At 72.1% G+C, this 115,343-nt stretch carries 73 protein-coding genes and 1 pseudogene (1 of these 74 running past the window's edge); 56 read left to right on the top strand and 18 right to left on the bottom strand.

Going from position 1 to position 115,343, the window contains the following annotated elements; all coding sequences use genetic code 11:
* Together ACIRRU_RS10335 and ACIRRU_RS10330 are read right to left on the bottom strand one after the other, a co-directional pair.
* On the bottom strand, window positions 1-688 hold the beginning of the coding sequence (locus ACIRRU_RS10335; RefSeq protein WP_403678495.1) for a type I polyketide synthase. The gene continues 4,610 nt to the left of window position 1, outside the view; only the first 688 of its 5,298 coding nucleotides appear in the window; its start codon is at window positions 686-688; its stop codon lies off the left edge, out of view.
* 622 nt (window positions 689-1,310) lie between these two features.
* Window positions 1,311-4,661 carry a right-handed parallel beta-helix repeat-containing protein gene (locus ACIRRU_RS10330; protein WP_403678493.1) on the bottom strand — a complete coding sequence of 1,117 codons (3,351 nt, stop codon included), beginning with the start codon at window positions 4,659-4,661 and terminating at the stop codon, window positions 1,311-1,313.
* A 179-nt stretch (window positions 4,662-4,840) separates the two neighbouring features.
* On the opposite strand from ACIRRU_RS10330, the gene ACIRRU_RS10325 reads away from it, so the two are divergent.
* Entirely contained in the window at window positions 4,841-6,085 is a 1,245-nt protein-coding gene (locus ACIRRU_RS10325; RefSeq protein ID WP_403678491.1) for a S8 family serine peptidase, read from the top strand.
* A 78-nt stretch (window positions 6,086-6,163) separates the two neighbouring features.
* Here the strand turns inward: ACIRRU_RS10325 and eccCa are convergent, their stop codons facing one another.
* Window positions 6,164-10,153 carry a type VII secretion protein EccCa gene (gene eccCa / locus ACIRRU_RS10320; RefSeq protein WP_403678738.1) on the bottom strand — a complete coding sequence of 1,330 codons (3,990 nt, stop codon included), beginning with the start codon at window positions 10,151-10,153 and terminating at the stop codon, window positions 6,164-6,166.
* A gap of 390 nt (window positions 10,154-10,543) precedes the next feature.
* Between eccCa and eccD the strand changes: the two genes are divergently transcribed.
* From eccD to ACIRRU_RS10245, 15 genes are all read left to right on the top strand, one after another.
* The gene (gene eccD, locus ACIRRU_RS10315) at window positions 10,544-11,944 is read left to right on the top strand and encodes a type VII secretion integral membrane protein EccD (RefSeq protein ID WP_403678489.1); all 1,401 of its coding nucleotides are present in this window, start codon (window positions 10,544-10,546) and stop codon (window positions 11,942-11,944) included.
* Between the two features lie 130 nt (window positions 11,945-12,074).
* Window positions 12,075-13,619, top strand: a complete 1,545-nt coding sequence (eccB, locus tag ACIRRU_RS10310; RefSeq protein ID WP_403678487.1) for a type VII secretion protein EccB — start codon at window positions 12,075-12,077, stop codon at window positions 13,617-13,619.
* Window positions 13,620-13,799: 180 nt separating this feature from the next.
* Window positions 13,800-14,165, top strand: coding sequence for a hypothetical protein (locus ACIRRU_RS10305; protein WP_363202775.1), 366 nt, complete (start codon window positions 13,800-13,802; stop codon window positions 14,163-14,165).
* Window positions 14,166-14,226: 61 nt separating this feature from the next.
* Window positions 14,227-14,547 (top strand): WXG100 family type VII secretion target, encoded by a 321-nt coding sequence (locus ACIRRU_RS10300; RefSeq protein ID WP_403678485.1) that lies wholly within the window; start codon window positions 14,227-14,229, stop codon window positions 14,545-14,547.
* 127 nt (window positions 14,548-14,674) lie between these two features.
* Window positions 14,675-15,178 (top strand): type VII secretion system-associated protein, encoded by a 504-nt coding sequence (locus ACIRRU_RS10295; protein ID WP_403678483.1) that lies wholly within the window; start codon window positions 14,675-14,677, stop codon window positions 15,176-15,178.
* A gap of 97 nt (window positions 15,179-15,275) precedes the next feature.
* Entirely contained in the window at window positions 15,276-18,761 is a 3,486-nt protein-coding gene (locus ACIRRU_RS10290) for an AAWKG family protein (RefSeq protein WP_403678481.1), read from the top strand.
* A gap of 13 nt (window positions 18,762-18,774) precedes the next feature.
* Window positions 18,775-19,230: a YbaB/EbfC family nucleoid-associated protein gene (locus tag ACIRRU_RS10285; protein WP_363202771.1), complete on the top strand. Its 456-nt coding sequence runs from the start codon at window positions 18,775-18,777 to the stop codon at window positions 19,228-19,230.
* Between the two features lie 111 nt (window positions 19,231-19,341).
* Window positions 19,342-19,707 carry a hypothetical protein gene (locus ACIRRU_RS10280; protein WP_403678479.1) on the top strand — a complete coding sequence of 122 codons (366 nt, stop codon included), beginning with the start codon at window positions 19,342-19,344 and terminating at the stop codon, window positions 19,705-19,707.
* A gap of 3 nt (window positions 19,708-19,710) precedes the next feature.
* A complete protein-coding gene (locus ACIRRU_RS10275) occupies window positions 19,711-39,555 on the top strand; it encodes a lonely Cys domain-containing protein (protein ID WP_403678477.1) in 19,845 nt (6,614 codons plus the stop codon).
* Between the two features lie 128 nt (window positions 39,556-39,683).
* Entirely contained in the window at window positions 39,684-40,463 is a 780-nt protein-coding gene (locus tag ACIRRU_RS10270; protein ID WP_403678475.1) for a type VII secretion system-associated protein, read from the top strand.
* 181 nt (window positions 40,464-40,644) lie between these two features.
* On the top strand, window positions 40,645-44,067 hold the full coding sequence (locus tag ACIRRU_RS10265) for a hypothetical protein (RefSeq protein ID WP_403678473.1): 3,423 nt from the start codon (window positions 40,645-40,647) through the stop codon (window positions 44,065-44,067).
* A 595-nt stretch (window positions 44,068-44,662) separates the two neighbouring features.
* A complete protein-coding gene (locus tag ACIRRU_RS10260) occupies window positions 44,663-45,481 on the top strand; it encodes a ricin-type beta-trefoil lectin domain protein (protein WP_403678471.1) in 819 nt (272 codons plus the stop codon).
* 863 nt (window positions 45,482-46,344) lie between these two features.
* On the top strand, window positions 46,345-47,112 hold the full coding sequence (locus ACIRRU_RS10255) for a ricin-type beta-trefoil lectin domain protein (RefSeq protein ID WP_403678469.1): 768 nt from the start codon (window positions 46,345-46,347) through the stop codon (window positions 47,110-47,112).
* 328 nt (window positions 47,113-47,440) lie between these two features.
* Window positions 47,441-47,878 carry an NfeD family protein gene (locus tag ACIRRU_RS10250; protein WP_363204981.1) on the top strand — a complete coding sequence of 146 codons (438 nt, stop codon included), beginning with the start codon at window positions 47,441-47,443 and terminating at the stop codon, window positions 47,876-47,878.
* A 191-nt stretch (window positions 47,879-48,069) separates the two neighbouring features.
* On the top strand, window positions 48,070-49,197 hold the full coding sequence (locus ACIRRU_RS10245; RefSeq protein WP_403678468.1) for an SPFH domain-containing protein: 1,128 nt from the start codon (window positions 48,070-48,072) through the stop codon (window positions 49,195-49,197).
* An 85-nt stretch (window positions 49,198-49,282) separates the two neighbouring features.
* On the opposite strand, the gene ACIRRU_RS10240 is transcribed toward ACIRRU_RS10245, so the two are convergent.
* On the bottom strand, window positions 49,283-51,919 hold the full coding sequence (locus ACIRRU_RS10240) for a glycosyl hydrolase family 65 protein (protein ID WP_403678466.1): 2,637 nt from the start codon (window positions 51,917-51,919) through the stop codon (window positions 49,283-49,285).
* Between the two features lie 174 nt (window positions 51,920-52,093).
* Window positions 52,094-53,206 (bottom strand): pyridoxal-phosphate dependent enzyme, encoded by a 1,113-nt coding sequence (locus ACIRRU_RS10235; RefSeq protein ID WP_403678464.1) that lies wholly within the window; start codon window positions 53,204-53,206, stop codon window positions 52,094-52,096.
* 237 nt (window positions 53,207-53,443) lie between these two features.
* Between ACIRRU_RS10235 and ACIRRU_RS10230 the strand changes: the two genes are divergently transcribed.
* A complete protein-coding gene (locus ACIRRU_RS10230) occupies window positions 53,444-55,030 on the top strand; it encodes a S8 family serine peptidase (protein WP_403678462.1) in 1,587 nt (528 codons plus the stop codon).
* A gap of 80 nt (window positions 55,031-55,110) precedes the next feature.
* Here the strand turns inward: ACIRRU_RS10230 and ACIRRU_RS10225 are convergent, their stop codons facing one another.
* A complete protein-coding gene (locus ACIRRU_RS10225) occupies window positions 55,111-56,502 on the bottom strand; it encodes a glycoside hydrolase family 18 protein (protein WP_403678460.1) in 1,392 nt (463 codons plus the stop codon).
* Between the two features lie 282 nt (window positions 56,503-56,784).
* Between ACIRRU_RS10225 and ACIRRU_RS10220 the strand changes: the two genes are divergently transcribed.
* The 7 genes from ACIRRU_RS10220 (at window position 56,785) to ACIRRU_RS10190 (ending at window position 65,400) form a co-directional block, all read left to right on the top strand.
* Window positions 56,785-57,537: a GntR family transcriptional regulator gene (locus ACIRRU_RS10220; protein ID WP_363204975.1), complete on the top strand. Its 753-nt coding sequence runs from the start codon at window positions 56,785-56,787 to the stop codon at window positions 57,535-57,537.
* A gap of 233 nt (window positions 57,538-57,770) precedes the next feature.
* Window positions 57,771-57,971: an SPOR domain-containing protein gene (locus ACIRRU_RS10215; protein WP_363204974.1), complete on the top strand. Its 201-nt coding sequence runs from the start codon at window positions 57,771-57,773 to the stop codon at window positions 57,969-57,971.
* Window positions 57,972-58,098: 127 nt separating this feature from the next.
* The gene (locus tag ACIRRU_RS10210) at window positions 58,099-58,500 is read left to right on the top strand and encodes an NUDIX domain-containing protein (protein WP_403678736.1); all 402 of its coding nucleotides are present in this window, start codon (window positions 58,099-58,101) and stop codon (window positions 58,498-58,500) included.
* 120 nt (window positions 58,501-58,620) lie between these two features.
* On the top strand, window positions 58,621-59,127 hold the full coding sequence (locus tag ACIRRU_RS10205; protein ID WP_403678457.1) for an ATP-binding protein: 507 nt from the start codon (window positions 58,621-58,623) through the stop codon (window positions 59,125-59,127).
* Window positions 59,128-59,341: 214 nt separating this feature from the next.
* The gene (locus ACIRRU_RS10200) at window positions 59,342-61,909 is read left to right on the top strand and encodes a SpoIIE family protein phosphatase (RefSeq protein WP_403678734.1); all 2,568 of its coding nucleotides are present in this window, start codon (window positions 59,342-59,344) and stop codon (window positions 61,907-61,909) included.
* Between the two features lie 263 nt (window positions 61,910-62,172).
* Entirely contained in the window at window positions 62,173-63,885 is a 1,713-nt protein-coding gene (locus ACIRRU_RS10195) for a glycosyltransferase (RefSeq protein WP_403678456.1), read from the top strand.
* 6 nt (window positions 63,886-63,891) lie between these two features.
* Window positions 63,892-65,400, top strand: a complete 1,509-nt coding sequence (locus tag ACIRRU_RS10190; RefSeq protein WP_403678454.1) for a DUF6056 family protein — start codon at window positions 63,892-63,894, stop codon at window positions 65,398-65,400.
* Window positions 65,401-65,456: 56 nt separating this feature from the next.
* On the opposite strand, the gene ACIRRU_RS10185 is transcribed toward ACIRRU_RS10190, so the two are convergent.
* Entirely contained in the window at window positions 65,457-66,485 is a 1,029-nt protein-coding gene (locus ACIRRU_RS10185) for a glycoside hydrolase family 6 protein (RefSeq protein ID WP_403678452.1), read from the bottom strand.
* Window positions 66,486-66,700: 215 nt separating this feature from the next.
* A complete protein-coding gene (locus tag ACIRRU_RS10180; protein WP_403678450.1) occupies window positions 66,701-67,789 on the bottom strand; it encodes a TY-Chap domain-containing protein in 1,089 nt (362 codons plus the stop codon).
* A gap of 144 nt (window positions 67,790-67,933) precedes the next feature.
* Between ACIRRU_RS10180 and ACIRRU_RS10175 the strand changes: the two genes are divergently transcribed.
* Both ACIRRU_RS10175 and ACIRRU_RS10170 read left to right on the top strand, forming a co-directional pair.
* Complete coding sequence (locus ACIRRU_RS10175; RefSeq protein WP_403678448.1) at window positions 67,934-68,386, top strand: hypothetical protein; 453 nt, start codon at window positions 67,934-67,936, stop codon at window positions 68,384-68,386.
* A gap of 106 nt (window positions 68,387-68,492) precedes the next feature.
* Complete coding sequence (locus tag ACIRRU_RS10170; RefSeq protein WP_403678447.1) at window positions 68,493-69,500, top strand: YdcF family protein; 1,008 nt, start codon at window positions 68,493-68,495, stop codon at window positions 69,498-69,500.
* A 106-nt stretch (window positions 69,501-69,606) separates the two neighbouring features.
* Here the strand turns inward: ACIRRU_RS10170 and ACIRRU_RS10165 are convergent, their stop codons facing one another.
* On the bottom strand, window positions 69,607-70,383 hold the full coding sequence (locus ACIRRU_RS10165) for a D-Ala-D-Ala carboxypeptidase family metallohydrolase (protein WP_403678445.1): 777 nt from the start codon (window positions 70,381-70,383) through the stop codon (window positions 69,607-69,609).
* A gap of 408 nt (window positions 70,384-70,791) precedes the next feature.
* On the opposite strand from ACIRRU_RS10165, the gene ACIRRU_RS10160 reads away from it, so the two are divergent.
* The 3 genes from ACIRRU_RS10160 (at window position 70,792) to ACIRRU_RS10150 (ending at window position 73,340) form a co-directional block, all read left to right on the top strand.
* The gene (locus ACIRRU_RS10160; protein ID WP_403678444.1) at window positions 70,792-71,679 is read left to right on the top strand and encodes a helix-turn-helix transcriptional regulator; all 888 of its coding nucleotides are present in this window, start codon (window positions 70,792-70,794) and stop codon (window positions 71,677-71,679) included.
* Between the two features lie 69 nt (window positions 71,680-71,748).
* A complete protein-coding gene (locus tag ACIRRU_RS10155; protein ID WP_403678442.1) occupies window positions 71,749-72,270 on the top strand; it encodes an SRPBCC family protein in 522 nt (173 codons plus the stop codon).
* 155 nt (window positions 72,271-72,425) lie between these two features.
* The gene (locus ACIRRU_RS10150; protein ID WP_403678441.1) at window positions 72,426-73,340 is read left to right on the top strand and encodes an alpha/beta hydrolase; all 915 of its coding nucleotides are present in this window, start codon (window positions 72,426-72,428) and stop codon (window positions 73,338-73,340) included.
* Window positions 73,341-73,394: 54 nt separating this feature from the next.
* On the opposite strand, the gene ACIRRU_RS10145 is transcribed toward ACIRRU_RS10150, so the two are convergent.
* Window positions 73,395-74,045: a TetR/AcrR family transcriptional regulator gene (locus tag ACIRRU_RS10145; RefSeq protein WP_403678439.1), complete on the bottom strand. Its 651-nt coding sequence runs from the start codon at window positions 74,043-74,045 to the stop codon at window positions 73,395-73,397.
* A 90-nt stretch (window positions 74,046-74,135) separates the two neighbouring features.
* Here ACIRRU_RS10145 and ACIRRU_RS10140 point away from each other — a divergent pair, with 90 nt between their 5' ends.
* A complete protein-coding gene (locus ACIRRU_RS10140) occupies window positions 74,136-74,906 on the top strand; it encodes an SDR family NAD(P)-dependent oxidoreductase (RefSeq protein WP_403678437.1) in 771 nt (256 codons plus the stop codon).
* A gap of 96 nt (window positions 74,907-75,002) precedes the next feature.
* A complete protein-coding gene (locus ACIRRU_RS10135) occupies window positions 75,003-75,623 on the top strand; it encodes a DUF1707 domain-containing protein (RefSeq protein ID WP_403678436.1) in 621 nt (206 codons plus the stop codon).
* Between the two features lie 358 nt (window positions 75,624-75,981).
* Here the strand turns inward: ACIRRU_RS10135 and ACIRRU_RS10130 are convergent, their stop codons facing one another.
* Together ACIRRU_RS10130 and ACIRRU_RS10125 are read right to left on the bottom strand one after the other, a co-directional pair.
* Window positions 75,982-76,344 carry a hypothetical protein gene (locus ACIRRU_RS10130; protein ID WP_403678434.1) on the bottom strand — a complete coding sequence of 121 codons (363 nt, stop codon included), beginning with the start codon at window positions 76,342-76,344 and terminating at the stop codon, window positions 75,982-75,984.
* Between the two features lie 654 nt (window positions 76,345-76,998).
* Complete coding sequence (locus ACIRRU_RS10125) at window positions 76,999-77,964, bottom strand: NAD(P)-dependent alcohol dehydrogenase (RefSeq protein WP_403678432.1); 966 nt, start codon at window positions 77,962-77,964, stop codon at window positions 76,999-77,001.
* Between the two features lie 97 nt (window positions 77,965-78,061).
* On the opposite strand from ACIRRU_RS10125, the gene ACIRRU_RS10120 reads away from it, so the two are divergent.
* Window positions 78,062-78,763, top strand: a complete 702-nt coding sequence (locus tag ACIRRU_RS10120) for a TetR/AcrR family transcriptional regulator (RefSeq protein WP_403678431.1) — start codon at window positions 78,062-78,064, stop codon at window positions 78,761-78,763.
* Window positions 78,764-78,896: 133 nt separating this feature from the next.
* Here the strand turns inward: ACIRRU_RS10120 and ACIRRU_RS10115 are convergent, their stop codons facing one another.
* The 3 genes and pseudogenes from ACIRRU_RS10115 to ACIRRU_RS10105 form a co-directional block, all read right to left on the bottom strand.
* Complete coding sequence (locus ACIRRU_RS10115) at window positions 78,897-79,112, bottom strand: DUF397 domain-containing protein (RefSeq protein ID WP_403678429.1); 216 nt, start codon at window positions 79,110-79,112, stop codon at window positions 78,897-78,899.
* Between the two features lie 47 nt (window positions 79,113-79,159).
* Window positions 79,160-79,366, bottom strand: coding sequence for a DUF397 domain-containing protein (locus ACIRRU_RS10110; RefSeq protein WP_403678427.1), 207 nt, complete (start codon window positions 79,364-79,366; stop codon window positions 79,160-79,162).
* Window positions 79,363-80,201, bottom strand: a pseudogene (locus tag ACIRRU_RS10105) (DUF5753 domain-containing protein). Before ACIRRU_RS10105 ends, ACIRRU_RS10110 begins: the two are co-directional and overlap by 4 nt.
* Before the next feature lie 93 nt (window positions 80,202-80,294).
* Between ACIRRU_RS10105 and ACIRRU_RS10100 the strand changes: the two are divergent.
* The 6 genes from ACIRRU_RS10100 to ACIRRU_RS10075 all read left to right on the top strand — a co-directional run bounded on the left by ACIRRU_RS10100 (window position 80,295) and on the right by ACIRRU_RS10075 (window position 84,245).
* Window positions 80,295-80,555 (top strand): hypothetical protein, encoded by a 261-nt coding sequence (locus ACIRRU_RS10100; protein ID WP_403678425.1) that lies wholly within the window; start codon window positions 80,295-80,297, stop codon window positions 80,553-80,555.
* A complete protein-coding gene (locus ACIRRU_RS10095; RefSeq protein WP_403678423.1) occupies window positions 80,552-80,998 on the top strand; it encodes a hypothetical protein in 447 nt (148 codons plus the stop codon). The genes ACIRRU_RS10100 and ACIRRU_RS10095 overlap by 4 nt, the downstream gene beginning before the upstream one ends.
* Before the next feature lie 35 nt (window positions 80,999-81,033).
* Complete coding sequence (locus tag ACIRRU_RS10090; RefSeq protein ID WP_403678422.1) at window positions 81,034-81,591, top strand: hypothetical protein; 558 nt, start codon at window positions 81,034-81,036, stop codon at window positions 81,589-81,591.
* A gap of 20 nt (window positions 81,592-81,611) precedes the next feature.
* Window positions 81,612-81,995 (top strand): hypothetical protein, encoded by a 384-nt coding sequence (locus tag ACIRRU_RS10085; protein WP_403678420.1) that lies wholly within the window; start codon window positions 81,612-81,614, stop codon window positions 81,993-81,995.
* A 256-nt stretch (window positions 81,996-82,251) separates the two neighbouring features.
* The gene (locus ACIRRU_RS10080; protein ID WP_403678418.1) at window positions 82,252-83,007 is read left to right on the top strand and encodes an SDR family NAD(P)-dependent oxidoreductase; all 756 of its coding nucleotides are present in this window, start codon (window positions 82,252-82,254) and stop codon (window positions 83,005-83,007) included.
* Between the two features lie 392 nt (window positions 83,008-83,399).
* Window positions 83,400-84,245, top strand: coding sequence for a helix-turn-helix transcriptional regulator (locus tag ACIRRU_RS10075; protein WP_403678416.1), 846 nt, complete (start codon window positions 83,400-83,402; stop codon window positions 84,243-84,245).
* Window positions 84,246-84,397: 152 nt separating this feature from the next.
* Here ACIRRU_RS10075 and ACIRRU_RS10070 read toward each other — a convergent pair whose 3' ends face one another.
* Window positions 84,398-85,129 (bottom strand): VOC family protein, encoded by a 732-nt coding sequence (locus ACIRRU_RS10070; protein ID WP_403678414.1) that lies wholly within the window; start codon window positions 85,127-85,129, stop codon window positions 84,398-84,400.
* Between the two features lie 350 nt (window positions 85,130-85,479).
* On the opposite strand from ACIRRU_RS10070, the gene ACIRRU_RS10065 reads away from it, so the two are divergent.
* The 12 genes from ACIRRU_RS10065 to ACIRRU_RS10010 all read left to right on the top strand — a co-directional run bounded on the left by ACIRRU_RS10065 (window position 85,480) and on the right by ACIRRU_RS10010 (window position 102,502).
* Complete coding sequence (locus ACIRRU_RS10065; RefSeq protein WP_403678412.1) at window positions 85,480-87,936, top strand: ABC transporter family substrate-binding protein; 2,457 nt, start codon at window positions 85,480-85,482, stop codon at window positions 87,934-87,936.
* A gap of 364 nt (window positions 87,937-88,300) precedes the next feature.
* A complete protein-coding gene (gene typA / locus ACIRRU_RS10060; RefSeq protein ID WP_363204948.1) occupies window positions 88,301-90,175 on the top strand; it encodes a translational GTPase TypA in 1,875 nt (624 codons plus the stop codon).
* Window positions 90,176-90,674: 499 nt separating this feature from the next.
* On the top strand, window positions 90,675-92,291 hold the full coding sequence (locus ACIRRU_RS10055; protein WP_403678410.1) for an ABC transporter substrate-binding protein: 1,617 nt from the start codon (window positions 90,675-90,677) through the stop codon (window positions 92,289-92,291).
* Between the two features lie 129 nt (window positions 92,292-92,420).
* Complete coding sequence (locus ACIRRU_RS10050; RefSeq protein WP_363204946.1) at window positions 92,421-93,350, top strand: ABC transporter permease; 930 nt, start codon at window positions 92,421-92,423, stop codon at window positions 93,348-93,350.
* A complete protein-coding gene (locus ACIRRU_RS10045; protein WP_403678407.1) occupies window positions 93,343-94,299 on the top strand; it encodes an ABC transporter permease in 957 nt (318 codons plus the stop codon). Before ACIRRU_RS10050 ends, ACIRRU_RS10045 begins: the two co-directional genes overlap by 8 nt.
* 11 nt (window positions 94,300-94,310) lie before the next feature.
* Window positions 94,311-95,369 carry an ABC transporter ATP-binding protein gene (locus ACIRRU_RS10040; RefSeq protein WP_363204944.1) on the top strand — a complete coding sequence of 353 codons (1,059 nt, stop codon included), beginning with the start codon at window positions 94,311-94,313 and terminating at the stop codon, window positions 95,367-95,369.
* Window positions 95,362-96,504 carry an ABC transporter ATP-binding protein gene (locus ACIRRU_RS10035; RefSeq protein WP_403678406.1) on the top strand — a complete coding sequence of 381 codons (1,143 nt, stop codon included), beginning with the start codon at window positions 95,362-95,364 and terminating at the stop codon, window positions 96,502-96,504. Before ACIRRU_RS10040 ends, ACIRRU_RS10035 begins: the two co-directional genes overlap by 8 nt.
* A 159-nt stretch (window positions 96,505-96,663) precedes the next feature.
* On the top strand, window positions 96,664-98,295 hold the full coding sequence (locus ACIRRU_RS10030; RefSeq protein WP_403678405.1) for an ABC transporter substrate-binding protein: 1,632 nt from the start codon (window positions 96,664-96,666) through the stop codon (window positions 98,293-98,295).
* Window positions 98,296-98,386: 91 nt separating this feature from the next.
* Window positions 98,387-99,310 carry an ABC transporter permease gene (locus ACIRRU_RS10025; protein WP_403678403.1) on the top strand — a complete coding sequence of 308 codons (924 nt, stop codon included), beginning with the start codon at window positions 98,387-98,389 and terminating at the stop codon, window positions 99,308-99,310.
* Window positions 99,303-100,280 (top strand): ABC transporter permease, encoded by a 978-nt coding sequence (locus ACIRRU_RS10020; protein ID WP_403678401.1) that lies wholly within the window; start codon window positions 99,303-99,305, stop codon window positions 100,278-100,280. Before ACIRRU_RS10025 ends, ACIRRU_RS10020 begins: the two co-directional genes overlap by 8 nt.
* Before the next feature lie 13 nt (window positions 100,281-100,293).
* Complete coding sequence (locus ACIRRU_RS10015; protein WP_403678399.1) at window positions 100,294-101,271, top strand: ABC transporter ATP-binding protein; 978 nt, start codon at window positions 100,294-100,296, stop codon at window positions 101,269-101,271.
* Complete coding sequence (locus tag ACIRRU_RS10010) at window positions 101,261-102,502, top strand: ABC transporter ATP-binding protein (protein WP_403678397.1); 1,242 nt, start codon at window positions 101,261-101,263, stop codon at window positions 102,500-102,502. The genes ACIRRU_RS10015 and ACIRRU_RS10010 overlap by 11 nt, the downstream gene beginning before the upstream one ends.
* Before the next feature lie 207 nt (window positions 102,503-102,709).
* Here the strand turns inward: ACIRRU_RS10010 and ACIRRU_RS10005 are convergent, their stop codons facing one another.
* Window positions 102,710-104,836: a prolyl oligopeptidase family serine peptidase gene (locus ACIRRU_RS10005; protein WP_403678395.1), complete on the bottom strand. Its 2,127-nt coding sequence runs from the start codon at window positions 104,834-104,836 to the stop codon at window positions 102,710-102,712.
* Between the two features lie 170 nt (window positions 104,837-105,006).
* Here ACIRRU_RS10005 and ACIRRU_RS10000 point away from each other — a divergent pair, with 170 nt between their 5' ends.
* The 4 genes from ACIRRU_RS10000 to ACIRRU_RS09985 all read left to right on the top strand — a co-directional run bounded on the left by ACIRRU_RS10000 (window position 105,007) and on the right by ACIRRU_RS09985 (window position 109,097).
* Window positions 105,007-105,201: a hypothetical protein gene (locus tag ACIRRU_RS10000; protein WP_363204936.1), complete on the top strand. Its 195-nt coding sequence runs from the start codon at window positions 105,007-105,009 to the stop codon at window positions 105,199-105,201.
* A 93-nt stretch (window positions 105,202-105,294) separates the two neighbouring features.
* Entirely contained in the window at window positions 105,295-106,209 is a 915-nt protein-coding gene (gene mshB, locus ACIRRU_RS09995) for an N-acetyl-1-D-myo-inositol-2-amino-2-deoxy-alpha-D-glucopyranoside deacetylase (protein ID WP_403678393.1), read from the top strand.
* Window positions 106,206-106,781 (top strand): DUF6113 family protein, encoded by a 576-nt coding sequence (locus tag ACIRRU_RS09990; protein ID WP_403678392.1) that lies wholly within the window; start codon window positions 106,206-106,208, stop codon window positions 106,779-106,781. Before mshB ends, ACIRRU_RS09990 begins: the two co-directional genes overlap by 4 nt.
* Before the next feature lie 174 nt (window positions 106,782-106,955).
* Window positions 106,956-109,097, top strand: coding sequence for a hypothetical protein (locus tag ACIRRU_RS09985; protein ID WP_403678391.1), 2,142 nt, complete (start codon window positions 106,956-106,958; stop codon window positions 109,095-109,097).
* A 113-nt stretch (window positions 109,098-109,210) separates the two neighbouring features.
* On the opposite strand, the gene ACIRRU_RS09980 is transcribed toward ACIRRU_RS09985, so the two are convergent.
* The gene (locus ACIRRU_RS09980; RefSeq protein WP_403678390.1) at window positions 109,211-110,992 is read right to left on the bottom strand and encodes a coagulation factor 5/8 type domain-containing protein; all 1,782 of its coding nucleotides are present in this window, start codon (window positions 110,990-110,992) and stop codon (window positions 109,211-109,213) included.
* A gap of 368 nt (window positions 110,993-111,360) precedes the next feature.
* Between ACIRRU_RS09980 and ACIRRU_RS09975 the strand changes: the two genes are divergently transcribed.
* Together ACIRRU_RS09975 and ACIRRU_RS09970 are read left to right on the top strand one after the other, a co-directional pair.
* Window positions 111,361-111,981 (top strand): DUF4265 domain-containing protein, encoded by a 621-nt coding sequence (locus ACIRRU_RS09975; protein ID WP_403678732.1) that lies wholly within the window; start codon window positions 111,361-111,363, stop codon window positions 111,979-111,981.
* Between the two features lie 226 nt (window positions 111,982-112,207).
* On the top strand, window positions 112,208-115,180 hold the full coding sequence (locus ACIRRU_RS09970; RefSeq protein WP_403678388.1) for a family 16 glycoside hydrolase: 2,973 nt from the start codon (window positions 112,208-112,210) through the stop codon (window positions 115,178-115,180).
* The last annotated feature ends 163 nt before the right edge of the window (window positions 115,181-115,343 follow it).

The following is a 115,343-nucleotide window of genomic DNA, read 5'->3' as shown; positions in this document are numbered from 1 at the left end:
AGCAGGCGCCGCTGCCGGAGAGCAGCAGCGGCGCTTCGCAGTAGTGCGTCAGCGGCGAGAGCATGAGCAGGACCCCGCCTGCCAGGGCGGTGTCGCACTCGCCCAGCGTCAGCGCGCCACAGGCGGTGTCCAGAGCGACGAGTCCGGAGGAGCAGTGGGTGCTGACCACCATCGAGGGGCCGCGCAGATCCATCGAGAAGGCGATCCGGCCCGCCGCTCCGGCGGTGAAGTTGCCGAAGAGATAAGGGCTGTTGGGCGAGTCCTCGACGGGCCGGACGTCGCGGAAGAGATTGTCCGGCGCGTACGTTCCCATGTAGACGCCGGTCGGCGTCCCCCGTAACCGGTCGACCGGGATGCCCGCGTGCTCCACAGCCTGCCACGCGGTTTCCATCAGCACCCGGAACTGCGGATCCACCCACCGCTGCTCCAGAGGCGCTACCGAGAAGGCTTCCGGGTCCCACGACCAGACGTCGCCGTCGAGGAAACAGCCGAAACCGGCGCGCTCGGCCAACTCCGGATCGTGCATCGACGCGAGCTGTCCCGCGTCCCAGCGGCCGTCCGGCACCGGACCTGCTGTCGTCCGGCCTTCGGCCGCCAATTGCCACAGCGCGTCCGCGCTTTCCACGCCGCCGGGAAATCGGCAGCCGATGCCGACGATGGCGATGGGCGAGGCTTGTGTTGCCGACATGATCACCCCAGAAATTCAGCTGTCGTGGTGCCGGGGAGTTCCGTGCGGACGCGTCGGCCCTTTCGCGGAGTACGGGCCGTCCTGATCCGCTACCGCCCGTCGGCCGGCTGAGAAGCCACCCGCCCTGCCGCGTGGGCGTCCGGGAGGGCCGGAGGGAGCCTGCCGCTCAGCTGCGGTGCCGCGACCTGGAGAACGCGGGTCTGAGGGAGGAAACGTCGTGGTGGGACGCGTTCACGGCCGCCGCCGCGTCGAGCGGCACCCGAAAGAAGACGCTTCGGCCATTCGCCCGCACGGTCTTCCCCTGCCTGGAGAATCTGCATGGTCGAGGCCGGTCCGGCGTCATGCCATGAAAGGCCGTCCGCGCCTCGCGCTTGCGGAATGCTGTATGTCAGCCTCTCGCAACGATGAGATCAAAGACAGGCGAAAGCGTGGGGCGCTCAGTTGTGAAGCCTTGAATCGATCAGAGAAATGTACGCCGGGAGCGCACGACCCCGCGTGAGATACGTGGTGATGCCTCGCGCCCTGCCGTTCCCCGCCGGCTGAGGACCCACGCCGCCGGACCCACCGGCCGCCACCCGGCCCTGTCGCCGGGGGTGCCGGTGCCAATCGCGCGGAAGGCGCCTCACCTCCGTTCCGCGGCGGAGCCCAGCAGGGGCAGATCGTCCAGGATCAGGGTCTGGAGGTCGCTCATGGTGGGGGAGTCCAGGGTGGCCAGGCGGCGGGCCTGGCGGGTGGCCATGCGTTCCACGGTCTGGCGGGCCAGACGGGCGTTGCCGAAGGAGCGGTCGCGCGGCTGGGCGTCGAAGAACTCCAGGAGCGCCGGAGGTACGTCGGGGGCGCATTCGAAGCCCGAGAGGGCCGCGTGCTGCCGGACGATCGTGACCAGCTCCTCCGAGCTGTAGTCCGGGAACTCGATGTGCCGCGAGAAGCGGCTGGAGAGGCCGGGGTTGGAGGCGAGGAAGCGGTTCATCTCGGCCGTGTAACCGGCGACGATGACCACGACGTCGTCCCGGTGGTCCTCCATCAGCTTCAGCAGGGTGTCGATGGCCTCACGGCCGAAGTCCGAGGGCGATCCCGGGGGCGCGAGGGTGTACGCCTCGTCCACGAAGAGGACCCCGCCGAGGGCCTTCTCGAAGACCTCCTTGGTGAGCTGGGCGGTGTGTCCCACGTAGCGTCCGACGAGGTCGGCGCGGGCCACCTCCACGATCTGACCGCGCGGCAGGACCTCCAGCGAGCGCAGCAGTTTGCCGTAGAGGCGTGCCACGGTGGTCTTGCCGGTGCCGGGGGGTCCGGCGAAGACCAGATGGCGGTTGATCCGCGAGGCCGGCAGGCCCGCCGCCTCGCGCCTGCGGGAGGCCGACAGCAGGTTGATCATGTCGGTGACCTCGTACTTGACGCTGTCGAGGCCGATCATCGCGTCCAGTTCGTCGAGCGGTGAGGCGGCCTGGACGCCCGAGGCGGCGGCCTTGGCCGCGGCGGCCGCGGCCTCACCGACGTCCTCCGGCAGCAGCACCGTCAGGTCCTGCTCACCGGCCTCGGACAGACCCGCCAGCCGGAACGCCTGCCGGTCCACCATCTCCTCGAAGACCTGCCGGGCCACCCGGCCGTTGCCGAAGTTGGCGCCCCGGTGCATCTCGCCGAAGTGGGCCGCCAGCGCGTCCTTGGTGTCCAGGGACAGGTCGTAGCGGTGCCGCTCGCAGAGGGTCTCCACGATGGTCACCAACTCCTCGACCGTGTAGTTGACGAACTCGACGGTGCGGGCGAAACGCGAGGCCAGACCGGGGTTGACGGCGAGGAAGGACTCCATCTCGTTGGTGTAGCCGGCCGCGATGACGACGACGTCGTCGCGGTGGTCCTCCATCAGCTTGACCAGGGTGTCGACGGCCTCGCGGCCGAAGTCGGCTCCGGAGTTCTTGCTGTCCGAGGCGAGGGTGTACGCCTCGTCCACGAACAGCACCCCGCCGAGCGCTCGGTTGAACGTCTCGGTGGTCTTGATCGCCGTACCGCCGACCACCTGCGCGACCAGGTCCGCCCGGGAGACCTCCACCAGGTGCCCGGAGCGCAGGCTGCCCAGCTCGGCCAGGATGGAGCCGTAGAGGCGGGCGACGGTCGTCTTGCCGGTGCCGGGCGCCCCGGCGAAGATCAGGTGCCTGCTCATCGGCGGAGCCGGCAGACCGAGGTTCGCCCGGCGCTGGGCCAGCCTGGTCAGGTTGATCAGCCCCTTGACCTGGTGCTTGACCCCCTCCAGGCCGACCAGTGCCTCCAATTCCTCGAACGGGCCCACCGGTTCGGCCGGAAGGTCGTCGCCCACCCGCTCGGTTCCGGTGCGCGCCGGGCCGTCGGGGTCGGGTGCCGGGGCCCCCTCGTAGGCGTCCCGGCCGCCGTTGCCGACGCTGGAGAGCCGGTCGACGGTGAGCGCGCCGTCCTTGGCGGTGTGCCGCAGTCCCGCGCCGCGGTTGTCGTTGGCCGTGCAGTCCAGGACGGAGACCTGGCCCGCGCTCTCCACCCGGATGCCGTCCGCCTGGCCGTTGAGCACCTCGCAGCCGTTGAGACCGGCCCGCGATCCGGCGGCGAGGAGCACGCCGTGCGAGCCGGAGGAGATGATCCGGTTGCGGACGGCGGAGACCTCGCCGTCCTCCTCGACCCGGACGCCCTCCGCCGCGCTGCCGTCGACGACCGTGTCCCGCAGGTCGGCGAAGCCGCCCGCCTCGACGAGGACGCCGGGCCCCCGGGACTCCTCCAGGGAGCCGTTGACGACGTGCGTACGGCTGTCGCCGGAGACCCGCAGGGACGCGCCGCCCGCCTTCTCGACCCGGCAGTTCTCCAGCCGCCCGCGCCCGCCCTGGACCACCTCCACGCCGTGGCTCGCGGGCGAGACGACGCGGGCGCCGCGCACCAGGGGATTGGCCCCGGCCCGCACGCGGAGACCGGTGCCCGCCGCGCCCGTCACCTCCAACTGGTCGATCTCGGCGGCCGATTCACCGGTCAGCAGGACGGCGGCGGAGGCGGCGCAGTCCCGTACGACGGTCCGGGTCAGCGCGGGGGCCGCGCTCTCCGTGGCCAGCACGGCGGGCCCCTCGCACCGGGTGAACTCCAACCCCTCGTACGTCCCTCGCGCCCGCGAGGTCACGACCAGGCCACTGCCCTTGGTGCGGGCCACCCGGCAGTCCCGCAGCACCGGTTCGGCGCCCGCGGAGACCAGGATGCCGTGCTCGGTGGTGTCCTCGACGTCCAGCTCCGCGAGTTCGGGCCGGGAGGCGCTGGTCACCAGCGCTCCCACGGCCAGGTCGTGCAACCGGGTCCGTACCACCTGGGTCGTGCTGTTCTGCTCGATGGCGACCCCCGGCTTGTCGGTGCCGGAGATGTCGCAGTCCTCGACCGCGCCGCGGGTCTGCCCGTTGGCCAGGACGCCGTTGCCGCGGGAGTCGCGTATCGTGCAGCCGCGGATGACGGTCCGGGCCTTCTCGCTGATGACGACCGCCGAACTGCCCAGGTTCTCCAGGACGCAGTCGGCGATGACGCTCTCCTCGGACGAGGTGTCGACGACCCCGGCCCCCGCCGGGTTGGTGACCCGGCAGTCCCGCATCGCCAGCGAACCGGCGTTGCGGCTGAGCAGAGCGGTCCAGCCGACGCCGGTGATCTCGCAGCCGTCCAGCGCCGCCTGGCCCTGGTAGGCGTCCACGACGGTCACGTCCTCGCCCTCGGGTCCGCGCAGCACCAGGTCGGTGAGCATCACGGCATCGGCGACCAGGGTCACGGCGGAACCGCTGAGCGGGGCTATCTCCACGCTGCCCCGGTTGCCTTCGGCGACGATCGTCACCCGGCGGGAGATCCGCAGGTTCTCCTCGTAGCGGCCGGGCAGGACGCTGATGACCGCGCCCGTACGGGCCTGGGTCAGCGCTTCACCGATGGTACGGAAGCTGTCCGGCCCTTCTGATCTGTCGGGACCGACCGTGAGCAGCTGGCGTACCACGCGCGTCTCTCCTCTTCTTCGCCACCGCCGCGTCGGCGACGGTGATGGGTGACCGTAGTAAACAGTAGAAGGCGTCGGTGAACAGGGGGCGGCGGCCGCCCCGGCGCCGGGGGCCGGGGCGATCCTCCGGACCCGACCGGGGAGTTGGCGGACGGGACCCGCCTTCTATCATGCGCTTCATGAGGCATCCGAGGGCTTTCCCGATCCCCCTGTCCCCTCCCGTCCCGCACCGCCGCTCCTCCCGGTGGTTCCGGGCGGCCGGGGCGCTGGCGGTGACGACGGTCTGCGCCCTCGCCGTCCCGGCGCCGGCCGGTGCGGCCGCCCCGCGGACGACCCCGGCCGCCGACGGCGCCACGAGCCTGCCGGCCATCCCGGTCGCCCTGGCGGCGGACGCCCCCTGCACCGCCGGTTCCGGGCGCACCGCCGCCGGGGCGACCTGGGCGCAGAAGAGCCTGTCCCTGCCGCACGCCTGGAAGTTGTCCCGGGGCGAGGGCATCACCGTCGCGGTGGTGGGCACCGGGGTGTCGGACGCGGCGCCCGCCCTCAAGGACCGGGTCGAGACGGTGGGCCAGGCGGGCGAGGACTGCGTGGGACTGGGGACCTTCACCGCCGGACTCATCGCCGCGGCCCGCACCGAGGGCACGGCCTTCCAGGGGATCGCCCCGGCCGCACGGGTCCTCGGGATACGGGGCACCGACGAGCGGGGCGCGCCCTCGGCCGGACTCGTCGCCGCCGGTATCCGCACCGCCGTGGACCGGGGCGCGCAGGTCGTCAGCGTCTCCTCGGCGCTCCCGGAGGGGGAGGAGGAGCTGACCGACGCCGTCCGCCACGCCTCCGAGCGGGACGTCCTCGTGGTCGCCCCCGCCGCGCCCGACACCGAGCCCCGCTCGGGCGAGGCGCCCGCCGACGCCTACTGGCCCGCGCGAGCCCCCGGTGCCCTGTCCGTCGTGGGCGTGGGCGCGGACGGAGCCGTGCTGAAGAGCGCGACCGCGGCGCGGCAGGCGGACCTGGCGGCCCCCGGCGGAGCGGTGGTCGGCATCGGCCCACGCGGCAAGGGGCACTTCATCGCCGCCGGGTCCTCCTTCGCCGCCGCCTACGCCGCGGGCGCCGCGGCCCTGGTCCGCGCGTACGACCCGGACCTGAGCGCCGCCGAGACCGCCGAGCGGCTCACCCGCTCGGGCGCGCCGACCGGGTCCGCCGCCCGGCTGGATCCGTACGCGGCCCTCTCCATGGTCTCCGCCGCCGCCCGCCCCCGGGCCGAGGCCGCCGGGCGGAGCGAACCCCTGCGGCTGCCGGTGGTGTCCACCGCCCTCCAGGACCGGGCCATGGTGATCGCCGGTGCGATGGCGCTGGTGGTGATGCTGGTCGCCGCCGCGGCCGTGGTGATCCCGCGCGGCCGCGCCCGGGGATGGCGGCGGCCGTAGCGGCCCCCCGCCGTCCCCGGGGGCGCGCACCGGTCCCCGGGCGCGGCGGACGGTCCCGTCTGCGGTGTCCAGGGCGGCTCAGCCCGTCCCGGTCTCGTCCAGCAGGGCCGTCTGCACCAGGGTCGTGGTGCGCCGGGCCACCCGCAGGGCACGCCCCGCGGGCAGGATGCGCGGCTTGACGTTGCCGAAGAGGTATCCCTCGGTGGGCGGGCACGACATCAGCAGGGCGGGCGAGTTGATCTCCTGGAGGCGGCGCAGCAGCGCCTCCTGAAGGCCGCGCCCGGAGCCGGACGCGGAGCGGGCGACCACCATGTGCAGGCCCACCTCGTAACCGAGGGCGAGGTGGTCCAAAAGCGGCATGAAGGGGTTGTTGCCGGGGCCCACGCCGATCATGTCGTAGTCGTCGACCAGCACGAACAGCCGGGGCCCGTCCCACCAGTCGCACTGCCGCATCCGGGCCGGGGCGATGTCCGCGCCGGGGACCCGGAGCTTGATCGCCCGTGCCGCGCCGTTGACCAGGTCGCGCAGCGCGTCGATGGAGACGGCGTGGCCCAGGCGGTACTCCTCCGGCACCGCGTCGGCGAGGTCCCGGCGGTAGTCCACCAGCAGCACCCTGGCCTCATCGGGCGTGTACCGCTCGGTGATGGCGCGGGCGATCAGCCGCAGCAGGTTGGTCTTGCCGCTCTCGGTGTCGCCGACGGTGATCAGGTGCGGGGCGGTGGAGAAGTCGTGCCAGGCCGGTGCCAGGCCGTTCTCCTCCAGGCCGAGGGCGACGCGCAGGCCGCCGCCCTCCGGGGTGGCCCGCGGCGCGGGCAGCGTCCCGCTGGTGATCCGTGCGGGCAGCAGCCGTACCTCGGGGGCCTCGGGTCCGCTCCAGTGCTCCTTGACGTCCTGGATCAGCTCGGCCGCCCCCGCCGTGAGGTCCGCGGCGCCGTCCACGCCGTCGATCCGGGGGAGCGCGGTCAGGAAGTGCAGCTTGCTGTCCATCGTCAGGCCGCGGCCCGGGGAGTTGGGCACGGTCCGGGCCCGCCGGGAGTCGGCCATGGACTCGATGGGGTCGCCCATCCGCAGCTCGATCCGGGTGCCGGACTGGTCGCGCACGGCGGCGGTCAGCTCCACCCAGCGGGCGGTCGTGACGACCAGGTGGATGCCGTAGTTCAGTCCCCGGGAGGCGATCCGGGTGAACGTCTGCACCAGATCCTGGTGGTCCTGGCGGACGGTGGACCAGCCGTCCACCACCACGAAGACGTCGCCGTGCGGCTCGTCGGCGAACTCCCCGGCGGCCCTGCGGGCCCGGTAGTCGGGCATGGAGGTGACACCGTGCTGGAGGAACAGCTTCTCCCGGTTCTCCATGATCGCGGTGACCTCGGCCACGGTCCGCCCGATCCGCTCGGCGTCGACCCGGGCGGCCACCGATCCCACGTGCGGCAGGCCGGTCAGCGGCCCCAGTGAGCCGCCGCCGAAGTCGAGGCAGTAGAACTGCACTTCCCGCGGACTGTGGGTGAGCGCCAGCGCCGATATCAGGGTGCGTACGACGGTGCTCTTGCCGCTCTGCGGACCGCCCGCGATCGCCACGTGGCCGCCCGCCCCGGAGAGGTCGACGGTCAGCAGGTCGCGTACCTGGTCGAAGGGGCGGTCCACGATGCCGACCGGCACCGACAGCCTGCCGCGGCCCGCCCACCCCGCGGTGGTCAGGCCGTACTCGGGGTGCGGCGCGAGCGGCGGCAGGAGCTGGTCCAGGGAGGGCGGGGTGTCCAGCGGCGGCAGCCACACCTGGTGGGCGGGCGGGCCCGCGCCGCGCAGCCGGTCCAGCGCGGTGGCGAGCAGGGACTGCGTCTCGCCCGCCTCCGCCTCGGCGTCCCTCTCCTCGGCCTCCGTCGTCTCCGGCTCCTCGGGGGCCTCCGGCCCGGGACGGGGCGCCACCCACTCCGTGGTCCAGGGCACCACCTGCCCGGCCGCCCGCGCCTGCACGGCCGGTCCGCTGCGGTGCTCGTACGCGCCCGAGACGAACGCGGCCCGGAACCGGGTCAGTTCCTCGACGCCGCTCTTGAGGTAGCCGCTGCCCGGCTGGGACGGCAGCCGGTAGGCGTCCGGCACGCCGAGCACGCCGCGGCTCTCCATCGCCGAGAAGGTGCGCAGCCCGATGCGGTAGGACAGGTGGCTCTCCAGCTGGTGCATCCGGCCCTCGTCCAGGCGCTGGGACGCCAGCAGCAGATGCACGCCGAGCGAGCGGCCGAGACGGCCGATCATGACGAACAGCTCCATGAACTCCCGGTGCGCGGCCAGCAGCTCACTGAACTCGTCGACGACGACGAAGAGGCTCGGCAGCGGCTGCAACGCCGCCCCGGCCGCGCGGGCGCGCTCGTACTCCAGCGCCGAGGTGTAGTTGCCCGCCGAGCGCAGCAGCTCCTGGCGGCGCATCAGCTCGCCGTGCAGCGCGTCCTGCATCCGGGAGACCAGCGCCACCTCGTCGGCCAGGTTGGTGATCACCGCCGAGGTGTGCGGGAGTTCGTCCAGCCCGAGGAAGGTCGCCCCGCCCTTGAAGTCGACCAGGACGAAGTTGAGGCTGTCCGAGGAGTGGGTGAGCGCCAGGGCCAGCACGAGCGTGCGCAGCGTCTCGCTCTTGCCGGAGCCGGTCGCGCCGATCAGCATCCCGTGCGGGCCCATGCCGCCCTGCGCGGACTCCTTGATGTCCAGCTCCACCGGCCGGCCCTCGGAACTGATGCCGATGGGCACCCGCAGCCGGTCCGACTCGGTCCGCCGCGACCAGATGTCCAGCGGCCGCAGCCGGTGCAGGTCGGGGATGCCCAGCAGCGAGGTCAGTTCGATGTCCGCCGACAACGGCTCGGCGCTGTCACCGCCGAACGCCATCCGGTACGGCGACACCCGCATCGCCACCGTCCGGGCGACGGCCGGACCCAGCCGGTCGGGCCGGCCGAGCACGGTGTGCTGTTCCTTGCGGTTGCGGTCGGTGCGCACCAGGCTGACCGTGCCGCCCCGGCGCCGGTCGCCGCCCTCCTCGTCCTCGCCGAACTCCAGGCGCAGGGTCGTGCGGCCCGGCCGCCAGGTCAGCTCCCCGGAGAGGTCGATCACGACGGCGTTGCGGAACCCCGCACCGTCCAGCCGGTGGCCGCTGGGCACACTGCCGTGGTCCACCACGATCACCGTGAACGGCTCGTCCTGACCCGACACGGCCTCCGGGTCGAACGAGGGCCGCTCCTGGAACTCCGCACCGAGCATCTCCTCCAGCCCGGCCATCGAGGTCACCACCCGCCGCACCGGCCCGGCCCCGTCCTGCGCCTCGGCCTGAAGGGTGTGCGGCAGCCACTTCACCCAGTCGTAGTCGGGCCGCCTCTCCTCCGACACGCAGAACGCCAGCCACAGGTCCTCCGGCGAGTGGAAAACCGCCAGCTGGGCGATGACCGCGCGCACGGCGTCGCGGATCCGATCCTCGTCCCCCCGGCACAGCACCCGGGACCAGGCTTGCAGCGACAGGGCGATCGGCTGGTCGGGGACGGTGGCGTACGCGCGGATGAAGCTCCGCAGCGCGTGCGCGGACAACGGCTCCAGGTCCTCGACGGGCTTGGTGGACATCGGCGCCAGCCGCAGGCCCAGCCGCTGGGCGCCCACCGCGATGCGCGCCTCGCCGAAGTCGTCCTGACCGGGCCTGCGTTCCCACAGCCGGGAGGTCCGGGCCAGCGAGGACAGCGCCGCCGGTTCGGGATGCCGCCAGGACAGCGCGTGCTGCTGCTGGACGAACGCCCCGCGCACCTGCTGCCGGGTCTGGCGCAGATAGCGCAGGTAGTCGCGGCGCTCACCCTTCAGCCGCCGCTTGCGGTCGCCCGCCCGGCGCATGAACTGCCCCAGGATCATCAGCCCGGAGGCGGCCACCATCAGGATCAGGGCGGTGTAGCCGAGCGCCGAACTGCCGTTGCCCATGCGGACGAACAGCAGCATCATCGAGGCCGACATCATGCCCATGGGCAGGTAGTTCCAGACCGCGGACGAGTCCGGCACGATCTCCGGGAGCGTGGGCGGCTCCTGCAGGCTCAACTCCCCGTCGGGCATGTCCGGGGCCCGTCGGCGAGGCGGGCGACGGAAGAGAACCACACTCACAGGGATGCCTCCTCGGCGGCGGTACGGATCCTGCGGTCGGCCGGGGCGCCGTGGGCAGGGCGGCCCGGCGCCGAAAGGCGGGCACGGGCCGACGGATACGGACAAACGGAATCCCTCCGCGGTGCCTTTCCGAAACAATCCCCGAACCGTATGTGACGATCCGGAAAAACCGCGTCCGGGCGGGAGTTGCCCCTGGGCGGTACGACGGAACCGCGAATAGTTTCGTAGGCTACAGTCATCCGTCTATTGACGCCGAACCCCTGACTCCGCCTTCGGCGCTTCCCTTTCGCAAGGTGTTTTCATAATTCGCCTGCCCCGACCCTCGGAAGAGACGAGCGAGCCTTGACCGACAGTACGGTGGCACACCTGTGCCGGATCTCGGTACGAGCCCCCGCAAAAAACATCGACCTGGCCGTCCCCGGTGACATCCCGGTGGCCGACCTGCTTCCGGCGCTCCTCGACTACGCGGGCGAGGACACCCAGGAGGCCGGACTCGAACACGGCGGCTGGGTGCTCCAGCGGCTCGGCGGCGCCCCCGTGGACGAGGAGTCGACGCTCGACGCCGTGGGCGTACGCGACGGCGAGACCCTGCATCTGAGACCGCGCGCCGACGCGCTGCCCGAACCGCACTTCGACGATCTGGTCGACGGCATCGCCACCACCATGGACCGCCGCCCCTTCGCCTGGACGCCCACCGTGGGCCGCCAGGTGCTGATCGGCCTCTCGGCCACCGCCCTGGCCGTCGGCACGGTGCTCCTGGCCCTGCCGGGCATGAGCCTGTGGCTGCGGGTCACGGTGCTGTTCGCCGGCGGGCTGCTGATGCTCGCCGGCGCCGCCTCGGCGAGCCGTGCCGTCGGCGACGCGGGGGCCGGCGCGGCGCTCGGGGTCATGGCCACCGTCTACTGGACCCACGCGGGCTGGGTGCTCCCCGGCGGCGGCTCCGAGGGCGACGCGATGGCCCACGTGCTGGGCGCGCGGCTGCTCGCCGCCTCCGCCTCCGCGGCGGCCGGTGCGGTGCTCACCCTCGCCGCGGTGGCCGCCTTCACCCCGCTGTTCCTGGCCATCGCCACGGTCGCGGCGGGCGGCGCCGTCACCGCCCTGCTCATCATCCTGGCCGACCTCACGGTGCAGGAAGCGGCCTCCGTCTCCCTGCTGCTCACCGTCCTGTTCGGCGCGTTCGTGCCCTCGCTCTCCTTCCGGCTCTCCGGGATGCGGACCCCGCCGCTGCCCACCAACGCCCAGCAGTTGCAGGAGGGCATCGACCCGCACAGCAGCAGCGACGTCGAGGTCAGGACCGTGATCGCCGACGGCTGGATGACCGCGCTGCTCGCCGCCACCGGAGTGCTCTGCACGGCAGGTCTGGCGGCCCTGGTCGAGCCCTTCGGGTGGCCCGGCGCCTGCATGGCGGGCGCGCTGTCCCTGCTCCTGCTGCTGCACGGGCGCGGCATGGGCAGCACCTGGCAGCGGCTCGCCCTGCTCGTCCCCGGAGTCCTCGGGGTGGTGGCGCTCGTGATCCGCATGGGTCTCTCGGTGTCCGCGAGCACCCTGCCCGGCCTGGTCGTCGTGCTGTTCGCGGTGGCGGCGGTGTGCGCCATCGCCTCCTGGACCGTGCCGGGCCGCCGACTGGTGCCCTACTGGGGCCGCATCGGCGAACTGGCGCACTCCGCGGCAGCGGTCAGCCTGCTGCCGCTGGCGCTGTGGATCCTGGGTGTGTTCGGCTGGCTGCGCACCCTCAGCCTCTGACGGTACGCGGCGCGCACGGCGCGCCGTGCCCGGTCGCGCCACCTCTCCGCGGCGCCCCGCAGTCCTCGTCGCGTGCGGCAACGACAGGCCCGCACGCGGTCACCGTTCCTGAACCATGGGAGAGCAAGACGTGCAGAACAGACGCGACCAGGTCCAGGCGCACATGTTCGTCATGGGACGCCTGACCTCCGGCCTGCTCCGCACCGACCTGGACGCGCCCGAGAGCCCGGTGGGCCGCACCAACCGCGGCCTGGCGATCGGGATCATCGTCTCGCTGCTGGTGGCCGCCGGCGCCTTCATCATGGGCCTCATCTCCCCGGCGGGCTCCAACTCCTGGCGCGCCGAGGGAACGCTGATCGTCGACGAGGACACCGGCTCCCGGTACTTCTACGACAACGGCGAACTGCGACCCGTGCTGAACTACGCCTCCGCCAAGCTGCTCGCGGGGGAGTCCGGATCCGGCCTGACCAGCAAGACGGTCGCCACCGAGTCGCTGCGCGGGACGCCCCGCGGCCTCCCCGTCGGCATCACCGGGGCGCCGGACGTGCTGCCTGACGCGGGCGCGCTCGCCAAGCCCCGCCCCTGGCTGGTCTGTTCGGCCCCGGCCGACGGCGCGGGCACCAAGGCCACCGTGCTGTCGGTGGCCTCGGACGCCCGGCAGCGCCCGCTGCCCGGGGGCAGCGCGCTGCTGGTCGCCGACCCCTCCGGGGGCCGCCACCTGGTGTGGCAGGGCGCGCGGCTGCGGATCGACAGCGAGAGCAGCGCGCTGGAGGGCCTCGGCTACGGGTCGGCCACGCCCCGCGAGGTGTCCGCGGCCTTCGTCGACGCGCTGCCCGCCGGGCCCGACCTCGCCCCGGCGGCCGTGGCCGGACTCGGCCGGACCGGCCCCTCCTTCGGCAGCCTCGCCACGCGGATCGGCCAGGTCTTCCGCACCACCGTGCCGGGCGCCGAGCGCGGCCAGTACTACCTGCTGACCCAGGAGGGTCTGACCCCGCTGACCAACACCCAGGCCGCCCTCCAGCTCAGCGCCCCGCAGACGGCCCGCAAGGCGTACGACGGCAAGCCGGCGCAGGCCCGGGACCTGGAGCCAGGTGTCCTCAAGGGGCAGCTGGCGCCGGGCGTGGCCGGGGCCGCGGCCGGGGGCGCCGCGGGGCTGCCGGAGTCGCCGCCGAAGCTGGCCGGGGTCGCGGAGGAACAGGGTGTCTGCTCCTCGGTGACCCCCGGTTCACCGTCCGGTTCCGGGGTGCGGGTGGGCGTCGCCCTGGTGGGCCAGGACGCGCTGGGGCCGGTGGCCAAGCGCTCCGAGACCGGGGTGGCGGCGGCGTGCCTGGCCGTCGACGCCGTGGTCGTCGGCCCCGGGGAGGGCGCACTGGTGCAGGCCGGAAGCGCCGCCGGCGGCGCCATCGGCGGCAGCCGCTATCTCGTCACGGACACCGGGGTGAAGCACCGGCTGCCGGGCGAGGGGGACGCCTCGGCCCTCGGGTACGGCGCCCGGGAGGTCGGGACCGTGCCCTCGTTGCTGCTGTCGATGCTGCCCACCGGACCGGACCTGGGGGCAGGTGCCGCCGCCGTGGCCCCCAAGACAGGGGAGAATTCCCCCAAACCGGTTTGCGGAAGTCGGGAAGCAACCAAAAGCAAGGCGAGTGCGTCTCCTTCGCGCGGCACTGCGGAATAGCGTTACGTGGAGTAATGGATCTGTGCGTCTACGTCATCGAAGTGCGCCGCTGCGGCAGGGTTGGGGAGTTATCGACAATGCCGTTAATTCTCTGTTTCCCGGCACCCTTTGTTGCGACATCAACTTTTGTATGACTAAGCTGAGTTGGGTTACCCGGCTCTCCTAAGAGATAGAGACGACATGAGTGAAGCGGGCGTCCAGCAGTCATCAGAGAGTTCCACCCGGAACGGAATCCAGGCGCTGGAGATGGCCTACAGCGGTGTGCAGCGCATCCTCCAGGACGTGCACAGCACCAAGGGCAACCTCGCCAGCACGTACCAGGGTTCGGACGGCAACCGCTACGGTCAGCTGCTCGACAAGTGGGACGACCAGGTCGTGATCATCCTCAAGAACCTCGAAGACATGATCGACAAGCTCAACACCAGCCTCGTGCAGCACGGTCTGACCCAGGGCTCCAGCAACGACGCCATCGACCAGGCGTTCAACGCCAGCGAGGCCGCCTTCGACGCCCTCTCCGGCTCGGGCGCGCTGAACGGCCCCAGGTAGCAGACCGGTTCGGCCGTCCGCCGTACCTCACACCGACCCCTCCCCGAGATGAGGACACCTCATGTCAGACACGTCCGACGGTTTCATCCACGTCCAGTACAACCACGTGGAGAACGCTGCTGAGGGCATGATCGAGCAGACCCGGGCCATCCAGACCACGCTGAGCAACCTGGAGATGGAGCTCAACGACCTCAAGCAGACCTGGTACGGCGGTGACGCCGAGGTCTACACCGAGAAGCAGGCCGCCTGGGACGGCGCCGTCGTCACCATGCAGCAGCTGCTGAGCTCCCACGCGGCCCTGCTGGGTGACGTCTCCGGGAACTACAAGCAGACCGAGAACAGCCTGAGCCAGCTCTGGTCCGAGGTGAACATCGGCAGGTGACCGCGGGCCGCGCCGGTTCCGCCCCCGGCCCGGGCAGGACCTCGCCCGCCGGGGGCGGAACCGGCGGCCCCCGATCACCCGGCGCCACCGGGGCGCCCAGGACATCCTCGTAGGACGGAAGACGTACATGGCCGACTTCAGCCAGCTGGACAAGGCATCCATCCAGGCGTTCATCGACCAGGACCTGTCCGCGTTCATCGGTGACATCAAGAGCGTGCTCACGGAGGAGCCGTCCATGCTGGACATGTCCAGCGGCGTCACCACACCGGAGAACTTCGGCGAGGTGTCGGCCGGGATGCCGATCAGCATGGGGAAGATCGCCGATGACGACTACGTGAGCGGGGAGAGCTTCGCCAGCGCCCTGGCGACCAACATCGAGACCGTCGTCTCGACGCTGGAGGGCCAGCAGAAGACCTTCGAGGAGATCGAGGAGGGCCTCCAGCAGACGATCGAGGAACTCTTCAAGGCCCAGGGCGACAACCTGACCTCCATCGAGGCCGACGACTTCACCGAGGTCCTGTCCGACTCCGGCTTCTCGGGAGAGACCCCGGTCCCGGAGCCCGACGACTCCTCCAGCGACGAGGACAGCGACAGTGACAGTGACAGCGACGGGGACGGCGGCGACTCCTGAGGGCCCTGCTGTGAACGCCGTCGCGTAGTTCCGCCGACGGCCACCCCCTGTCGCCCTCCCGCATCTCCTCCCGTCACCCCTCTTCCCGGAGTTTCCCATGGCAGACTCGTCCGACCGCTGGGCCAGGGCCGTCGAGGCGTTCACCGGCTACCCCATGCCCTCGCGCACCGGCATCTTCGACGGCATGGAGAGCACGGAGCCCGAGGGGAACGTGCCCCTGATGAAGATCGTCATCGAGGACCGGGACTTCATGGAGATGACGGAGGACGCCTACGACCTGTACTCCGGCCCGAACACCGACGGCCACGGCTTCGTGCTCCACTTCTACCTGCCCGGTGATGAGGACCCGAACGAGGTCAGCGGTCTCGACGACTACTCCAAAGAGGAGCTGAAGGAGAAGATCTACCCCAAGCTCCGCAAGGTGCTCATCGACTTCATCGGTCCGGGCGGCGAAAACGTCGATCTCGGCTACTCCACCCCGTTCAGCTGGTCGGACAGCGGGTCCGGTTCGCTGAGCGGTATGGAGCACAAGCTGGGCCAGTACATCGAAGGCTCCGGCGCCGCGCTGTACGACACTGGCTACAACAACTTCATCACGTACAACAACGAGGGCTTCTCCTCGAACGGGGCGACGATCACCTCCGACACGGCCATGGACTTCTCCAGCTTCGCCAGAACGGCGGAGGCGTACGACCGGGTGGCGAAGTTCTTCACCGGCCACTCCGAGACGCTCCAGCAGTGGAAGGAGTCCCTGGGCGAGGAGAACGCCGCCTGGAAGGGGAAGGCGGCGGAGGTGTTCGCCAGCATGATCGACGGACTCCACAAGAACTACAGCGGGTTCGCCGACCAGATGCACCCCAAGGACTTCGCCGCCCAGCACCCCGGCCAGTGGGACGGGTTCACGGCGACCAGTGTGCAGGGCGACGCCATCATGGGGGCGGGCAACGAGGTTCTCAAGGCGGTCCTCGACCTGGAGAATGCGCACGGCGACTGGATGAGCGGCGCCGACGTCGACCGCGAGACGCTGTTCGACGCCGGTGGTGATCCCATCGAGTACCGGCCGGGCCTCGGCAGTCCGTACGGAATCCTGTTCTCGATGCTCCAGTCGGTCCAGACGTGGTTGTACAACAACAACGCCAGGTTCGCCGTGGAGGGCGAGAAGACGACGTCGGGCTCGACGTACAGCCCGGGAAACTCCACGGGAGCCGGCTCCTGGAGGGACACGGAGTCGGTCACGCACTTCTACACGCTCCGCCCCGAGGCCAAGACCAACATCCACGGTCTCGGCGACCTCAAAGACGTCACCACGTGGGCGGGCCTGGCGAGCAGGGCGGTCGATTCCTGGCAGGCCGGGGTGGAGGAGCACCTGTACCCCGCCGCCAACACCGCTCTCTCCAACGTGAACAACGCCTTCATCGCCGCCCGTGAGGTGCTGGAGAAGGTCCTGGAGCCCGAGGTCACCAACTACATGGGACCGGGCGGCAGCGGGGGCGGGGGCGGCGATCAGGACGAGATCGACCAGATCATCGAGGACATCAACGCCGAGGCGGAGGCCGCCATCGCCGAGGCGAACGCGGCGGCCGAGGAGGCGATAGCCGAGGCCAACGCGGCGGCGGAGGAGGCCATCGCGGAGGCGGAAGCGGCCATCGAGGAGTCCAACGCCGAGGCGGAGGCGGCGATAGCCGAGGCGAACGCGGCGGCCGAGCAGGCCATCGCGGACGCGAACGCGGCCGCCGAGGAGTCCAACGCCGAGGCGGAGGCGGCGATAGCCGAGGCGAACGCGGCGGCCGAGCAGGCCATCGCGGACGCGAACGCGGCCGCCGAAGAGGCCAACTCCAACGCGGAGACCGCGATCGACGAGGCGAACTCCGAGGCGGAGAACGCGATCAGCGAGGCCAACAACCAGGTCAACGAGATCCAGGACGAGACCAGCCTCCAGTTGGACGAGGCCAACAGCCAGGCCAACGACATGGCGGACCAGGCCAACGCCGACGCCGAGGCGGCGATCAACGAGGCCAACAACCAGGTGGACGAGGCCATCCAGGAGGCCAACAACCAGTCGCAGACGGCCATCGACGAGGCCAACGAGCGACTCGGCAACGGCTCCCCGCTGCCGCCGGGCCTGGGCAACGGCTTCGTCACCCACCAGCCGCCGGGCAACAGGACCGGGGGCGTCACCGAGCAGAACCCCGACGGCAGCTTCACGACCGACTTCCCCGACGGCTCCCAGCAGGTGATCGACCCGGACGGCACGGTCACCGAGACCGGCCGCGACGGCACCGTCACCGTCACGCGGCCGGACGGGTCCGTCACGATCACCGACCCCGACGGGAACGTGCAGACCTCGGGGCCTGGGGGCAACATCACCGGCCCCGGTCAGGTCATCGTGGACGGTCCGAGCGGCGAGATCATCACCAGGCCGGACGGCTCCACCGTGGTGGAGGGTCCGAGCGGCGAGATCATCACGAGGCCCGACGGATCGACCATCGTGGACGGTCCCGGCGGCCGTACGGAGACCTCCTCGGACGGCACGGTCACGGTGACCGGTCCGGACGGCTCCACCAAGGTGACCTCGCCGGACGGCAGTATCACCGTCACCGCCCCGGACGGCAGCAGTTCGATCACCAACCCGGACGGCAGCTCCCGGGTGGAACTGGCGGACGGCACGGTGCAGGAGACCGCCCCGGACGGCGAGATCACCCTCACCGAGCCCGACGGGACGACCACCGTCACCTACCCCGACGGCAGCGCCAAGGTGACGCATCCGGACGGCACCGTGCAGGAGATCTCCCGTGACGGCACGGTCAAGGAGACCTCCCCGGACGGCAGCGTCGTGGTGGAGGGCCCCGGAAGCAACCTCGAGAACCCGGGCGACCGGATCGAGAACCCCGGCGACCGGCCTGGCGACCGGCCCGGCAGCCCCGGTGGCAACTCCGGCAATCTGCCGGAGGTCCCCCGGATCGACATCGACTACCCGGACGCCCGGTCCGAACGGCTCGACCTCGACACCCCGAACGGCCCGGCGGACGGCTCCTCCGGTCTCCGTGACCTCGGCGGCAACGGGACGGGCGGCAACGGTTCCGGCGAGACGTGGGGCCAGGAGGACGACCCGTACGACGAGCACGGCTCGCAGAGCTTCGGGAGCGGCCAGGGCGGGTCGGACAACCCGTTCACCCAGGGCGACCAGGGCAATCCCGGCTCCGGCGGGCTGGGCGGCAGTGGTTCCCCGGGCGGCAGCCCGATGATGCCCCCCATGGGCGGGATGCAGGGCGGGAACAACGACTCCAACGGTGAGCGCGAGCGGTCCAACCCGGGCTCCCGCATCAACCGGCCCGCTCCGAGGCGCGGTTCGACCGCCGCCCAGGCGGCCAGTCGCAGGGCGGCCGCACAGCGTGAGCAGGAGATGCACGAGGACGTGGTCGTCGCCCGGTCCACCGCCTCGGGCGGCGGGGTGATGCCTGCCCCCGCGCAGCGTTCGGAGGCCACCCAGAGCGGCGACCGCGAGCGGTCCAACTGGCTGGCCGAGGACGAGGACGTCTGGGGCACCGACGAAGGCACCACCCCGGCGGTGATCGGGCGATGAAGGGAACAGCGCGATGAGCGAGGAGACCGAACGGCTGGCGAAGCGGCTGGCCGAGGCGAACGCGGAACTGGCGAGCGTCCAGAGCGCGGCGGCCGACGCCGAAGCGCAGATGAGCGCCTTCTCCTCCTCCGCCTTCTCCCCGGACGGCTCGGTGGAGGTGTCGGTGGGCGGCCAGGGCGAGGTGACTGCGGTCAAGTTCCTGGACGGCAAGTACCGTTCGATGACCGCATCGCAGCTGTCCGACGCGGTGCTCGGCACCATCCAGGAGGCGCGGTCGCACCACTCACGGATGGTGCGCGATCTCTTCGAACCGCTCACCCGGTCGAGCGCCGTGATGCCGGAACTGCCCGGCCTGGAGCTGGACTGGGACCGTATCCTCGGCCCCGCGGCCGACTCTCTCCCCGAGGAGGCGTACCCGCGCCCGGCCCGCGACCGGCTGCGCGACGAGATCGACGGGGACGAGCTCTGACCCGCCGGACACCCCAGGAGGGTTCCGGCGGTACGGCGGAGAACCGATAGGACACGTCACCCAGGGGTGACGAGCGGTCAGCAGAGTGAACACGGCACGAGGAGACGAGCGATGAGCGAGGACGGCACCTTCCAGGTCGACCCCGACGTACTGCGGGCGGGGACGGCCGGGCTCGGCGAGCTGGGCTCCTACCTCTGGACCGTCGTCGCCGAGTTCGAGGCCGCCATGGCCGACACCGAGTGGTGCGGTGACGACGAGAACGGCCGGAAGATCAAGCAGAACTACACGGAGAACCGCGACGCGATCGCGGCCACCCTCAAGGCGCTCGGAGAGGTGACGGAGCGGACCTGCGACGCCACCCTGATGAACCTCGGCGCCACCTCGACCACCCAGCAGGACATCCTGGACGGGATCGACGGGGAGATCGGGAATTACGGCGCCGGCGGCCCCGGCCCCGGCGGCGGTCGGCGGGACTGACCCATGGCCCTCATGCCCAACCAGGATCTCCAGAACCTGATGTTCGTCGTCACGGGGGAGTGGTTCCCCAAGACCGACGAGGACGTCGCCGCCCTGCGGTCCCAGGTTCTGGAGATCACCAAGGGCAAGGTCGACATCCTCAAGGGCAGGATCGAGGACAGCGTCGCCTTCGTCGGGCAGGCGCTGCCCGGCGAGGTCGGCACGAACTTCATCGCGGCGATGGACACCATCCGGCCCGAACTGGACAAGCTCACCGACGGCATGGGGGAAGCGTCCGGTGGGATGCGGAAGACCGCCATGGACGTCCGCGAGGCCAAGTGGAACATCATCGCCGAACTGATCAGGCTGGCCGCCGAGATCGCCGTCCTCACCGCCCTGGCGGCCGTCACCGGAGGCGCCTCGGCCACGCAGATCGCCGTGCGGAAGCTGATCGCCAGGGTCCGGATGCTGGTCATCCTGTACGAGCTGTCCAGCCGCATCCCGCTCTTCTCGGCCGTCACCGAGGCGATCGAGGAGGCTCTGCTCACCCTGGCGACCCGGCTGTCCCTGATGCGCTGGGCCCCGGAGGGCCAGCGACCCGACGGGGTCGACTGGAGGGACGTGGGCATCGCGGCGGTCTTCGGCGCGCTCGTGGGTGCCTTCGCCGAGATCTTCGGCGCGATCGTCCGGAAGTTCACCGACGGGCTCAACGACTTCTTCGACAACTGGATGAAGGACCCTCCGGGTAACAAGCCGGGCGACGACCTCGGCGACAACGTCATCAACACCCCGGGCGGGAACCGACCGGACGATCTGCCGGACCCCGGGCCGGACTTCGACATCCGGCACCACGTGGTCGACGAGATCGGCCAGGCTCCGAGCGAGGGCGCGGCGGAAACCCTCGCCGAGGGCGTGGTCAACGAGATCTTCTACGACGGCTTCAAGGTCGGTGACTGGACCGCCCTGGGCGCCATCGTCAGCCGACAGTTCGAGATGGGACTGATGTCCCTCGGCCAGGGGCTCGGCGGGGCGCTGCGCAACTTCTTCTCGTTCAAGAGCGACCTCGGGACGAACGCGGCGGGCGGCTTCGGCGGCGGCCCGGGAGGCCCGGTCGGCGGGAACGGGGGCTTCGGCGGTTCCCCCGGCGACGCGGTGGACGGGAACGGGAACGGTGAGCGCGGCGGGCTCGGCGGGCCCCTCGGCAACGGCGGCGGAGGTCTCGGCCTCCGGACCGAGACGGGCGGCCATGGCGGTCTGGACGGACTCAACGGTCTGGACGGGGCCGACGGCCTCGATGGACCGGGTGGGCCGACGGGGCTCGGCGGTCCCGGCAACGTCAACGGCGTGAACGGGCTCAACGGCGGTCCCGGCAACGTCAACGGGCTCAACGGCGGGAATGGCCTCAACAGCGGGAACGGCCTCAATGGCCTCAACGGCGTGAACGGTCAGGGGATTTCGCCGGGCCCGAACGCGTCGGCGACGAACGGTCTCGACGAGATCCGCCGCCACAACCAGTCCAACAGCATCAACCAGTTCGACGGGTCCGGCCGCCCCCCGAGGGCAGGCCAGTCCCTCGGCCCCGATGCCACGACCGACACCGGCCGGCCCGGCCCCGGGGAGACCGCGGGGAACACCGGCGGGCGGGTTCCCACCAGCTCGCAGCCGCATCCGGACACGGCGCACGAAGGACAGCGGCAGCCCGGCGGCGCTCACCGGAATCAGGGCCAGGACCACGGCGAGGACCAGCCGCGGCCCCCGCACGCCGACGGCCGGCTCGACGGCGAGAGCGACCAGGACCAGCTCGCGCCGCGGCCGGAGACGCCCACCGCGTCCCAGCCGGAGGCGCGGCCCGGGTCCCAGCCGCACGCTCCCGCCTCCTCCCAGCCCCCGTCCTCCGCACGGCCCGAGACCTCCGGCGAGGTCCCGCCTCCGGTCCAGGTGGACGAGGTTGCCCCGGAGCCGGAGGCCGTCACGGACGCCTCCCCCGACCCCACCGGGGCCGACGGGGTGACCGACCCTGCGCGGCCTCCGGCCGTGGACGCGTTGCGCGAGCAGCACAGCGACGCGGTGAAGCGGTTGTCGGACGCCCTCGACTCCGTCCACGATCTGCGGGAGCGCGTCGAGGCGGGCGTGGGCACCAGCCGCGACGCGGCCCTCCTCGACCAGGCCATGGACGACGCCGTCCGGGCCGAACAGGAACTGGCGGCCACCGAGGACCGGCTGCGGGAGTTCGGGGCGGACCCGTACACCCCGCCCCCCGGGCAGGGCCCCGCCCCCGCCGTCGACCGGGACGGTGTCCAGCGCCGGTGGATCGCCGACCAGGTGACGGCGGACGACCTGGCCGACGGGGTGCACGGCCTCGGTCTCGGCGTCACCGTCGACCAGGACACGCTGAACGCCGCCGGGATCACGGCTCCGCCCGAACTGTCCGCCCAGTGGCAGCTCGGCGGCCCCGACATGCCGATGCCCCTCGCGGAGACCGGTCTCTCCCCGGTCGACCGGACCCGGCTGCTGATGCTGGAGCCCGGCCCGTGGCCGCAGGCGCTGGACGTGACCGCAGCGAACACCTCCCGGCGGCTGTGGCAGGAGTCGTACGCGGACTTCGCCGACTCCGTCGCCCGACTCGACCCAAGAGAGGTCGCCCATCTCGACCTAAGCGAGGTCGCCCAACTCGACCGAAGCGAAGGGGAGTACACCCCCTCCCAGGCGTGGAGCACCGCCACGGCGCTGGTCCTGCCGCTGGAGATGCACCCCGCGCGCGCCGACTCCCGGCACGCCCTCGGCCCGTACCGCGACGCCGTGCGCGAGGTCGCCGACCTGCTGGTGGCGGGCAGCGGGCGGGACGCCGCGGTGTCTCTCGCCGACCAGCTGCGCGACGACCTCGGCCTGCCGCCCCGGACCTCCGACGACCTGCCCCCGGCCGCGGACCCGGCGAGCCTCCCGACGGCGATCCCCACCGCCTCCGTCGACCCCGCCGCGCCGCTGCCCGCCGCACCCGCGCCCCGGCCCGCGGCCCTCGTGTCCGCCGCGCCGAAGCCGGTGCCTACGTCCGCGGACGCCGACCCCCAGCCGGTCCTGCCGCAGCCGGAGTCCGCGCCGGAGTCCGTCCCGCCCGTGGCGCGTGCCGTGCCGCTCGTCTCCTCCTCGTCGGACACCCTCGTACCGCCGACACCCGAGACCGCCCCGGGGTCCGCCCCGGATCAGCGGCCGGAGGTCCTGTTCGCGCCCCCGACCACGCCAGCTCCCCTACTGGCTCCTCGCGCTCCAGTGGACGCGGACCCGATCCGTGACTGGCGGCGGATCTCCGCCGGACCGAACCGGCTGCGTTCCGACGCGCTGCGTGCCGTGGATGACGCGGTCGCCGGGCTGCCGGTGGACCCGGGTCTGGACGACGTGCGTTCCGTTCTCGACGCGGTGCGGGACTGGAAGAGGGACAAGACTCCGCAGAGCGGCCGGTGGGAGGCGATCACCCGGCTGGAGACCGCGGTCGTCGACCGCATCGACCGGATCCAGCAGCTCAGCGCCCCGCAGCCGCCCGCGCCCGTACGCCCCCCGGCGACGGCGTCCGAGGGCGGACTGCCCAAGCCGGGTTCTCCTGTCGGCCGGGGGCCTCGGCCTCGGCCGCCGGTTCCGCCGAGGCGTACCAGCACGATGCTGTCTTCCGGGTCGCAGGGCCGGTCGATGTCTTTGACGCCGGAGGCGGCTCAGGAGGTCAAGTTCCTGCGGGACAAGGCCGAGTTGTTCCACCGGATCAACGGCATCCGTCCGCTTTCCGCCGACCCCGCGTTCAGGAAGGGCATCAACGACTTCCTCGCCAACATCGAGCGGGACCGCAGGTCCGGCACCCCGACCCCGGTCGACCACGCCGCCATCAAGGCGATCATCGAGGGCTTTCAGCAGCCGGGGGTGTACGGCCACAAGATCCAGTACTCCTGGTATCACCGGCATCAGGACAAGGAGGGTTTCGCGGAGGCTGTCGAGGCGCACGCGAACGAGTCCGCGGAGCACGGCGGTCTCTGGTCGAAGATGGGGTCGGCCATTCCGATCCAGGACGCGAGCGTGGGGCACGGTGTGGTGCTGGAGGCGTCCATCCAGGGCCGGATCTTCGACGGTCTGCTCTTCGGCCTCGCCACCTGGAGTTCCTCGCCCGCGCTGGGTGCGCTGTGGGAGCAGCTGTCCAAGACGTACGCCCTGGCCCTGCGGGGCTGGGCGACGGTTCATGTTCTGGACGGTACGACGGATACGAGTGTGCTGAACCGGATCGAGTGGCCCACGCTGCGCGGGCAGGTGGAAGCCGGGAAGATGGACGGTCTGAACGTCGTCGTCTACAAGGCGGTCCCCAACTCCGCGACGGGCGGGCTGGACTTGGTCCCGGTCGATACCTTCCCGGTGCGTACGCAGGAGGAGTTCGACCAGTTGCCGAAGGCGCCTGGTGATGCGGCCTGGTTCCGGAAGCAGACCCAGGTCGACCGGGAGCAGCGCGCCGCGCTCCAGGAGGTGTACTCCCGCGAGGACGAACTCGACCAGCTGGACGCGCACCTGACCGGGTTGTTCAGCAAGCACGGCCCGGATCTCGCGTTCCGGCCGACCCTGACACCGCACACCACCTTCCGCGACAGCTTCAGCAAAGCGCGTCCGGCACACCTGCCGCACCTGGCCGAGCTGACGGAGCTGACGGTCCTGGAAGGCCGGGAGAACCTGGCGGACCTCGCCGTGCGGCTCCCGGTCATCCACGCCGCCCAGCGTGCGGATCTGCTGACAGCGTTGTCGCCCGCCGAGCGCCGGGCGCTTGCCGGGAACGTGGACTTCGTCAACAGCCTGCAGGCCCACCTGTCCCAACAGGACTTCGTGGCGACGGCGGCGCGGCTGATGGTGGACGACCCGGCCGCCGAGGACCGGGTGAGTCCGGCGCGGCAGGAGGCGGAGACCATCGTCGCCGAGATGCTGGCGGACCCCGATGTCGCGGTCTCCCTGCTGACCGGCGGCCGCCGGGTGGTCGTGGTGCCCCGCGAGGAGAAGCTGACCTCGCTGGAGGAGTTCGCCGACCTGCGCGGGAGCGTCGAGGGCGGACGGCCGGTCGACCTGGAGCGGGCCCTCTACCACAACGGTCTGATCGCCATCGGTGAGGAGAACCTGCTGGGCGAGCCGGTCGACCTGCCGGGCGCCGGAATCCAGACGGACGGCTACGGCGCCCTGCGCCACGAACTGGCCCACGCCATCGAGGAAGTACTGGACCCGACGGCCCAGCAGCTGATCGACGATCACTACCAGGCCAAGATCGCCGAAGGGGAGAACGCGAAGTGGCCGGACGGCCGGGGCGCGACCTACTCGGCCAGCAACCCGCGTGACTATTTCGCCCAGTTGACCAACACCTACCTGGCGGTCAACGCCGGTACCGACCTGGCCACCGGTTCGGCGCGCAACAACGGCGCGGACTGGGTCCGGGAGAACGACCCGGAGCTGCTGCCCCTGCTGGAACGGCTCTACGGGCCGGGCCGGGCCGGGATTCTCGGCAGCCAGGACAACCCGTACGTCCTGAGCGGTTTCCGCGCCCTGTTCGACCGTGCCGAGCGGGAAGTGACACCGGAGACCGGGACGCCGGAGTCCGGCTCGCAGCCACCGTCGCCACGGACCCTCCCGGAGCCGGCGCCGCCCCGCGCGCCCCGCGGCACCAGGCCCGCCCGGGATCAGCGGCCGGAGGTCCTGTTCGCGCCCCCGACTCAGGCCGCTTCGCGGATCCCGGCGGACGTGGACCCGATCCGTGACTGGCGGCGGATCTCGGCCGGACCGAACCGGCTGCGTTCCGACGCGCTGCGTGCCGTGGACGACGCGGTCGCCGGGCTGCCGGCGGACCCGGGCCTGGACGACGTGCGTTCCGTTCTCGACGCGGTGCGGGACTGGAAGAGGGACAAGACTCCGCAGAGCGGCCGGTGGGAGGCGATCACCCGGCTGGAGACCGCGGTCGTCGACCGTATCGACCGGATCCAGCAGCTCAGCGCCCCGCAGCCGCCCGCGCCCGTAAGCCCCCCGGCGACGGAGTCCGTCGCGGCCCGGTCGCACCCGGTCGAGGTCGAGGGCTTCGCCCCGGCCGGAGGCTTCGAGGTGGAGCTGCACCGCTACCGCTTGGTGCTGCCCGCCGGTCACACCTTCGACCAGTACACCGACCTCGTGTCCGTACCGGGACTGCTCAAGATCACCGTGGACCGGGCCGGTGGCGTGCCCGTCCTGGAGCTGGTCACCGAACCGACCCGCGGACTGACGAACGGGCGGCCGGATGGCCGGGCCGAACGCTCCGACGTGGTGCGGGCCTTCCGCGACGTGATCAGCCGGCTGGAGAACGCCAGGCCGGGCAGCAGCCTCAAGACCGTCTTCCCCGCCGAGGCCGGCTACCAAGTCGACGTACTCGCGGAGGACCTGCCGGTCCGGATCAACGAGGCCGGAGGCGACCGGCTGCTCGTCCACCACACGGCGTCCACGCCGATCGCCGGGGCCGTGCGCTTCCTGGAACACATCGCCGCCAAGGCGCGCAAGGAGCCCGGCCCGGCCGCCACCGCCCACGCGGACCTCGGAGCGGGACTCCAGTTCGGCGCCCACGGACGTACCCGGTTCGACTTCTGGCTGGCCCAGCACCCCGAGCACACCGCCGATCTGCGCACGTGGGACCGGGACGAGCTGGAGGGCGCGCTCGCGCTCGGCTTCCTCCAGGCCGCCGCCACCGTGCGCGGCAGCCTGGACCGGTCGAGGCCGCCCAAGGACTGGACGGCGCTGGCCTCGCGCGGCTCGCTCGCCGGGATACGCCGGGGGCTCGGCCCGGTGACCCGCGCGTTCCTGGAGGACCAGGCGGAGCAGCTGTCGGACCAGTTCGTGTCCTCCTTCGACGTGGCGGAACTCCCGGACGGCTTCCTCGTACGGGACCAACTCCTGCCGCCACGTGCCGACGGGCAGGCGCGTGCGACGGTCGGCCAGTACCTCGACAACCTGCTCCTGGAGACGCCGGAGCGGACGGTCGACCAGCGTGAGGCGCTGCTGCTCAGCCGCACCTGGGCCGACCTGGACGGCAACCCGGAGGGCGGCACGCCCCGACTGGAGCCGCCCGTCGCCGTGGTGCAGGTCCGGCTGTACGCGTCCGTCGACGCCACCCCCGACACCGTGGAGACCGACGCCGACACCCTGTCCGGCCTCTCGCTCGGCCTCTACCGCAACGCACGGTCCGCACGTGGACTGCCCAAGCCGGGTTCTCCTGTCGGCCGGGGGCCTCGGCCTCGGCCGCCGGTTCCGCCGAGGCGTACCAGCACGATGCTGTCTTCCGGGTCGCAGGGCCGGTCGATGTCTTTGACGCCGGAGGCGGCTCAGGAGGTCAAGTTCCTGCGGGACAAGGCCGAGTTGTTCCACCGGATCAACGGCATCCGTCCGCTTTCCGCCGATCCCGCGTTCAGGAAGGGCATCAACGACTTTCTGGCCAATATCGAGCGGGACCGCAGGTCCGGTACTCCGACCCCGGTCGACCACGATGCCATCGGCGCGATCATCAGGGGCTTTCAGCAGCCGGGGGTGTACGGCCACAAGATCCAGTACTCCTGGTATCACCGGCATCAGGACAAGGAGGGTTTCGCGGAGGCTGTTGAGGCGCATGCGAGCGAGTCCGCGGAGCATGGTGCTCTCTGGTCGAAGATGGGGTCGGCCATTCCGATCCAGGACGCGAGTGTGGGGCACGGTGTGGTGCTGGAGGCGTCCATCCAGGGCCGGATGTTCGACGGTCTGCTCTTCGGTCTCTCCACGTGGAGTTCCTCGCCCGCGCTGGGTGCGCTGTGGGAGCAGTTGTCGAAGACGTATGCCCTGGCCCTGCGAGGTTGGGCGACGGTTCATGTTCTGGACGGCACGACGGATACGAGTGTGCTGAACCGGATCGAGTGGCCCACGCTGCGCGGGCAGGTCGAAGCCGGGAAGATGGACGGTCTGAACGTCGTCGTCTACAAGGCGGTCCCCAACTCCGCGACGGGCGGGCTGGACTTGGTCCCGGTCGATACCTTCCCGGTGCGTACGCAGGAGGAGTTCGACCAGTTGCCGAAGGCGCCTGGTGACGCGGCCTGGTTCCGGAAGCAGACCCAGGTCGACCGGGAGCAGCGCGCGGCGCTCCAGGAGGTGTACTCCCGTGAGGACGAGCTCGACCAGCTGGACGCGCACCTCACGGGGCTGTTCAGCAAGCACGGCCCGGATCTCGCGTTCCGGCCGACCCTGACACCGCACACCACCTTCCGCCGCAGCTTCTCCTCGACGAGCCTGACGGGCCGGGCCGTGACGAGCCTGGTGGACCGCGCCACGCGGCTGCCGGTCATGCCCGCGGGCGAACGCGCGGTCCTGCTGGCATCGTTGTCGGCGGACGAGCGGACCGCGCTGTCGGAGAACGTGGACTTCGTCAACAGCCTGCGCGCCCACCTGTCCCAGGAGGACTTCGTGGCGACGGCGGCGCGGCTGATGGTGGACGACCCGGCCGCCGAGGACCGGGTGAGTCCGGCGCGGCAGGAGGCGGAGATCATCGTCGCCGAGATGTTGGCGGACCCCGATGTCGCGGTCTCCCTGCTGACCGGCGGCCGCCGGGTGGTCGTGGTGCCCCGCGAGGTGGAGCTGACCTCGCTGGACGAGTTCGCCGGCCTGCCCCAGGAGGTGGACGGGCGGTCGATGAACCTCCAACGGGCCCTCTACTACAACGGTCTGATCGCCATCGGTGAGGAGAACCTGCTGGGCGAGCCGGTCGACCTGCCGGGCGCCGGAATCCAGGCGGACGGCTACGGCGCCCTGCGCCACGAACTGGCCCACGCCATCGAGGAAACACTCGCCCCCGTAGACCGGGAGCTGATCGAGAACCACTACCGGGCCAAGGTTGACGCAGGTGAAAGTACCCGATGGCCGGACGGCCGGGGCGCGACCTACTCGGCCAGCAACCCGCGTGAGTACTTCGCCCAGTTGACCAACACCTACCTGGCGGTCAACGCCGGTACCGACCTGGCCACCGGTTCGGCGCGCAACAACGGCGCGGACTGGGTCCGGGAGAACGACCCGGAACTGCTGCCCCTGCTGGAACGGCTCTACGGGCCGGGCCGGGCCGGGATTCTCGGCAGCCAGGACAACCCGTACGTCCTGAGCGGGTTCCGTGCCCTGTTCGACCGCGCCGAGCGGGAACTCACACCGGAGACCGGGACGCCGGAGTCCGGCTCGCAGCCACCGTCGCCACGGACCCTCCCGGAGCCGGCGCCGCCCCGCGCGCCCCGCGGCACCAGGACCACCCCGGGCGGCAGGACGCTGCTCGCCCCGCCCACCCAGGGCGGCGGCCGCAGCCGCAGGCTGGTGGAGGCCATGCGGCAGATGTTCGGCCGGGACATCGAGCGCCACCAGGAATTCCGCGCGCTCTACGACGCGCTGGCCCTGGTGAACGGGTTGCACGGGGCCGACCGCCGCAACCGCGGCCGGTCCTTCGACGTCGGCGCGACGGCCGAGCGCGTCCTCCACCTCCACCCCGACCACGACGTCACCCCGGAGGACTACCGCGACCTCCTGCTCACCGTCGCCAGCGCCGACCGGCGGGGCTGGGCCACCTCCATCGACTCCATCGCCGCCTACCAGACGCAGCGGACCACCGGGGTCCTGCGGCCGGACACCTGGACGCGGGACCCCTACCAGGGGTACACCGCCCGCAACTGGTCGGGGAACGCCGGTCTGCGCCTCGACGTGAGCCAGACGTGGGCGCCCGGCAGCCGGACCGGTGACCCCCTGGTCGCCTCACCCGCGCCGTGGGGCCACCGCCCGCACGTGGTGATGGCCGAACGCGACGGCGACTCCCACCTGATCGTCCTCCGGGACGCGGCAGGCAACGCCCGGTACGTGGACGACGCCGAATTCGCCGTCCTGGTCGCCAACGACCCGGACCGGCCCCCGAACGCGCCGCTTCTGCTGCTCGTCCAGCCCCCGCCGAACGCCCATCCCGAGACGATGCCGCGTTCGCTGGCCGCCGCGGCCCGGGTCCGGGTCTGGTCCACCGACGGGGAGTTCTCGCTGCCGCCCGCGGCGGGACCGGCCGGTATCAGCCTGATCACGCTGGTCGACCGCCGCCCCGGGAGGCACATCGGCATCTGGTTCCCCAGCGATCCGGGCCAGGACTCCCGGAGCGCCGGTCACGAGGTGCGGACCACCGTCGGCACGGTGCTCGATTCGTCCGACGTGGAGTCGTACCCGCTCACCACCGTGGACGGACGGTCACTCACCGGCCGGGCCTACCTGACCAGCGGCGATCTGGCCCTCAAGGAAGCCGCGCTGCGCGAGGCGTCGGGCGTGGAGTTCTACGCGAACTACGACGAGGGAGTGCCCGGCGCCGTACCCAGCCGTCACGGACCCATGCTGCCCCTGCCCCGGGCGCTGACGGACAGCTATGTGCTCTACCTGCACGGCAGGGCCGGCTGGGCGAGCGTCTCGACCCGCGGCGACGGCCGTCAGTACAACCTGCCGCCGGGTGAGCTCGGGCGGACCATACGGCGTCGCCCCAGCCTGCGGCAGCTCCCCGACCACCTGCCGGTCTTCGCGCTGGCCTGCGAGCTGGCGCAGATCAGAACAGGTGCCGATCGGCTGGTGAATCCCCCCGAGGCACAGGACCTCGCCACCCAGATCGGTCGCACCGTGTTCGCCACGGACGCCCAGGTCACTCCGGTCCCGACCGTGCGGGACTCACCCCCGATCCTGGTGATGAGCGACGACCCGGTCCGGCCCCGCTACGGCATCTGGGAGTTCCGTCCGGAGCCGGACGCCGAGACGCTCCGGTGGATCGCCGACGTCGCGGGGCTGCCCCCCGACGTGTCGATGCGCTCCACGCGGGCGCTGCGCTGGGTGCTCGCGCTGCGCGAGGTGTTCGACATCGACATCGACTCCGACCCCGGACGCCGACCGGAATTCACCTCGCTCGTCCGGGACTTCGGGCAGCTGGAGATGCAGCGGATGGCCACGGGCACGGGAGAGGAACTCACCGGGCCGCTGACCTGGCGCACGCTCACCCAGATCACCGGCGACTTCGCCCGGCGGGCAGGCGCCTCCGACGCCGTCGTGACGCACCAGCTGTTGCGGGACGTCCTGCGGGCGGCCCGCAACCGGACCCTGCGCCTTCCCGGCATGCCCAACCTGCCGAACATCCTCTTCGCGCCGCCGACCCAGGCCGGCCACCCGGCGCCGCTCGTGCCGCCGCCCGGAGCGGAACCCCGGCCGGCTCCGTCGCCCGCGCTCGAACCGCCGCCGGTCCGGATCGCCACCTCCTCCGGCGCGACGCGGCAGGACCCGTCGCCGGCGCGCTCCGACGTGCTCTCCCCGGACGTCTCCTCGTCGGACATCGACGAGGACTCCTCCGACGTTTCGGACATGGACATCGACAGCCCCCGGGCCGGCTCGCCGTCGCGTCCGGTCCCGGTGCCCGCGGACGTCGAGGCCGCCTACCGCCGGACGCTGACCGACGCCCTCGGCACACAGATCACCGCGGAGGCGGTGTACCCGAAGATGCTCGCGGCCGTCCAGCGGCTGGACGGGCTGCGCCGGACGTCGGCCGAACCCGCCCTGCGGGACGGGCCGTTGGACCTGGCGGCCGTCGCCCGCGCGGTGCTGCTGCTCGCCCCGGCCACGCCGGTCCGCAGCGCGCACTACGGGGATCTGTTCCGGATCATCCTCGATCCGGCGATGGAGAACGCCACCGGTCTGGCCGAGCCGACCGCGTTCGGCCTCAGCGTCCGGGGCGCGCTGTCCCAGGCCGGTCGGCTCACCGCGCCCGACGGCACGCCGTACGGCCGCAACTGGTCCCAGAACCAGCTCCGGCCGGGCATGGTCTTCGACCTGGACACCACGGCGGTGACGGTCCTGGAGGAGGACGGGACGACTCGGGAGACCGACGCGCGCCCCTCGCCCTGGCGGCCCCGGCCGGGCGGGCCGCCGCCCTTCGTGCTGGTCGCCGCCGGGAACGCCGACGCGATCACCGTGCGGCTCGACGACGGCACGACGGTGGAGGCGTCCCCCGAGGTCGTCGGGGAACTCCTCGCCATGGACCCGGTGCTCTCCGGCCTCGGCCGGGACGTCCCGCTGCTGCTGGTCATCCCGTACGCCGGTGAGGGCGGGCTGGAGCTGCCGCGCGGGCTCGCCGACGGACTGGGACGACAGGTCTGGTCCGCCAGCGGCAACGTCCATGTGCAAGTGCGCGCGGACGGCAGGCGGCTCGGAATCTCGCTGCTCCAGGAGGCGGCCGGGCCGGACCGGGCAGCCGGACCCGCCGGTCCGAAGGGCCACCGCGGCGACTGGATCTCCAGCAGGCCGGGCGAGGTCTCCCCGGACGACGGCGACGACGTCCCCGCCTGGGAGCGCCGCCTGGTCAGCTTCACCATCGTCTCCGACGAGGACGGGCATCCTCAGCTGGGCCGGGCGCTGCTCGACGCCGACGACATGGCCATGCGCGAGCCCCACGCACGCGTCGTCCACCGCATGGACACGCTGGTACGGCGCCTTCCCGGCTCCGGTGCGCCGCTCGAACCCCTCCCGATCCCCGGCGGCGCGGCTCCCGGCGAGAAGGTGCACCACCTGGTCCTGCACGCCCTGCCCGAGGGTTTCGCCATGCCGCAGGAAGACGGCAGCACCCACCTCGCCACGCCTCCCGAGACGGCGCGCTGGCTCCGTCGTCGGCCCAGTGTGCAAAAGCTCGGCCGGCGGGACTGGCTCTACCTCCGGGCCTGCTGGGCCGGACGCGCCTACGACGGCCCCCTCCCCAGCCCGGCCACGAACGTCGCCGCCGTGCTGCCGCGGGTCCGCGACAGCCTCGCGGACCACCCGTCCGCCCAGCGCGTCTCCACCCTCCTGCGGCTGCGGATCAAGGCCGGGGACCGGCCGCTCGTCCTCTCGGCGCACATGCCGAACCACCCCTCACCCGCGCTGGTCGCCCTCACCGACTCCCGCGGGAACGACGGGCAGATCACGGACTTCTGGCCCGAGCCGGAGGACGGCGAGCTGGCCCGGCTCGCCCGTGTCGCAGGGCTTTACACGGGCCCGGCGCCGGTGTCCCGGCAGACCCTCGACACCACCCTGCGGCTGGTGCACGCGCTGCGGCAGGGCTTCCAGAATCCGGGAATCGAGGAGGACCCCGGGTACGAAGCGCTGCTGCGGGGCGTCGGCGCGCTGGAACGGATGTGGCGGGCCGATCCCGAGCTGGGCCGGATGGGGCAGTTCACCATGGAGCTCTTCCGGATGCTGGCGCAACGGGAACTGCGCGACCACGGGAGGGGGCAGGCCCGTGTCGACGCCGACACCGTCCGCTCCCTGCTCGCCCGCGCCGCCGCCGCACCGGCGGGCACCGCGCTGACCGACTTCGCCGACCTGCGGGCCCTGGTCGAGACGGCGCGGGACGTGCGGTCGCTCGGACCCCTCAGGTCGACGGCCACCGGCCTCCTGGGCCTCGCCCCCGCGACCGTGGTCCGGGAGGCCCACATCCAGCGCGTCCTCTGGGCCCGCCACCAGGCCCGCGTCTGGCGCGACCAGCTCTCCGACCCGGACGCCGTCGCCGTACGGGCCCTGCACCTGTCCGCTCCCGATCCCGCCAGGGGCGCCGACCTGCTCCGGCTGGCCACCCGGGCGTTCGACGCGGGCCGCAACCCGTACGTCGTCGACGAGCTGGCCGCCTTCCACCTGGAGGAACTCGGGGCCTTCGACCCCAGCACCCGGCTGGCCCCCGCCCCGGGCGCCCCTCCCGGCCGACCCGCGGGGCGCGCCTGGGCCGGCCGTCCCGCCGCCGGTACCCACCTCGACGCCTCCGCCCTCGCCGTCCTGGAGCAGCAGTCCGACGGTTCGTACCACCGTGCGAAGGAGGAGGCGGCCCCCTGGTCGGCGGAGGGAATGCTTCCGCCCTACGTCGTCGCGGTGGCGGACGCCGGATCCGGCCGCACCTGGCTCGACCTGCCCGGCGGACGGCTCGCCGTGCCGAACACCGAGGCCGCCGAGCTGATCTCCCGCGACCCCGACCTGATCGGGCGGGCCGTGGCGCGGACGGACGTGGTCCTGGCCGTCGGACCCACCGGTCCGGCCCCCGGGCCGACGCCGTCAACACCCCAGCTCGCACTGCGGCTTGAGATCGCCAAGGCCACCAGCCGTGAGGTCTGGACGGCGAAGGGCCCCTCGGTCCTCAGCGCGTCCGGCACCCCGGGCCGCCTCACGGTGGGCAGCACCTCCTCCGCCGCCCGCATGGTGCCCTCGGCGGCCGCCGACTGGAGCGGCACCACCCCGGCGGACACCATCCCGCACCGCTGGGCGCCGCCTCCCGCACCGCCGGTCACCACGTCGGCCCCGCCGCCCGCCACGCTCGGGATCACCGACACCGGGGGTACCGTCCACGGCACTCCCGGCCGGGCGCCGGAGCAGGTCCGGGGCCGGGCGGAGAGCCCCGTACCCGAACCCGTTGCCGCCCCGGAGCGGCCCGACACCACCGCGGAGCACCGGGTGCTCACGAGCGCGCCGCCCGTCGGCGGACCGGGCCCGGCGCCCTCGGTCACCCCCGGCGCTCCCGCGCTGTCGGTGCGGGCCGCCGCGCCCGTGCGGACCGTCGCCCGGCAGCAGCTCGACTTCCTCGACGGACGGACCCAGCTGGACGGGGCCCAGCGCCAGCACATCGCGGGGCTGGCCAAGCGACTCGTGACCGCCGCCCTCCACGACCTGGGCACCGGACTGCGCATTCCCCACACCGTGATCACCGGTTACGGCGACGGGGCACGGATCGCCGTCGGCGACGGCCCCGCCCAGCCTGCCGAGGGGGCCGGACGCCTTCCGGCACGGGCCGTCGGCGACGCCCTGCGCGAGGCGATCCGCGCCGAACTGACCTTCCAGCCGCAGGAGAAGCTGGCGGTGGTACGCCGCGTCCGCGGCCGGGATCTCACCGCCGACGACTTCCCCATCGACGCCCGCGGCGCCGAGCACCCCACCCCGCACCCGCACCCCGGCGTCCGGCGGGCCGTCGTCGAGGTGCAGCGCTCCGCCCAGTCGCGCGCCGTCGACCACCTCAAGCGACTGCTGCCCCGGCTGGACCCCCACTCCACCGCCCGCGACGCCCTGACCCTGGACCAGGTCGCCGACCGTATGCTGCTCCGGCCCGAGGGAGCCACGGCGCCCCCGGTCCCGGCCCCCGCGGCGCCGAGCCCGGACCCCGCGCGCTTCGACACCGACGCCGTACCCGACCACCTGCGCCCCCTGTACGCGCTGGTGACCGACGCCATGGCGGCGAAGGAGGCCGACAGCGTCGAGTCCCTGGCCGCCTTCCACCTGAGCCGGCAGGGCCTCTTCGCCGACGCCACACGTCTGCTGGCGGCCGACGGCTCGCCTCGCGGACGCAACTGGACCGGACGTTCGGGCAAGTTGACCGACACGACGGTCCGCCAGCGGGTGCCGGGCAGCAGCCGCGCCAAGCCGTCGCCGACGCCCTGGCAGACCAAGCCGGGCAGCCCGGAGCCGTATGTGATCGGCACCGCCAACGGTCACGAACAGGCGGTCCTGCTGACGCTGCCGGACGGAACGAGCTACCGCGTCCCCGCGGAGGTGTTCAGCCACCTGGTGGGCATGGACCCCGACCTGTCGGCGGCCGACGTGGACACGCCCGTGGCCCTGGTGTCGTGGCGGGCCGCGTCCATGGGTCTCGACCTCCCCCGCATGACCGCCTTCCGCTCCGACCGCGCCACCTACGCCCACACCGGAGACGTCGCGCTCATGGCGGACTCCGCCGGGACCGGCCTCCGGATCGAGGTGTCCGGCAGCATCGACTCCCAGCAGGACCCGCTGGGCGAGTGGGCGCTGAGCGAACCGGACGACTGGAGCCTGTCCGAGCGCCCCGGCATGGCCGGGGACGTTCTCCCCACCCCGGACGGCCGCCTCGTCCGCATGAGCGACGTGGAGGGTGTCACCCTCTTCATCGACGGCCGCCCGGCCGGCCGGATGCTGATGGACCGCGCCGACCAGGCGGAGCGGCAGAACATGGGATTCAACCTCGCGGGATTCACCGAGTGGACCCACGTCGACCCGGTCACCAACCGGCCGCTCGGCGCGGACCAGCCGGTGCCCTGGAAGGGCCGTAAACCCTACGTCCTGTGGGTCCACGGACTGCCCGGCTCCGCCGGGGTCGTCGCGGACGGCAAGCGGCTCACCCTCGACGCCCCCCGGACGGCCGGCTATCTCAAGCGCCGCCCCAGCCTGAGCAGGCTCGCCCCGGACGCACCGCTCGTCGTCGTGATGTGCTGGAGCGATGCCCGGCCGGGGATCGGGCCGATCGGCTTCTCCGACGAGGCCCCCTTCACCCCCGACCCGTGGGGCGTCATCTCCTACGCACAGCAGCTGAGAAACGAACTCGACCGCGACATCTTCGCCCCGAGTCGGATCCACGTCAGCGCAAAGCACAGCCCGAAGCCCCTCAACGGCGTGTTCACCACCGCCATGGGTGTGCCCGGCACCTTCGACAAGATCGAGCGCGAACCGAAGCCGCCGGAGCTGGACCAGCTCGCCCTGATCGCCGGCCTGGACCGGGTGACCGCCGACCCGCAGGACCGGCGGGACACCGCCCTGCGCCTGGTGCGCGGACTGCGCGACCTCTTCGGCGCCGAGGTGGAGGGGGACCGCGCCGATCCGGACGGCGAGTACCAGGCACTGCTCGCCGGTCTGGGCGCGCTGGAGGCCATGCGGCGGGCGGACACGCGGCACGCCGCGTACGGCGCCCTCACCCGCGACCTGGTGGAGCGGATCGTCCGGGAGCGCTCCGGCAACCGGCCCGCCGCGCACACCCGGCCCGCGCCGGTGGACCTCGCCGACGTGCGGACCGTGCTGCGCGCCGCCGGGAAGGCGCTGGAGGCCGACGCCTCGGCCACCCTGTCGGGGTTCGCCCCGCTGCCCAGCCTGGACCGGGCCCTGCGCCTGCTGGCCGGGAAAGACGCGGACGACCGCGTCCGGGACGTGCTGCCGCTCGCGCCCAACCAGCCCGTCGGCCCCTCCCACCGGCTGCACGCGCTGTGGGCGATCGTCAAGGCGGTCGAGGCGGTGGATGGCCACCCCGACGCCGAGTCGCTGGCCCGGCAGGTGCTCCACCTGCGTTCGTACGAGAGCGTCGACCTCGCGGAGGACGGACCGGCCCTGTTGCGGACGGCCGCATCCGCCGCGGCCGTCGGCCGTGACGTGCACGACCCGGTCGCGCTCGCCGCCTACCACTTGGCGGTGCACGCCTCGACGGCCCCTGACACCTTCCTGACGTCGATGTCGGGCCGCCCCGCGGGCCGGAGCTGGTCGTCCGCGACCCTCTCCAACCGGTTCAACACGGAGCTGTACACCACCACCGACCCGACCACCCACAAGAAGACCAGCCACCTGTCGCCGTGGGCCGAATCCGCCACGCAGACCCCGTACTACAAGCCGTACGTCCTCGCCCTGGAGCCCGGCTCGGAGGCCGACACGCTCTCCCTGCCGTGGTCCGACCAGTCCACCCGGTCCATCTCCTACGCCGAGTTCGCCGAAATGCTCCGCCACGACCCCGCGGTGCGCGCCCTGGCGCCCGACGCCGCGCGGGTCGTGGTGGTGGGACTGGACGGCAACAGCGCACGGAAACTCGCCGACGTGCTGGCCACCCGCCGGGCCCTCGGCCGTAGGGTGCTCACCTCGCAGCCGTCGATGAGCCTGAAGTTCGATGTGCAACGCGGTGCGAACTACCTGGACATGGCCACCGCCGACGCCGACCCCGCCCGGCACTGGCAGACCCACCGCCCGGAGGAACGGCCCCCCGGCTGGCCGGCCCCGGCCCTCCCCGCACCGCCCACGGACCCGAAGGCGGTGCTGCCGACGGCGTCCACGCGTCCGGACGCCGATACGGAACCGCTGACGCGTGACGGCGAGCCGCCGGCCGGCCGGCGCGGTCCGCGCCCGGTCCTCACGTCCTCCGCGCCGCCGCCTGGGCCGGACAGCTCGCCGCCGGGCCCGCGCGAACGGGGCGTGGGGGACGACGCGACCGCGGGCAACGGCTCGCGGGAGCCGGCCCCGGCCGTCCACGCGGTACGGCCGACCGGCGACGGCGTGCCGCATCAGTGGATCGAGTCGCGGCTCGGCGAACCGGGTGCGGAGCGACACGTTCCGCGACTCGCCGGTGCGGACTGGGCCGGAGGCCGCACCACGGTGCCCCTCGCCGACCTGCGGACGCTCGGGATCACCCTCGACAACGACGAACAGGCCTACGCCACGCTCATGGGCGGCCTGCCGCTCGCGTCCGCCGGCCTCTCGCTCGTCCAGCGCTACCGGCTCCTGCGGGCGTGGTCGGGCGATGACGCCCCGGCCGTCCTGGGGATCGCGGCGGATCTGGCCGCGGCGACGGCTCAGCCGTCCAGTGGCGTGGTCGCAGAGCACGGCCCGAATCCGCGTCCCGCGCCGCCCGCCACGGCTGAGGGCGTCGGCCACCCACGACCGGCGGACCCGGCGGACCCGGCGGCGGACCTGGTCCTGGAGTCCTTCCCCGGCCTGTCCCTGGACACGGACGGGGAGTCCGAACCGGACGACGATCCGCGTCCGTTGCTGTCGCGGGACGACGATTCGGATGACGACGATCCGCGTCCGTTGCTGTCGCGGGACGACGATTCGGACGATGACGATCCGCGTCCGTTGCTGTCGCGGGACGACGACTCCGACGACGACGTCCCGAGTCATCGTCCGTCGCGTCGGCCGACCGGCGGCCCCGACGATCTCTCGGAGCCGGAGACCGACGAGGTGGCCGACGAGACCGACGAGGCGGCCGACGGTCTGCCCGCGCCCGCGTGGGCTCTGGCGCGCATCCGCTACGCACAGGAAGCCCTCTACTTCGAGCGCAGGCTGGCCGCTCACCTGGGGGAGAACCCCCAGATCAACCAGGAGTTCGCGAAGGTCGTCCGGGCGTTCTGGACGATCGCGCTGCACAACCGAGTCGACTACCGGCGGTTCGGCCATCACAGCGGTGTGAACGGCGGCGCGGTCGGCACGGGGTACGACGCCCTCGTACGGGTGGTGGAGTCGGGCAACCTCCGCGAACGGGTCACCTTCCTGTTCAACGGCGTCGCCACCAACGTCGTGCCCCGCCTGATGGGCGGCATCGAACCGCAGCACCCGGTGATCGGGATCGAGCGCCGCGACCGGCACCGCAGCGAGCAGCTGAAGCGGTACGAGCGTGAAGTGGCCGAACTCAAGGAGGCGGAGCTCGACCCCGAGGACGAGGCGCAGGAGATGGAGGAGCTGGAGGCGCTGCTCCGCACGCCGTTGCGGCCGCACGAGGTGTGGCCCGCGCTGAGTCCCGCCGAACGCCGACTCGCGGTGCGCGACGGTGTGCTGCTCTGGTCGTCCGCGGGTCAGCTGTACACGCTGCCGATGGCCGCCGACTTCCAGGCCCGCTCCGAGGACTCCGGCGGACTCGTGCTGACAGGCACGTCCGGCAGCGCCTACCGCATCATCACCCACGTGGCCAGGCTGAACCGGCTCGCCGGGGTGCCCGTGGACCTGGGCCTGATCCGCTCCGGGCTGGTGAGCGTCATGGTCGGCGTCGGCCACCACAGCTTCCACGAGGTGATGACCGGGGCGCAGCACGCCCTGGACGAGATCGACCCCGCGGCGACCACGGTCTACAGCGACAACTGGGGCCGGTACTGGGACGTCCTCCCGCTGACCGAGGAGGAGCTGCGGACTTACGTCGCCCGCGAGGGGCGGTTCCCCGACGAGCATGCCCGGGATGCGCTGACCGCCCTCCGGCAGCAGGAGCGTTCCAGCGGCACTGACGGAGGACAGCGTCCCGGTGGCACTGACAGAGGGCAGGGGGGAGAGGCGTGAGGACAGATGGAAGCCGTGCCGACCCTGACCACGGCGATTCCCACCGACCACAGCAAGCTGATCTCACCGGACGGGAACAGGCGGCAGTCCGTTCCGCAGCTGTCCGGCGAACCGATGGAGTCCCGCCCATGAACGACCTTCCGCCCACCCCCGACCGGACCATCGTCGATCCGGGCACCGGGTCGGACCCGGCTGCCCACCGACCCGCGCCCGCCGGGGACCCGGTCGCGCCCGCCGCGGACCCCGTCCCGACCGGGGACCCCGTCGTGGCCGCCGCCGACCCGGAGGGGCCGCTCGACCCGCCCGAGCCCCCGGAGGAGATCGTCCGGGCCGGCCGGATGGCCCCGGACCACTGGTTCAGCACCGTCGACCCGGGCTGGCGGGGGGAGGGCGTGCCCCCCGACTACGCGGTGGCGGGCCGGTGGCGTTCCGACGTGGACGGCGAGATCGTGGAGTGGGAGGACAACGACGCCTACCTGCCCTCCCCGGAGGTCCTGGGCTGGCCCGAGCCCACCGACCCCGTCGACGCGGCCCTCCAGCGCGCCGTCACCGGCTACGGTCCGCCCGAGGACGTGGCGTACGCGCTCACCGACGCCGAAGTCGCCGTTCTCACGCTGCCGGACGGGTCGCCGGTGACGGCCACCGGATCGGACGGCACCCCGGTCGTGCCGGTCTTCACCTCGTCCCGTTACCTCAACCTGGTGGGCGCCCTCGCCTTCGACCACCGGGCCGCCATCGATCTGCTGCCCCAACTGCCCGAAGGGCACCGGATCTACGTCAATCCACCCAGCCCGGCGGGAGCGGTGCTCGAAACCGGACCGCTGGCGGAGATGATGGCCCGGACGCGGGACGCGCGGCCGCGGCCGGAACCGGCTCAGGAGGCCGGGCCGGCCTCCGGCGGCAGGTGAGTCCCGCCGGTGCGAGGCGCTGAATCAACCAGGAAGGACCCACGTTCGTCCATGTTGGAGGGCTCGTTGGAGTCCCGTGGACGAATGAACCCGCGTGGGGCGGGAGTTCGGATATTCGTGATGGTGCGTGGAAAGGCCCAGAGATGGGTGCAGCGATGAACAGTGCGTGGAGGAGAGCCGGATGAGCCGCTGGAACGGCCCGCTGGCCCGGCGCAGGAGCGCCGACTCGTCCCGTACCCGGCGGCAACGCGCCGCCCGTGAACGGACGGAGCCGGACACCAGGACCGGCACCGGGCAGTCGCCCCGGGTGCTGGTCGAGAACCACGGGGGCCTGCTCCTGCTCCGCCTGCCCACGGACGACACCCTCCACCCGGCGGACGTCGCCGACCTGGCACGGACGCTGGGCGCCGACGAGGACGGCACCGTCACGATCGTCGCCATCGCGACGGGCGAGGCCGCGGCGGCGCTCTGGCCACGGCTCAGCGAGACGCTGGACTCGCTGCGGGACGAGGGAACGCCGTCGGTACGCCTGGTGATGTCCGGGGCCGGCGCCGACCGCCCGGACCGGCCCGCCCTGGCCCGGCACATCGCCGACGCCTGGAAGATGACGGTCGAGGCACCCGACGGGCCGGTGCTCGTGGTGCCCGGCGGCTCGGTCTTCGTACCGCCCGGCCACGGCGGCTGGCGTCGCTTCGTCCCCGGAGGACAGCCCGAGGACCTCGGACCCCGTACGCCCGCCCCGGGCTGGCAGGCGGCTCTGCGCCGCGTCCCCGCCCGCACGGAGGGCGGTTGCGTGGTGGACCAGATCCCGGCCGGGCTGGTGATCCGCCCCGCCGGGGCGGGCGCGCCCAGGCCGGGCGACCTGTTCCACGCGATCCCCGTCGATCCGGGCCACCCCGCCGTGGTCGTCGGCGTGCCGTGGGGTGAGGACCTGGTGGCCGGTGACGTCGCCGAACTCCTCGCGGCCCTGCCCGCCGTCGTGCGCCGCCGTGTACGCCTCGCCCCCGGCGGGCGCCGGGACCTGCTGCCGATCGGCCAGTCGGTGGCCGGGCTGCTGAACGCCGAGATCGAGGTGACCACCGGCCTTCCCCTCATCGCCACCCACCAGCCCCTCGGCAGGTTCGGGATCCGGTCCGTGCTGGCCGGACCGGACGGCGACCCGCGCTGGCTGCCCTTCGTGGACGCGGTGGTGTGCGCACCACCGGCAGAACCCACCACGGCCGCCACGGCGGAGGGGGAGCCGGGACCCGCCGGAGCCGTCCGCCCCGCCCCGCCCGCACCCCGGCTGGTGCGCTGGTCCGCTCCCGCCCCCGAACTCGGCCTGTCCGAGCAGGGCGTGGCGCGGCTCTCCGACGCCTGGCAGGCGGTCGCCACCCGGGCCGGGCTGTGGGTCGGCCCCTCCGGTGCGGCGGCGCCGCGCATCGCCCGTCCGGTGAGCGTCGAGGGCCCGGTCGTCGAGATCGGCCGCGGGGGTGACCGGGTGGACGCGTCCCTCTGGCCGCTGCTCTCCGGACTCCTCGGCCGCCTCGCCCCCGACATACGCTCCCGTACGACTCTCCACGTCCACGCCCTCACCCCGGACGGAGGGCTCGCCCTGCGCGGCCTCGCCGCCGAACACGCGCTGCGGATGATCAGCTTCGCGGCGGCCCCCGCCACGCGCCCCGCGCGACGCGACCCGGCTCCGGCGACGGCGGGTGCCGGAGCGCGCGGCGGCTCCGTCGGCCCGGCCCGGCCCGCCCTGCGGTCCGCACCTCCGGCGCCCGTCCCGGCTGAGGACGCCGAGGCCCGCACCGGCTCCGCCGCCCCCGTCCCGGCCCCGATCCCCCGCCAGACACCCCCGGCCCCGGCCCCCCGCCCGGCGGCCACGGCCTCCGGGCCCACGGCTTCCGCGCCGATGGCCTCCGGGCCCATGGCTTCCGCGCCGATGGCCTCCGGGCCCATGGCTTCCGCTGCCACGGCGTCCGCGGCCACGGACCCTACGCCTACGGCTTCTGTGCCCACGGCCTCCGGGCCTACGGCCTCCGGTGGCCCTTCCGCGCCGCTCCCGCCGAAGCCGAAGCCGAAGTCGGAGCCCGAGCCAGAGCCCGAGCACGAGCACGAGCCCGCGGAGACCACCAGCACCTCCTCGGACGAGGACACCGTGCGGCACAAGCCCGCGCGGGCCCGGCAGACGGCCACCTCCGGCGCGTCGGACCGGACACCGCTGCCCACCTCCTCCTCCCGGGCCGCGACGCCGCCCACCCCGCCCGTCGCCCCGGTACCGGCGCCGGAAGCCGAGGCAGCCGCCACGGCGACGTCCGGCCCGGCGGCCACGACCCCGCCCGCCCCCGTTACGTCGGCCGCCACCCCGCCCGCTCCCGGAGGGCAGCCGCCTGCCGAGCCCGTTCCCGTGCGGGACGACGTAGCGCCTTCCCCGCCCGCGCCCGCTCCGTCCATGAGGCCGGCCGGGCTCTCCTCCGTACCGTTGGCCTCGGGCAGCGGCGGGAGCGGTGACGAGCGGCCGGACAGGCCCGGCGCCGGGACGGGAACGCCCGAGGCCCGCAGGTCCGTGACCGAGAGCGGGGCCCCGGAGACCGACGCGCCTCCGGCCCCCGTACCGGACGCTCCCCACTCGAAGCCCGTACCCACCGGCGCGCCCTCGGAGCGCACGGCCCGTCCGGTTCCGGACGGCACGGGCGGCACCGCCTCCGGGCCGGATCCGGCGCGGGCCGAACCAGCACCCCGGACACGAGCCGGGGCGGCCACCACCCGGGCCGCCGCCACCGCCCCGGCGGCTCCGGCCGCCCGGGACACCCCGGTCGGCCTCTCCGCCGCCGGGCCGGCATCCGCTCCCGCGTCCCCCGCGCGGCGTCGGCCCCTGCCGCCGGTGCCGGTAGGACCGCAGCACAGCAGTACGCCCGCCGAGCGCATGGCGCTGCGCAAGCTCGCGGAGTCGGCCTGGGAGCGGCACAGCGCGGCCGTCAACCGGGCGCTGGCCGAGATGCCCGCCCTGCGCGGCGCGGAGCAGGAGACGGCCCGCACCGACCTGGTGGCACTCCGGATGTACCTGGAGAACGGCGAGGGCCCGCTCGGTCACCGGGCGTTGGCGGAATCGCTGCGCTCCGGCGAACAGCGTCTCGTGCCGTACGCCGCGTGCATCGCCTCCGCCCTCGCCCGGCTGCCGTCCTACCGGGGGGTCGTCCTGCGCGGGCTCGGCGGGGCCACCGACCTCACCGGAGTGCGTGCCGGAGACGTGGTGCGCGACGCCGCGCCGGTGAGCGGGACACCGCTCGACCCCGCCGGAAAGCAACGGGTGGCCGGGGCGGGCTTCGCCATCTGGTCCACCACGGGCCGCCGGGTCCGCCGTCTGCTGGACGGGGGCGACCAGATCGTCTTCGCGCCCGGGTCCGCCTACCGGGTGCTGGCCGTCCGTACCGAGGGCTCCGGCCCCCTCATCCTGCTGCGCCAGATACGCAGCCCAGAAACTGCGTCCGCCCTCCTGGAGGATGCGGACGAGACGGCGCTGGAGCGTCTGAACCACGCTCTGACGAACCGTACTTCGCCCGGTGCGGGCAACTGGCCGGACCGCTGCGCGGGTCCTCTCGGAGGCATCGGTGCCCCCTGACATACATCGAGCCGCCTCCCCGCACACCCCCGAACTTCAAGGAGTTCTTGTGCCCCATCCGCACGATCCCCCAGCAGGGGAGACACCGCCGTCCGTCTCTGTCCGTCGTGCGGTGTCCGTGCCGCCTCCGGACCAGGACCCGGGCGCGGACCTCGGTCCGCGCACCGGGGACTCGGCGGTGCCGGGCCCGATATCCGACGGCTCTTCGGGGGCAGGTGCTGCCGAACCCTCCGCGCCGACGGAACCGGCCGCCGAGCCCTCCGCCCCGACGGAACCGGCCGCCTCGTCCGTCGCGCCCGCGACGGACGTTCCGGAGTCGGCCACGTCCACGTCCGTGCCGTCGTCGGATGCTCCCACCCGTAGGCGGTTGTTCGCTCTGCGCTCGCGCTCCGACGACGCGCGGCCCGCGCCGGAGGCAGCCGCCGATGGACGGGGGCAGGGGGCGCGGCCCGAGCAGTCCGCCGGGGCCGAGGAGCCGGACAACGATGGCCGTTCGGGTCTGCTCTTCGCGTCGGATCATGACCGGCCGGATGACCCGGGAGCGGACGGGGCGAGTCCGGGTCGGCCGCGCGGCCCCATGATCGCCGCGGCTGCCTTGGCGGGAGCCGTGCTCATCGGGGTGCCGGTCGTCGTGCTCGGCATGAGCGATGACGACCGCCGCTCGGAGCAGTGGGTCAGTTCCGAGCCGGTCGGTGGTACGCCGCTGGAGCCCAACATGTCCGACGACAAGCCGCCCGCGGATTACGTGGTGGAGTCGCCGTCCCCGAGTGCCGCCCCGACCGCCCCGAAGAAGGTCGCGCCGGAGCCGGTCGTCGAGAAGCAGGCGCCGGTTGTCGAGGCGCAGAAGGAGCCGGTGAAGAAGGAGCAGGCGGCACCCGAGAAGGAGGTGGAGAAGCCGCCCGCGCTCACACCGCGGCAGCTGGCCAACGCCGTCTCGACCCGCGTCAACGTGCTGTTGAAGAACAAGAAGACCGGCCTGTGCGTCGATGTCCCCGGCGAAGCCAAGGGGAAGTCGGCCGGGAAACTCCAGCAGTACACCTGCAAGCCCTCCGCCGAGGACAACCAGATCTTCGACCTGAAGGTGGTGGACAAGGACGGCGGCCCGCAGGGTTCCAGCCTGTTCCTGGTCAAGAACCGCAAGAGCGGCCTCTGCCTCGACGTCTCGTACTACACGACGGTGAAGCCCGGTGCGGTGATCATGGAGTATCGCTGCGACGGGACGAAGAAGGACAACCAGCTCTGGTGGCTCGACCCCAACGAGCACGGGCACCGCATCCGTAACGTCGTGAGCAACAACATGTGCATGGGTGTGGCGGGCGGCGACGGATCGAAGATCGCGGCTCTGATGCAGTTGCAGACTTGCAGCGACCAGGCGCTCAGCAGCCAGCGCTGGATCGTCAATCAGATCATCTAGGCGCCGACACCACCGAGTCGGTCCGGGTGCGCGGAGCGAAAGCTCCCGCCGCGCACCGCCTGGGACGCCCACCGGGCGCCCCAGGCGGTCGGTGGTTCTCCACACGGCGAACAGCGCCTCGTGCCGTACGCCGCGTGCATCACCTCCGCCCTCGCCCGGCTGCCGTCCGTACCGAGGGCTCCGGGCCCGCTCATCCTGCTGCGGAGGCATCGGTGCCCCCTGACGGCCATCGAGCCGCCTCCCCGCACACCCCCGAATCGCAAGGAGTTCTTGTGCCTCATCCGCACGATCCCCCAGCAGGGGAGACACCGCCGTCCGTCTCTGTCCGTCGTGCGGTGTCCGTGCCGCCTCCGGACCAGGAGCCGGGTGCGGACCTCGGTCCGCGCACCGGGGACTCGGCGGCGCCGGACCCGATATCCGACGGCTCTTCGGGGGCGGGTGCCGCAGAGCGCTCCGCGCCGACGGAACCGGCCGCCGAGCCCTCCGCCCCGACGGAACCGGCCGCCGCGTCCACCCCGTCCACCGCGGACGTTCCGGAGTCGGCCGCGGTCACGTCCGTGCCGTCGTCGGATGCTCCCACCCGTAGGCGGTTGTTCGCTCTGCGCTCGCGCTCCGACGACGCCCGGCCCGCGCCGGAGGCAGCCGCCGATGGGCGGGGGGACGACGCCCGGCCCGAGCAGTCCGCCGCCGCAGAGGAGCCGGACAACGATGGCCGTTCGGGTCTGCTCTTCGCGTCGGATCATGACCGGCCGGACGACCCGGGAGCGGACGGGGCGAGTCCGGGTCGGCCGCGCGGCCCCATGATCGCCGCGGCTGCCTTGGCGGGAGCCGTGCTCATCGGGGTGCCGGTCGTCGTGCTCGGCATGAGTGATGATGACCGCCGCTCGGAGCAGTGGGTCAGTTCCGAGCCGGTCGGTGGTACGCCGCTGGAGCCCAACATGTCCGACGACAAGCCGCCCGCGGATTACGTGGTGGAGTCGCCGTCCCCGAGTGCCGCCCCGACCGCCCCGAAGAAGGTCGCGCCGGAGCCGGCCGTCGAGAAGAAGCCGACACCGGTCGTCGAGGTGCAGAAGGAACCGGTGAAGAAGGAGCCGACGGCACCCGAGAAGAAGGTGAAGAAGTCGGTCGCGATCACACCGCAGCAGCTGGCCGACTCCGTGTCGGTCCCTGTCAACGTGTCGTTGAAGAACAGCAAGAACGGCTTGTGCGTCGATGTTCCCCCGGGGAAGACGGGCGGCAGATTCATGCAGCACACCTGCAAGCCCTCCGCCGAGGACAACCAGATCTTCGACCTGAAGGTGGTGGACAAGGCCGGCGGCCCGCAGGGGTCCAGCCTGTTCCTGATCAAGAACCGCAAGAGCGGCCTCTGCCTCGACGTCGCGTACTTCACGACGGTGAAGCCCGGTTCGCCGATCCAGGAGTACCGCTGCGACGAGACGAGGAAGGACAACCACCTCTGGTGGATCGAACCCAACGAGCACGGGCACCGCATCCGGAACATGGTGAGCAACAACATGTGCATGGGTGTGGCGGGCGGTGACGGATCGAAGATCGCGGCTCTGATGCAGTTGCAGACGTGCAGTGACAAGGCGCTCAGCACCCAGCGCTGGAACGTCAACCAGATGGTCTAGGCACAGCGCCAGCACCAGCACCAGCACCACCGAGGCGGTCCGCGTGCACGGAGCGAAAGCTCCCGCCGCCCACCGCCTGGGACGCCCACCCACCGCCTGGGACGCCCACCGGGCGCCCCAGGCGGCAGGCGGCTCTTCGCACGGCGCGCCGGGACCATCGATCACCGCGCGCCGTGCTTGTGCGTCCGCCCCGCACCTACCGCGCGGTGTCCGGCCCCGGCATGCCCGGGGCCGGCGAGGCTCCCATGCCGGTTTCGTACGTACTTGCGGTTCTGGGGGGCGTTCAGCGGGTAAGGGGGCAGTAGGTCCCCTTGGGGAGGCTGATTCGATGCCGTGGTTCGCGTGGTTGCTGGCCGCCGCGGCGCTGGGCGCCGCGGAGTTCTTCACCCTGACCCTGGTCTTCGGGCTGCTGGCCGGAGCCGCGCTCGTGGCTGCCGTCGTGGCCGGGGTGGGCGTCGGGCTGCTGGGGCAGCTCGTGGCGCTCGGGCTCACGGCGGTCGCGGGGCTCGCCCTGGTCCGTCCGGTCGCGCTGCGGCTCATGGACCAGTCGCCGCTGACCCGGGACGGCAGCGACGCGCTGATCGGCAAGCGGGCCGAGGTCGTGCGGGAGGTCACGGCGACCCAGGGGCTGATCAAGCTCTCCGGCGAGGAGTGGTCCGCTCGCGCCTACGACGAGAGCCAGGTGATCCCGGTGGGAGCGCTGGTGGACGTCATGGAGATCGAGGGCGCCACCGCTGTCGTCTATCCCCGCGAGCTTCTTCCGTGAACGCCGTCACCCCGGTGAGCGGCACACCGCGGAACAGCCGCACACCGCGAAACGGCGGCGCACCGAGGAACAGCCGCCCACCGCGGAACAGCCGCCCACCGCGAAACGGCGGCGCACCGCGAAACAGCCGCACACCGCGGAACAGCCGCCCACCGCGGAACAGCGGCACATCGCGGAACTAGGGAGGAAGCATGGACCCAGTCGTCATCCCGATCCTCGTGGCCGCCATCATCGTCGTCTTCATCGCGGCCGCGGCCGTACGCATCGTTCCGCAGGCCCGCCGGTACAACATCGAGAGGTTCGGCCGGTACCGCCGGACCCTCCAGCCCGGCCTGAACTTCGTCCTGCCCGTGGCCGACCGCGTCAACACCAAGCTCGACGTCCGCGAGCAGGTCTACTCCTCCGACCCCAAACCGGTGATCACCGAGGACAACCTCGTGGTCAACATCGACACCGTCCTCTACTACCAGATCACCGATCCCCGGGCCGCCGCCTACGAGGTCGCCGACTATCTCCAGGCCATCGACCAGCTCACCGTGACCACCTTGCGCAACGTCATCGGCTCCATGGACCTCGAAGGGACCCTCACCTCCCGCGAGGAGATCAACGCCCGCCTGCGTACCGTCCTCGACGACGCCACCGGCAAGTGGGGCATCCGCGTCAACCGCGTCGAGATCAAGGCCATCGACCCGCCCAACACCATCAAGGAGGCGATGGAGAAGCAGATGCGCGCGGAGCGGGACAAGCGCGCCGCCATCCTGCACGCCGAGGGGGAGCGGCAGGCCAAGATCCTCACCGCCGAGGGGACGAAGCAGAAGGACATCCTGGAGGCCCAGGGCACCCAGCAGGCCATGATCCTGCGGGCGGACGGCGAGTCGAAGGCCGTCGAGCTGGTCTTCCAGGCCGTCCACCGCAACAACGCCGATGCCAAGGTCCTCGCCTACAAGTACCTGGAGACCCTGCCGCACCTCGCCAGCAGCGACAACAACACCTTCTGGGTCATCCCCGGTGAGCTGACCGAGGCGATCCGCACCGTCACCACCGCCTTCGGCGACCAGTCTTCCGCCGCCCCCGGTCCGCCCCCGCCCACCGGGCAGGAGGTCGCCGCGGACCAGGCCGCGACTAGCGACAAGGACCACGTCGGGACGCCCGAGATCGAGCCGAACTCCACCCTGGCGCTCGACGCCGTCGCCGCCGCCGACGAGGCCGCGAAGCAGGCCGCCGCCGCGGTCAGCGACGCGAAAGCCGAGGCGGAGGCCGTGGGGGAGGTCCGGCTGCCCGGCCGGAACCGGTCCCGCCCCTCCGACGAGGAGGGGTGAGAGCGGGAACGGGAGCAGGGGCGAGGAGACGAGCCCCGGGCGGTGCGCGGCGGCCGGAACCGGCCCACGGCCCCCGGGGCGGTCCTCAGCGTCCCGCCTCCACCCGGAGCTCCGTCACCCCCGCGGGCTTCTCCGGGTCCTCGGACCGGACCGTCAGCCGGACCTTGCGGGCCGCGTCGCCGGGCAGGTACGGGCGCCAGAAGCGGCCGTCGAGCGAGGTTTCCACCGTGTGGGAGGCGGGCGGTACGTCGCTCCAGCGCGGGCGCACCGCCGCGAGCCGCAGGGGGCGCGGGCCCAGGTCCACCGTCAGGGACCCCGTCGCCCCGTCCGGGGACCAGGCCGTCGCCGGGGCGCCGTCCACCGCCGCCTCCGCGTAGAGGCCCGGGGTCTCGGAGGTCGCCGTCACCGGGCGGCAGCGCGCCACGTCGGCCGTCGGGGTCAGGTCGGGGCGCCGGGTGGGCAGGGTGAGCGTCGAGGTCAGACGGCGCGGGCCGTCCGCCGTGTGCACGGTGAACGGGCCGCCCGCGACCAGGCGGACCGTGCTCGTCCGGGCCCCGATCTCCACCTCGTACACCGCGTCCCGGAAGCGCAGCCCCCTCAGCGTGACGCCCTCGGCCAGCTGGGGCGGCAGCGTCGGGGCCAGCCGCACCCCGTCCTCGCGGAGCCGGAGCCCCGTCAGACCGTGCGTGAACACCTGGAGGAAGCCGCCCTTCTCGGTCAGGAAGTCGTCGGCCGGGAAGCCGGAGAGCGGGTCCTGCGAGCCCGCCTTGGCGCCGCGCGCCTCGGAGAACAGGTCGTAGGGACCCCGCATGAAGGGGCGTACCGCGCGCTGGAGGTAGGTGTACGCCGAGCAGCCCGGCTCACCGGTCTGCGCCGCGTCGATGGCGTGCACCGAGTCCGTCATCGCCGGGCCGTCCGGGTCGGTGCGGGCCGCGTAGTAGTCCAAGGTGGCGGCGGCCGCGCCGGGCTCCATCGGCCACTCCAGCGGGTAGGTCAGCAGCACGGCGTCCGCCTGCTTGATCGTGGATCCGGTGTACCCCGCGTACTGGAGGAACACCTTCTTCTCCGCGTCGTACGGGATACGGAGCCGGTCTGCGATCTCGTTCCAGGCGGCGGGCGGGCGGTGGCCGAGGAGGCGGGCGGCGCGGGTCGCGTTGCGCAGGGCGGTGGCGGCGACCGCGTTGGTGAAGACGCCGTCGTCCACCCCGTTGCTGTACTCGTCGGGCCCGGCCACGTCGTTGACGGAGTAGCTGCCGTCCGGGTTCGCCGTGACACGGGAGCGCCAGAAGTCGGCGATGCCCCGCAACAGCGGCCAGCCGCGCGCCGCCAGCCAGTCGCGGTCGCCGGTGGCGAGGAAGAACTGCCAGACGGCGAGCGAGACATCGCCCTGGAGGTGGTTCTGCGTGAGGCAGTGCGGCGGGTCCACGCTGTGGCACTCGGAGTCCAGCCGCCCCCGGCTCGCGCTGGTCCAGGGGTAGAACAGCCCGTCGTACCCCAGCTTCTCGGCGTTCGCGCGGGCCGCGTCCCGGGTGCGGTAGCGGTAGTCGACGACCGCGCGGGCCAGCTCCGGGCGGGTGGCCAGCAGCCCCGGGAACATCCACGTCTCGGCGTCCCAGAACACCAGCCCCGCGTAGTTGTCGCCGCTCAGACCGGCCGGGGCGATGCTGTCGGCGGACCCCCGCCGGGTGCTGGAGAGCAGCCCGTACTGGGCGGCGCGCAGCCAGCCTTGCAGCTCCGGGCTGCCGGGCGTCAGCACATCGGCGGACCACGCCTCGCGCCAGGCGGCCTCGTTCGCCGCGAAGACCCGGTCCCAGCCGAGGCGCGCCGCGCGGTGGGCCGCCGCGCGGGCGTCAGCGGCCGGGGCGCGCGAGGTGAGCGCGGTGTCGACGCCGACGTACTTCTCGAAGGTGTACGTCCGTCCCGCACGCACCGGCGTACGCCCCGGGGAGGTACGGGCGTCCGCCCCCAGGGTCTCCACCACGCCCGCGCCGCGCCGCATCGTCTGGACGAGCGCCCCCTCGGTCCCCGTGCCGCGGGTCCGGAACGTGCCGTCCTTCCGCAGCGTGATCCGGCGCGCGCCCCGGTCGTCCAGCCGCCCGGTGACGGTCGCGTCGCCGCTCCAGCGCGGGGTGATCCGCAGCCGTACGGCCCCGGTGTGCGCGTCGGCGCGGTTGGCCAGCACCTCGTACACGACATCGGTGGCCCGGCCGTCGGCGGTCGTCCAGCGCAGCGAGGTGCGCACGAGACCGCAGCTGAGGAAGAGCGTCTGCCGGTAGTGCGAGACACGGCCCGCCGGGGTGGCGTCGCCGAGGGTCTCCCCGCCGACCCGGACGTCGATGTTCGTCCAGTTCGGCAGCGCGGCGACCGCCTCCCGGCCCGCGGCGACCGCCGGGTCCGCCGCGTAGAGCCCGGAGACGAACGCCCCGTCGTAGCGGGGGGTGTAGAGCGGCCAGCCGGTCTTCTCACCGGTGGACGCGTAACCGGCGCCGGTGGCGGGGACCCGGTGGCCGAGATAGCCGTTGCCGACGTACGGGTCGTAGCCGTCGGCCTCCCCGAAGCGGGTGGAGGCCGGGGCCCAGGCCGCTCCCGCGTCGTCCCGGCCGCAGGCGGGGACGGTGGACGGGGAGGCGGGCGGCGGGGGAGTGGCGAGCGCGGCGGGCGGCGGGGCGATCAGGGCGGCCGCGAGCAGCGGGGCGAGGAGGGAGATGCGCGAGAGGCTCACGGGACGACGGTAGGGAGCGGCCCGCGCGGCGGCCCGCCACGGCACGCGCGCTCCGACGCAGGGCGTGGACACGCCCACCGGATGGAGCAGATCCGCCCGCGCCCGCCCCACCCCTCACCCCGCTGACGCCCCACCCCCTACGTCCCTGCTCCCCTCACCCCCTACGCCTCACCCTCACCCCATCCCCGTCTTCAGTCCCGCCCCGCACAGCGGCACCACCACTCCGCCCCGCACCAGGTCGTCCCCGCGGTCCCGGTCCCGGACCGCCGCCCAGCAGGCCACGCCCGTCGTCTCGACGTAGAAGCCGTGCCCCGCCAGGTCGCGCTGGGCCTCCCGGACGGCGTCCTCCGGGACCGTCAGGAACGTGCCGCCGGAGGCCCGTACCGCGGCCAGGATCTGGCGGGCGCGGGGCGGGCGGGGGATGGCGATGCCCTCCGCGAGGGTGGGCGCGGCCACCGCCGGCGCGTCGGGCGGCAGGTCCTCCGCACCCGCGTGGAAGGCGGCGGCGAGCGGGGCGACCGCCTCGGCCTGGACGGCGATCAGCCGGGGGCGGGCGGTGATCAGGCCCAGCGCGTCCAGCTCCGCGACGGCGAGGGCCGCGCCCAGCAGCAGGGTGCCGTTGCCGACGGGTACGGCCAGTGCGCCGGGCAGCCGGCCGCCGAGGTCCTCCCACAGCTCGTAGACGTACGTCTTCGTGCCGTGCAGGAAGTACGGGTTGAAGACGTGTGAGGCGTAGAACGTGCCCGGCTCGTCCGCCGCCGCCCGCGCCGCCAGGGCGGTGGCCTCCCGGCCGCCCGCCACCGTCACCAGGCGCGCTCCGTGCGCGCGGATCTGCCCGGTCTTCTTGGCCGACGTGCCCTCGGGGACGTACACCACACAGTCCAGTCCCGCCCGCGCGCAGTACGCGGCGACGGAGGTGCCCGCGTTGCCGGTGCTGTCCGCCACCACCCTCTCCGGGGCCAGCCGCCGGGCCAGCTCCGCGAGCAGCACCGCGCCCCGGTCCTTGAAGGAGAGCGTCGGCATCAGATAGTCCAGCTTCGCGGTGACGGTGTCCGTGAGCGGGACGAGCGGGGTCCGGCCCTCGCCGAGGGAGACCCGGGGCGAGGCGAGCGGCAGCGATTCCTCGTAACGCCACAGTGAATTGACCCGCGCGGAAAGCGCGTTCGGGGTGAGGCCCGGCGCGGGGGTGAAGTCCAGGTCCCAGGGGCCGCGGCAGACCGGACAGCACCAGGTCAGGGCGGTGGTGTCGGACCGGGTCCCGTCCACCGGACAGTGATAGGTCGTCATATCCCTCAGCATGTCAGTCATATGGCAGGTGAATGGCGCGTATATGGCAGGCCGTCAGGCGCCCTTGTGGCTTCTGCGGGGATCGGTCAATCTTTCGCTGTCGGCAGGGCGTGCCGGTCTCGGACGACGCGGAAAGCGGAGCGCCGGACGATAAATTTGTCATGTCCCTGTCGAGAGCCGTACCCCGGCTCCGGCACCACCCCCATCAGAGCACCGCCGATGAGGAGGACCCCTCACATGTCAGTGATGCGTCACACCCCCCACGCACGGCGAAGACTCGCCTCGGCGACCGTCATCGCGACCGCTGCCGCCCTCGCCCTCGGCGCCGCCGCGGCACTCCCGGCGACCGCCGCCGAGCGGGCCCCCGAAGGCGTGGTCCAGAACGCGGGCGCTCCCGGCGCCGTCAGCGACAGCTACATCGTCACCCTCAAGGACTCCGCCAAGTCCGACTCCGCGCAGGGCAGGGCCCTGGCGAAGAAGTACGGCGCGAGCATCGAGCGGACCTACCGCGCCGCCCTCAACGGCTACGCGGTCGAGGCCACCGAGGCCGAGGCGAAGCGGTTCGCCGCCGACCCGGCCGTGGCCTCCGTCTCGCAGAACCGCACCTTCACGGTCGACGCCACCCAGACCAACCCGCCGTCCTGGGGCCTGGACCGCATCGACCAGCGCAACCTGCCGCTGGACCAGCGCTACACCTACCCCGACAAGGCGGGCGAGGGCGTCACCGCCTACGTCATCGACACCGGGGTGCGGATCAGCCACAGCGACTTCGGCGGCCGGGCAGCCAACGGCTACGACGCCATCGACAACGACAACGTCGCCCAGGACGGCCACGGCCACGGCACCCACGTGGCGGGTACCGTCGCGGGCACGGCCTACGGCGTCGCCAAGAAGGCGAAGATCGTCGCCGTCCGGGTGCTCGACAACCAGGGCTCCGGCACCACCGCGCAGGTCGTCGCGGGCATCGACTGGGTGACGGCCAACGCCGTCAAGCCCGCCGTCGCCAACATGAGCCTCGGCGGCGGGGCCGACACGGTCCTCGACGCGGCCGTGCGGCGGTCCATCGCCTCCGGCATCACCTACGCCGTCGCCGCGGGCAACGAGTCGACCAACGCGAGCACCAAGTCCCCCGCGCGCGTCGCCGAGGCGATCACGGTCGGCTCGACGACCAGCACCGACGCCCGGTCCAGCTTCTCCAACTTCGGCGCGGTCGTGGACCTCTTCGCCCCGGGCTCCTCCATCACCTCGGCGTGGAACACCGGCGACACCGCCACCAACACCATCTCCGGTACGTCGATGGCCAGCCCGCACGTGGCCGGCGCGGCCGCGATCCACCTCGCCGACAACCCGGGCTCGACCCCCGCCCAGGTCGCCGCGGGCCTCGTCGGCGCCGCCACCACCGGGGTCGTCGGCAACCCGGGCACCGGTTCGCCCAACCGGCTGCTGTACGTCGGGACGGGCGGCACCACCCCGCCGGACCCGAAGAAGTTCGAGAACACCACCGGCTACCCGGTCAACGACAACGCGACCGTCGAGTCCCCGGTCACCGTCACGGGGATCACCGGCAACGCCCCCGCCGCGCTGAAGGTGCCGGTCGACATCGCGCACACCTACATCGGCGACCTGCGGATCGACCTGGTCGCACCGAACGGCACGGTCTTCAACCTGAAGGCCTTCGGCTCCGGCGGCAGCAGCGACAACGTGGTCACCACGTACACGGTCGACGCCTCCTCCGTCGCCGCCAACGGCACCTGGAAGCTCCGGGTCGCCGACAACGCCAGTGCCGACACCGGACGCGTCAACAGCTGGGGTCTGCACTTCTGACCCGGCGGCGTACGGACGGCACACAGCCGGGGCGGCCGCACTCAGCGGCCGCCCCGGCCCCGTGTCTCCCGCGACCGGCCCTATCGCCGGTTCAGCGCGCGGTGCACGGTGTCGACCAGCTCACCGTCCTCGGTGTCCCCGTCCAGGGACCAGAACATCGCACCGCCCAGCCCCCGGTCCTTGATGTACGCGGACTTGGCGCGCAGCACCCGGGGGTCGTCGTACGTCCACAGCGTCGTCCCGTCGAACAGCCACGCATGGCCGTTGCGGGTGTCCCGGTGGACGGTGAAGGCCCCCGAATCGGCCAGCTTCTTGAGGACCTTGTAGTCCTCGTAGCCGTTGGCCCAGGTGGCGGGGGCCGGGGCGGCGGCCGGCCGGCCGAGCCCGTCGCCGCCGGTCACCCCGGTCCAGCCCTGCCCGTACGTCGGCATGCCGACCACCAGCTTGTGCTTCGGGGCGCCGCGCCGGACCCAGTCCCGGACGGTCCGGTCGACGCTGAAGTCGTTCCTGGCGTACAGCGCCGACTGCTGGGCGGTCTTCTTCTCGCCCGACACGTGGTAGTCGTAGCCCTGGAGGTTGACGAAGTCGAAGTCCCTCATCAGGCGCTTCACGTCGAAGCCCGCGTCGATCGCCGTGGGGTTGGCGGGGACGAACGCCGACAGGTCGTAGTGCCGGGGCTTGTGCCGGTGGTGCCCGTGGCCCTTGCCCTTCCCGCCCTGGGCCCGGCTCCTGGCGTACGCGTCGAGCTGGGTGCGGAACTCGTGGATCAGCGCGGTGAAGTTCTTCTTGTCCTCCGGGCGGTAGACGGTGCCCGGGTCGGCCGGCGAGCCGGGCCACTCCCAGTCGACGTCGATCCCGTCGAAGACGCCCGCCGCGGCTCCCGGCCCGCCGCGCGCCCCGTCCACCGGGAGGTTGCCCTTGATGTACAGGTCGATGCAGGAGGCGACGAGCGCCTTGCGGGAGGCGGCGGTGCGGACCGCGTCGGAGAAGTGGGTGGACCAGCTCCAGCCGCCGAGCGAGATCATGACCTTGAGGCCGGGGTGCTTGGCCTTCAGCTCGCGCAGCTGGTTGAAGTTGCCCGCGAGGCGCTGGGTGTCGGTGTCGGCGACGCCGTCCACCGAGCCGGCCGCGTCGATCGGGCGCGCGTAGTCGGCCCAGGCGTCGGCCTGGCCGGGGATGTTGCCGGTGAAGCACCTGCCCTCGGCGCTGACGTTGCCGAAGGCGTAGTTGATGTGCGTCAGCTTGGCCGCGCTGTCGCTGGTGTCCAGGTCCTTGACCTGGAAGTCGCGTCCGTAGACGCCCCATTGGGTGAAGTAGCCGATGTTCTTGTACGCGGGGCGGTGGTGCCCCCGGGACCGGTCGTCGTCCCCGCGACCGCGGTCGCCGTCGGCCAGGGCGGCCGGGGCCGCGCTCGCGAGGAGGGTGAGGGCGACGCCGGTGATGGTCAGCCGGGACAGGTTTCTTCGACGCATGAGGCTCGTTCCTGTACGGAAGGGGCGGGGGAGAGCCGTGCTGTGCAGAGGGACGTTATTGGTCTGGACCAAAACTGGTCAAGAGGCCGGGAAGGGGCACCGACGGTGTCCATCGGCTCGATCGTGGGCAGAGAGTGTCCGGGAGTGACCTGGTGCCTGGGTCCGGGATATGCGTCGGCCGTTCCCGCTTCATCACATTGAGTGAAACGCTGGCCTATGCTTGCGGGGCACAACCCACGGTTGTCAGGCTGTCGCAGACTGTCAACCTGTTGGGAGTGGCCTGTGGCTTTCGGTGAGCAGCCCGCCTATCTGCGCGTGGCGAGCGATCTGCGGGAGAAGATCGTCAACGGCGCGCTGCCGCCCCATACGCGTCTGCCCTCGCAGGCCCGCATCCGCGAGGAGTACGGCGTCTCGGACACCGTCGCCCTGGAGGCGCGGAAGGTCCTGATGGCGGAGGGGCTGGTCGAGGGGCGTTCCGGCTCCGGTACGTATGTGCGCGAGCGTCCCGTCCCGCGCATGATCGCCCGCTCCGGCTACCGGCCGGACCGGGGGGCCAGCCCCTTCCGCCAGGAGCAGACGGCCGAGGGGGCGCGCGGGACCTGGGAGTCCCGCAGCGAGCAGGAGGGGGCGAGCCCCGAGATCGCCGAGCGGCTGGGCATCGAGCCGGGCGACCGGGTCATGCGCACGCACTACGTCTTCCGGGAGGCGGGCGAACCGATCATGCTCTCCACCTCCTGGGAGCCGCTCGCCGTCACCGGGCGCACCCCGGTGATGCTCCCGGAGGAGGGCCCGTTGGGCGGCTGCGGGGTGGTCGACCGGATGGCCGCGATCGACGTCGTCGTGGACAACGTCGCCGAGGAGGTGGGCGCGCGCCCGGGGCTGGCGGAGGAGCTCCTGGCGCTGGGCGGGGTGCCCGGCCATGTGGTCATCGTCATCGGGCGCACGTACTACGCCTCGGGCCGGGCGGTCGAGACGGCCGATGTCGTGGTGCCCGCGGACCGCTATCGCGTCGCGTACCACCTGCCCGTCCGGTGAGTTGACGCCCCGTCGGCCCCGGACCGGGGCCGACGGGGCGGGGCGGAGGAGACCAAGGGGGCGCGTTCCACGGAACGCGCCCCCTTCGCCGTGGCCCCGATCTGGCCGGATGCGTATCTCTTTGTGCAAAGACGCCTGCGCTGAGTGAAGGTCAGGCGTACGCTCGGGCATATGCGTACAGCGGTTTCCCGGGGATCCTTAGAGACGTGCACGCCGGTGGGGAGAGGGGCGATATGCGGGGGAGCGACACGATGAACGAGAGCGGTGCCGCGCTCCCTTGGCAGGTGATACGGCAGGACGACACCGGCAACCGCTACCGCGTGGGCCGGTACGCCACGCAGGCCGAGGCCCAGAAGGTCGCCGACGGCCTCCATGACCGCCGCCACCGCCAGGTCTACCGGGTGGAGCGCGTGGGGCAGGGCCCCCGGCCGTGACGCCCCCGACCCGGCCCTGACCCCTGCTCCCGCGCCTGGCCGCGCGGCGGGGCTCCGCCGCCGGAGGGTAAGGTCCCGCCCGGCCGGGGGCGCGGGAGCCGCCCGGGTGCGAGACGAGGGCGGAGTCATGGCGGTGCTGATCGACACGGTGGCGTGGGTGCGGATCGAGGGGGGCCGGATCCTCTGCGCGCGCCCCCGGGGCAAGGACGTCTTCTACATCCCGGGCGGCAAGCGCGAGGGGGCGGAGAGCGATCTGCAGACCCTCCTGCGCGAGGTCGAGGAGGAACTGACGGTCGGCCTGATCGAGGAGTCCGTCGTCCACGCCGGCACGTACGAGGCACCTGTCGACGACCGGCCCGACGCCGCCGTGGTGCGGATGAGCTGCTATTACGGCGACTACCGCGGCACCCTCGCGCCGAGCAGCGAGATCGAGGAGGTCGCGTGGTTCTCCTTCGCCGACCGGGCGCTCGTACCCCCCGTCGACCAGTTGCTCTTCGACGACCTCAGGGCGGCCGGTGCGCTGAGCTGATCCGCGTGTTCGGCCGTCTGCACCAAACAGCCGGTTGTGCGGTAGTAACCAACCGATGGTGGGTATGGGCTGATTAGTCCCCAATTCTCTGTGGGGTGCGCCCGTGGTCGTCCCTGGGAAGTGATCGGCGTGATCGATACCGAAGGCGACTGCGCCGAGTGGACCTTCCCGGCCGAACCGGGCTCCGTGCGCGGCGCCCGGCACGCCGTGCGGGACGCCCTGGACCACTGGGGGCTCGACACCGCCGTCGGCGACACGACCGTCCTGCTCGTCAGCGAACTGGTGACCAACGCCCTGCGCTACGCCTCCGGCCCCATCGGCGTACGCCTCGTCCAGCTCCGTCCGCACCCCGCGGACGCCGGGAGGGGCGAGCTGACCGGCGACTTCACCACCGACCTCCGGCTCGGCGGCCGTCCGCCCCGCACCGCCACCGCCCCCTCCGGCACTCCGGCGCTCCTGGTGGAAGTCTCCGATCCGTTCCCCGAGCCACCCACCGAACGCACGGCTGGGCCCGAGGACGAGGGCGGCCGGGGACTCCAGCTCGTGGCCTGTTCCGCACGGCGGTGGGGGACCCGCCGGGGAAAGAGCGGCAAGACGGTGTGGTTCGAGCTGGCCCTCCCTGGTTAGGAGACTGAGGGGACGCACAGCGATCACCGAAGGTCAGGAGAAACCTGGCTGAAAGGGACTGAGACCTTGCTGTGATCGTGAACGCCGTGTCGGTGAGGCCCGTAGTGCTGAATACTGCGGGCAGGACCGGTCCGGTGTGTGAGCTGGAGGGGACGGTCGCGTGAGCGAAATACCTGGGACGACGGGTGAGGTCGGCGCGGCGTCGGGCGACGTCGTGTGGCAGAACAGCCCGCCCGGCTCCATCTACGACTACATCAGGGTCGCCTCCTTCTCGATCGGCGCCGACGGTCTGATCGAGCAGTGGAGCGGCCGGGCCGCGGGTCTGTTCGGCATGGCCGCGGACGAGGCCATCGGCCGCGATCCGGTGGAGGCCTTCATGCCCGCCGAGCTGCGCTCGGAGGGTCACCGGCGGGTCGGCGAGATCCTCGACGGCAAGGAGTGGACGGGCCTCGTCCCGTTCCGTATGCCGGGCGAGGGCGGGGCGCACGGCCTCGCCGAGGTCTATGTGATGCCGAGTCTGACCGGCCGGGGCGAGAAGGCCGCGCTCTGCATCGTGGTGGACGTGCGGGCCCTGCGCCGCATCGAGACGGACCTCGCCGCCTCGCAGGCCATATTCGGCCAATCTCCTTTCGGCTTCGTGCTGTTCGGCACCGACTTCACCGTCGTACGGGCCAACCAGCGCTTCGCGACCGTCTTCGGCGGCGCCGCCGAGGACCACCGGGGCCGCACGGTCGCGGACTATCTCCCCCGGCCCGAGGCCGACCGGCTGTCCGCCACCCTCGAACGCGTCCTGGAGACCGGCGAGTCCGTCACCGACCTCCAGCTCGTCGGCGCCGCCCCCGGCACCGGAGAGCGCCGCCACTGGTCGATGAACCTCTACCGGGTGCACAGCGGCGCGGGCCGCCCCGTCGGCATCGCGGGCCTGGCCACCGACGTCACCCGCCGCCACATCGCCGCCCGCGAGGCCGCCAGCGCCCGCCGCAACCTCGCCCTGCTCAACGAGGCCAGCGCCCGCATCGGCAACTCGCTGGACCTGGAGACCACCGCCCGCGAACTGCTCGACGTCGCCGTCCCCGGCTTCTGCGACCTCGCCGCCGTCGACCTCTACCAGGGGCTCCTCACCGGTGAGGAGGCCGCGCCCGGCTCCTGGGCGCCCCCGCACCGCGAAACCGGCGGCGGCTCCGCCGAACTGCGCCGCGTCGCCCACGCCAGCGCCGTCGCCGACGCCCTGCCCACCGCCGTGGCGGGCGGCGGCACCCCGGGCCCGGACGACGTGCCGCCCGCGCTCGGCGCCGTCCACCGCTTCCCGTTCGGCTCGCCGCGCGCCGCCGCCCTGCGCTCGGGCCGGGCCGAGGACGTGCCCGGCGACGAGATGGGCTTCGTGCAGTCGACGCTCGCCGTGCCGATGGTCGCCCACGACACCGTCGTCGGGCTCGTCCAGTTCTCCCGTACGAAGGGCAGCGAGCCGTTCGGCGAGCGGGACCGGGCGCTCGCCACCGAACTGGCCGCCCGCGCCGCCGTCTGTATCGACAACGCCCGCCTCTACCGCCGCGAGCACGAACGCGCCCTGATCCTCCAGCGCAGCCTGCTGCCCCCCGGCGACCCCGAGGCCGCCGGGCTCGACATCGCCTGCCGCTACCTCCCCGGCAACACCGCCACCGAGGTCGGCGGCGACTGGTTCGACGTCATCGAGCTGCCCGGCCACCGCACCGCCCTGGTCGTCGGCGACGTGATGGGCCGCGGTCTGCGCGCCGCCGTCGCCATGGGTGAACTGCGCACCGCCGTACGGACGCTGGCCCTCCTGGACCTGGAGCCCGCCGAGGTGCTCTCCGCCCTGGACGAGGTCGCCCGCGGCCTCGGCTCCCCGAGCGGCGGCGAGCGCAGCGAGGGGCTCGGCGGCAGCGGGGGAGCCCAGTGGCCCTCCCGCGCCGCGCAGAAGTCCCGCGAGGCGGACCTCTCCGAGGTCTACCTGGCGACCTGCGTGTACGCGGTCTACGACCCGGTCACCCGGCGCTGCACCTTCGCCAACGCCGGGCACCTCCCCCCGGCGGTCGTCGAGCCCGGGATGCCGGGCCGGCTCATCGACGTACCCCCGGGTATGCCGCTGGGGGTGGGCGGCGAGCCGTTCGAGGAGGTCGAGGTGGAGCTGGCCGAGAACGCGCTGCTCACCCTCTACACCGACGGCCTTGTCGAGTCCCGGGACCAGACGCTGGACGAGGGCCTGGAGGCGCTGCGCTCGGTGCTCACCGGTCCGCAGATGGAGCTGGAGGAGGCCTGCGACTTCGTCCTCTCCACCCTGAACACCCGGCACGGCGAGGACGACATCGCCCTGCTGATGGCCCGTATCCAGGGGCTGCCCGCCGAGGCGGTCGGGGACTGGACGCTGCCGCGCGAACCGCGGTCGGTCGGCCGGGCGCGTGAGCTGGCCCGCGGCCAGTTGCTCTCCTGGGACCTCGACGACCTTGTCGACACCACCGAACTCCTCGTCAGCGAGCTGGTCACCAACGCCCTGCGCTACGGCGAGGGCGAGATCCGGCTGCGGCTGCTGCGCGACCGCACCCTGGTCTGCGAGGTGTGGGACGCCGGTCTCGTCCAGCCGCGCCGCCGCCGCGCCCGCGACACCGACGAGGGCGGCCGCGGCCTCCAGCTCGTCGGTCTGCTCAGCGCCGCCTGGGGCTCGCGCCGCACCCCGCGCGGCAAGACCGTCTGGTTCGAACTGGCCCTGCCGGACGGGGCCCCGGCCGCGGAACTCTCGGTGGAGCAACTGCTGAGCATGTACTGACCCCCGCCTCGGTTCCGGCCCCGGCCCAGCGGCCCGGCACGTCGGCGCTCCGGTGGCCTCGGCGCGCCCTCGCGCCGACCTGCCCGTTCCGCGGAACGGGCCTGGGCGGGCCCTCCGTCCCCTCGCCCGCGGCCGCGTCGGCTGTTCGCATGAAAGGCCGCCGCGAAGGAGGGGCCCGCGCGCGTGGGAGAGCGGACGGACGCCGCCCGCCGTCGTCAGATGGGGCGGACGCGGCGCAGGGACCGGAAGCCCGGAGGTGGGGAGTGGCAGGCCTTCAGCTGTCGGTCGTCGTACCGTGCTTCAACGAGGCCGAGGTGGTCGAGGCCTTCCACGCGGCCCTGCTCGCCGTCCTGGACCCGCTCGGCGACGCCTTCGAGGTCTGCTACGTGGACGACGGCAGCAGCGACCAAACCCGCCCGCTCCTGAACGCCATCGCCGCCCGGGACCCCCGCGTCCACTACACCGCCTTCAGCCGGAACTTCGGCAAGGAGGCCGCCATGCTCGCCGGGTTGCGGATGTCCCGGGGGGCGGCCGTGGTGATCATGGACGCCGACCTCCAGCACCCGCCCGAGCTGATCCCGCGCATGCTGGAGCTGTACCGGCACGGCTACGACCAGGTGATCCCGCGCCGCGACCGGACGGGCGAGGGCCTGGTCCGCAGCACGCTCAGCCACACCTACTACGCCCTGGTCCGGCGCTGCATGGACGTCGAACTCATCGACGGCTCGGGGGACTTCCGGCTGCTGTCCCGGCGGGCGGTGGAGAGCGTCCTGTCCCTGCCCGAGAGCAACCGCTTCTCCAAGGGGATCTTCTCCTGGATCGGCTTCGACACGGTCAGCTTCCGCTACCGCAACAGCCGGCGAGCCGCCGGACAGTCGAAGTGGGGCGGCAGACGGCTGCTCAACTACGGCATCGACGGGCTCCTCTCCTTCAACAACCGCCCGCTGCGGCTCGCCATCTACACCGGCTTCTGGATCTTCGTCTCGGCCCTGGCCTACGCGCTGTGGACCGTCCTGCGGGTGGTCCTGTACGGGGTGGAGACCCCCGGATACGCCACCCTGCTCACCGCCGTCGTCGCGCTCAGCGGCATCCAGCTGGTGACGCTCGGCGTCATCGGCGAGTACGTGGGCCGCATCTACCACGAGGCGAAACACCGCCCGCCGTACGTGGTGCGGGAGACCGACGCGACCTGCCGGACCGTGGCGGAGCGCGCCGAACCGCTCCGGCTGACGGGCGGCCCCGGCGGACCGGAAGGCCCCGGCGGCCCCGGCGTGCTCCATGGCTCCCGGGCGGCCGTCCTGGTGGACCGGGGCGGCCCGGACCGCGCTCGGGGCGACCGGGCCGGACGCGGCGAGGCCGTGGCCGAACCGGGCGTACGCGCCGGGGCCACGGACGGGCAGACCCCGCCCGGCGAGGCCCCGGGCCGGGCCCGTACGGCGCGTCAGTTCGTCAGCTTCGTCCTCATCGGCTGCGTCAACACCGCCGTCTACCTCAGCGTCTACGTCACGCTGAACCGCTGGACGCCCTACCTGACCGCTCACGTCATCGGTTACGCCGTCAGCATCGTCTGCTCGTTCCTGCTCAACTCCTACGTCACCTGCCGGACGAAGCCCACCTGGCACGCCTTCCTGCGCTATCCGCTCTCCAGCCTGGTCAACCTGGTGGCGTCCGGGGCGCTGCTCTACGGCGCGGTCAGCGGGCTCGGGATGGACAAGAACCTCGCCGCGCTGGCCGCCGGAGTCCTCGTCACGCCGGTCTCCTTCCTGCTGGCCCGCTGGGCGATCACCTCCGGCCGGACGAAAGCCGCCGAGGCAGCCCAGGCAGCCGAGTCGGCCGAGGCCCCCCAAGCCGTCGGACCCGCCGGAGCCGCCGTCTCCGGACCGGCCCGCGCCGGGCGCCGGGAGAACCCGGCCGGAACGCTGTCCGGGCGCCCGGTGCGCCCCCCGCTGTCCACCCGCCCGACCGAGGACCGGTGAACCCCGATGCCCGAGCACGTTCCCGGAACCACCGCCCCGGAACGGCCTGAGGGTCCACCGGCGGCGGGGCGGGCGGAGGGGGCCCCGGACCGCCCGTGGACCGCGCTGTGGGTGAGCTCCCTCGCGCTGCCGCCGCTGGCCCTGCTCGCCGCGGCGTCCTGGTTCGGCCGCCGGGTGCGGCCCACCGCCGACGACTGGTGCTTCCTGCCCGTGGTCCGGGACGACGGGATCGCCGGGCTCGTCCACAAGTTCTACGTCGACGACAACGGGCGCCTCGCCAACGCGCTGCTGGTCGGCGCGTACGCGAAGTTCCCCGTCGCGGGCCACCAGTGGTTCCCCCTGGTCAGCGGGGTACTGGTGCTCGCGGTGCTGTGGGCGGTGGCCGTCCTGGCGCTGCGCCGGGCCCGGCTGGAGGTCCCGCGCGGGCTGCCGCTGCTGCTCGCCGCCCTGACCACGGCGCTGTTCCTGTTCGTCACGCCGAACACGTACAAGACGTTCTACTGGCCCGCCGCCTCCGTCTCGCACACCCTGCCGCCCGTCCTGGCCTGCGCGGCCCTGATCCCGCTGCTCGCGGCCCGCACCCGCCGGGGCCGGGCCCTCGCCGTGGCCGTGGCGCTCCTGATGGCGGCCTTCCTCGCCACGCTGTCCGAGGAGACGGCGATCGTGGTGGTCATGGTGCTGCTGGCGGCCCTGCTGCTGAGCGGCCGTGTCGTCCCCGCCGCCGAGCGGGCCTTCGTCCGGCTGTGGTGCGCGGCGGGCGTCGCCGGGACCGTGGCCGGGGGGCTCGCGCTCGTCACCTCGCCCGGCTCGGTCAACCGGCGCAGCCGGTTCGGGGCGGAGAGCACCACGTCCCTGTTCGCCTCCGACTCGCTCGCCGCGTCGCTGCGCGGATTCGCCGAGATCACCGTCACCACCGTCACCACCTGGCAGTACGTGGGCGCCCTCGCGGCGGGCGTCCTGCTCGGCCTGTTGTGCGCCCGGACGGACGGCGCCGCCCCCCGGCCGCCCGCGCACTGGCCGCTGCTGACCGCCGCCGGTCTCCTCACGCTCCTGGTCTCCGGCTATCTCTGCACGGTCATCGCCTACCCGGTCTTCCGGGACCGGGTGAGCGACGCGAGCGCCAACCGGCTGTGGAACGACTACCTGCTGCTGTACGTGATCCTCCTCGTCGGCCTGGGCGCGCTGCTGGGCCTCGCCGTACGCGGCCGGGCGCGGCGCACCACCCCGGTGAAGGCCGTGTGCGCCGCGCTGTGCGTGCTGGTCTGCGTCGGCCCGGCGGTCGCGCTGCTCAACCTGGACAGCGCCCTTGGCGCGCGGGCCGTGCGGTGGGACGCCCAGGACCGCCGCCTGCGGGAGGGCGCGGCGGCGGGCCGCCGGGTCCTGCCCTACGAGCGGCTGGTCATCAGCGGCACGCTGGAACCGTTCAGCCAGGGCGGCCGCCGCTACTGGCCGGGCGGGTGCGTGGCGGAGTACTACGGGCTGGACCGCGTCACGGACGGGGCGCGCAACCGGTGAGAACGGACGGGGCGCGCAATCGGTGAGGACCGCGCGGGCACGGGCGGCCGCGGAGCTCAGTACCCGTAGATCATCTTGTACGCGACCTCCGGCAGGAACTGTCCGGCCGCCGAGCCCGCGCCGACCCCGCAGTTCCCGTCGGACTCCCCGGGCGTCTTCAGCCACAGCAGCATCTCGGCCCCGCCGCCGGTCTGGCTGACGGACCCGGTCCGGCGGCCGCCCGGGTTGCACCACGCGCCGTCGGAGCCGTTGCCGTTGCGGCTGGTGTCGATGACGTACGGCTTGGTGTAGCCGTAGGACGCCGACAGCGAAGCGTTGACCGCGTTGCCGTAGGCGGTGTTCTCGCCGGTGCCGTAGTAGTTCGAGATGTTCAGCGAGAAGCCGTGCGCCTGGCGGGCCCCCGCCCCGTCGAGGTGCTGGGCCATGGTGGCCGCGCCGATCCAGGCGGGGTTGCCCGCGTCGAGATAGGTCCAGGTGTGGGGCGCGCGGTCGCGGAACTGGGCCAGCGCGTCCTTGATCATGCCGTTGCGCTCGTCGATCTGGGCCCGGCTCAGGCAGCTGAAGTCGCCCAGCGAGTCCGGCTCGACGACGACGAGCGCGGGGCGCGGGCCGATCGCCGAGGCGAACGCGGAGATCCAGGCGCGGTACGCCGCCGGGGTGCCCGCGCCCCCGCCGGAGTGCCCGCCGCAGGCGTCGCGCCCGGGGATGTTGTACGCGATCAGCACGGGCAGCTTGTCGGCGGCGTCCGCCGCACCCACGTAGGAGCCGACCGCCGCCCCGATGTCCCCGCTCCACGCGCCGAACCAGCGGGCCATCGGCCGGGAGGCGATGTTGTCCCGGATGGCGGCGGCGCGCCCGTCGCCGGGGTTCGCGGCGGCCCAGACGGCCGGGGTCGAGTGCGGATCCGTGTAGAAACCGCTGGTCATGCCGATCGGGTCGGCCTGAACGGCGGTGGTGGTAGCGGTGGTCGTGGCGGCGGCGGTCTGCTGTCCCGAGGTGAGCGGGAGGAGCAGACAGGCGAAGGCCGAGGCGGCGAGAGCGCGCGCCAGGCGTCTGGTGCGTCGGGTGCTTCCGGTACGCGGCATGAGTGCGGCCCTTCTTTGGGAGCGCTCCCAGTGTCCGGCGGCCGAGCTGTGGGGGAGGGAGACGTGGGGTGGTGGGGGAGGACGTACGGCGGACCGGTGGGGCCCGGTCCGCGGCTGCCGCCGTCAGTCGAGACGGTGGCAGCGGGCCGCCACGCTGTCAATGAGTCCGGCAACGGCCCGCCCGCGCGCGGGCGTCGCGCCACCCGGCGGTGTGTTCAGGTCGCGGGGTGCTGGACCCGCACCGGCCCCAGGTCCGGCAGGTCGAGCAGGAAGCGGTGGCCGCGGCCGGTCATGGTCCCGTCGTAGGAGAGGTCGGCCGGCTCGACGTCCAGCCGCCGTACCTCCTCGACCAGCATCCGGGCGGCCGTCGCGGTGGTGGCGGCGATCGCGCGGCCCTGCGTGTCCGCGGGGAAGCGGCGCTGCCAGACCTGACGGGAGAACTCCCAGCCGCTCCCGGTCAGCCGGGCGGGGTCGGCCGCCTCCGGCCGGTGCAGGTGACCGCTGGCCTCGACGACCAGCCCGCCGTCCTGGTTCCAGAACTGGACGAAGCGCCGGGGGTCGCTCGCGGCCCCCAGCCGCCCGATGAACCGGGCGGGGAGGTACGGGGCTCCGTGGACGAGGGACCGCAGGGTCTCCGCCAGGCGCTTCTCCACCCCGTCCCACGTGATGCCGGACGGGTCCGCCGCGCCGGACCCGTCGCGCGCCACCCGGGACGGGCTCGCCGCGCCGGACCCGGCGGCCGGGGACGGGGTGGCCGGTGACGGGGCGGCCCGCCACCGGCCCCGGGCGTGGCCCAGCCCGGCGGCGTCGGCGTCCGCGCCGGGCGGCAGCAGGTCGAGGCTGAGCTGCCCGTCGTCGTGCGCGTGGACGAGGAGACCCGTGCCGGGGCGCCGCCACAGCATCCACGGCCCGCTGTCGTGGCCCCACATCGCGGACGCGCCCACCTCCTCCTCCATGACCCGCCAGGCGGCGCGGGCGCAGCCGACCGCGACGGCCATGTCCTCCTCGGGCAGGTCGATGAGGCGCACGTTCAGCTTGCGCACCCGGCCGGGGTCCGAGGCGTCGCCGATCACCGTGCCGTAACCGGCCCGGGGCCCCTTGCGCGCGGCGAACCGTCGCCAGACCTGCTTCCCGACCTGCCGGGGCTCCCGCAGCTCCCAGCCCAGCGCCGAGGTGGCGTCCTCGAATTCCGGCAGGCTCCACGAGCGCGGGTGCAGCGGGGCGGTCTCGCGCACGAAGAGGCGGAAGTCGTCGGCGCCGAGCCAGTCGCCCCAGGGAATCGCGTTCTCCGTCCGGTTCTCCATCCGGCAGACACTAGGGCTTGCCCCCGGGTTCGTGCGACCAGAGGCGTACCCCTAAATGCCCCATAGTCTGACGTTTCCTCCTTCTTCCCGATCAAGAATGGAAGGGAGCAGGAGAGACGTGCTCATCGTTGAACAGGAGAGAAGATGCGTGGCGTGTTGATAGGGGTCGTGGGAGCCGTGGTCGTGCTCGGAGTCGCGGGCGCGGTGGCCGTACCGGAGGCCAAGGAGTGGTTCGACGGGCGCCACGAGCAGACGTCCTCGTACGCCACGGGCAAGAAGGCCAAGGAGGAGCGCGCGTCCGTGCCCCGCTGGCTGCCGGACGACGCCGCCTCCGTCGAGTACGCCATGCGGACCACCGGCGGCGAACGCATCCTCAAGGCCACCCTCCACGACGCCCGCCTCCCCGCCCGGTGCGAACCGCTCGACGGCAGGAAGGCACCGGCCCCCGAGATCAGCGCGTCCTGGTTCCCCTCGGGCGTCACGGACGGCGCGCAGGGGCGCTGCGGCTCCTACTACGTCTCGCTGGAGAAGGACACGCTGTACGCCTGGCAGACGCACGACGACTGGGTCCGGGACAACCACGACCCCGCGCGCTAGCCGCGACCCGCCCCGGCCCCCCGGCCGACCCGCTCCCCGGGGGCTCCCGCTCCCGTCCCCGCCCGAACCGCGACCGCGCGGCCGACGCACCCCGAGGTCCTTCACGATGGCATTCGTACCGACAGCGGTCTTCCTGCTCTGGTTCTGCTGGGGCGTACGGCAGGACCGCCGCCAGTTCCGCAACGCGGTGCTGCTCGGACTGACCGTGCTGAGCCTGTCGTTCGCCCTGCTGACCCAGGTGGACCGGCTGCCGGACAACCTGGCCGTGCTGGTCTACGCGCTGGTCTTCCTGGTCCCCGTGCTCGCGGTCGTGGTTCTCGGCGGGTTCCTCGTCGTCAACGGCCTCACCATGATCCGCAAGGAGGGGCGCCGCCCCGCCAACCTCCTCTCGGGCCTGGCCGGACTGGCCATCTTCGCCGTGCTGGCCCTGGTGGTCTCGGCCGACTACCTCGGCGGCTCGGACGCGTACCGCTCCTTCATCCTGGCCGTCGTGCTGATCACCGGCTACATCGCGTTCCTCTTCCTCTGCTTCCTCGTCTACGCCTTCCTCTACGGCCGCATCCGGGTGCGCGGCGACGTGGACTTCGTGGTGATGCTGGGCTCGGGTCTCATCGGCGGGGAGCGTGTGCCGCCGCTGCTCGCCTCGCGGCTGCGCTCGGGACTCCGCGTCCAGCGCGAGCAGGTGGCCCGGGGTGGGCCGGCGCCCGTCCTGCTGGTCTCCGGCGGCCAGGGCCCGGACGAGAAGCTGCCGGAGGCCGAGGCGATGGCCCGCTGGCTGGAGGCCGAGGGCGCCGACCCGGATCTGGTCCTGGCGGAGGACCGGTCCCGGACGACGACGGAGAACATGCGCTTCAGCCGCGGCCTGATGGAGGCCGCCGACGAGCGGTACGTCTGTGTGGTGGTGACGAACAACTTCCACGCGTTCCGCGCCGCGATGACCGCCCGCCGGGAGGGCGTACGCGGCCAGGTGATCGGCTCACCGACCGCCGCCTACTTCTGGCCGAGCGCCACGATCCGGGAGTTCGTCGCGGTGTTCTGGGAGAACCGGATCGTCAACGCCGTCCTGTGCGTGCTGCTGGCGGTGCTGGCCGTGGTGGCGGGGATGGGCTGGTAGCTCCGGCGCGCGATATGGGGTGCGCGATACGCCGTGTGCGGTACGAGTACGGGAGCCTCCGGTCCGCCGAGCGGAGGCTCCCGTACGTCATGAGCCCGCTACGGCGTCAGATGCCGCAGCTGGGCGCGGACCAGAAGCGGCCGCTGCCCCCGGCGACGTGGGTGTGGTCGTTGTGGCCCGGGTACCCGGGGCCGAGGATCTCGGTGAAGCCGTGGTTGCGCGCGGCCTGCGCGAGGGCGCAGAAGCCCTGCGCCCCGGCTCCGAGGTCCGCCGCGTGCCCGTACATGTGGCGGCTGTTGGCGGCCCCGCCGACGGCGCTGTTGCAGGACACGCTGCGGAAACCGCCGTTGACGGTGATCGGCCGGTCTCCCATGGCGTGCCGCATGGCCTGGAGCTTCCACATGGTGACCAGGGCGTTGGCGCGCGCGGTGGCGGCGCCGACCTTGCCCCCGGACCAGTCGGAGTTGCAGCGGTTCAGCTCGGCGTAGGTGAAGTTGACGGGGGTGCAGTCGTCGTCCTGCAACTGGTAGATCTTGTTGAAGGTCTGCGTTCCGGCGATCCCGTCGGCCGCCAGGCCGTACGCCGACTGGAAGCGCTGGACGGCCGCCTTCGTGGCCGGGCCGTACGCCCCGTCGATGGAGAGCTGGTTGCCGGTGCCCGGATAGCCCGCCACCCGGATCTGGAGCTGGCGCACCGCTTCACCGCTGGAGCCCTCCCGGAGCGTGCCGCTCCAGGTATAACAGGCGTCGGCCACGCCGACGTCCGAGGCCGCCGCGGAGGTGGAAGCGCCGGAGGAGGGGGCCGCGGAGGCGGTGGTGCCGCCGAACGCGAGCGCCGCGCCCGCCGCTGCCGAGAGGAGGAATCCGATGCTCCGTGATCTCATTGCTGAACCCCTTTGCCGTCGTACGGTCGTCAGGAACACCGAGCCTCGAACACTTGGCGTGCTCGCGTCAAGTGGGCGTCACGGCCCACGAGTTGACCCGTATCCGCAGCGGGACGCGCGTGGACCGTTCCGGCGTACCTCGCGCCGCGGGGGCGATGCTGTCCCACAACGATGCCGACCGTCACGGCCTCTCCTCTCCCCGCGGGAGCGCGCTGAACTTCCCGCGTCATCGAACGGGCCACCGCGACCTGCGTGGCGCTGATCGCCCGCCTGAGCTGCTCCTTCAGCCCGTGCTTGACTGGGGGAGGGGCCCGGAGTATCAGTTGTCCGAAGATGCGGCGCCTCCTTCGGCTCGGTGAATTCGAGGCCTTCGAAGAACTCGGCCGCCCTCTGACAGGATTTCTCGACATGAACTCTCGTAGCAGCCGACCGACCGACGCCGGGACCCTGATCCGAGCGTGGCGGGAGCGGCTCTCGCCGGAGGACGTCGGTATCGACGCGGGCGTCCGGCGGCGCGTCCAGGGCTTGCGGGGGGAGGAACTGGCTCAGCTGGCCGGTATCTCGGTCGACTACCTGATCCGGCTGGAGCAGAGTCGCGCCGACCATCCCTCACCGCTCGTCGTGTCCGCTCTGGCCCGCGCCCTCCTGCTCGACCGGGGCGAGCGCGATCTCCTGTTCCGTTCGGCGAGCCTGCTGCCCCCTGCCGACGGCATGATCAACGAGCACGTGCCACCGGGCGTGCATCGACTCGTTTCCCGGCTCGACCCGTTCCCCGTCGGCGTGTTCACCGCGCACTGGCAACTCGTGACGTGGACCCCCGCATGGCGTGCGCTTCACGGTGACGCCTCGGGCGCCACGGCCGCACAGCGCAACCTCGTCCGCGCCGTGTTCCTCGACTGGTCCGAGGTGCCCGCGTTCCGCGCGGTCCGGTCGGTTGCCGGGCGGTCCGAGCTCCACCGTGCGTTGGTCGCGGACCTTCGCCTCGCTGAGGCGACCTACCCCGACGACTCGGCCGTCGCCGGCCTGGTGCTGGAGCTGCGCGCCCGCAGCGAGCTTTTCGAGAGGCTGTGGTCCACGGGAGCGGCCGCCCCTCATGTGAGCGACACGAAGGCCATCGACCATCCCGCCGTCGGAGAGATCGTCCTCGACTGCGACGTCATGCACGTCCCCGGGGCGGACCTTCGCCTCGTCGTCTACTCGGTGGCGAACGGCACCCCGGACGCCGAGAAGCTGGAGCTGATCCGGCTGGCGGATCCGAGGCCGACAGCTCCCCTCGTCGCAACGTCGGACCGGTGAGTGGTACTGGCGGTCCTACGGTCGGTCAGGGCACTGGTTCACACCCTCTGAGCTGCATAAACTCGATTTATGAACACCACGACAGCCCCCATCATCAGCCGTACCGACAAGACAGTTCCCGTGACCGTCTTCGCCCGTACGACCGCCACCCCCGACCGCGCGTTCGAGATCATCGCTCCCATCGACCTCACCACGGTCTTCAACCCCGTCTTCCCGTTCCCGGGCATCGCCGAGGTCCGGGGCCAGAACGAGTCCTGGGACCACGCGGGCCCCTCGCGCACGCCCACCTTCGACGACGGCTCCCAGGCCAAGGAGCACCTCACCGAGTACGTCGCCGGACAGAGCTTCGCCTATGAGCTCACCGAGTACACCAACGTGCTCGGCCGACTCGCCTCCGCGGTCCGGGGCGAATGGTCCTTCTGCCCCGACGGCACCGGGTGCACCATCCGTTGGACGTATGAGTTCAAGCCGCTGCCCGGCCGCCGACTCATCCTCGCCGGCCCGTTCCGCCCCCTCTGGGCCCGCTACATGCAGGTGGCGCTCGACGCCATGGTCCACGTCGTCGAGAGCACCGGACGCGCACGCGACTGATCCGTGCGCAGGACCGCCCGCCCCGACCGTGTGAGGGCTGACCGGCAGTCGAGCAAGGCTCCGCCAGATCCTCACCTGGGGGGGCGTGGCGCGCGCCGTAGGCTTGACGTCATCGGACGTTCACGGAGCAACGACCTCAGGAAGGGCCGCGACCCATGCTCAAGCACCTCACCATCCCGCGTGGCCCCATCGAACTCGCCGCCGACCTCCATCTGCCCGACCGCACCGACGACAGCGCGCCGCTGCGCGCCGTCGTGCTGTCCACCCCGGGCAGCAGTGTGAAGGAACAGATCGGTGCCACCTACGCCTCCCGCCTCGCGGCCCACGGCATCGCGGCGCTCGTCTTCGACCCGTCCCACCAGGGCCGGAGCGGTGGAGAACCTCGCGACCTCGAAGACCCTTACCGCAGGGGCGAAGACATCTCCTACGCCGTCGACGCACTCACCGTGAACCCCGTCATCGACCCGCAGCGCATCGGTGTCCTGGGAATCTGTGCCGGTGGCGGTTACGCCGTACACACCGCCCGCACCGACCACCGCATCAAGGCGGTCAGCACGGTCGTGCCCGGCAACATGGGCACCTCATTCCGCGGCTTTCAGCTCGACGGCCCGCCCGCCGCTCTCGATGCCCTCGCTGAGGAGCGCATCGAGGAGACCCGCTCAGGCGAGCTGAACCGGGTGAACTGGCTTCCCGACACCTTGCAGGACGCCGCCGCGGCGGGTCTGACCGACATCGACACCACCCAGGCGATCACCTATTACCGCACCGAGCGCGGCTCCCACGAACGATCCACCAACCGACGGCTGTCGCGCGGAGACTCCCTCCTGCTGGGCTACGACGCGTTCCACCTCGCCGACCAGCTCATGACCCAGCCCCTCCAGGTCATCCTCGCCGGACGCATCGGCAACACGGGCTCCTACGACACCGGCATGCGGCTGTGGAAGCTGGCCCCCAACCCCGTCGACCTGATGGTGGTCGACGGGGCCGGCCACTACGAGATGTACGACGAGCCCGAATACGTCGACGCCGCGATCGAGCGGCTCACCACCTTCTACATGAACAACCTGTAGCAGCCTGTCGTTCGACATCCGGCTGCTCACGACAGGCCAGGTCCCGGACGGGGCTCAGACGGGCGGCCAGCTCCGGAGGGCGGCGTCCGCGACCCGTCGCAGCTCCTCGCGGGTCGCTCCGGCGGCCGCCTGGACGGCGATGCCGTTGGCGAGGGTCATGAGATAGCGGGCCAGCGTGTCCGGGTCGGCGTCGGGCGGCAGATCGCCCTCGTCCACGGCCCGGCGGAAGCGGTCGCGCAGGTGGGCCTGGTGGCCGTCGCGCCACCCGTCGAGTGCCTGGTCGGTGACCTCTCCGAGGTGGCCCGCCGCGAGCAGGCCCTGCACGGCCAGGCAGCCCGCCGGGCGGTCGGGCCGGGTGGAGGCGTCCACGGAGCCGGTGAGGTAGACGGCGGCCACCCCGCGGGCGGTGGCCTCGCGCGGGGCGCGGACGGTGTAGGACCCCGGCCCCTCGGCGTACCGCTCCAGAGCCTTGCGGAACAGGTCCTCCTTGTTGCCGAAGGCCGCGTACATGCTGGTCTTGGTGATGCCCATGGCGCGCGTCAGGTCGGTGAGGCTGACCCCGTCGTAGCCGTGCTCCCAGAACACGGCCATGGCCCGTTCCAGCGCCTCGTCGGCGTCGAACCCGCGCGGCCGGCCGAGCGGAGCGCCGCCTGCCCTGCCCGCTGTCTCCGCCCCGCCCTGCCCGGACCCGCTCGTCGCCTCCACCTCTCCATCCTACCTTTCTGTTCCGATCGGAACAGAAGTGCTACGGTTCTTTCTGTACCGACCGGAACAGAAGCGGGAGAGGGCTTTGTCATGGGCGCATTCGAAGGCGGCACACGCAGGCTCGACGGCAGGACGGCCGTCGTCACGGGCGGCGGGACGCGCGGCATCGGCCGCGCTGCGGCCGCGCGGCTGGCGGCGGAGGGGGCGCACGTCTTCATCACCGGGCGGCGCGAGGCCGAGCTGAAGGAGGCGGCCGAGGCCATCGGTCCGTCGGTGACCGCGGTGCGCGGCGACATCACCGACCCGGCCGACCTGGACCGGCTCTACGCTGCGGTGCGCGAGCGCGGACAGGGCCTGGACGTGCTGTTCGCCAACGCGGGCACGGCCTCGTTCGTGACGCTGGAGGAGACCGCCGACGAGGAGTTCGACCGCATCTTCGACGTCAACGTCCGGGGCACGTTCCTGACCGTGCAGAAGGCGCTGCCGCTCCTCAACGAGGGGGCGTCGGTCATCCTCAACGCCTCCACCACCGCCGAGCGGGGCATCCATGCCTTCGGCGCGTACGCGGCGTCCAAGGCCGCCGTCCGGTCGTTCGCGCGAACCTGGGCCAACGAGCTGGTCGGCCGGGGCATCCGCGTCAACGCGATCTCGCCCGGACCGGTCGACACCAACGGTATCGAGGAACTCGTCGGCCCCGAGAAGTCGGACGCGTTCAAGGCGCAGCTCGGCTCCGGCGTGGCGATCGGCCGGATGGGCCGCCCGGAGGAGATCGCCGGGGCGGTGGCCTTCCTGGCGTCGTCGGACAGCAGCTTCATGCTGGGCGCGAACCTGTACGTCGACGGCGGCGAGAACCAGATCTGAGGCGGACCGGGGAGCAGGCGCGAAAGGTCCCGGGCGGGTGGTGCGCGGGATCCGGCCCCAACCCGCCCGGCGCGCAGGCTGTTTATCCTTTCGGCCATGAGCATCCAGCCTCCCGACCCCTCCCCGCGTCCCGCCTCGCCGTCGTCCGGTATCCGCGCCTCCCACGACGACCGCGAAGCGGTGGTGGAGCGGCTGCGTGACGCGGCGGTCGAGGGGCGCATCGACCCCGACGAGCTGGACACGCGCCTGGAGCAGGCGCTGACGTCCAGGACCCAAGGGGAGCTGGCCGCCCTGACCGCCGACCTGCCGAGTCCGGAGCCCGCCGGGGAACATCCGCCGCTGGTGCTCAAGGGCGGCGTCTTCGGGGCGTCCCGGGGCCCCGGGCGCTGGGACGTCCCCCGGAAGGTGACCGCTCACGGCGGCGTCGGGGGAGTGAAGATCGACTTCAGCCGGGTCGAGTGCCGCCTCGCGGAGGTCGAGGTGGAGGCGTACGGGGAGACGTCCGGGGTCACGATCGTCATCCCCGACGGCTGGGCCGCGGACACCGGCGGGATGGACCCCGGCACGGGCGGCCTGCGGGACGGCACCACGTCCGACCGGCTCCCGGGCACCCCGCTGATCCGGCTGACCGGGTCCGGCGGCTCGGGAGGAGTGGTCATCCGCCACCCCGACGACCGGGAGCGGCGCAAGCTGGCGAAGAACCCGAGGCGGGACTAGGAAGGGCCCGGTCGCTTCCGGCCCGGCGGGCCTGACTCGCCCGTAACCCGTGGCAGGCGCACCGGGTGATCATCGCGCGTCACCCCGCCCGCGCACCCGCACGCCCGCACCCTGGGTCCACCAGGATGCGGGCGCGCGGGGCTCGGATCAGGACATGTGCGTCTGGCGCCGCTTCAGGTGGGAACGGACCACCCATACGGCTGCCGCGACGCTGAGGACGAACCAGACGGAAAGCTCAAGCACGGTGAAGCGTGAACCGAATGCCATAAGAACGGCTGCGGAACATACGAGGACCAAAGCCAACTTCCACACCAAAGACGCCATTTCATGCTCCCGATTCAGCTGTCGCGGTCACCCATCACCCTGACACACCGCTGCTGAAACCTGTCTTGCCATTGCCGCGGACCTTCGTCTTGACCCAGGGGTAGGTCGTGGTGTGGCAGCCGAAGTTGATAACGCAGTGGTCGAGTCCTCGTTTCATGTAGGAAGTCGCCGAGGAAGCGGGGACACCGCTCTTCTGGTTGACGGTGCGGCCACCGACCTTGATCCCGGCGGAAATGTTGGTCACGTCGTCCCAGCGATTCCCCCACGCGCGCACCTTTCCGCCCGAATAGTTCAAGCGGGCGTAGTGGCGGTACTTGTAGATGGTTCCGCCGGTATAGCTGCGGTGGGTGTGCGTGACGTGGGTGTCCTTCCACTTTCCGCTCGCCCGGGTCGCCATGCCCCCTTTCGTCCTCCGTCGGTGTGGTGACGGCGTCGTGCGGTGAGGCGTCGGCCGTCGGTGACGGGGCGAACTGGTCGAGGGTTTCCCGCGGAACTTCCTCGCCGTTCGGCATGACCGGTTTCCCCAGGTCATTGAACTCGAATTCCAGCTCGCGGGTGTCGACCTCGGGAGCGACCCTCGGGTCCTCGGTGACGGCCGCGAGCTCAGGGATGGAGCCGATCAGTTCGGCGTCCGCGTTGCTCCAGGCGCCATCTGCCAGGCGCTTGAGCGCGGCGAGCACTTCCGCGTCGCCGGGCCGGCGGCGGCGCCGGCCGGGAGAAGTGTGAGGCAGAGTGCGCCGGAAGCTATTATTCCGGCGATTTTCGCAGTGGTTTTCACTTTACCCCCCGTGCCACGGGCAGATTTTGCCCGTGGGATTGACTGAAATCTATGATCGACGGGGAAGTGGGCCAACCTGCCTTCTAGCCGAAAACATGGCGTGAATGAGCCGGGATGTTATGCGAACCTCGACAGTCAGGCGATCGCCGGTTTCGTGGTTCCCTGCGCCCCGAGGCGCACCGCGCACCCGAGAGGCGCACCGTGCGGCCGATTGCAGCCGACGCGTGCCGTCGGCAGATCCGCGGTCTCCTACACGACTACACGACTACACGACTACACGACCCGGACCACGTACTTGCCCCGGACCCCGCCCGCCTCCAGCGCCCGGTGGGCCGCCGCGGTCTCCTCCAGCGGGAAGACGGTGTCGACGGCGGGGCGCAGCGTCCCCTCGGTCACGTGCCGGGCCAGCTCGTCGAGGTCCGCCCGCAGGGGGTTGCCGCTGAAGAAACGGACCCGGCCACGCCGGTGGACGGCGCTGGCGGCGATGTAGCCGAGCGACGCCGCGGGCCGCTTCGCGTCGAAGGCGATGGCGACCATGCGTCCGCCGGGCGTCAGCAGGCCGCGGAAGGCCCGCTGTTCGGTTCCCACGCAGTCCAGGACGACATCGAAGCGCCCCAGGTCCGTCGGCCGCGTGGCCCGCTGGTCCACGACCTGGTGCGCGCCGAGCCCCCGGACGAAGTCGAGGTTGGCCGTCCGGGCCAGGGCCGTGACCTCGGCGCCGTAGGCGCGTCCGAGCTGCACGGCCGCGCTGCCGACACCGCCCGCCGCCCCCCGCACCAGGAGCCGTTCGCCGGGACGCAGCCGGGCCTTGTCCCGCAGCGCGGTGACGGCGGTGGTGGCCACCGGCAGCGCGGCGGCCTCCACCAGGTCCAGTCCCTCGGGTACGTGCCCGACCCGCTCGGCCGGCACGGCCACGTACTCGGCGGCGCTGCCGAAACCGGAGGTGCGGCCGAGCACGCCCCACACGCGGTCGCCCGGGTCGTATCCGGTGACCCCGGCGCCGGGAGCGGCGACCTCTCCGGCGAAGTCCAGGCCGACCCGTCGGGGAAACCTGCGGCCGGTCAGGAGCCGGATGCGGCCCGAACGGGCGATCGCCTCACCGCCGTTGACGCTGAACGCGTGCACCTTCACCAGCACCTCGCCCGCTTTGGGCGAGGGGACGGGCACCCGCCCCGGGTACAGCACTTCGGGGCCGCCGTAACGGTCGTACAGCACAGCCTTCATCGTGCGGTCGTCCATGGTTCCGCCTCACTCGCCGGGAGTCGTACAGGGAAGGGGACCGACGGTAGGCTGCTAAACGGACGCAATCGTCCGTTTAGCGTCGAAGCGAGAGGGAGTGAGGGTGGAATCCTCTCGGATCACGGCTCAGGACGGGTTGCGGGCCGACGCCCGCCGTAACCGCGAGCGCGTGCTCGCCGCCGCCCGCGCGGTCTTCGCGGACCACGGCATCGACGCCCCGATGGCGACCGTCGCCCGCCGGGCCGGAGTCGGCGTCGCGACGCTGTACCGGCACTTCCCGACCCGGGAGGCGCTGGTACGGGGCGCGTTCGCCCAGCAGATGGAGACCTGCGCGCAGGCCCTCGCCGACGCGCTGGAGGCACCGGACCCCTGGCAGGGCTTCCAGGAACTGATCGTGACGGTCTGCGCGCTGCAACAGCAGGAACGCGGCTTCCCGGCCGCCTTCGTCGCGGCCTTCCCGGAGACCACGTCCGAGCACGCCCGGTCCCGGCAGCAGGCCGAGCGCGACTTCGCCACCCTGGTACGCCGAGCCCAGGCGGCGGGCGGCCTGAGGGCCGACTTCCACCCCTCCGACCTGGCCGTGGTCATGCTGGCCCACTGCGGACTGGCGACCGCCCTGCCCGACGACGACGCGGCCTCCCGCCGCTTGGTCGCCTACCTGCTCCAGTCGTTCCGCGCCGCCCCCGCCCCAGCCAACGGGCCGCTGCCCCCACCGGCCCCGCTGGCGCTACGCAGCCTCCCGATCGCGGCCGAAGGCCGACGGGGGAGACCCGGCGACCGCCGCGGCCGGACGCGCTGAGAGGCGGCCCGTTCGCGACGAAGACCCCCAGGCGCGGGGAAGGGGTGTCAGGTCCCTCTCCCCGCGCCCGGGGGTCTTCGCGTGCCGTTACCGCGCGCCGGGTCGTCGGCGGCGCGCGGGTGATCGGTCCCGGTCAGGCGGCCCCGAGTTCCCCGGCCCGGACGCCCGCGACGAAGGCGCTGAACGCGGTGGCGGGGAGGGTGAGGACCGGTCCGTCGGGGTTCTTGGAGTCGCGTACGGGGACGGTGCCGGTGGTGGATGCGGTGGCGGGGGCCCACTCGACGCAGGACCCGCCGTTGCCGCTGTAGGAGGACTTGACCCACTGCTGGGTCGGATAATCGGTTGCCATCGGTGGGCCGCCCCTTCGTCGCTGTCCGGTCGTGGCTGCGGTCGCTGTTACAGCTCGCCCGAGGTGATACCCGTGATGAACGCGCTGAACGCGGGGGCGGGGAGGGTGAGGACCGGGCCGTCGGGGTTCTTGGAGTCGCGTACGGGGACGGTGCCGGTGGTGGACGCGGTGGCGGGGGCCCACTCGACGCAGGACCCGCCGTTGTTGCTGTGGGAGGATTTGACCCACTGCTGGGTCGCGGATTCGGTCGTCACGGGGTTCCCCTTCGAAGCTGGTGGATCACGTCCACAGTCTCTGACTGCGACAGAGACTCGGCCTGCATCTGATGGTAGGCCCTCACCAGCGGGAGGACAGAGCTGAGTTCACGGTCCAGATACCCCTGTGTTTGCGACTCGACATATGACACCAATGACCGGTCGGGGAGAGTCAGGAGGTTGACCAGCCGATCGAAGGGCCGACGTTCGCCGATGCTGAAAGGAGCAATCTGCAACATGGTGTTGGACTGCCCGGCGAATTCGATCAGGTACTGCAACTGGGCGTCCATGACGGCAGGTCCTCCGATGGGCCGCCGGATGCAGCTCTCGTCCAGAACCGCGATCAGCATGGGCGGTGTCGGACGGTTCAACGCGGCTTGACGATCCAGGAGCAACGAGATCCGTTGCTCTGCCTGCTCCGGCGTGATGACGCCTCGGTTGACCGCGCTGTCGACCAACGCCTGGGCGTACTCACGCGTCTGGAGCGGCCCAGGAACGAGCCCCGACTCGAACAGCCGGATCTCCGCCGCCCGCCCCTCCAGCGACACGTACTCCGGGAAGCCCTGCAACAGCACCCCGTGCTTGATCTTGCGCCACTCGCGCTCGAACGAATCAACGCTGTCCGTATAGCCCATCGCCACGTCAACGGCGATCGAGAACTTGCGAGTTGGGGACTTGTGGCACAATTCCACGCCGGAAACGTGCCGCCCGGTGTAGCCGATGCGCCCGCCGAGGTCGTCCTGCTTCCAGCCGCGCGCCTCACGCTCCCTGCGCAGGCGGGCGCCGAAGGCCGCTTCCGGCCCCCGTCAGGGTTCGTTTCCTTACGGTTGACCAACGTATCCCCCAAGGTCGAAACGTTGAAGAAGGTCCCACGCTAGGCCACGCTGAGTCGCCCCGGTAGTCGTTCGGCTACAGAGAGGAGCGAACGGTGTACGGCGAGAACGTCAGCTCGAATATGGGGCCGCCCCTACGTGTTCCGACGCCCGGGACCCTGCTCGCGGACACCAGTCGCGGTGACCGTGTGGGGGAGTTCCGGGGCGTCGCCGGTCCGTACTGGGCCCTCCGGCCGGTCGGCGGCGGGCGGGAGTGGGAGGTCGAACCGCGTTACGTGCGGCCCGCGTTACTCCTGGAGCAGCTTCGGGCCCGCACCGCACGGCTCAACGCCCGGAGCCGGGGAGAGGTGCTGTGAGGGCGGCGCTGCGGGGCTGCCGTGAGCAGGCCGCGCATCTGACGGCCGCGGACTTCGTCGCGACGGTGACCATGACGGCCGGGACGGGCACCTTCCGGCTGGGCGGGGTCGCGCTGCCGAACCGGCGGCTGGTGCTGCGCTGGCTCCGGCGGCAGGCGCTGCGGCTGGCGGACGGGCACGGTCAGCAGGTGCCGGCGGACCCCGCGTGGCTCGGCGCGAGAGACGTCGCCCGGGTGGTCTTCCACGGGTGTGCCGCTCCGGACGAGCTGCGGGCGTGGGCCGGTGACGAGGGGCGCCAGGAGGAGGCCCTGAGCGCGCTGGAGGCGGGGCGTCCCGCCCGGCTGACCGTGGTCGACGCGGCCGTGGACCTGCGGGTGACGCTGGCCGGTTGGGCCCTGGGCCCGGGACTTCTCCAGCCCGGCGACGCCGTACTGGCCGCGTAGGGATGGGACCCGCCCACGTGCTGCAATGCACCGCCGTGACCCAGGTCCCGTACGCCGAAACGCTGTTGGCGCTCGCGACGATGGAGGGCGGACCCGTGCACCCGCCCGACGTGCTGGACCGGGAGGACTTCCTGCTCTGCGAGCTGGGCGCACACGACGAGACCGCCCAGCACGCCGCACACCTGTGGACGGCGGACACCCCGGACGACCGGGATCTGTGGTTCCTGTGGAGCGGGGCCGAGGCGCACCGCGTCCACGACCTCGACACGCTGCCCCTGTGCCCTGCGGTCCTCCGCCACCTTCCCACCCGTACGGTCACGACTTGCGCGTTCTTCTCCTACCACCCCGGCCCGCACTCGTTCTCCGTGACCGACCCGCTGGGCGACCTGCTCGCCGAGCAGTTGCACGGCGAGGTGCGACGGCTCGGGCCCGGCCAGGCGGAGGACGACGCACCCGACGCCACGCGGTCGGACACCGACGCGCCCCGCACCGACTCGTCCGCCCCGGAACCGCCCGACACCGACGCACCCCGCACCGAACCGTGCGACCCCGACTCGTCCGCCCCGGATCCGCCCGACACCGAAGCGCCTTGACGGCCACCGGAGGTCTTGCCATGAACATCCAGTGCACTGCCGTGGCCCTGCTGCCGCCCCCCGAGTTCCTGGTCCGGCTGACCGCCCCCGGCCGCCGCCCGCCGCAGGCCGGTCATGTCCTCTGCGAGCTGGCCGCGACGCACGAGGGCGACCACGCGATGCTGCTGTGGGAGGACGACGCCCGCCGCGTCGCCGTCTGGGCGCGGTGGGACGGCCGACGCGCGAACCTGGCGGAGCTGGCCTGGTGCGCCGTGACCGACGCCCGTACCGGGGACGCCTGCGGATTGTTCGCCGGTCACCCCGCCGCCCACGACTGGGACGTCACGGACCCCACGCTCGCGGCGGTGGACGCCGTCCTCGCGGGGGAGCGCCCGCACCCGGGCCCGTACGACGGGGGCGGGTGACCTCTCCTGGTCCCCGGGGGCACGTCGTCCGGACGAGCTGGTCCCGTCCGGACGAGCCGGTCCCGTCCGGACGAGCCGGTCCGGGAAGACGGGCGTACGGGGACTCAGGGGGCGAGGAGCAGCCGGGAGCCGAGACAGGGACCGGCGATCCCTGGATAACCGCGGCCTTCATCCGGCCGCCGCACCGCGCGACCGTTGAGAGGCAGGCGGCGGACCGGCCGGTCCGCCCGCACCCGACGGGAACGGAGCCACCACCATGACCCGCATCGCCCTCATCACCGGTGCCAACCGGGGCCTCGGCCGCAGCACCGCCCTGCACCTCGCCGAGGCGGGCACCGACCTGATCCTCACCTACCGCTCGCACGCCGACGAGGCCGAGGCCGTCGTGAAGGAGGCCCGGCGGCTGGGACGTACGGCGGTCGCCCTGCGGCTGGACACCGGGGACACCGCCGCGATCCCCGCCTTCACCGCGCGGGTGCGGGAGATCCTGGCCCGGGAGTGGGACCGCGACGACCTCGACATCCTCGTCAACAACGCCGGGCACGGGGTGCACGCGTCGTTCGCGGAGACCACCGAGGCCGAGTTCGACGGGCTGATGGACGTCCACGTCAAGGGCGTCTTCTTCCTCACCCAGGCCCTGCTGCCGCTGATCAAGGACGGCGGGCGCATCCTCAACGTCTCCACCGGCCTCACTCGCTTCATCGCCGCGCCCACCGCCGCTTACGCCGCGGCCAAGGGCGCCGTGGAGGTCCTCACCCGCTACCTCGCCAAGGAGCTGGGTCCGCGCCGCATCACGGTCAACGCCCTCGCGCCGGGCGCCACCGGCACCGACTTCGGCGGCGGCGGGGTCCGTGACGACCAGGCGATGCGCGACACGCTGAGCGGCCTCATCGCGATGGGCCGCCCCGGGGAGCCCGACGACATCGGCGCGGCCGCCGCCGCACTGCTCACCGAGGGCACGTCCTGGATCACCGGGCAGCGCATCGAGGCGTCGGGCGGCATGCTGCTCTGAGCGGCCCGGACGGGTCCGGCCCGCTGGGGGTCCGGCCCGCTGGGGGTCCGGCCCGCTGGGGGTCCGGCCCGCTGGGGGTCCGGCCCGCTGGGGGTCCGGCCTGCCGGGGGTCCGGCCCGCTCGGAGGCCTGGTCCGCTGAGGGCCCGGCCCGCTAGGGGTCCGGCCTGCCGGGAAGCCCGGCCCGCTGGGGGTGCAGCCCGCCGGGGTCCGGTCCGCCGGGTCCAGCCCGCCGGGGGTCCGGCCCGTACACCGTCGAACGCCGCCAGTACCGCCCGCAGCCACCCCCGCGCGCAGCGGCCACCCCCGCTCGCAGCCACCACCACCGAACCCGCACACCGCCACCGCCGCGCCCCGGATGTCACGTACGGGGGCCACGAGGGAGACTGGAACCGTGGACCGAGCACAACTCGCGGACTTCCTGCGCACCCGCCGCGAAGCTCTGCAACCGGAGGACGTGGGCCTGCCCCGCGGACCGCGCCGCCGCACCCGCGGCCTGCGCCGGGAGGAGGCGGCGGCGCTCAGCGGCATGTCGACCGACTACTACAGCCGACTGGAGCAGCAGCGCGGGCCGCAGCCCTCGGAACCGATGCTCGCCGCCATCGCGCGCGGACTGCGCCTCTCCCTCGCCGAACGCGACCACCTGTTCCGTATCGCCGGACACAACACCCCCTCCCGCCCCGGCAACCTGCGCGCGGACCACATCACGCCGGGCCTGATGCGCATCCTCGGACGGCTGGACGACACCCCCGCGCAGATCGTCAGCGATGTGGCGGAGACCCTCGCCCAGACCCCGGCGGCCACCGCCCTCCTCGGCGACCAGACGGGGTTCACCGGCCCCGAACGCAGCCTCACCTACCGCTGGTTCACCGACCCCGCGGCCCGGCTGCTGTATCCGGAGGAGGACCACCCGCTGCACAGCCGCTTCTTCACCTCCGGCCTGCGGGCCGCCTACTCACGGCAGGGCGCGGGCGGCCGCGCCGAGCACCTGCGCGACCTCCTCCTGGAGCGCAGCACGGAGTTCGCCGCCCTGTGGAGCGCCCACGAGATCGACGCCCCGCGCGTGGACCCCAAGCTGGTACGCCACCCCGAGCTGGGCGTCCTCACCCTCCAGTGCCAGGTCCTGCTCGACCCGGAACAGAACCAGACCCTCCTGGTGTACACAGCCACCCCGGGCTCCCCGGACGACGAGAAACTGAGACTGCTCCCGGTCCTCGGAGCCCGCCCCACAGGCACCTGACAGCTTCCCGCGGCCCCTCGCCTTCCCGGGGCCCCGCCCCGCAAAGCCCGGCGTCTGGAGCGGCGTCCGGGCGTACGGCTCCCGGCCCCCTCGGCCCGGGATGCCGCTGGCGCGGTGGGAGCGTGGCCCACGCCCCCGGGCCTCCCCGGCCCTCACTCCCGCCCGAGCACGCAGAAGTCGTTGCCCTCCGGGTCGGTCAGGACCACCCAGGGGGCCTCTCCCTGGCCCACGTCCGTCCGGGTCGCGCCCAGGGCTTCGAGGCGGGTGACCTCCGCCGCCTGGTCCCCGGCCGGGACGGGCAGGACGTCGAGGTGGACGCGGCTGCGGAGGGCCTGGGCGTTTGGGGTGCGGCGGAACTCCAGCCAGGGGCCGACGCCCTGGGGGGAGCGGAGCAGGGCGCGGTCGTCGGTGAGGTCGTGGACCGTCCAGTCGATCGCCTCGCCCCAGAAGCGGACCATCGCCCGGGGGTCGGCGCAGGTGACGACCACGGTGGCGATGGGGCCGGTGTCCTGGTGGCGCTCCCGGGGGGCGAGGACCGCGAACTCGTTGCCCTCCGGGTCGGCCAGCAGCGTCGCGTCCGCGACGCTCCCTTCGGCGCGGGTCGCCCCCAGGTCCTCCAGGCGGGCGAACAGCTCCGCCCGGTGGGCCTCGGAGGCGGTGGCCAGTTCGAGGTGTACGCGATAGCGGACCGCCTCCCGGTCCGGGACGCGGACCAGGTCGACGCAGACGGCGGACGGGTCCGGCCAGTCGAAGCCGACCGGCTCCAGATTGACGACCCCCGGCGCCTCACTGGCCATGCCCCAGCCGAGCACGTCCGCCCAGAAGCGCCCGAGCGCCACCTCGTCCTCGGCCTTGAAGTTCACCTGCACCAGCTGTGACGTCATGCCGGACACCCTAGGGAGCGGCCGCGGCTCGGATCGAGAGATTTTCCCGCGCCCCGGCCCCCGCGACTCCCGTGCCCCGGCCCCCACGTCTCCCGTGCCCCGGACTCCGCGATTCCCCCGCCCCCGCGACTCCCGCACCCCGGTCCTCTCGATCAGCCCCTCGCGGGACCGGGCCTTCCTCCGGCCGGGTGAGCTTCGGGGCCCCGTCCGCCGTGTCGGCGCGTCCTCGGGCAGTGGGGCGTTTCAGTGGAGTCAGAAACCGGTGTGATCAACTGCAAATGCCACCACACACGCACTATCCGGTCCATTCCGGTACGGGGTGGTCCGGGCCGGCCCCGGAGGTATCAACCATGTCCCACGTCGGCGTCCCGCGCGGGACGGTTCACAAGCGCCGATCGCTCCGCCAGAGCCGATCGCTCGCGCTCCTCACGACGGGGGTGCTCACGATCCCGGTGCTGGCGGGGTGCAGCTCCGACGGCGACGACACCACCCGCGCGGCCCCCCAGGACATCGCGGCCGCCGCTCGCGACACGGTCGCCGACGGCTCGACGGCCAACTGGGGGGTCGACGCGCTGCCCGCCACCTTCAACGCCTTCCAGGCGGACGCCGACAGCGCCACCACCCGGATCACCGGCGCCCTGCTCCCCAGCCTCTTCCCGATGGACGCCAAGGGGCGGCCCCGGCTCAACCCGGACTACCTGGAGTCCGCGAAGGTCATCGAGCGGGAGCCGAAGCAGGTCGTCCTCTACAAGCTCAACCAGCAGGCGGTGTGGAGCGACGGACGGGAGATCGGGGCCCCGGACTTCGTCGCCCAGTGGCGGGCGCTCAGCGGCAAGGACTCCGCGTTCTGGACCGCCCGCAACTCCGGCTACGAGCGGATCGAGAAGATCGAGCGCGGCGCCGACGACCTCCAGGTGCGGGTCACCTTCTCCAAGCCGTACGCCGACTGGCGCTCCCTGTTCTCGCCGCTCTACCCGAAGGAGGTCACCGGCTCGCCGGACGCCTTCAACGACGGGGCACGCACGACGCTCAAGAACACCGCCGGACCCTTCGTCCTGCGCGGCGTCAGCAAGTCCAAGGGCACCGTCACCCTGGCCCGCAACCCCCGCTGGTGGGGCGACAAGGCGAAGCTGGACACCCTGGTCTTCCGCGCGATCGGCAGCAAGGACCGCGCGAAGGCCCTCGCCGGCGGCACGGTGCACATCGCCGACATCGACGCGTCCACCGCCGACCGCATCACCCTCGCCCTGCGGGACCGGGGGAACAACGGGCAGCCGCTCACCCACGGCCCCGGCGCCGAGATCACGCCCGCCGCCGCCCTGCGCTCCTGGGCGCTGGCGTACGGCTCCGACGAGGAGCAGGCGGAGACCGCCCAGGCCGCCCGGGAGAAGAACCGCAAGGCCGTCGCCGCGTACGGGGCCCAGCAGAAGGCCCTGCGCGACTTCGCCGTACGCAAGTCCCTGGAGCCCGCCTACACCCAGCTCGCCCTGAACGGCGAGTCCGGGCCGCTGGCCGACGACCGGGTCCGCCGCGCGGTCGCCCGCGCCCTGGACCGCAAGGAGCTGGCCCAGACGGTCCTCGGCCCGCTGGGCCTGCCCGCGGAGCCGCTCGGCAGCCATCTCGCCCTCTCCGGACAGCCCGGCTACAAGGACGGCAGCGGCGCGCTCGGCGAACAGAACACCAAGGAGGCCCAGGGGCTGCTCGCCGACGCCGGCTGGACCCGGGGCGGCGCGCTGGAGAAGCCCAAGGACACCAAGGCGGGCAGCGAGGCCGAGAAGGCCGAGAAGCAGGACGACAAGGACGACGAGACCCCCGAAAAGGGCGACAAGGACGCCGAGAGCGCCGAGAACGAGAAGAGCGAGAAGAAGAAGGCCGAGAAGGACGAGAAGGACGAGAAGGACGAGAAGGACACCGACAAGGGCGACCAGCAGCGGGACGACGACTCCGAGGACACCGCGGCCTCACGCGACGAGGGTCTCTACATCGTCGGCGACGACAACAAGCCCGGCGCCCCGGCCCCGGCCGCCGCCCCCGCGTCCGCCGCGTCCGCCGTCTCCGCCGTCCATGTGCTCGCCCCCTCCCGTACGGCCGCCGCGCAGAGCGCCGCCCTGCTCCGGCAGGCCGGGTCGCTCGGTGAGGGCGGCGCGGTCGCCGCCCAGGACAAGCACCCGAGCGGAGCGGCCGGAGCGTACGCGCCCGTCGGCACCCCGGCCCCCGCCCCGGCGGCGGCCCAGGGGCGGCTCGGCAAGGACGGCAAGCCGCTGACCCTGCGCTTCGTGCTCCCCGCCGGGCCGGGCTCCCAGTCCCTGCGCAGCGTCGGCGACAAGATCGCGGCGATGCTGGACAGGATCGGGATCGGCACCGAGATCACCAAGGTCTCCGACGAGAGCTATTTCAAGGACCACATCGCCTCGGGCGACTTCGACCTGGCGCTCTACTCCTGGCCCGCCACCGCCTACCCCGCCACCGACGGGCGGCCGATCTACGCCAAGCCCGAGCCCGCCACCGACGGTTCGCTCCTCGTCGAGCAGAACTACACCCGGGTCGGCACCGACCACATCGACCAGCTCTTCGACCGGGCCGCCGCCGAGCTGGACGAGAACACCGCCCGCGACCTGATGCGGCAGGTGGACGCCCGGATCTGGGCCGCCGCCGGATCGATTCCGCTCTTCCAGCGCCCGCAGCTCGTCGCGGTCGACAAGAAGCTGGCGAACGCCGGGGCCTTCGGGTTCGCCGCCCCGCGCTATCAGGACATCGGGTTCAAGAACCGGCAAGCGGCAGGTTCCCCCGCAGACCGTAAGAAGTAGCGGTCAAGCGCCGCACCTCGGCGCCGCCAAGCTCAGATGCACCTCAAAACCCTTGCCCGCCGGTTCGCCCGGCGGGCAGGGTGGTTTCTGCCCTGACCCGGGCCGTTCGTCGCTCCACCACTCCTCACCCCCCCACAGCTCCGTCCGTATCCGGCCGCTCGGCGGCCCGGCGGTTCCTTGACACCGGCTGAATATCGCCTGAATCACACGGGAAGACCGCCTCCGCGGATCGGCCCGTGGAGCCCGGTGCGCGCAGGGCCCGTACCATGGGACGAGCCGTGGCGTGCCGCCCGGCGGGCGTACGAGGACTCGAAGACCGACTGAGACGCCTGATCCCACGATCCGAGAGAAGCGCAAGCCACCCATGCCCACGCGCCACGACATCCGTAACGTCGCCATCGTCGCCCACGTCGACCACGGCAAGACCACCCTGGTCGACGCCATGCTCAAGCAGGCCGGCTCCTTCGCCGCGCACGCCGCCGAGTCGCTCGACGACCGCATGATGGACTCGAACGACCTGGAGCGTGAGAAGGGCATCACGATCCTCGCCAAGAACACGGCGGTGAAGTATCACCCCAAGGACGGCGGGGACCCGATCACGATCAACATCATCGACACCCCCGGCCACGCCGACTTCGGTGGCGAGGTCGAGCGCGGTCTGTCGATGGTGGACGCGGTGGTCCTGCTCGTCGACGCCTCCGAGGGCCCGCTGCCCCAGACCCGCTTCGTGCTGCGCAAGGCGCTGGCGGCGCGGATGCCGGTCATCCTCTGCATCAACAAGACGGACCGGCCCGACTCCCGGATCGCCGAGGTCGTCGACGAGACGTACGACCTCTTCCTGGACCTGGACGCCGACGAGGACCAGATCGAGTTCCCGATCGTCTACGCCTGCGCCCGGGACGGCGTCGCCTCGCTGACCAAGCCCGAGGACGGCACCGTCCCGCAGGACAGTGACAGCCTGGAGCCCTTCTTCTCCACGATCCTCAGCCACGTCCCGGCCCCGGAGTACGACGAGGCCGCGCCGCTCCAGGCCCACGTCACCAACCTGGACGCCGACAACTTCCTCGGCCGTATCGCGCTCTGCCGCGTCGAGCAGGGCGAGCTGCGCAAGGGCCAGACCGTCACCTGGATCAAGCGCGACGGCACCATGTCCAGCGTCCGCATCACCGAGCTGATGATGACCGAGGCGCTCACCCGCAAGCCCGCCGAGAAGGCCGGGCCGGGCGACATCTGCGCCATCGCCGGCATCCCGGACATCATGATCGGCGAGACCCTGGCCGACCCGGAGAACCCGGTCGCGCTGCCGCTGATCACCGTCGACGAGCCCGCCATCTCGATGACCATCGGCACCAACACCTCGCCGCTCGTCGGCAAGGGCGGCAAGGGCCACAAGGTCACCGCCCGCCAGGTGAAGGACCGCCTGGACCGCGAGCTGATCGGTAACGTCTCGCTCCGCGTCCTGGACACCGAGCGCCCCGACGCCTGGGAGGTCCAGGGCCGCGGTGAGCTGGCGCTCGCCATCCTGGTCGAGCAGATGCGCCGTGAGGGCTTCGAGCTGACCGTCGGCAAGCCGGAGGTCGTCACCAAGCAGATCGACGGCAAGACGCACGAGCCGATCGAGCGCATGACGATCGACTCGCCCGAGGAGCACCTCGGCGCCATCACCCAGCTCATGGCGACCCGCAAGGGCCGTATGGAGACCATGACGAACCACGGTTCGGGCTGGGTCCGCATGGAGTGGATCGTCCCCTCCCGCGGCCTCATCGGCTTCCGTACGGAGTTCCTGACCCAGACCCGCGGTACGGGCATCGCGCACTCCATCTTCGAGGGCCACGAGCCGTGGTTCGGTGACCTGCGCACCCGCCACAACGGCTCGCTGGTCGCCGACCGCTCCGGTTCGGTCACGCCGTTCGCGATGGTCAACCTCCAGGAGCGCGGTGTCATCTTCACCGAGGCCGGCACCGAGGTCTACGAGGGCATGATCATCGGCGAGAACTCCCGCGCCGACGACATGGACGTGAACATCACCAAGGAGAAGAAGCTCACCAACATGCGCGCGGCCTCCGCGGACACCACGGAGAACGTGGTCCCGGCCCGCAAGCTGTCGCTGGAGCAGTCCCTGGAGTTCTGCCGCGAGGACGAGTGCATCGAGGTGACCCCGGAGACCGTGCGCATCCGCAAGGTCGTCCTGGACCAGCGCGAGCGCAGCCGCGCCGCCTCGCGCGCCAAGCACGGCTGACCCCCGCCCCCGGAGCGCGGGGCCCCGGAGCTGCCGGAGGCGTACGCTCCGTATGCGCGGGCCCGTCCCCGGGTGTCCCACCCGGTCGGACGGGCCGTCAGCACAGGCATTGACAGAAGGCCCGGCCCCCCGCAGACACTGTGGGGGGCCGGGCCTTCGTCAACCGCTTTTCCTGACCGTGCTGTCCGGATATCGGGGGTCGCTCTCCGGAACATGTGTTAACAGTCCGTTTCGGGCGTGTCTGTCTGGGATCGCTTTGTCCGGATTTCGGGCACACGGGGGGGTCTGATGTTGTCAAACCGAGACCCTTTAAGTGTGGTTTACAGCCCGGCCGTACTCAATAGTTGGCTCCATTGAGCTCGGGTCAATGGGTCACGCACTGTGGGGAGTGCCGACTCACGAGCACACTCGGGGCACTGAACGATCACCGTCAGGGGTGTCGGTGAATCTCTCCAGTGCCCTTCTTGTAGTCAAAAGTGGACTCATGAGGAGGAAACCCATGCGCGGTGCCAAGAGCGCCAAGTGGGTCGCGGGAGCGGCAATCATCGCCCTGGCCGCGACCGCCTGTGGTGGCGGCAGCGGAGACGATGGCAAGAAGAACACCTCGGGCAAGCCCGCGGGCTACGTCTCGATCGACGTCAGCGAGCCCCAGAAGCTCCTGATGCCGGCCGACACCAACGAGAGCAACGGCTCCTACGTCATCCGGTCGCTGTTCACCCAGCTGCTGGACTTCGACGCCAAGGGCGAGATCGTCCTCACGAACGCCGAGTCCCTGGAGACCAAGGACTCGAAGCTCTGGACCGTCAAGCTCAAGAAGGGCTGGAAGTTCCACAACGACGAGGACGTCACCGCCCAGTCCTACGTCGACGCGTGGAACTGGTACGCCAACGTCGAGAACAAGCAGCAGAACGCCTTCTGGTTCTCCGACATCAAGGGCTACGCCGACGTCCACCCCGAGACGGGCGCCCCGAAGGCCGACAAGATGTCGGGTCTGAAGGTCGTGGACGACACCACCTTCACGATCGAGCTGACCGAGAAGGTCCCGTACTTCAACTACAAGCTCGGCTACTCGACGTTCGCGCCGATGCCGAAGGTCTTCTTCGACGACCCGAAGGGCTTCGGCCTCAAGCCGGTCGGCAACGGCCCCTACAGCTTCGAGAAGTGGGACCGCAAGAAGCTCATCCAGGTCAAGGCCTGGGACGGCTACCAGGGCCCGAACAAGGCTGCCAACAAGGGCATCCAGTTCAAGAACTACACCACCGTCGAGGCCGCGTACTCCGACGTGGTCTCCGGCAACCTGGACATCATCAAGCAGGTCGGCCCGCGTGACCTGCCGAAGTACAAGACGGACCTCGGCGACGGCGCGATCGACCAGCCGTACGCGGCCGTCCAGTCGCTCAACCCGGCGTTCTACACGGACACCTTCAAGGACGTCGACCCCAAGGTCCTCCAGGGTCTGTCCATGGCGATCGACCGTGACACGATCACCAAGACCGTCCTCAACGGCACCCGCCAGCCCGCGACGAGCTTCACGCCGCCGCAGGTCAAGGGCAACCAGCAGCTGGACTCGGACTTCCTGAAGTACGACCCGGCCAAGGCCAAGGCCCTCATCAAGGAGGGTGGCGGTGTCCCGGGCAACAAGTTCACCATCCAGTACAACGCCGACGGCGGGCACAAGGAGTGGGTGACCGCGGTCTGCGAGTCCATCCGCAACGCCACCGGTGTCGACTGCACCGGCGACGCCAAGCCCGACTTCGCCACGGACCTGGAGGCCCGTGACAACGACGAGGTCAAGGGCATGTACCGCGGTGGCTGGGTGGCCGACTACCCGGTCAACGTGAACTTCCTCAAGGAGCTGTACCACTCCAAGGCGGAGTCCAACAACGGACGCTTCGCCGACAAGGAGATCGACGACCTGATGGCCAAGGGCGACAAGGCCGACACCCTCGAGGAGTCGGTGGCCGCCTACCAGGAGGTCGAGAAGGCGCTCGTCGACAAGATGCCGGCGATCCCGCTCTGGTACTACCGCATCAACGGCGGCCACGGGAAGGACGTCGACAACGTCAAGGTCGACTTCCACGGCGACGTCGAGCTGACGGACGTCACCACCAAGTAACACGCCGGCGGGTCATTCCCCACTTGGCCGTCATCCGGCCGCGCTGCCCTCAGCGCGCCCGGTGGCTCGGGGGTCGTCTCTGCGAAGAGGCGGCCCCCGCGCCGCAGTTATCCCCACACGGAGGCACCCATGGGGCGCTATGTCGCACGACGACTGCTCCAGATGATCCCGGTCTTCATCGGATCGACCCTGCTGGTCTTCCTGATGATGTACGCGCTGCCCGGCGACCCCGTCAGAGCACTCGCCGGCGAGCAGCACGTAGACGCCACCCAGATCGCGGCCCTGAAGGCCGAGTACGGGCTCGACAAGCCGATCTGGCTTCAGTATCTGAACTACCTGGGCAATCTGTTCCAGGGCGACCTCGGCACACAGATCGGGACCCAGCGCCCGGTGGCCGACGTCATCGCCGACGCCTACCCGATCACCGTCAGACTCGCGATCTTCGCGTTCGTCTTCACGGTCGTCGCCGGGATCTCGCTCGGTATCGTCGCGGGCCTGAAGGCCGAGTCCCTCCGGGACCGCGGTCTGCTCGGTCTGACGCTCGTGCTGATCTCCATGCCCTCCTTCGTCCTGGGCTTCCTCGTTCAGCACCTCTTCGCGTTCCAGCTCGGCATCGCCAAGCCCAACGTGAGCATCGATCCGACCAACAGCGAACTGATCATGCCGGCCATCGTGCTGGCGTCGCTGTCGCTCGCCTACGTGGCCCGGCTGACGCGCACCTCGGTCGCCGAGAACCTGCGCGCCGACTACATGCGCACCGCCGTCGCCAAGGGCCTGCCCCGGCGCCGCGTCGTCGGCGTCCACCTGATGCGCAACTCGCTCATCCCCGTCGTCACCTTCCTCGGCACCGACATCGGCGCCCTGATGGGCGGCGCGATCGTGACCGAGGGCATCTTCAACATCAAGGGCGTCGGACAGCTCGTGTTCGAAGCCCTGGGGAAGCGCGAGGGCGCCACGGTGGTCGGCATCGTGACGCTGCTCGTCATCGTCTACCTCGTCTGCAGCCTGCTCGTCGACCTGCTCTACGCGGTCCTGGACCCGAGGATCCGGTATGCCTGACACCACCGCACTCACCAAGAGCACCGACGTTCCGGCCGCCGACGCGTCGACGCCCGCCGCGACGGACTCCGGGCCCGCGCCCGGCAAGCCCCGCAGTCTCTGGTCCGACGCCTGGCACGACCTGCGCCGGAACCCGCTGTTCCTCATCTCGATGGTGCTGATCCTGCTGCTCACCACCATGGCGATCTTCCCGGGGCTGTTCACCAGCGCCTCGCCGCGCGACGCGGATCTCGCCAAGCACTACCTCCAGCACCCGAACTGGGGGAACTTCTTCGCCCCCGACTGGCTCGGTTACGACGTCCAGGGGCGCTCGATCTACGCGCGTCTTATCTACGGGGCCCGCGCCTCGATCACCGTCGGCGTCGTCGTGACGGTCTCCGTCACCATCCTGGGTCTGGTCATCGGCATGATCGCCGGTTACTTCGGCGGCTGGATCGACACGATCCTCTCGCGCGTCACCGACGTCTTCTTCGGCGTCCCCTTCATCGTCGGCGCCATGGTCATCCTGACCACCTTCGAGGAGCGCTCCGTCTGGGTCGTGATCCTGTCGATGGTCTTCCTCGGCTGGACGCAGATCGCCCGTGTCGCCCGTGGCTCGGTCATCACGATCAAGCAGGCCGACTACGTCGTCGCCGCCAAGGCGCTCGGCGCCTCCACCACCCGGATCCTGACCCGGCACATCCTGCCGAACGCCATCGCTCCGGTGATCGTGGTCGCCACCATCGCGCTCGGCGGGTACATCGCCGCCGAGGCCACGCTGTCGTTCCTCGGCATCGGCCTCGCCGAGCCCACGGTCTCGTGGGGCATCGACGTGTCCTCCGCGAAGGACCAGCTCCGCAACGCCCCGTACGTCCTGATCATCCCCTCGGTGATGGTCTCGGTGACGGTGCTGTCCTTCCTGATGTTCGGCGATGCGGTCCGCAACGCCCTCGACCCCAAGATGCGCTGAGGGAGGCGTTCGTGACCACCATCGACAAGACGGCACCCGTCCCCGCTCCGCGGGAGTCCGTGAGCGGCGACGGCCCGCTGCTGGACGTGCGCGACCTGCACGTGGAGTTCCACACCCGCGACGGTGTGGCCAAGGCGGTCAACGGTGTGAACTACACCGTCAGCGCCGGCGAGACCCTCGCGGTGCTGGGCGAGTCCGGCTCCGGCAAGTCCGTGACCGCGCAGACCATCATGGGCATCCTCGACATGCCGCCCGGGAAGATCACGCGGGGCGAGATCCTCTTCCGCGGCCAGGACATGCTGAAGATGTCCAACGAGGAGCGCCGGAAGATCCGCGGCCGGAAGATCGCGATGATCTTCCAGGACGCGCTGTCCTCGCTGAACCCGGTCCTCACCGTCGGCTACCAGCTCGGCGAGATGTTCCGCGTCCACCAGGGCCTGTCCCGCAAGGCGGCCAAGGCCAAGTCCATCGAGCTGATGGACCAGGTCAAGATCCCGGCCGCCGCGGCCCGGGTGTCGGACTACCCGCACCAGTTCTCCGGCGGTATGCGCCAGCGCATCATGATCGCCATGGCGCTGGCGCTGGAGCCGGACCTGATCATCGCGGACGAGCCGACCACCGCGCTCGACGTGACGGTCCAGGCCCAGGTCATGGACCTGCTGGCCGAGCTCCAGCGCGAGTACAACATGGGCCTGATCCTGATCACCCACGACCTCGGCGTCGTCGCCGACGTGGCGGACAAGATCGCCGTGATGTACGCGGGCCGGATCGTGGAGACGGCCCCGGTCGGCGAGCTGTACAGCCGCCCGGCGCACCCGTACACCAAGGGTCTGCTCGACTCGATCCCGCGCCTGGACCAGAAGGGCCAGGAGCTCTACGCGATCAAGGGCCTGCCGCCCAACCTCACGCGCATCCCCAGCGGCTGCGCCTTCAGTCCGCGCTGCCCCATGGTGCAGGACATCTGCCGTACGGACGTCCCGCCGCTCGCCCCGGTGACCGAGCGGGACGGCCTGGAGCTGGTCGGCCGCGGCAGCGCGTGCCACTTCTGGAAGGAGACGATCCATGGCTGAGCTCGACAAGGGGCCGCTGGACGCCACCCCGAACGTCTCCGACGTCGAGACCGTGGACGCCGCGACCGAGGCGGAGGCCGTAGCCGCCATCGACGCGCCCGTCAGCCAGGGTGAGCCGATCCTCCAGGTGCGCAACCTGGTCAAGCACTTCCCGCTGACCCAGGGCATCCTCTTCAAGCGGCAGATCGGCGCGGTCAAGGCCGTCGACGGGGTCTCCTTCGACCTCTACGCCGGTGAGACGCTGGGCATCGTGGGGGAGTCCGGCTGCGGCAAGTCCACCGTCGCCAAGCTCCTGATGACCCTGGAGCGGGCCACCGCCGGCGAGGTCTTCTACAAGGGCCAGGACATCACCCGGCTGTCCGGCCGGGCGCTGAAGGCGGTCCGCCGCAACATCCAGATGGTGTTCCAGGACCCGTACACCTCGCTGAACCCGCGGATGACGGTCGGCGACATCATCGGGGAGACCTTCGAGATCCACCCCGAGGTGGCCCCGAAGGGCGACCGGCGCCGCCGCGTCCAGGACCTGCTGGACGTCGTCGGGCTCAACCCGGAGTACATCAACCGCTACCCGCACCAGTTCTCCGGCGGCCAGCGCCAGCGCATCGGCATCGCCCGCGGCCTCGCGCTCAACCCGGAGATCATCATCTGCGACGAGCCGGTCTCCGCGCTCGACGTGTCGGTGCAGGCGCAGGTCATCAACCTGATGGAGAAGCTCCAGGACGAGTTCAACCTGTCCTACGTCTTCATCGCGCACGACCTCTCCATCGTCCGGCACATCTCCGACCGGGTCGGCGTGATGTACCTGGGCAAGATGGCCGAGATCGGTACGGACACCCAGATCTACGACCACCCGACGCACCCCTACACCCAGGCGCTGCTGTCGGCGGTCCCGGTGCCCGACCCGGCGTCCCGCGAGGGGCGCGACCGGATCATCCTGACCGGCGACGTCCCGTCCCCGGCCAACCCGCCGTCCGGCTGCCGCTTCCGCACCCGCTGCTGGAAGGCCGAGGACCGCTGCGCCACGGAGGAGCCGCTGCTGGCGATCCCGCAGCGCTTCGTCGAGGGATCGACCCCGGCGGCCCACGAGTCGGCGTGCCACTTCGCCGAGGAGAAGGACGTCGTGCACGCGGCGTGACCCCTTCCCCGCGCTGAACGACGATGCCCGGTCCCCCGCGGGGGACCGGGCATCGTCGCGTCCGCCCCGCGCCCGTACGGGGTAAGCCCGCATGCGAGGTGTGGCGGTATGGGGTGATATGAGGCATTGAGCTACTCGATGACTCATAGGAGGCACTCCATGCGCGGAGCCACACACGTCAGGTGGGCCGCCTGTGCGGTGGCCGTCGCCCTGGCGGCGACAGCCTGCGGCGGCGGGGGCGACGGCGGCGGCAGCGGCGGGGCCGACGGGATCGTCAGCTCCTCCTGGGGCGACCCGCAGAACCCGCTGGAGCCGGCCAACACCAACGAGGTGCAGGGCGGCAAGGTCCTCGACATGGTCTTCCGCGGACTGATCCGCTACGACCCGAAGACCGGCGAGGCGAAGAACATGATCGCCGAGTCCATCGACACGAAGGACTCCCAGAACTTCACGATCAAGCTGAAGGACGGCTGGACCTTCTCCAACGGCGAGAAGGTGACCGCCAAGTCCTTCGTGGACGCCTGGAACTACGGCGCCGCGCTGAAGAACAACCAGAAGAACGCCTACTTCTTCCAGTACATCGAGGGCTACGACAAGGTCCACCCCGAGTCCGGCTCCGCCTCCGCCGAGACCCTGTCCGGCCTCAAGGTCGTCGACGACCTGACCTTCACCACCAAGCTCACCCAGAAGTTCTCCCTGTGGCCCGACACCCTCGGCTACACGGCGTTCGTCCCACTGCCCAAGGCGTTCTACGACAACCGCGACGCCTGGCTCTCCAAGCCCGTGGGCAACGGTCCGTACACCATCGAGTCCTACGCCAAGGGCTCCTCGATGAACCTGCGCCGCTGGAACGACTACCCGGGCGACGACAAGGCGAAGAACGGCGGCGTCGACCTGAAGGTCTTCACCGACAACAACACCGCCTACACCGACCTGACCGCGGGCAACCTCGACCTCGTCGACGACGTGCCCGCCTCCCAGCTCCGCAACGTCGAGGCGGACCTCGGCAACCGCTACATCAACACCCCCGCCGGGATCATCCAGACCATCTCCTTCCCGTTCTACGACAAGGAGTGGGACACCGACAACGCCCGCAAGGTCCGCCAGGGCCTGTCGATGGCGATCAACCGGCCCCAGATCACCAACCAGATCTTCCAGCAGACCCGCACCCCCGCCTCCGACTGGACCTCCCCGGTCCTCGGCGACGACGGCGGCTTCAAGAAGGGCCTGTGCGGCAAGGAGTGCACGTACGACAAGGCCCAGGCCAAGAAGCTGATCGAGGAGGGCGGCGGCATCCCCGGCGGCCAGCTGAAGATCTCGTACAACGCCGACACCGGCTCCCACAAGGAGTGGGTCGACGCCGTCTGCAACAGCATCAACAACGTCCTGGGGAACAACAAGGCCTGCGTCGGCGGCCCGATCGGCACCTTCGCCGACTTCCGCACCCAGGTCTCCACCCAGAAGCTCACCGGACCCTGGCGCGCTGGCTGGCAGATGGACTACCCGCTGATCCAGAACTTCCTCCAGCCGCTCTACTACACCAACGCCCCGTCCAACGACGGCAAGTGGAGCAACAAGCAGTTCGACGACCTGGTCGACAAGGCGAACGCCGAGAGCGACAAGGCGAAGGCCATCACCGCCTTCCAGGACGCGGAGAAGGTCCTGGTGACCGAGATGCCCTCCATCCCGCTGTGGTACCAGAACGGCAGCGCCGGCTACTCGGACCGGATCGACAACGTCGAGCTGAACCCGTTCAGCGTCCCGGTCTACGAAGAGATCACCGTCAAGTGACCCGCTGAGACCGGACGGCCGGGACGCCCGACACGCGTCCCGGCCGTCGGCACACCCCTCGCCGAGTCCGCCCCGACCCCCGGAGCCCCGCATGGGACGTTATGTGATCCGGCGGCTGCTGCAGATGATCCCCGTCTTCTTCGGCACCACGCTGCTGATCTTCCTCATGGTGAACGTGATGGGCGACCCCATCGCGGGTCTCTGCGGCGACCGCCAGTGCGACCCGGCCACCGCCGCCCAGCTGCGCGCCGAGTTCGGCCTCGACAAGCCGGTCTGGCAGCAATACCTGACGTACATGGGCAACGTGTTCACCGGCGACTTCGGCACCGCGTTCAACGGGCAGAAGGTCACCGAGCTGATGGGCACGGCCTTCCCGATCACGATCCGGCTCACCATCGTCGCGATCGTCTTCGAGGTCGTCATCGGCATCAGCCTCGGCGTCGTCACCGGCCTGCGCCGCGGCCGTCCGATCGACACCACCGTGCTCATCCTCACCCTGGTCGTCATCGCCGTCCCCACCTTCGTCACCGGTCTGCTGCTCCAGCTCCTCCTCGGCGTCAAGTGGGGCATCATCAAGCCCTCGGTCTCCCCGGACCCGGCCTTCGACGAACTCCTCGTCCCCGGGCTCGTCCTCGCCTCGGTCTCGCTCGCCTACGTCACCCGGCTCACCCGGACCTCGATCGCCGAGAACGCCCGCGCCGACTACGTACGCACCGCCGTCGCCAAGGGGCTGCCCCGCCGCCGGGTGGTCGTCCGGCACCTGCTGCGCAACTCGCTGATCCCCGTCGTCACCTTCATCGGCACCGACATCGGCGCGCTGATGGGCGGGGCCATCGTCACCGAGCGGATCTTCAACATCCACGGGGTGGGCTACCAGCTCTACCAGGGCATCCTGCGCCAGAACTCCCAGACCGTCGTCGGCTTCGTCACCGTCCTGGTCCTGGTCTTCCTGGCCGCCAACCTGATCGTCGACCTCCTGTACGCCGTACTCGACCCGAGGATCCGCTATGCCTGAGCCGCAGTCACCGGACGGAGCGATCTCCCCGGCGGGGGCCGGCGGCCCCATGGACCTCGCCCTGGAGGAGGGCGCCGGCCTGGGGCAGAGCCCCGGCGGCGCCGACGGCACCGGACCGGCCGGAAAGCCCCGCAGCCTGTGGTCCGACGCCTGGCGCGACCTGCGGCGCAACCCGGTCTTCATCATCTCCTCGCTGGTCATCCTCTTCCTGGTGATCATCTCGATCTGGCCCACGCTGATCGCGAGCGGCGACCCCCTCCAGGCCAACCTGGACGACGCCCAGAAGGGCTCCGAGCCCGGCCACCCCTTCGGCTTCGACCCGCAGGGCCGCGACGTCTACACCCGCGTCGTCCACGGCACCCGCACCTCCGTCACGGTCGGCGTCTGCGCCACCCTCGGCGTCGCGCTCCTCGGCAGCGTGCTGGGCGGACTCGCGGGCTTCTTCGGCGGCTGGTGGGACTCGGTCCTCTCCCGCCTCACCGATGTCTTCTTCGGCATCCCCGTCGTCCTCGGCGGCCTAGTCTTCCTCTCCGTCGTCACCAGCTCCACCGTCTGGCCCGTCGTCGGCTTCATCGTCCTGCTCGGCTGGCCCCAGATCGCCCGCATCGCCCGCGGCTCGGTGATCACCGCCAAGCAGAACGACTACGTCCAGGCGGCCCGCGCGCTCGGCGCCTCCAACTCCCGGATGCTGCTGCGCCACATCACCCCGAACGCCATCGCCCCCGTCATCGTCGTGGCGACCATCGCGCTCGGTACGTACATCTCGCTGGAGGCGACCCTGTCCTTCCTCGGCGTCGGCCTGAAGGACCCGGCCGTCTCCTGGGGAATCGACATCTCCGCCGCCGCCAACTACATCCGCAACGCGCCGCACATGCTGCTCTGGCCCGCCGGAGCCCTGGCGGTCACCGTGCTCGCCTTCATCATGCTCGGCGACGCGGTGCGCGACGCCCTCGACCCCAAGCTGCGCTGAGGAGCCGGTTGCCATGTTGCTCGAAGTGCGCGATCTGCACGTGGAGTTCCACACCCGCGAAGGCGTCGCCCGCGCCGTCAACGGGGTCGACTACTCGGTGGCGGAGGGCGAGACACTGGCCGTCCTCGGCGAGTCCGGCTCCGGGAAGTCCGTGACCGCCCAGGCGATCATGGGCATCCTCGACATGCCGCCCGGCAGGATCGGCGGCGGCGAGATCCTCTTCAAGGGCCAGGACCTGCTGAAGCTCAAGGCGGACGAGCGCCGCAAGATCCGCGGCCAGGAGATGGCCATGATCTTCCAGGACGCCCTGTCCTCCCTCAACCCCGTCCTCACCGTCGGCCAGCAACTCGGCGAGATGTTCGTCGTCCACCGCGGGATGTCCCGCAAGGACGCGCGCGCCAAGGCGGTCGAGCTGATGGACCGGGTCCGCATCCCCGCCGCCAAGGAACGCGTCGGCCAGTACCCGCACCAGTTCTCCGGCGGTATGCGCCAGCGCATCATGATCGCCATGGCGATGGCCCTGGAACCCTCCCTGATCATCGCGGACGAGCCGACCACCGCGCTCGACGTCACGGTCCAGGCCCAGGTCATGGACCTGCTGGCCGACCTCCAGCGCGAGTACAACATGGGCCTGATCCTCATCACCCACGACCTCGGCGTCGTCGCCGACGTGGCGGACAAGATCGCCGTGATGTACGCGGGCCGCATCGTCGAGACGGCGCCCGTGCACGAGATCTACCGGGCCCCCGCCCACCCGTACACCCAGGGCCTGCTCCGCTCGATCCCGCGCCTGGACCAGAAGGGCCAGGAGCTGTACGCGATCAAGGGCCTACCGCCCAACCTCACGCGCATCCCGTCCGGCTGCGCCTTCCACCCGCGCTGCCCGATGGCCCAGGACGTGTGCCGCACCGACGTGCCGCCGCTCTACGAGGTCGACGACGAGCGCGGGAGCGCCTGCCACTTCTGGAAGGAGACGCTCGATGCACGCTGACCGCGAGAGGAGCGAGGGGCCCGGCACGGACGCGAGGCCGGGGACCGGCGCGGGAGCCGGGGGCGGCGCGGCGGGATCCACCCTGCTGTCCAAGGCGGCCGAGGGCGGCACACCGTACGCCGAGGGCGACCCGATCCTCCAGGTACGGGGCCTCGTCAAGCACTACCCGCTCACCCAGGGCATCCTCTTCAAGCGGCAGATCGGCGCGGTCAGGGCCGTCGACGGCGTCGACTTCGACCTGCGCGCGGGCGAGACGCTGGGCATCGTGGGGGAGTCCGGCTGCGGCAAGTCCACCGTCGCCAAGATGCTCGTGCACCTGGAACGTCCCACCGCGGGCGCCATCCACTACAAGGGCGAGGACATCTCCCGGCTGTCCGGGCGGGCGCTGAAGGCGGTGCGCCGCAACATCCAGATGGTGTTCCAGGACCCGTACACCTCGCTGAACCCGCGCATGACGGTCGGCGACATCATCGGGGAGCCGTACGAGATCCACCCCGAGGTCGCCCCCAAGGGCAGCCGTCGGCAGAGGGTCCAGGACCTGCTGGACGTCGTCGGGCTCAACCCGGAGTACATCAACCGCTACCCGCACCAGTTCTCCGGCGGCCAGCGCCAGCGCATCGGCATCGCCCGCGGCCTCGCGCTCAACCCGGAGATCATCGTCGCCGACGAACCGGTCTCCGCGCTCGACGTCTCCGTCCAGGCCCAGGTCGTCAACCTGCTGGACCGGCTCCAGGCCGAGTTCAGCCTGAGCTTCGTCTTCATCGCGCACGACCTCTCCATCGTCCGGCACATCTCCGACCGGGTCGGCGTGATGTACCTGGGCCGGATCGTGGAGATCGGCACCGACGCGGAGATCTACGACCACCCCACCCACCCCTACACCCAGGCGCTGCTCTCCGCCGTGCCCGTGCCCGACCCGGCGGCCCGCGCCCACCGCGAACGGATCATCCTCCACGGGGACGTTCCCTCACCCGCCGACATCCCCTCGGGCTGCCGCTTCCGCACCCGCTGCTGGAAGGCGCAGGAGCGGTGCGAACTGGAGGTGCCGCTGCTGGCGGTCCCCGCCGAGTTCCGGCTCGTCGACTCCCCGGCCCGGCACGACTCGGCCTGTCACTTCGCGGAGGAGAAGCGCGTGGTGCCCCCGGAGGGCGAACTGAACGTCCCCGCCCCGGCGTCGGCGGAAGAGCCGGTGCGGCCCCCGGCTCCCCCGGAGGAGGACGAAACGCCGTGAACCGCCGCCGGGATCGTTAACAAGCAGGCAACTCCACCGTCGCCGCTCCGATATACGAACGCCTCATGCTGAACAACGTACGGCCGTGCGGGTGCCGTGGTCCGGCCGGAGCGTCTCTTCGACGCTCCGGCCGGTCGCCCGCCGCCACCGTCCCGCGTCCCCGCCGCCCCGCCGGTGACCAAGGCGGGCGGGGAACGGCCGGGCGGCTCAGGAACCGCTCAGCCCCAGCGACCGCTTGAGGAAGTCCACCTGGAGCAGCAGAAGGTTCTCCGCGACCTGCTCCTGCGGCGTCATGTGCGTCACCCCGCTCAGCGGCAGCACCTCGTGCGGCCGCCCGGCCGACAGCAGCGCCGAGGACAGCCGCAGGGCGTGCGCGACCACCACGTTGTCGTCGGCCAGGCCGTGCACGATCATCATCGGCCGCACCTCGGAGGCGGGCTCGGACAGTCCGTCGTCGGTGATCAGCGAGTTGCGCGCGTACACCTCCGGCTGCCGGGCCGGGTCGCCGAGGTAGCGCTCGGTGTAGTGGGTGTCGTACAGCCGCAGGTCCGTGACCGGGGCGCCCACCACGGCCGCGTGGAAGACGTCCGGCCGGCGCAGCACCGCCAGGCCGGCCAGGTAGCCGCCGTAGGACCAGCCGCGGATCGCCACCCGGGACAGATCCAGCGGGAACCGCCCGGCGAGCCCCTCCAGCGCCTCGATCTGGTCGTCCAGGGTGAGGGTGAAGTCGTCCCGTACGGCCTTCTCCCAGGCGGGCGAGCGGCCCGGCGCACCCCGCCCGTCCGCCACGATCACCGCGAACCCCTGGTTGGCGAACCACTGCGAGGTCAGGTGCGCGTTGTGGGCGGCGACCACCCGGCGGCCGTGCGGTCCGCCGTACGGATCCAGCAGTACCGGAAGCGGACCATCCGATTCCTGGTAGTCCGCCGGAAGCAGCACGGCGCACGGAATCCGCCGTGCGCCCCCCTCGGTGAGCGTCACCCGGGCATCGATCACCGGTTCCTGGGCGAAGCTCGCGATCCGGACGAGCCGCTTCCCCTCCCGCACCACCCATGCAGCGGCGCCGGGCGTCTCCGGAACGGCCGAGACCAGCACCGTCAGAGCGCCCGAGCGGACGGCGCTGTGCACCCCCACCCCTTCGGAAACGCGCTCGATTCCCAGCTCGTTGACCCGGTACACATGGATCTGCCCGATCTCCGGCTCGACCGCGTCCTCACCGGCCACCGCCGAGATCAGTACGTCCGACTCCCCGATGTCCAGCACCGCCTGGACGTGCAGCTGCGACCCGGTCAGCAGCCGGTCCCCGACCGCCAGGACCCGCGCGCCGCCCTCGTCGGCGATCCGCACCAGCCGCCCGTCCGGCGCCCACGCGGGCACCCCGGGGAAGAGATCCAGCCATACCGGGTCCTCGTCCACATGTACGACTCGGGTGGCGCCGGTCTCGGTGTCCACCGCCAGATACCGCTGACTGCGCTGGTCACGGGCCTGGACGAGCAGCAGCGGGGCGCCCGCGGACGACCAGTGCACCTGGGCCAGGTACGGGAAGGCCGCCCGGTCCCAGACCACCTCCGTACGGGCCCCCGCCAGGTCCACCACGAACAGCCGCACCTCGGCGTTGGGCGTCCCCGCCGCCGGATAGGCGACCTCGGCGGGCCTGCGGTCCGGGTGCGCCGGATCGGCGATCCACCACCGCTGTACGGCACGGTCGTCGGCCCGCGCCACCAGCAGCCGGTCCGACTCCGGCGACCACCAGAAGCCCCGGAAGCGGTGCATCTCCTCGGCCGCGATGAACTCCGCCAGACCGTAGGTGACATGGGGGTCCTCCGGCTCGGCCAGCGCCCGGTCGCCCTCGCCCTGGGCCCCCACGACCCGCAGCGCGCCCTTCGTCACGTACGCGACGTGCCGCCCGTCGGGGGAGGGGCGCGGGTCGATCACCGGTCCGGGCACCGGCAGCGCCCGCGCGGTCCCGGCCCGCAGCTCGGCCACGTACACCTTGCCGGACAGCGCGAAGGCCGCCAACTCCGCGGCTCTGTCCACCGCGTAGGAGACGATGCCCGCCGACCCCTCCCGGGTCCGCTCGCGCCGGGCCCGCTCCTGCGGCGACAGCTTCTCCGCCGAACCGCCCAGCAGGGCCTCGGGGTCGGCGGCGACCCGCTCCTCGCCGGTCGCCGGATCGAGCGACCACAGGCGCGTGTTCCGGTCGGTCCCGGAGGCGGACCGCAGGAAGATCACCCGCGTCTCGTCCGGTGAGACGGTGAAGGAGCGCGGTGCGCCGAGAGCGAACCGCTGGGTCCGTGCGTGCTGGCGGGGAAAGGACAGCTTCTGCGAGGTCATGGCCTCGAACTTAGCCGCGCGCGCGGCTCCGTGCGCCCCTCGTGCTGCTGTGCTCCGATCAATGCGTTGGCACGGATAGTTATGATCCGTAGCGCTCGGTGGGTAAGTACTCGCCGACTTCGCGTACCCCCGTTCCGACCGTCCGAACGTACTGATGGAGGTGAACCGCCGTGGCGCTCTCGATTTCGGCGGTAGTGCTGCTGGCGATCATCGTCTTCCTGCTGATCCGGAAATCCGGACTCAAGGGAGGGCACGCGGTGGTCTGCATACTGCTCGGGTTCTACGTCGCGAGCTCGTCCGTCGCACCGACCATCTCCGACCTGACGACCAACGTGGCGGGGATGATCAGCAGCATCAAGTTCTGACCCGGGCGGCGGGCGCGGAGCCTGGAGGCCCGCGAGCCCGCGAGCGCGGAGCCCGGAGGCACGGGGGGCCTCCGGGCTCGTAGGGTGGTCCCCATGAAGGACCTTCCCGCCCGCCGTCTGCTGCTGGTGCACGCGCACCCGGACGACGAGTCGATCAACAACGGCGCCACCATGGCCAGGTATGCGGCCGAGGGCGCCCACGTCACCCTGGTCACGTGCACCCTCGGCGAGGAGGGCGAGGTCATCCCGCCCGCCCTCGCCCGCCTCACCGCCGACCGGGACGACGTCCTCGGCCCGCACCGGGTCGGCGAGCTGACCGCGGCGGTGGCGGAGCTGGGCGTCACCGACCACCGCTTCCTCGGCGGCGCCGGCCGCTACCGGGACTCCGGGATGATGGGCGCCGAGCAGAACGACCGCCCCGGCTCCTTCTGGTCCACCCCGGTCGACGAGGCGGCGGCCCACCTCGTCGAGGTGATCCGCGAGATCCGCCCCCAGGTCCTGATCACCTACGACCCGGACGGCGGCTACGGCCACCCCGACCACATCCAGGCCCACCGCGTCGCGACGCGCGCCGTCGACCTGGCGGCTGAGCCGTCCTTCGGCATGGACGCCCCGCACACCGTCGCGAAGATCTACTGGAACCGGGTTGAACGGTCCGTGGCCGAGGCCGCCTTCGACCGGCTGCGCGCCACCGCGCCGGACGCCTTCCCGGGGATCGCGGCCGTGGACGACGTCCCCGGAGTGGTCGACGGCGACGAGATCACCGCCGAGATCGACGGAACGGCGTACGCCGGGGCGAAGGCGGCGGCGATGCGCGCCCACGCCACCCAGATCGCGGTCGACGGCCCCTTCTTCGCCCTCTCCAACGACCTGGGCCAGCCGCTGCTGACGACCGAGTGCTACCAACTGGTGCGCGGCACCTCGGGGGAGCCCGGCGGAGCCCGCGAGCGCGACCTGTTCGCGGGTCTGCCCGACGCGGCGGAGTCCACCCCGGGGAGCGGAACGTGAAGGAGACCCCGAGCGGGAGCGGAACCGGCGGCGCGACCGGCCGGAGCGGCCAAGGCGCCCCCACCGGCACCGGCGGTCATCGGAACAGGCGCGGCGGCCCCCGGGCCGACCAGGGCAAGGGGCGCGGCCGGGCGACCGCCTCCTACTCCCCGCGCACCAACGCGCCGCCCAGGGCCCCGGAGCCCACGGGCGGCCCCGTCCGGCCCTCCCCGGCCCGGATCGTCGGCTACGTCGGCCTGGCCCTGCTCGGCGTCCTCGTCGCGCTCGCCGGAGCACTCGTCCAAGCCGCCTGGTTCCCGGGCGGGTTGCTCATCGCCCTGGCGGGCTCCGCGGGCCTCTTCTACGGCGGCCGGGTCCTGACCGGCACCCAGATCGGCGCCCTGGCGCCCGCGGTCGGCTGGTTCGCCACCGTCTTCCTCCTGCTGGGCGGCCGCCCGGAGGGCGACTACGTCTTCGGCGACGAACTCGGCCTCCTGCTCTTCATGCTCGGCGGCACCGCCGTGGCTGTGATGTGCGCCACCACGTCAAGGGTTCCGCAATCAGCCACCCGCAACGCCCGGTCGGGCATCTGAAGTGCCAACTCCGGCCGGGCGAGACCCCCACAGGTGTGATGCAGGGGTGGAGGTTTCCCCCGGTCGCGGAGTGTCCGACGGCAGCGGCCAGTATGGTGGTGCGCGCGCCGAGCCGTCCCCTGGCCTGCGGCATGGGGGAAGTACGGGCGGCGGAGCCAATCGGGAGAACCTGCTTTGAGTCGTGAAACTGACAGTTCGTCCTCCGGGCCCCAGGGGCGCGGCGGAGCCGCGTACCCGTCGGGTACGCCGCCGTACGGATCCCGCCAGTATCCGTCGCTGCACCCGTCGCAGGACGGCTCGGACGGCACCCCGGAATCCGTGGATCCGCCCCGGCCCGAGGAACCGAAGACCGAGACGACGCTGACGACGCGCATCCGGATCAACATCCCCGGGTCGCGCCCCATCCCGCCCGTCGTGATGCGTACCCCGATGGCTGAGAGCGATCTCAGCACGGACCGCCCCGACGCCGAGCGCACCGGCGGCGCACCGCGCCCCGGCACGCCGCCGCCACCCGCACGGGCGGACCACGCGGACCGCCCGTCCGGCGCGGACAGCGCCGCGCCCGCCGACGGGCCCCGCGACGGCGCCCCCGCGGACCGGGCGGCGGCCGGGAGGCCGGCCCGGGAGAAGAGCGGCAGCGACTGGTTCGCCCCCCGCAAGGCACCGACCCCGCCCCAGGGCGTGGCCGTTCCGGGCGCCGGAGCTCCAGCCGGTCCCTCCGCCGGACCGGGCGGCACCGGTGGTCCCGACGGCACGGGCGCGGGCCGCCCGCGCCCGGACCTGCCGTACTTCTCGGACGCCCCGCAGCCGGGCGGCGCTCCCGGCGCCTCCGGCGGCCAGGGCGGTCCCGGCGGTGCGGGGACCCCCGGAGTACCCGGCGGCCCCCACGGCGGCGGCGCGTTCGACGGGTACGGTGCCGGGGCCCCCGGCGGCGGCCCGCGTGCCACCCCGGACCCCGGAGGGCGTACGCCGGGCCCGTCCGGCCCCACCACGGGACCGGTCACCGGCAGCTCCTCGCTGACCCCGAACCTCGACGGCGTCCCGGGCCTCGGCGGCCCCGGACCGATGGTCCCGGGCACCCCCGGTGGCGTACCGCCCCGGATGTCCGACGACACCGCGATCCTCACCCCGCAGGCCCCGGCGCCCGCGCCCGGCCCCGGCGGCAACGTCTCGGGCGACACGCTGACCAGCGGCATCCCCGTGGTGCCCAGCGACTCCCGGTCGCCCTTCCCGGACCGTGAGGGCGGCTTCGGCGGCCCGGCCGGGGGACCGGGAGGGCCCGGGGGACCGGGAGGACCCGGCGCACCCGCGCCCGGTCCCGCCGCCCCCCGTCCGGCGGCCCAGGCCGCGCCCGCCAAGCCCGCGAAGAAGGGCCGCTCCAAGCTGGTCCTGCTGGGCGTGGTGGCGGTCGTGCTGCTCGGCATCGCCTACGGGGCGGGCCTCCTGCTCAACCACGCGGAGGTCCCCAAGGGCACCACGGTGCTCGGCGTCGACATCGGCGGCGGCAGCAAGGAGGACGCGGTCGGCAAGCTCGAATCCGCCCTCGGCGACCGGGCCACGGCGCCGCTCCAGCTGTCGGTGGACGGCAAGGAGGAGAAGCTCGACCCGGCAAAGGCCGGTCTCACCCTGGACAGCCAGGAGACCGTGCGCGGGGCTGCGGGCAGCGACTACAACCCGGTCTCGGTGATCGGTTCGCTGTTCGGCGGGGAGCGCCCCGCCGACCCGGTGATCCCGGTGGACGAGGAGAAGCTGGGCGTGGCCCTGGCCGACCTGGCGGGTACCTCCGGCTCGGCCAACGACGGCACGATCCGCTTCGAGCCGAACAAGGCCGTCGCAGTACCGGGCAAGCCGGGCAAGGCCCTGGACGTCGGCCAGTCGCTGGTCTCGGTCCGCGACGCCTACCGCGCGCAGGTGCAGACCGGGGAGCCCAAGGTGGTCGAACTGCCGGTCGCCACCCGGGAACCCACCATCACCGCCGCCGAACTGAACCGGGCGATGAAGGAGTTCGCGGAGCCCGCGATGTCCGGCCTGATCACGATCAAGGCCGGTGCCAAGCAGATCCAGTTCGGCCCGGCCAGGAGCCTGCCGCAGATCCTCTCGATGAAGCCCGTCGACGGGCGGCTGGTCGACGTCTACGACAAGGAGGCGATCGACACCCTCCTGGACGGCGTCTTCGACGGCATCATGGCGACCAAGGCCGACGGCAAGCAGCGCCAGGTCGGCGCGGACGAGGTGGCCCAGGCCATGAAGACGGCCCTGACCGGCAAGACCCCCGCCGAACGCACGGTCACCATCGACCTCACCGGCCAGGGCTGAGCCGCCCGGAGCCGCGGCGGCCACCGCCGCTGCCCCAGCCCGGAAGCCCGCTGCCTCCGCCCGGAAGAATCCGGGCGGAGGCAGCGGTGTGTGCGGCCCCGTTCGGGGCGTCGCTACGGGAAGTTCACCACCTGGGACGGGATGGTCGACGTCCCCGAGGTGGGGGAGCCGACGTCGTTGATCACGTGCTCGTACTGGCCGTTGCCGCCCAGGGACACCACGATCAGGTGGTGGAACTTCACCCCCGGCTTCACCGGGGCCTTGAAGCCGTGCTCCTGGATGATGGTGGGATCCACGTTGTAGTAGCAGTAGCTGCCCATGCCCCAGCCTTCGTGCTGGTCGACGGAGTCGTCGACGCGGTAGGCGGCGTAGCCCTTGGTGGAGCCGTTCTGGATGGCGGCCTGGTTGGGGGCGTCGTAGGCCTTCTCGTTCTGGAAGAAGATGGTGCGGCCGCGTTCGCCGTACCACTCGACGTCGTACTTGTTGAAGTGTTCGACGAACAGGCCGGTGGCCAGGACGTCGTCGCCGTTGACGCGGACGCCGTAGTCGGCGCGGTTGGTCTCCCAGCCCCAGCCCTCGCCGTGGTCGGCGCGCCAGACCCAGGTGTGGTCGATGATGGTGTCGTCGCTGTTGACGACGATGCTGGTGGTCGCCTTGCCGGGGCCCGCGCCGCCGATGCGTACGAACACGTCCTGGAGCGACGTCGGGTTGGCCGAGTGGTCGGCCGAGGCCCCCTGCGGCCCGACCTCCAGCAGCGTCGGGGAGTTGACCGGACCGGCGTCGACCAGAAGTCCCGCGAGCCGTACGCCGGACACGTCACCGACCTTGATCGCGGTGACCCCGTTGTCCGGGATGATCGTCGCCAGGCCGAGCCCGAGGACCACCGTGTCCGGGCGGTCCACGTCGATGGTCCGGTCGATGTGGTAGACGCCGGGCGTGAAGAGCAGGTGCAGGCCCTGCTCCACGGCCGCGTTGATCGTGGCGGCGTCCGCCCCTTCCTTCACGACGTAGAACCGGTCCAGCGGGATCGACTCCCCGGGCTGGGTTCCCCCGGCCCACGAGACGCCCCGCGCGTTCTCGCGCTTGGCGGGGACGAAGACCTTGTACTCGGTGCCGTCGAGATAGAGGAAGGGCTTCTCGCGGGAGATCGGGGTGGTGTCCAGGGTGGTGTACGGCGGCTCGGGGAAGCTGTTGGGCGGTGCGCCCTCCACGCCCGAGAACGTCATGTTCCAGACGCCGTTGGTCCAGCCGCCCACGGAGCTGTCGCGGGTGTACCACTGCTGCTGGGAGTAGGGGCCGACGGTGCCGTCGATCTTGCTGTCGGCGATGTAGCCGCCGCTGGCCCAGCCGTAGCCGTCGGGGGCGAGGTTGAGTCCGCCCTTGACGTGCATGCGGCGGAAGGGGGCGGCCTGGGAGACCGCCCAGCGGTTGGTGCCGTTCACCGGGTTGAGGGTCAGGTTCTCCGCCGAGCGCCAGAAGTTCTGGGTGGCGTTGCCGTTGAACCAGCCCGCGTCGACGGTCACGTCACCGTTGAAGGTGGTGTCGTTGGGGTGCAGGCCCAGCCCGGCGATCTGGGTGTAGAAGCCGATCTGCGCGTTGAGGTTGTCGTACGTGCCGGGCTTGAACATCAGCGCGTGGCGCCCGCTGCCGAACTGCGCCGACTCCTGCTGCTTGAAGATCGCGTCGACCTTGCCCTGGATGTCGGGCGTGGACGGATCGAAGACATGCACGTTCGGACCGAGATCACCGCCACCCGGGACGGCCGCCGCCCCGGCCTCCTCGCCGAAGGCGGTCTGCGCGGTCGGTACGGACATGAGCATCGCCACGGCGAGCGCGGCCAGACCGAGGGCCCGCCGCCGGCGGCGGGGGCGTGGTGCGGTGGGGGGAGCAGACATGGGGTACGTCTCCTGGGTCGCGGTACGGGGCACGAGGAGCGGACGGGAGAGCCGAGGTGGGGGAGGGATGGGAGAGCGCTCTCTCGTATCAGCGATGTTTCCCCTCTGGGTCTGTACGCGTCAAGACGTGTGCGCGGGGAGCCTGGGGAGGGCGGTGGTGCATCCGGCAACTGGCTTGCGGGGCAACCGACATGGCGGCCCCGGGGTCGCCGGGGCCGATGTGGCTTCGCCGCTCCGGCGTCGTGCCTGGTCATGCCCTGGCGGGGGCCGGTGGTGGACAGGCGCGAGCGATGGGCGGAAGGCACCATGGGGGCATGGGATTCCCCGCCGGACCGGAGCGCCCGCCCGGCGAAACCGATCGGATCAAGATCTGGTTCCGCTGCGCGCCGCACGACGGCTGGCCGCCCGCTGATGACCGGCCGCCCCCTGACGGCCGTCCGTCGCCCTCTGGTGACCAGCCGCCCCGTGACGGCTCGCCTCTCCGGGACAGTTCATCGCTCCGGCGCGGCTCGCCGCCCCAAGACGGCTCACTGCCCCGTGGCGACGGGTGGCCGTCCCACGGCGACGGGTGGCCGCACTGTGACACCGAGGGGCTGTGGGCGACCCGGCTGGGCCCGGACACCGCGCGCGTCGACAACGTGCCCTTCCTGCGGGACGGGGTCGCCGAGGGCGAGATCGTACGGTTCTGGACGGACGAGGACGGGGTGCGGTGGGCGAGCGGCCGGGTGGCGGAGTCGGGCAACTGCACCGTACGCGTCCTGCCCCTGCCGGGCGGTCCGCTCGGCCCCGACGTCCGGGCCGTGCACGAGCGGCTCGCCGGATTCGGGCTGCGGGGCGAGGTGTTCGGCGCCGACGTTCCGCTGGTCGCGCTGACCGTGCCGGGCGGGGCGGATCTGCGCGCGGTCAAGGCGCTCCTCGCCCGTGGCCGGGACGAGGGCTGGTGGCACTACGAGGTCGCGTGCGCCACGCGGGCGTGGCGGTCGGCCTGACCCTGAACGTGGCAGCGCTTGCTGCCGATGGTCGAGCCGAGTCGGAGCCATTGGCAGGCCTTTTGTTCCAGCCTCCTCCGGCGCGATGTCCGACTTCTTTGCAACGATAAAATAGAAAGCGCTTACCCGCCTGTTGCCTTTTCCGCGAGGCCTGCCCTTCACTGTTGTGCGGCAGCCCGTCAGCCACTGGACCGCCGGCTGCCTCGGCCCTCAAGGAGGAAGGCCCATGCGGCGCTTGGCCGTACTCGTCTCAGCCCTGTTCCTCGCCACCCTCGTCCCGGGCCAGGCGGCCGCCGCCCAGCCTCCCGACATACCGCCGCAGGAACCGGGCGTGACCATGCGGGTCTTCGACGTGCAGATGGCGCTGGAGGACTTCTGCACGCTCAAGCCCGGCCAGACGCCCAACGTGGACGAGTTGAAGCCGACGATCGACTGGACCACCGCCGACGACTTCGGGCTGGCCGGGAAGTTCGTCACCGAGGTCACCGCGTACCTGAACGTCGAGTCCGCCGGGAAGCACGACTTCCGCATCACCAGCGACGACGGCTCCCGGCTGATCATCGACGGTACGCAGATCATCGACAACGGGGGCAAGCACGGTGCTCAGCCCAAGGAGGGTTCGGTCGAGCTGACCGAAGGCCACCACGCGCTGCGGATCGACCACTGGGACGGCGAGTACGACCAGCGCCTGCTGCTGGAGTGGCGGCCGCCAGGGGCGAGCGCGTACTCCGTGGTGCCCACCTCGGTGCTGAGCACCGACGCCGACGTCACACGGGTCACCTCCCCGGGGCGCAAACTGTGCGAGGGCATCGACGAGTCGCCCGGCGACGGTCTGCCGCTGGCCGGGGTCCACCCCGACTACACGCTGACCGATCTGCGCCCCGACGGCTTCGAGCCGCAGGTCACCGGCATGGACTGGCTGCCGGACGGCCGCCTGGCCGTCAGCACCTGGGGCGGCAGCCGGGAGAGCGAGCTCGGGCAGGTCTATCTGCTCGACAACGTCACCGGGAACACCGACCCGTCGAAGGTCACGACGAAGCTGATCGCCGAGGACCTGCTGGAGCCGATGGGGCTGAAGTACGTCGACGGCACGATCTACGTCTCCGAGAAGGACGGTCTGACCGCACTGGTCGACAAGGACGGCGACGAGGTCGCCGACGAGTACCGGCAGATCGCGACCTGGCCGTTCGGCGGCAACTACCACGAGTTCGCGTTCGGCCTGCTGTACGAGAAGGGGTACTTCTACGTCAGCACGGGCATCGCCATGGTCCCCGGCGGTGCGACCCAGGACCCGCAGAACGTACCCAACCGCGGCTCCGCCCTGAAGATCGACAAGAAGACCGGCAAGGTGTCGTACGTGGCCGGGGGGCTGCGTACGCCCAACGGTCTGGGCTGGGGGCCGGAGGGCTCCATCTTCGCCACCGACAACCAGGGCGCCTACGTGCCCACGTCGAAGCTGGTCCGGATCAAGCAGGGCGCCTTCTACAACCACCACACCAACCCCGACGGCGTCTACGACGACCAGCCGGTGACCGAGCCCGTCCTGTGGCTGCCGCACGGCGAGATCTCCAACTCGCCCAGTAACCCGCTCCAGTTGCGCGACGGTCCCTTCGCCGGGCAGATGGTCTTCGGTGACGTGACCTACGGCGGGCTCCAGCGGGCCTACCTGGAGAAGGTCGGCGGCGAGTACCAGGGCGCGGTGTTCCGGATGACGCAGGGCCTGGAGGCCGGGGTCAACCGGATCAGCCTCGGCCCGGACGGCGCGATCTACGCGGGCGGCATCGGCGACGCGGGGAACTGGGGCCAGGAGGGCAAGCTGAAGTTCGGCCTCCAGAAGCTGGCGCTCACCGGTGAGGACGCCTTCGACATGAAGGCCATGCGGGCGGTCGACGGCGGCTTCGAGATCGAGTACACCCAGCCGCTCTCCGAGGAGACCGCGGCGAATCTGGCCGCCAAGTACGAGGCCCAGCAGTGGCGTTACGTGGCGACCCCGAGGTACGGCGGCCCGAAGGCCGACGAGAAGGCCCTCGACGTCACCTCCGCCACGCTCTCCACCGACCGCACGACCGTGACGCTGAAGGTGGACGGCCTGCGCCCCGGGCACGTCGTGCACGTGCAGTCCCCGCGCCCGTTCGCCGCGGAGAACGGCCAGGAGCTGTGGAGCACCGAGGCCTGGTACAGCCTCAACACGCTGCCCGACGGCTCGAAGCCGCCGCCGGTGTACGAGGCCGAGTCCGCCTCCCTGTCCGGTGGGACCAAGTTCAACGACAACCACTCCGGCTACTCCGGCACCGGGTTCATCGACAACAACTGGGCGCCGGGCTCCCGCACCACCTTCGCCGTACGCGCCGACAAGAAGGGCAAGCACGACCTGGCCCTGCGGTACGCCAACGGGCAGAACTCCGACCCCGAGCCGAAGCCCCGGTCGATGACCCTGTACGTCAACGGCGAGCGGTGGAAGCAGATCTGGCTGGACTCCACGGTCACCTGGAACACCTGGGCGACCCACGTCGAGTCGGTGCCCCTGCGCAAGGGCGCCAACACGGTCACCTACGCCTACGAACCTGAGGACGAGGGCCATGTGAACCTCGACAACCTCACCGTCACCCCGACCCGGCGCACCGTCCTCTTCGACGGTTCGGACCTGGACGCCTGGGAGTCCGCGAAGGGCGGTCCGGCGACGTGGCCGGTGGCGGACGGCTCCGTGGAGTCGATCGGCGGGGACATCCGCACGAAGGAGAAGTTCGGCGACTTCCGGATGCACGCCGAGTGGTACCAGCCGGACTACCCGCCGGAGGTCACCGGACAGGCCCGGGGCAACAGCGGGGTCTACATCCAGGAGCGGTACGAGATCCAGGTGCTGGAGTCCTTCGGGGTCAAGGTGCCCGCCACCAACGACGCCGGTTCGATCTATCTCCGCAAGGCCCCCGACGTCAACGCGGCGACCGCGCCCGGCACGTGGCAGAGCTACGACATCGACTTCCGGGCGGCGCGCTTCGACAGCGACGGGAAGAAGACGCAGGACGCGCGGGTCAGCCTCCGGTGGAACGGCACGCTGGTGCACGACGACGTGGCCGTCGCCGGACCGACCGGGGCGGGCCGTCCGGAGGGACCGGCTCCGGGGCACATCAAGTTGCAGGACCACGGGGATCCTGGCGAGAACCCGAGGTTCCGCAACATCTGGATCGAACGGCGCTGATCTCCGCCCGCACCGTATCCGTGCGGGAAAAGCGGTGGGGGCCCCCCCCCCGGGCCGGGGGGGGGCCCCCCCCCGGGGGGCCGGGGGGGGCCCCGCCCCCCCGGGCGGCCGGGGGCCGGGGGCGGGCCCCCCCCCGCCCCGGCGCCCGGGGGGGGGGGGGCGC

This window comes from Streptomyces sp. NPDC101181 (assembly GCF_044767975.1).
Taxonomy (GTDB): Bacteria; Actinomycetota; Actinomycetes; order Streptomycetales; family Streptomycetaceae; genus Streptomyces.
This window is presented reverse-complemented; position numbering and strand designations above follow the sequence as displayed.

Excerpts from the sequence above, each read along its gene's own strand:
- ACIRRU_RS10325 (WP_403678491.1), top strand. The coding sequence starts at position 4,841 with ATGAGGCATCCGAGGGCTTTCCCGATCCCCCTGTCCCCTCCCGTCCCG.
- eccCa (WP_403678738.1), bottom strand. The coding sequence starts at position 10,153 with ATGCCCGACGGGGAGTTGAGCCTGCAGGAGCCGCCCACGCTCCCGGAG.
- ACIRRU_RS10305 (WP_363202775.1), top strand. The coding sequence starts at position 13,800 with ATGAGTGAAGCGGGCGTCCAGCAGTCATCAGAGAGTTCCACCCGGAAC.
- ACIRRU_RS10300 (WP_403678485.1), top strand. The coding sequence starts at position 14,227 with ATGTCAGACACGTCCGACGGTTTCATCCACGTCCAGTACAACCACGTG.
- ACIRRU_RS10295 (WP_403678483.1), top strand. The coding sequence starts at position 14,675 with ATGGCCGACTTCAGCCAGCTGGACAAGGCATCCATCCAGGCGTTCATC.
- ACIRRU_RS10290 (WP_403678481.1), top strand. The coding sequence starts at position 15,276 with ATGGCAGACTCGTCCGACCGCTGGGCCAGGGCCGTCGAGGCGTTCACC.
- ACIRRU_RS10285 (WP_363202771.1), top strand. The coding sequence starts at position 18,775 with ATGAGCGAGGAGACCGAACGGCTGGCGAAGCGGCTGGCCGAGGCGAAC.
- ACIRRU_RS10280 (WP_403678479.1), top strand. The coding sequence starts at position 19,342 with ATGAGCGAGGACGGCACCTTCCAGGTCGACCCCGACGTACTGCGGGCG.
- ACIRRU_RS10275 (WP_403678477.1), top strand. The coding sequence starts at position 19,711 with ATGGCCCTCATGCCCAACCAGGATCTCCAGAACCTGATGTTCGTCGTC.
- ACIRRU_RS10270 (WP_403678475.1), top strand. The coding sequence starts at position 39,684 with ATGAACGACCTTCCGCCCACCCCCGACCGGACCATCGTCGATCCGGGC.
- ACIRRU_RS10265 (WP_403678473.1), top strand. The coding sequence starts at position 40,645 with ATGAGCCGCTGGAACGGCCCGCTGGCCCGGCGCAGGAGCGCCGACTCG.
- ACIRRU_RS10255 (WP_403678469.1), top strand. The coding sequence starts at position 46,345 with ATGAGTGATGATGACCGCCGCTCGGAGCAGTGGGTCAGTTCCGAGCCG.
- ACIRRU_RS10250 (WP_363204981.1), top strand. The coding sequence starts at position 47,441 with ATGCCGTGGTTCGCGTGGTTGCTGGCCGCCGCGGCGCTGGGCGCCGCG.
- ACIRRU_RS10245 (WP_403678468.1), top strand. The coding sequence starts at position 48,070 with ATGGACCCAGTCGTCATCCCGATCCTCGTGGCCGCCATCATCGTCGTC.
- ACIRRU_RS10235 (WP_403678464.1), bottom strand. The coding sequence starts at position 53,206 with ATGACGACCTATCACTGTCCGGTGGACGGGACCCGGTCCGACACCACC.
- ACIRRU_RS10230 (WP_403678462.1), top strand. The coding sequence starts at position 53,444 with ATGTCAGTGATGCGTCACACCCCCCACGCACGGCGAAGACTCGCCTCG.
- ACIRRU_RS10225 (WP_403678460.1), bottom strand. The coding sequence starts at position 56,502 with ATGCGTCGAAGAAACCTGTCCCGGCTGACCATCACCGGCGTCGCCCTC.
- ACIRRU_RS10215 (WP_363204974.1), top strand. The coding sequence starts at position 57,771 with ATGCGGGGGAGCGACACGATGAACGAGAGCGGTGCCGCGCTCCCTTGG.
- ACIRRU_RS10210 (WP_403678736.1), top strand. The coding sequence starts at position 58,099 with ATGGCGGTGCTGATCGACACGGTGGCGTGGGTGCGGATCGAGGGGGGC.
- ACIRRU_RS10190 (WP_403678454.1), top strand. The coding sequence starts at position 63,892 with ATGCCCGAGCACGTTCCCGGAACCACCGCCCCGGAACGGCCTGAGGGT.
- ACIRRU_RS10185 (WP_403678452.1), bottom strand. The coding sequence starts at position 66,485 with ATGCCGCGTACCGGAAGCACCCGACGCACCAGACGCCTGGCGCGCGCT.
- ACIRRU_RS10180 (WP_403678450.1), bottom strand. The coding sequence starts at position 67,789 with ATGGAGAACCGGACGGAGAACGCGATTCCCTGGGGCGACTGGCTCGGC.
- ACIRRU_RS10175 (WP_403678448.1), top strand. The coding sequence starts at position 67,934 with ATGCGTGGCGTGTTGATAGGGGTCGTGGGAGCCGTGGTCGTGCTCGGA.
- ACIRRU_RS10170 (WP_403678447.1), top strand. The coding sequence starts at position 68,493 with ATGGCATTCGTACCGACAGCGGTCTTCCTGCTCTGGTTCTGCTGGGGC.
- ACIRRU_RS10165 (WP_403678445.1), bottom strand. The coding sequence starts at position 70,383 with ATGAGATCACGGAGCATCGGATTCCTCCTCTCGGCAGCGGCGGGCGCG.
- ACIRRU_RS10160 (WP_403678444.1), top strand. The coding sequence starts at position 70,792 with ATGAACTCTCGTAGCAGCCGACCGACCGACGCCGGGACCCTGATCCGA.
- ACIRRU_RS10155 (WP_403678442.1), top strand. The coding sequence starts at position 71,749 with ATGAACACCACGACAGCCCCCATCATCAGCCGTACCGACAAGACAGTT.
- ACIRRU_RS10150 (WP_403678441.1), top strand. The coding sequence starts at position 72,426 with ATGCTCAAGCACCTCACCATCCCGCGTGGCCCCATCGAACTCGCCGCC.
- ACIRRU_RS10140 (WP_403678437.1), top strand. The coding sequence starts at position 74,136 with ATGGGCGCATTCGAAGGCGGCACACGCAGGCTCGACGGCAGGACGGCC.
- ACIRRU_RS10135 (WP_403678436.1), top strand. The coding sequence starts at position 75,003 with ATGAGCATCCAGCCTCCCGACCCCTCCCCGCGTCCCGCCTCGCCGTCG.
- ACIRRU_RS10130 (WP_403678434.1), bottom strand. The coding sequence starts at position 76,344 with ATGGCGACCCGGGCGAGCGGAAAGTGGAAGGACACCCACGTCACGCAC.
- ACIRRU_RS10125 (WP_403678432.1), bottom strand. The coding sequence starts at position 77,964 with ATGGACGACCGCACGATGAAGGCTGTGCTGTACGACCGTTACGGCGGC.
- ACIRRU_RS10115 (WP_403678429.1), bottom strand. The coding sequence starts at position 79,112 with ATGGCAACCGATTATCCGACCCAGCAGTGGGTCAAGTCCTCCTACAGC.
- ACIRRU_RS10085 (WP_403678420.1), top strand. The coding sequence starts at position 81,612 with ATGAACATCCAGTGCACTGCCGTGGCCCTGCTGCCGCCCCCCGAGTTC.
- ACIRRU_RS10080 (WP_403678418.1), top strand. The coding sequence starts at position 82,252 with ATGACCCGCATCGCCCTCATCACCGGTGCCAACCGGGGCCTCGGCCGC.
- ACIRRU_RS10070 (WP_403678414.1), bottom strand. The coding sequence starts at position 85,129 with ATGACGTCACAGCTGGTGCAGGTGAACTTCAAGGCCGAGGACGAGGTG.
- ACIRRU_RS10065 (WP_403678412.1), top strand. The coding sequence starts at position 85,480 with ATGTCCCACGTCGGCGTCCCGCGCGGGACGGTTCACAAGCGCCGATCG.
- typA (WP_363204948.1), top strand. The coding sequence starts at position 88,301 with ATGCCCACGCGCCACGACATCCGTAACGTCGCCATCGTCGCCCACGTC.
- ACIRRU_RS10055 (WP_403678410.1), top strand. The coding sequence starts at position 90,675 with ATGCGCGGTGCCAAGAGCGCCAAGTGGGTCGCGGGAGCGGCAATCATC.
- ACIRRU_RS10050 (WP_363204946.1), top strand. The coding sequence starts at position 92,421 with ATGGGGCGCTATGTCGCACGACGACTGCTCCAGATGATCCCGGTCTTC.
- ACIRRU_RS10045 (WP_403678407.1), top strand. The coding sequence starts at position 93,343 with ATGCCTGACACCACCGCACTCACCAAGAGCACCGACGTTCCGGCCGCC.
- ACIRRU_RS10035 (WP_403678406.1), top strand. The coding sequence starts at position 95,362 with ATGGCTGAGCTCGACAAGGGGCCGCTGGACGCCACCCCGAACGTCTCC.
- ACIRRU_RS10030 (WP_403678405.1), top strand. The coding sequence starts at position 96,664 with ATGCGCGGAGCCACACACGTCAGGTGGGCCGCCTGTGCGGTGGCCGTC.
- ACIRRU_RS10025 (WP_403678403.1), top strand. The coding sequence starts at position 98,387 with ATGGGACGTTATGTGATCCGGCGGCTGCTGCAGATGATCCCCGTCTTC.
- ACIRRU_RS10020 (WP_403678401.1), top strand. The coding sequence starts at position 99,303 with ATGCCTGAGCCGCAGTCACCGGACGGAGCGATCTCCCCGGCGGGGGCC.
- ACIRRU_RS10015 (WP_403678399.1), top strand. The coding sequence starts at position 100,294 with ATGTTGCTCGAAGTGCGCGATCTGCACGTGGAGTTCCACACCCGCGAA.
- ACIRRU_RS10010 (WP_403678397.1), top strand. The coding sequence starts at position 101,261 with ATGCACGCTGACCGCGAGAGGAGCGAGGGGCCCGGCACGGACGCGAGG.
- ACIRRU_RS10005 (WP_403678395.1), bottom strand. The coding sequence starts at position 104,836 with ATGACCTCGCAGAAGCTGTCCTTTCCCCGCCAGCACGCACGGACCCAG.
- mshB (WP_403678393.1), top strand. The coding sequence starts at position 105,295 with ATGAAGGACCTTCCCGCCCGCCGTCTGCTGCTGGTGCACGCGCACCCG.
- ACIRRU_RS09980 (WP_403678390.1), bottom strand. The coding sequence starts at position 110,992 with ATGTCTGCTCCCCCCACCGCACCACGCCCCCGCCGCCGGCGGCGGGCC.
- ACIRRU_RS09970 (WP_403678388.1), top strand. The coding sequence starts at position 112,208 with ATGCGGCGCTTGGCCGTACTCGTCTCAGCCCTGTTCCTCGCCACCCTC.